91 protein-coding genes and 2 pseudogenes are annotated in these 102,755 nt (G+C 75.7%); 46 read left to right on the forward strand and 47 right to left on the reverse strand.

Annotation, left to right across the window (positions count from 1 at the left end; all coding sequences use genetic code 11):
- The 5 genes from KPL60_RS02880 to KPL60_RS02900 form a co-directional block, all read left to right on the forward strand.
- Positions 1–1,133 (forward strand): serine hydrolase (locus tag KPL60_RS02880; RefSeq protein WP_255655271.1); only part of this gene is annotated, 1,133 nt, incomplete at its 5' end.
- Positions 1,134–1,144: 11 nt separating this feature from the next.
- Positions 1,145–1,573: a VOC family protein gene (locus KPL60_RS02885; protein WP_226357612.1), complete on the forward strand. Its 429-nt coding sequence runs from the start codon at positions 1,145–1,147 to the stop codon at positions 1,571–1,573.
- An 86-nt stretch (positions 1,574–1,659) separates the two neighbouring features.
- Complete coding sequence (locus KPL60_RS02890; RefSeq protein WP_226364818.1) at positions 1,660–2,922, forward strand: FAD-dependent oxidoreductase; 1,263 nt, start codon at positions 1,660–1,662, stop codon at positions 2,920–2,922.
- A 20-nt stretch (positions 2,923–2,942) separates the two neighbouring features.
- Entirely contained in the window at positions 2,943–3,443 is a 501-nt protein-coding gene (locus tag KPL60_RS02895; protein WP_226357614.1) for an Lrp/AsnC family transcriptional regulator, read from the forward strand.
- 55 nt (positions 3,444–3,498) lie between these two features.
- Entirely contained in the window at positions 3,499–4,569 is a 1,071-nt protein-coding gene (locus tag KPL60_RS02900; protein ID WP_226364819.1) for a hypothetical protein, read from the forward strand.
- Between the two features lie 13 nt (positions 4,570–4,582).
- On the opposite strand, the pseudogene KPL60_RS35045 reads toward KPL60_RS02900, so the two are convergent.
- Positions 4,583–5,787: pseudogene (locus KPL60_RS35045) on the reverse strand (DUF3500 domain-containing protein).
- A 36-nt stretch (positions 5,788–5,823) separates the two neighbouring features.
- Here KPL60_RS35045 and KPL60_RS02910 point away from each other — a divergent pair.
- The gene (locus KPL60_RS02910) at positions 5,824–6,141 is read left to right on the forward strand and encodes a putative quinol monooxygenase (RefSeq protein ID WP_073574481.1); all 318 of its coding nucleotides are present in this window, start codon (positions 5,824–5,826) and stop codon (positions 6,139–6,141) included.
- 2 nt (positions 6,142–6,143) lie between these two features.
- Here the strand turns inward: KPL60_RS02910 and acs are convergent, their stop codons facing one another.
- Genes acs through KPL60_RS34450 form a run of 4 tightly spaced genes read right to left on the reverse strand, consistent with a single transcriptional unit; the run spans position 6,144 to position 11,029 of the window.
- Complete coding sequence (acs, locus tag KPL60_RS02915; RefSeq protein ID WP_226364820.1) at positions 6,144–8,042, reverse strand: acetate--CoA ligase; 1,899 nt, start codon at positions 8,040–8,042, stop codon at positions 6,144–6,146.
- A 52-nt stretch (positions 8,043–8,094) separates the two neighbouring features.
- The gene (locus tag KPL60_RS02920; RefSeq protein WP_226364821.1) at positions 8,095–9,183 is read right to left on the reverse strand and encodes a DUF3500 domain-containing protein; all 1,089 of its coding nucleotides are present in this window, start codon (positions 9,181–9,183) and stop codon (positions 8,095–8,097) included.
- Between the two features lie 26 nt (positions 9,184–9,209).
- Entirely contained in the window at positions 9,210–9,905 is a 696-nt protein-coding gene (locus KPL60_RS02925; protein ID WP_226364822.1) for a response regulator transcription factor, read from the reverse strand.
- Positions 9,902–11,029 carry a histidine kinase gene (locus KPL60_RS34450; protein ID WP_226364823.1) on the reverse strand — a complete coding sequence of 376 codons (1,128 nt, stop codon included), beginning with the start codon at positions 11,027–11,029 and terminating at the stop codon, positions 9,902–9,904. Before KPL60_RS34450 ends, KPL60_RS02925 begins: the two co-directional genes overlap by 4 nt.
- A gap of 203 nt (positions 11,030–11,232) precedes the next feature.
- Here KPL60_RS34450 and KPL60_RS02935 point away from each other — a divergent pair, with 203 nt between their 5' ends.
- Together KPL60_RS02935 and KPL60_RS02940 are read left to right on the forward strand one after the other, a co-directional pair.
- Positions 11,233–11,502, forward strand: a complete 270-nt coding sequence (locus KPL60_RS02935) for a hypothetical protein (RefSeq protein WP_226357621.1) — start codon at positions 11,233–11,235, stop codon at positions 11,500–11,502.
- A gap of 110 nt (positions 11,503–11,612) precedes the next feature.
- Positions 11,613–12,602 carry a DUF4331 domain-containing protein gene (locus KPL60_RS02940; protein WP_226364824.1) on the forward strand — a complete coding sequence of 330 codons (990 nt, stop codon included), beginning with the start codon at positions 11,613–11,615 and terminating at the stop codon, positions 12,600–12,602.
- Positions 12,603–12,837: 235 nt separating this feature from the next.
- On the opposite strand, the gene KPL60_RS02945 is transcribed toward KPL60_RS02940, so the two are convergent.
- The 4 genes from KPL60_RS02945 to KPL60_RS02960 all read right to left on the reverse strand — a co-directional run bounded on the left by KPL60_RS02945 (position 12,838) and on the right by KPL60_RS02960 (position 16,615).
- Positions 12,838–14,079 carry an FAD-dependent oxidoreductase gene (locus KPL60_RS02945; protein WP_226364825.1) on the reverse strand — a complete coding sequence of 414 codons (1,242 nt, stop codon included), beginning with the start codon at positions 14,077–14,079 and terminating at the stop codon, positions 12,838–12,840.
- Between the two features lie 86 nt (positions 14,080–14,165).
- Positions 14,166–14,594: a VOC family protein gene (locus KPL60_RS02950; RefSeq protein WP_226357612.1), complete on the reverse strand. Its 429-nt coding sequence runs from the start codon at positions 14,592–14,594 to the stop codon at positions 14,166–14,168.
- An 11-nt stretch (positions 14,595–14,605) separates the two neighbouring features.
- On the reverse strand, positions 14,606–15,733 hold the full coding sequence (locus tag KPL60_RS02955; RefSeq protein WP_226364826.1) for a serine hydrolase: 1,128 nt from the start codon (positions 15,731–15,733) through the stop codon (positions 14,606–14,608).
- A 57-nt stretch (positions 15,734–15,790) separates the two neighbouring features.
- A complete protein-coding gene (locus KPL60_RS02960; protein WP_226364827.1) occupies positions 15,791–16,615 on the reverse strand; it encodes an SAM-dependent methyltransferase in 825 nt (274 codons plus the stop codon).
- Positions 16,616–16,852: 237 nt separating this feature from the next.
- On the opposite strand from KPL60_RS02960, the gene KPL60_RS02965 reads away from it, so the two are divergent.
- The 3 genes from KPL60_RS02965 to KPL60_RS02975 all read left to right on the forward strand — a co-directional run bounded on the left by KPL60_RS02965 (position 16,853) and on the right by KPL60_RS02975 (position 19,330).
- A complete protein-coding gene (locus tag KPL60_RS02965; RefSeq protein WP_226364828.1) occupies positions 16,853–17,746 on the forward strand; it encodes a helix-turn-helix transcriptional regulator in 894 nt (297 codons plus the stop codon).
- Between the two features lie 216 nt (positions 17,747–17,962).
- Positions 17,963–18,193, forward strand: a complete 231-nt coding sequence (locus tag KPL60_RS02970) for a DUF397 domain-containing protein (RefSeq protein WP_226364829.1) — start codon at positions 17,963–17,965, stop codon at positions 18,191–18,193.
- A gap of 90 nt (positions 18,194–18,283) precedes the next feature.
- Positions 18,284–19,330 (forward strand): class I SAM-dependent methyltransferase, encoded by a 1,047-nt coding sequence (locus tag KPL60_RS02975; RefSeq protein ID WP_226364830.1) that lies wholly within the window; start codon positions 18,284–18,286, stop codon positions 19,328–19,330.
- Positions 19,331–19,346: 16 nt separating this feature from the next.
- On the opposite strand, the gene ppk2 is transcribed toward KPL60_RS02975, so the two are convergent.
- The 5 genes from ppk2 to KPL60_RS03000 all read right to left on the reverse strand — a co-directional run bounded on the left by ppk2 (position 19,347) and on the right by KPL60_RS03000 (position 23,995).
- Positions 19,347–20,315, reverse strand: coding sequence for a polyphosphate kinase 2 (gene ppk2, locus KPL60_RS02980; RefSeq protein ID WP_308016633.1), 969 nt, complete (start codon positions 20,313–20,315; stop codon positions 19,347–19,349).
- A gap of 61 nt (positions 20,316–20,376) precedes the next feature.
- The gene (locus tag KPL60_RS02985; RefSeq protein ID WP_226364831.1) at positions 20,377–21,210 is read right to left on the reverse strand and encodes a siderophore-interacting protein; all 834 of its coding nucleotides are present in this window, start codon (positions 21,208–21,210) and stop codon (positions 20,377–20,379) included.
- Positions 21,207–22,115 carry an iron-siderophore ABC transporter substrate-binding protein gene (locus KPL60_RS02990; protein ID WP_226357606.1) on the reverse strand — a complete coding sequence of 303 codons (909 nt, stop codon included), beginning with the start codon at positions 22,113–22,115 and terminating at the stop codon, positions 21,207–21,209. Before KPL60_RS02990 ends, KPL60_RS02985 begins: the two co-directional genes overlap by 4 nt.
- 99 nt (positions 22,116–22,214) lie before the next feature.
- Positions 22,215–22,979: an SDR family NAD(P)-dependent oxidoreductase gene (locus KPL60_RS02995; protein ID WP_226357605.1), complete on the reverse strand. Its 765-nt coding sequence runs from the start codon at positions 22,977–22,979 to the stop codon at positions 22,215–22,217.
- 14 nt (positions 22,980–22,993) lie between these two features.
- Entirely contained in the window at positions 22,994–23,995 is a 1,002-nt protein-coding gene (locus KPL60_RS03000; protein WP_062395873.1) for an acetamidase/formamidase family protein, read from the reverse strand.
- Between the two features lie 111 nt (positions 23,996–24,106).
- On the opposite strand from KPL60_RS03000, the gene KPL60_RS03005 reads away from it, so the two are divergent.
- A complete protein-coding gene (locus KPL60_RS03005) occupies positions 24,107–24,727 on the forward strand; it encodes an L-threonylcarbamoyladenylate synthase (protein WP_226357604.1) in 621 nt (206 codons plus the stop codon).
- 232 nt (positions 24,728–24,959) lie between these two features.
- Entirely contained in the window at positions 24,960–26,693 is a 1,734-nt protein-coding gene (locus KPL60_RS03010) for a hypothetical protein (protein WP_226364832.1), read from the forward strand.
- Here KPL60_RS03010 and KPL60_RS03015 read toward each other — a convergent pair whose 3' ends face one another.
- Complete coding sequence (locus KPL60_RS03015) at positions 26,694–27,656, reverse strand: pseudouridine synthase (RefSeq protein ID WP_226364833.1); 963 nt, start codon at positions 27,654–27,656, stop codon at positions 26,694–26,696. It lies immediately after the preceding gene.
- A 26-nt stretch (positions 27,657–27,682) separates the two neighbouring features.
- On the opposite strand from KPL60_RS03015, the gene KPL60_RS03020 reads away from it, so the two are divergent.
- From KPL60_RS03020 to KPL60_RS03035, 4 genes are read left to right on the forward strand one after another with little or no spacing between them, the layout of a single operon-like run.
- Positions 27,683–28,303, forward strand: a complete 621-nt coding sequence (locus KPL60_RS03020; protein WP_226357601.1) for a LysE family translocator — start codon at positions 27,683–27,685, stop codon at positions 28,301–28,303.
- Positions 28,304–28,363: 60 nt separating this feature from the next.
- Positions 28,364–29,860 (forward strand): GntP family permease, encoded by a 1,497-nt coding sequence (locus tag KPL60_RS03025; RefSeq protein ID WP_226364834.1) that lies wholly within the window; start codon positions 28,364–28,366, stop codon positions 29,858–29,860.
- An 8-nt stretch (positions 29,861–29,868) separates the two neighbouring features.
- Positions 29,869–31,086, forward strand: coding sequence for a CaiB/BaiF CoA-transferase family protein (locus KPL60_RS03030; protein ID WP_226364835.1), 1,218 nt, complete (start codon positions 29,869–29,871; stop codon positions 31,084–31,086).
- Positions 31,083–32,012, forward strand: a complete 930-nt coding sequence (locus KPL60_RS03035) for a hydroxymethylglutaryl-CoA lyase (RefSeq protein ID WP_226364836.1) — start codon at positions 31,083–31,085, stop codon at positions 32,010–32,012. Before KPL60_RS03030 ends, KPL60_RS03035 begins: the two co-directional genes overlap by 4 nt.
- Before the next feature lie 24 nt (positions 32,013–32,036).
- Here the strand turns inward: KPL60_RS03035 and KPL60_RS03040 are convergent, their stop codons facing one another.
- Together KPL60_RS03040 and KPL60_RS03045 are read right to left on the reverse strand one after the other, a co-directional pair.
- Positions 32,037–32,804, reverse strand: coding sequence for an IclR family transcriptional regulator (locus tag KPL60_RS03040; protein ID WP_226357597.1), 768 nt, complete (start codon positions 32,802–32,804; stop codon positions 32,037–32,039).
- Positions 32,801–34,207: a xylulokinase gene (locus KPL60_RS03045; protein ID WP_226364837.1), complete on the reverse strand. Its 1,407-nt coding sequence runs from the start codon at positions 34,205–34,207 to the stop codon at positions 32,801–32,803. Before KPL60_RS03045 ends, KPL60_RS03040 begins: the two co-directional genes overlap by 4 nt.
- Before the next feature lie 71 nt (positions 34,208–34,278).
- Here KPL60_RS03045 and KPL60_RS03050 point away from each other — a divergent pair, with 71 nt between their 5' ends.
- From KPL60_RS03050 to KPL60_RS03060, 3 genes are read left to right on the forward strand one after another with little or no spacing between them, the layout of a single operon-like run.
- Positions 34,279–34,476 carry a hypothetical protein gene (locus tag KPL60_RS03050; RefSeq protein ID WP_073574504.1) on the forward strand — a complete coding sequence of 66 codons (198 nt, stop codon included), beginning with the start codon at positions 34,279–34,281 and terminating at the stop codon, positions 34,474–34,476.
- A 1-nt stretch (position 34,477) separates the two neighbouring features.
- Complete coding sequence (locus tag KPL60_RS03055; protein WP_226357595.1) at positions 34,478–35,236, forward strand: SDR family NAD(P)-dependent oxidoreductase; 759 nt, start codon at positions 34,478–34,480, stop codon at positions 35,234–35,236.
- Positions 35,233–36,288 (forward strand): phosphotransferase family protein, encoded by a 1,056-nt coding sequence (locus tag KPL60_RS03060; RefSeq protein ID WP_226364838.1) that lies wholly within the window; start codon positions 35,233–35,235, stop codon positions 36,286–36,288. Before KPL60_RS03055 ends, KPL60_RS03060 begins: the two co-directional genes overlap by 4 nt.
- On the opposite strand, the gene KPL60_RS03065 is transcribed toward KPL60_RS03060, so the two are convergent.
- The gene (locus tag KPL60_RS03065) at positions 36,275–37,720 is read right to left on the reverse strand and encodes a cytochrome P450 (RefSeq protein ID WP_226357593.1); all 1,446 of its coding nucleotides are present in this window, start codon (positions 37,718–37,720) and stop codon (positions 36,275–36,277) included. The genes KPL60_RS03060 and KPL60_RS03065 overlap by 14 nt on opposite strands.
- A gap of 100 nt (positions 37,721–37,820) precedes the next feature.
- Here KPL60_RS03065 and KPL60_RS03070 point away from each other — a divergent pair, with 100 nt between their 5' ends.
- Entirely contained in the window at positions 37,821–38,396 is a 576-nt protein-coding gene (locus KPL60_RS03070; RefSeq protein ID WP_226357592.1) for a TetR family transcriptional regulator, read from the forward strand.
- Here the strand turns inward: KPL60_RS03070 and KPL60_RS03075 are convergent.
- A complete protein-coding gene (locus KPL60_RS03075) occupies positions 38,393–39,763 on the reverse strand; it encodes an MFS transporter (protein WP_226364839.1) in 1,371 nt (456 codons plus the stop codon). The genes KPL60_RS03070 and KPL60_RS03075 overlap by 4 nt on opposite strands.
- A 66-nt stretch (positions 39,764–39,829) precedes the next feature.
- Between KPL60_RS03075 and KPL60_RS03080 the strand changes: the two genes are divergently transcribed.
- A complete protein-coding gene (locus KPL60_RS03080) occupies positions 39,830–40,720 on the forward strand; it encodes a LysR family transcriptional regulator (protein WP_226364840.1) in 891 nt (296 codons plus the stop codon).
- A 14-nt stretch (positions 40,721–40,734) separates the two neighbouring features.
- Here KPL60_RS03080 and KPL60_RS03085 read toward each other — a convergent pair whose 3' ends face one another.
- The 3 genes from KPL60_RS03085 to KPL60_RS03095 are packed head-to-tail and all read right to left on the reverse strand — an operon-like array spanning position 40,735 to position 43,729.
- On the reverse strand, positions 40,735–41,382 hold the full coding sequence (locus KPL60_RS03085) for an LUD domain-containing protein (protein ID WP_226364841.1): 648 nt from the start codon (positions 41,380–41,382) through the stop codon (positions 40,735–40,737).
- Complete coding sequence (locus KPL60_RS03090; protein ID WP_226357588.1) at positions 41,379–42,905, reverse strand: lactate utilization protein B; 1,527 nt, start codon at positions 42,903–42,905, stop codon at positions 41,379–41,381. Before KPL60_RS03090 ends, KPL60_RS03085 begins: the two co-directional genes overlap by 4 nt.
- Entirely contained in the window at positions 42,902–43,729 is an 828-nt protein-coding gene (locus tag KPL60_RS03095; protein WP_226364842.1) for a (Fe-S)-binding protein, read from the reverse strand. The genes KPL60_RS03090 and KPL60_RS03095 overlap by 4 nt, the downstream gene beginning before the upstream one ends.
- An 86-nt stretch (positions 43,730–43,815) precedes the next feature.
- On the opposite strand from KPL60_RS03095, the gene KPL60_RS03100 reads away from it, so the two are divergent.
- The gene (locus KPL60_RS03100) at positions 43,816–44,511 is read left to right on the forward strand and encodes a FadR/GntR family transcriptional regulator (protein WP_226364843.1); all 696 of its coding nucleotides are present in this window, start codon (positions 43,816–43,818) and stop codon (positions 44,509–44,511) included.
- A 10-nt stretch (positions 44,512–44,521) separates the two neighbouring features.
- Positions 44,522–45,178, forward strand: a complete 657-nt coding sequence (locus KPL60_RS03105) for a maleylpyruvate isomerase family mycothiol-dependent enzyme (RefSeq protein WP_226364844.1) — start codon at positions 44,522–44,524, stop codon at positions 45,176–45,178.
- A gap of 171 nt (positions 45,179–45,349) precedes the next feature.
- Here the strand turns inward: KPL60_RS03105 and KPL60_RS03110 are convergent, their stop codons facing one another.
- The 7 genes from KPL60_RS03110 to KPL60_RS03140 all read right to left on the reverse strand — a co-directional run bounded on the left by KPL60_RS03110 (position 45,350) and on the right by KPL60_RS03140 (position 49,926).
- A complete protein-coding gene (locus KPL60_RS03110; RefSeq protein ID WP_226357584.1) occupies positions 45,350–45,859 on the reverse strand; it encodes a gamma carbonic anhydrase family protein in 510 nt (169 codons plus the stop codon).
- Positions 45,860–46,035: 176 nt separating this feature from the next.
- Positions 46,036–47,190, reverse strand: a complete 1,155-nt coding sequence (locus tag KPL60_RS03115; protein WP_374228582.1) for an IS701 family transposase — start codon at positions 47,188–47,190, stop codon at positions 46,036–46,038.
- A gap of 72 nt (positions 47,191–47,262) precedes the next feature.
- Positions 47,263–47,796 (reverse strand): O-acetyl-ADP-ribose deacetylase, encoded by a 534-nt coding sequence (locus tag KPL60_RS03120; protein WP_226364845.1) that lies wholly within the window; start codon positions 47,794–47,796, stop codon positions 47,263–47,265.
- Complete coding sequence (locus KPL60_RS03125) at positions 47,793–48,566, reverse strand: 5-formyltetrahydrofolate cyclo-ligase (RefSeq protein WP_226357582.1); 774 nt, start codon at positions 48,564–48,566, stop codon at positions 47,793–47,795. The genes KPL60_RS03120 and KPL60_RS03125 overlap by 4 nt, the downstream gene beginning before the upstream one ends.
- 12 nt (positions 48,567–48,578) lie before the next feature.
- Complete coding sequence (locus KPL60_RS03130) at positions 48,579–48,833, reverse strand: Rho termination factor N-terminal domain-containing protein (protein WP_226357581.1); 255 nt, start codon at positions 48,831–48,833, stop codon at positions 48,579–48,581.
- A 9-nt stretch (positions 48,834–48,842) separates the two neighbouring features.
- Positions 48,843–49,319 carry an NUDIX domain-containing protein gene (locus KPL60_RS03135; protein ID WP_374203913.1) on the reverse strand — a complete coding sequence of 159 codons (477 nt, stop codon included), beginning with the start codon at positions 49,317–49,319 and terminating at the stop codon, positions 48,843–48,845.
- A gap of 16 nt (positions 49,320–49,335) precedes the next feature.
- Entirely contained in the window at positions 49,336–49,926 is a 591-nt protein-coding gene (locus KPL60_RS03140) for a GNAT family N-acetyltransferase (protein WP_226364846.1), read from the reverse strand.
- Positions 49,927–50,092: 166 nt separating this feature from the next.
- Here KPL60_RS03140 and KPL60_RS03145 point away from each other — a divergent pair, with 166 nt between their 5' ends.
- A complete protein-coding gene (locus KPL60_RS03145; protein WP_226364847.1) occupies positions 50,093–50,938 on the forward strand; it encodes a DedA family protein in 846 nt (281 codons plus the stop codon).
- A 24-nt stretch (positions 50,939–50,962) separates the two neighbouring features.
- On the opposite strand, the gene recD is transcribed toward KPL60_RS03145, so the two are convergent.
- The 5 genes from recD to KPL60_RS03170 are packed head-to-tail and all read right to left on the reverse strand — an operon-like array spanning position 50,963 to position 62,077.
- Entirely contained in the window at positions 50,963–52,972 is a 2,010-nt protein-coding gene (gene recD / locus KPL60_RS03150) for an exodeoxyribonuclease V subunit alpha (protein ID WP_226364848.1), read from the reverse strand.
- Positions 52,969–56,454, reverse strand: coding sequence for a UvrD-helicase domain-containing protein (locus KPL60_RS03155; RefSeq protein WP_226364849.1), 3,486 nt, complete (start codon positions 56,452–56,454; stop codon positions 52,969–52,971). The genes recD and KPL60_RS03155 overlap by 4 nt, the downstream gene beginning before the upstream one ends.
- A complete protein-coding gene (gene recC, locus KPL60_RS03160; RefSeq protein ID WP_226364850.1) occupies positions 56,451–59,828 on the reverse strand; it encodes an exodeoxyribonuclease V subunit gamma in 3,378 nt (1,125 codons plus the stop codon). The genes KPL60_RS03155 and recC overlap by 4 nt, the downstream gene beginning before the upstream one ends.
- 46 nt (positions 59,829–59,874) lie before the next feature.
- Positions 59,875–61,296: an SDR family NAD(P)-dependent oxidoreductase gene (locus KPL60_RS03165; protein ID WP_226357574.1), complete on the reverse strand. Its 1,422-nt coding sequence runs from the start codon at positions 61,294–61,296 to the stop codon at positions 59,875–59,877.
- A gap of 43 nt (positions 61,297–61,339) precedes the next feature.
- Complete coding sequence (locus KPL60_RS03170; protein WP_226364851.1) at positions 61,340–62,077, reverse strand: helix-turn-helix domain-containing protein; 738 nt, start codon at positions 62,075–62,077, stop codon at positions 61,340–61,342.
- A gap of 63 nt (positions 62,078–62,140) precedes the next feature.
- Between KPL60_RS03170 and KPL60_RS03175 the strand changes: the two genes are divergently transcribed.
- Entirely contained in the window at positions 62,141–62,551 is a 411-nt protein-coding gene (locus KPL60_RS03175; protein WP_226364852.1) for a VOC family protein, read from the forward strand.
- Positions 62,552–62,560: 9 nt separating this feature from the next.
- Here the strand turns inward: KPL60_RS03175 and KPL60_RS03180 are convergent, their stop codons facing one another.
- The 3 genes from KPL60_RS03180 to KPL60_RS03190 form a co-directional block, all read right to left on the reverse strand.
- On the reverse strand, positions 62,561–63,220 hold the full coding sequence (locus KPL60_RS03180) for a heme oxygenase (biliverdin-producing) (RefSeq protein ID WP_226364853.1): 660 nt from the start codon (positions 63,218–63,220) through the stop codon (positions 62,561–62,563).
- Positions 63,221–63,320: 100 nt separating this feature from the next.
- The gene (locus KPL60_RS03185; protein ID WP_226357570.1) at positions 63,321–63,920 is read right to left on the reverse strand and encodes a TetR/AcrR family transcriptional regulator; all 600 of its coding nucleotides are present in this window, start codon (positions 63,918–63,920) and stop codon (positions 63,321–63,323) included.
- Between the two features lie 40 nt (positions 63,921–63,960).
- Entirely contained in the window at positions 63,961–64,446 is a 486-nt protein-coding gene (locus KPL60_RS03190; RefSeq protein WP_226364854.1) for a peroxiredoxin, read from the reverse strand.
- Positions 64,447–64,698: 252 nt separating this feature from the next.
- Here KPL60_RS03190 and KPL60_RS03195 point away from each other — a divergent pair, with 252 nt between their 5' ends.
- On the forward strand, positions 64,699–65,634 hold the full coding sequence (locus KPL60_RS03195; protein ID WP_226357569.1) for a type IV toxin-antitoxin system AbiEi family antitoxin domain-containing protein: 936 nt from the start codon (positions 64,699–64,701) through the stop codon (positions 65,632–65,634).
- A 100-nt stretch (positions 65,635–65,734) separates the two neighbouring features.
- Here the strand turns inward: KPL60_RS03195 and KPL60_RS03200 are convergent, their stop codons facing one another.
- Complete coding sequence (locus tag KPL60_RS03200; protein ID WP_226357568.1) at positions 65,735–67,636, reverse strand: primary-amine oxidase; 1,902 nt, start codon at positions 67,634–67,636, stop codon at positions 65,735–65,737.
- Entirely contained in the window at positions 67,633–69,159 is a 1,527-nt protein-coding gene (locus KPL60_RS03205) for an APC family permease (RefSeq protein ID WP_226357567.1), read from the reverse strand. The genes KPL60_RS03200 and KPL60_RS03205 overlap by 4 nt, the downstream gene beginning before the upstream one ends.
- A gap of 232 nt (positions 69,160–69,391) precedes the next feature.
- On the opposite strand from KPL60_RS03205, the gene KPL60_RS03210 reads away from it, so the two are divergent.
- The gene (locus tag KPL60_RS03210) at positions 69,392–70,795 is read left to right on the forward strand and encodes an APC family permease (protein ID WP_226364855.1); all 1,404 of its coding nucleotides are present in this window, start codon (positions 69,392–69,394) and stop codon (positions 70,793–70,795) included.
- The gene (locus tag KPL60_RS03215; protein WP_226357565.1) at positions 70,792–71,541 is read left to right on the forward strand and encodes an IclR family transcriptional regulator; all 750 of its coding nucleotides are present in this window, start codon (positions 70,792–70,794) and stop codon (positions 71,539–71,541) included. The genes KPL60_RS03210 and KPL60_RS03215 overlap by 4 nt, the downstream gene beginning before the upstream one ends.
- 27 nt (positions 71,542–71,568) lie before the next feature.
- On the opposite strand, the gene KPL60_RS03220 is transcribed toward KPL60_RS03215, so the two are convergent.
- On the reverse strand, positions 71,569–71,955 hold the full coding sequence (locus KPL60_RS03220) for a DUF6319 family protein (RefSeq protein WP_308016635.1): 387 nt from the start codon (positions 71,953–71,955) through the stop codon (positions 71,569–71,571).
- Between the two features lie 195 nt (positions 71,956–72,150).
- Here KPL60_RS03220 and KPL60_RS03225 point away from each other — a divergent pair, with 195 nt between their 5' ends.
- A complete protein-coding gene (locus KPL60_RS03225) occupies positions 72,151–72,531 on the forward strand; it encodes a VOC family protein (RefSeq protein WP_226357564.1) in 381 nt (126 codons plus the stop codon).
- Positions 72,532–72,534: 3 nt separating this feature from the next.
- Here KPL60_RS03225 and KPL60_RS03230 read toward each other — a convergent pair whose 3' ends face one another.
- Complete coding sequence (locus tag KPL60_RS03230) at positions 72,535–73,182, reverse strand: TMEM175 family protein (protein WP_226357563.1); 648 nt, start codon at positions 73,180–73,182, stop codon at positions 72,535–72,537.
- 70 nt (positions 73,183–73,252) lie between these two features.
- Between KPL60_RS03230 and KPL60_RS03235 the strand changes: the two genes are divergently transcribed.
- On the forward strand, positions 73,253–74,269 hold the full coding sequence (locus KPL60_RS03235; RefSeq protein WP_226357562.1) for an alcohol dehydrogenase catalytic domain-containing protein: 1,017 nt from the start codon (positions 73,253–73,255) through the stop codon (positions 74,267–74,269).
- Here the strand turns inward: KPL60_RS03235 and KPL60_RS03240 are convergent.
- Complete coding sequence (locus KPL60_RS03240) at positions 74,254–74,502, reverse strand: hypothetical protein (protein WP_226357561.1); 249 nt, start codon at positions 74,500–74,502, stop codon at positions 74,254–74,256. The two genes, KPL60_RS03235 and KPL60_RS03240, sit on opposite strands and share 16 nt — an antisense overlap.
- Before the next feature lie 156 nt (positions 74,503–74,658).
- Between KPL60_RS03240 and KPL60_RS03245 the strand changes: the two genes are divergently transcribed.
- Positions 74,659–75,966 carry an MFS transporter gene (locus tag KPL60_RS03245; RefSeq protein WP_226364856.1) on the forward strand — a complete coding sequence of 436 codons (1,308 nt, stop codon included), beginning with the start codon at positions 74,659–74,661 and terminating at the stop codon, positions 75,964–75,966.
- A gap of 78 nt (positions 75,967–76,044) precedes the next feature.
- Here the strand turns inward: KPL60_RS03245 and KPL60_RS03250 are convergent, their stop codons facing one another.
- Positions 76,045–77,019 (reverse strand): threo-3-hydroxy-L-aspartate ammonia-lyase, encoded by a 975-nt coding sequence (locus KPL60_RS03250; RefSeq protein WP_226364857.1) that lies wholly within the window; start codon positions 77,017–77,019, stop codon positions 76,045–76,047.
- Positions 77,020–77,154: 135 nt separating this feature from the next.
- On the opposite strand from KPL60_RS03250, the gene KPL60_RS03255 reads away from it, so the two are divergent.
- A complete protein-coding gene (locus tag KPL60_RS03255; protein WP_226364858.1) occupies positions 77,155–77,553 on the forward strand; it encodes an excalibur calcium-binding domain-containing protein in 399 nt (132 codons plus the stop codon).
- A 10-nt stretch (positions 77,554–77,563) separates the two neighbouring features.
- Complete coding sequence (locus KPL60_RS34455) at positions 77,564–78,388, forward strand: class F sortase (protein ID WP_226364859.1); 825 nt, start codon at positions 77,564–77,566, stop codon at positions 78,386–78,388.
- Positions 78,389–78,512: 124 nt separating this feature from the next.
- On the opposite strand, the gene KPL60_RS03265 is transcribed toward KPL60_RS34455, so the two are convergent.
- Together KPL60_RS03265 and KPL60_RS03270 are read right to left on the reverse strand one after the other, a co-directional pair.
- Entirely contained in the window at positions 78,513–81,173 is a 2,661-nt protein-coding gene (locus KPL60_RS03265; RefSeq protein ID WP_226364860.1) for an ATP-dependent RNA helicase, read from the reverse strand.
- Positions 81,174–81,189: 16 nt separating this feature from the next.
- Entirely contained in the window at positions 81,190–81,339 is a 150-nt protein-coding gene (locus KPL60_RS03270; RefSeq protein ID WP_208825523.1) for a hypothetical protein, read from the reverse strand.
- 150 nt (positions 81,340–81,489) lie between these two features.
- Between KPL60_RS03270 and KPL60_RS03275 the strand changes: the two genes are divergently transcribed.
- A complete protein-coding gene (locus KPL60_RS03275; protein WP_226364861.1) occupies positions 81,490–82,701 on the forward strand; it encodes an acyl-CoA dehydrogenase family protein in 1,212 nt (403 codons plus the stop codon).
- On the forward strand, positions 82,694–83,860 hold the full coding sequence (locus tag KPL60_RS34460; RefSeq protein ID WP_226364862.1) for an acyl-CoA dehydrogenase family protein: 1,167 nt from the start codon (positions 82,694–82,696) through the stop codon (positions 83,858–83,860). Before KPL60_RS03275 ends, KPL60_RS34460 begins: the two co-directional genes overlap by 8 nt.
- A 15-nt stretch (positions 83,861–83,875) precedes the next feature.
- Here KPL60_RS34460 and KPL60_RS03285 read toward each other — a convergent pair whose 3' ends face one another.
- Positions 83,876–85,357 carry an alkaline phosphatase D family protein gene (locus KPL60_RS03285; RefSeq protein WP_255655278.1) on the reverse strand — a complete coding sequence of 494 codons (1,482 nt, stop codon included), beginning with the start codon at positions 85,355–85,357 and terminating at the stop codon, positions 83,876–83,878.
- Positions 85,358–85,846: 489 nt separating this feature from the next.
- On the opposite strand from KPL60_RS03285, the gene KPL60_RS03290 reads away from it, so the two are divergent.
- From KPL60_RS03290 to KPL60_RS03325, 8 genes are read left to right on the forward strand one after another with little or no spacing between them, the layout of a single operon-like run.
- Positions 85,847–88,540 carry a Pls/PosA family non-ribosomal peptide synthetase gene (locus tag KPL60_RS03290; protein ID WP_226364864.1) on the forward strand — a complete coding sequence of 898 codons (2,694 nt, stop codon included), beginning with the start codon at positions 85,847–85,849 and terminating at the stop codon, positions 88,538–88,540.
- Complete coding sequence (locus KPL60_RS03295; RefSeq protein WP_226364865.1) at positions 88,537–91,077, forward strand: non-ribosomal peptide synthetase; 2,541 nt, start codon at positions 88,537–88,539, stop codon at positions 91,075–91,077. Before KPL60_RS03290 ends, KPL60_RS03295 begins: the two co-directional genes overlap by 4 nt.
- Positions 91,078–91,094: 17 nt before the next feature.
- Entirely contained in the window at positions 91,095–92,072 is a 978-nt protein-coding gene (locus KPL60_RS03300; protein WP_226364866.1) for a TauD/TfdA family dioxygenase, read from the forward strand.
- A complete protein-coding gene (sbnB, locus tag KPL60_RS03305; RefSeq protein ID WP_226357549.1) occupies positions 92,069–93,112 on the forward strand; it encodes a 2,3-diaminopropionate biosynthesis protein SbnB in 1,044 nt (347 codons plus the stop codon). Before KPL60_RS03300 ends, sbnB begins: the two co-directional genes overlap by 4 nt.
- 31 nt (positions 93,113–93,143) lie before the next feature.
- The gene (gene sbnA, locus KPL60_RS03310; protein WP_226357548.1) at positions 93,144–94,199 is read left to right on the forward strand and encodes a 2,3-diaminopropionate biosynthesis protein SbnA; all 1,056 of its coding nucleotides are present in this window, start codon (positions 93,144–93,146) and stop codon (positions 94,197–94,199) included.
- On the forward strand, positions 94,199–96,757 hold the full coding sequence (locus KPL60_RS03315; RefSeq protein WP_226364504.1) for a hypothetical protein: 2,559 nt from the start codon (positions 94,199–94,201) through the stop codon (positions 96,755–96,757). The genes sbnA and KPL60_RS03315 overlap by 1 nt, the downstream gene beginning before the upstream one ends.
- Positions 96,754–97,854, forward strand: a complete 1,101-nt coding sequence (locus KPL60_RS03320) for an FAD-dependent oxidoreductase (RefSeq protein WP_226364503.1) — start codon at positions 96,754–96,756, stop codon at positions 97,852–97,854. The genes KPL60_RS03315 and KPL60_RS03320 overlap by 4 nt, the downstream gene beginning before the upstream one ends.
- A 46-nt stretch (positions 97,855–97,900) precedes the next feature.
- Positions 97,901–99,682: an acyl-CoA dehydrogenase gene (locus KPL60_RS03325; RefSeq protein ID WP_226364502.1), complete on the forward strand. Its 1,782-nt coding sequence runs from the start codon at positions 97,901–97,903 to the stop codon at positions 99,680–99,682.
- A 12-nt stretch (positions 99,683–99,694) separates the two neighbouring features.
- Here the strand turns inward: KPL60_RS03325 and KPL60_RS03330 are convergent, their stop codons facing one another.
- Positions 99,695–100,723, reverse strand: coding sequence for an Lrp/AsnC family transcriptional regulator (locus KPL60_RS03330; protein ID WP_226364501.1), 1,029 nt, complete (start codon positions 100,721–100,723; stop codon positions 99,695–99,697).
- A gap of 119 nt (positions 100,724–100,842) precedes the next feature.
- Between KPL60_RS03330 and KPL60_RS35050 the strand changes: the two are divergent.
- Positions 100,843–102,064: pseudogene (locus tag KPL60_RS35050) on the forward strand (M20 family metallopeptidase).
- 53 nt (positions 102,065–102,117) lie between these two features.
- Positions 102,118–102,755 (forward strand): MFS transporter (locus tag KPL60_RS35055; RefSeq protein ID WP_374228590.1); only part of this gene is annotated, 638 nt, incomplete at its 3' end.

Here is a 102,755-nt window from a genome sequence, read left to right on the forward strand (position 1 = left end):
GCCCCCGTGCCCGTCACCCTGGACCGCACCGCCGCGCTCCTGCACGACGCCGTCGACGCCGGGCGCGTCCCGGGGCTGGTCGCCGCCGTCGACGACCCCCGGCACGGCACCGGGGGCACGTCCTCGGCGACGACGGCGCCGGACACCCGCTGCGCCGCGACACGGTCGTGCGGATCGCCTCGATCACCAAGCCGGTCGTCGCGGTCGCCGCGCTCGCGCTCGTCGAGGACGGGATGCTGGAGCTCGACGGGCCGGTCGCGGCCTGGCTCCCGGAGCTGGCCGCGCCGCGGGTGCTGCGCCACGAGGCCGCCGAGCTCGACGACACCGTCCCCGCGCACCGGCCGATCACCCTGTACGACCTGCTGACCTACCGGTGCGGGATCGGGATGCTCCCCCGCTCCGGCGCCGACCTGCCCGTGCAGCGCGCCACCGCCGGGCTCGGCAGCGACGGGCCGCCCGGGTCCTACCCGCTGCCCGACCCCGACACCTGGACCGCACGGCTCGCCGCGGTGCCGCTCGTCGCGCAGCCGGGATCGCGCTGGCTCTACCAGACCAGCGGCGACCTGCTCGGCGTCCTGCTCGCCCGCCGCTGCGGGACCGACCTGCAGACCGTGCTGGCCGAGCGGGTGTTCACCCCGCTCGGCATGCGCGACACCGGCTTCTCGGTGCCCGTCGCCGACCGGGACCGGTTCGTCCCGCTCCTGACCGCCGCACCCGGCGGGGGCTTCACCGTGACCGACCCGGTCGACGGCGCGTGGGCGGCCCCGCCGGTGTTCCCGTCCGGGGGCGGCGGCCTGGTCTCCACCCTGGACGACCTGCTCGCGTTCACCCGGGCCCTGCGCGGGGGGCGGCAGCCCGGTCCTGTCCCCGGCGCCGTCGCCGAGCTGACCACCGACCGGCTGAGCGCCGCGCAGCGGGCCGGTGCCGCCCCGTTCCTCGACGACGGCTGCGGCTGGGGCCTGGGCCTGGCCGTCGAGGACGGCGGCCGCTACGGCTGGGACGGCGGCCTGGGCACCGCCTGGCGGTCCGACCCGGCCACCGGGGTGATCTCGCTGCTCCTGACCCAGGTCATGTGGTCCGGGCCCGAGGGGCCCGCACTCGTGCACTCCTTCCGCGCCGCGGCGCACTCCTGAGAGGACCCACCATGGACTGGACGCTCGAGGTCGTCGTGCTGCCGGTGTCGGATCTCGACGCCGCGGTCGCCTTCTACCGCGACCGGGTCGGCTTCGACCTGGACCACGACACCCGCACCGAGCACATGCACGTCGCCCAGCTGACGCCGCGGGGCTCGGGCTGCTCGATCGTCGTCGGCTCGCTGCCGGCGCAGAACGAGATGGCGCCGGGCTCGATGCGCGGGCTGCAGCTCTGCGTCGCCGACGCCCGGGCCGCGCGCGACGAGCTGGTCGGGCGCGGGGTGGAGTGCAGCGAGGTGACGGTGCTCGACGAGCGCGACGGCGGCACCTTCTTCGGCTTCGCCGACCCCGACGGCAACACCTGGGCGGTGCAGGAGCTGCGGGTCCGCGGTGACCGGCCGCTGATCCCGGAGTCGGCGCGGGGCCGCTTCGGCGGCTGAGTACACCCGGTCACAGCGATTGCGTGACGGTCCCCGGGGGCGCATACTCGTCGTAATTCAACATCAGTTGAAATGAGGTGGGTGTGATGTCGGAGCGGACGACGTGCTGCGTGGTCGGGGGCGGCCCGGCCGGGATGATGCTGGGGCTGCTGCTGGCCCGGGCCGGGGTCGAGGTGACCGTGCTGGAGAAGCACGGCGACTTCCTGCGGGACTTCCGCGGGGACACCGTGCACCCCACCACCCTGGACCTGCTCGACGACCTGGGGCTGGGCGAGCGGTTCGCCGCGCTGCCGCAGAGCCGGGTCGACGAGGTCGTGATCCCCGACGAGCGGGGCGGCGCCCAGCGGGTCGGGAACCTGTCGCTGCTGCGCCGGGTCGGGGTCCGCCACCCCTACATCGCGCTCGTCCCGCAGTGGGACCTGCTGAACCTGCTCGCCGAGGTCGCCGCCGACGAGCCCGCCTTCCACCTGCGGCTCGACACCCGGGCCACGTCGCTGGTCCGGGAGAACGGGCGGGTCGTCGGCGTCCGGTACGCGACGACGACCGCGCCCGGCGCGGAGACCACCGGCGAGATCCGGGCCGACCTCACCGTCGCCTGCGACGGGAGGCACTCGGTCCTCCGGACCGGGTCCGGCCTGCCCGTGACCGAGTACGACGTCCCGTTCGACACCTGGTGGTTCCGGCTGCCGCGCCGCCCCGAGGAGCAGCGGGCCACCCTGCGCCCGCGGATCGGGAAGGGGCGCTTCGCGGTGGTCATCCCGCGCGAGGGCTACTACCAGATCGGCTACCTCGCCCCCAAGGGCGCCGACGCGCGGCTGCGCGCCGCGGGCGTCGAGTCGTTCCGGGCCGACACCGCCGAGCTGATGCCGGAGTACGCCGACCGGGTCGACGAGATCGCGTCGATGGACGAGGTGAAGCACCTCGACGTGAAGCTCAACCGGCTGCGCCGCTGGCACGTCGACGGCCTGCTCTGCATCGGCGACGCCGCGCACGCGATGTCCCCGATCGGCGGCGTCGGGATCAACCTCGCGATCCAGGACGCGGTCGCCGCCGCGACCCTGCTCGCCGCCCCGTTGCAGCGGGGCACCCTCACCGAGCGGGACCTCGGCCGGGTCCGCAACCGCAGACTGCTCCCGACGGTGCTGGTCCAGGGCCTGCAGCGGATCATGCACCGCAACATCGCCGGCCCGGCGCTGGCGGGACGGCTCGACGGCCCCCCGGCTCCGCTGCTGCGGCTGATGCGCGCGGTCCCGGCCGCCCAGATCGTGCCCGCCTACCTGGTGGGTGTGGGCTTCCGGCCGGAGCGGGCCCCGGACTTCGCCCGTCGCGAGCCCGTCCCGGCCGGCTGAGCCGCGGCTAGGCTCGCCGGGTGCTGTCCCTGGACGCCCTCGACGTCGACCTGCTCGCCGCGCTGCGCGACCGGCCGCGGGCCGGGGTGCTGGAGCTCTCGCGCACGCTGCGGGTCGCCCGCGGGACGGTGCAGGCGCGGCTGGACCGGCTGGAACGTGCCGGGGTCGTCACCGGGTACGGCCCGGACGTCGACCTCCCGGCGGCCGGGTACGGCGTGCAGGCGTTCGTGACGCTGGAGATCGCGCAGGGCGAGCTGGGCGACGTCGCCGCCGAGCTCGCCGCGCTGCCCGCGGTCACCGAGGCGTACGCGACGACCGGCTCGTCGGACGTGCTGTGCCGGCTCGCGGCGTCGTCGCACGAGGACCTGCAGGACACCCTGCTCGCGCTCGGCCGCTCACCGCTGGTGGCCCGCTCCACCAGCGTGGTGGTGCTGTCCACCCTGGTCGCGCCGCGCTGGCGGCCGCTGCTGGAGCGCGACCACCGCGAGGGCCCGAGCCGGGCGCCCGCCTACCGGGACTGACCGGCCCCGTAGTTCGACGGTGCCGGCGCCGCGGCGGCCGGGGCACGATCCCCCCGTGTCGAGGACGGTGCTCGTGGTCGTGGTGGTGGCGGCGTTGCTGGTCGGGGCGGCGGGCCTCGTGTGGTGGTACGGCCCGGCCCGCCACGACCGCGTGCGTGAGCTCGCCCGGCAGGCGGCCGAGCGCGAGGCACCGGGAGCGCTGCGCGTGCTGTCGGTGCGGGGGCTCGGCGCCGTCGGTGGGTACGAGGTCACGGCCGCGGTCGTCGGCGACCCCGACGCGGTCGCGTCCTTCGCGACCGGCCCGGGCGGCGCCTGTCCACCCGGGTCGCGGTGCGCGCTCGCCGTCGGGCCCGCGGTGGCGCGGGCCCGGGCCGAGGCGGCGGAGCTGCGCAGCCTCACCAGGGCGCTCGACGGGTGCGGCGCCGACGTGGCGGGGATCCGCGAGCTGCGCCGGATCGACCGCCCCGGCGGCCCGGGCCCGGGTATCGACGACGCCGCGGGACTGGTCGCCGAGCTGACCGTCGTCGCCGGGCCGTCCACGGCCACCGACGGTGGCGCGGCGCTGCTGGCCCTCCTGGACCGGTGCGCCCTCGACGCCGCCCGGGCGCGCGCCGACCTGGCGGGGATCGACCCGGACGGACCGGTCACGCTGTCGGTGCGGGTGCTCGACCCGGCCGACGCCGTCCGGCCCGGGCCGCCCGGGCCCGACCGGCCGCGGGCGCTGGTCCTGCGCGAGGCGGCCGAGGCCGCGGCCGCGCGGGTGCGGCACCGCACGACGGTGCGCGCGACCCGGCACGGCGTGCACGAGGGCGCGACGCTCGACTTCGGCCCGGCCGGGGCGACCGGCTACCGGGCGGCCGCCGAACGGGTGGCCGCCGCGTACCTCGCGGCGACGGGCGTCCCGTCCGCGAACACCCCGGCGCTGCACTCGTTCCGCCAGTACCTGCCGGGCTCGACCGACCGGGTCCGCGCCTACGTGTCGTTCCGCTCCCCCGGGCGCACCGCGCCGGGCGACGACCGGGTGGTCGCGGTCGACGTCGGCGCGGACGGCTCCGACCCGGTGGCGCTGCGGGTGCTCGACGCCCCGCAGCCGTGGCGGCTCCCGTTCGAGCCGGGCCTGCGGTGACGCGGCGGCCGGGTCAGCCGAGGTGGTGCGCCGCCCGGTGCGCGCCGAGCACGTCCAGGCCGAAGTCGGCCGACGGGTCGCGCCACACCGAGTGGGCGTGGTTGGCGTCGCGCTGGGTGTTGTCCCACTCGATGAGCAGGCGCGGGCCCTGCACCCGGTAGTAGTTCGGGGCGCCGTCCTCCAGCGGCCCCGCCCAGGCGAGGTGCACGGCGTCGAGCTCGGTGTCGTCGTCGTAGCGGGAGATCGGCTGCAGCGGCTCGGCGACCCGCTTCAGGTAGGTGCCCAGCAGCGCGCGCAGCATCTCGCGGCCCCCGGCGTCCAGATCCGCCGCCGGCACGCCGGCCGGGGTGCGCGACAGCGCGACGGTCTCCTTCTGCGCGTCGGTGAACGCGGCCCGCTCCTCGATGGCCTCGCTCATGTCGTCGAGCTTGCGCTGCTGCTCGGGGTCGCCGAAGGACTCGGTGCGCCAGATCCCGGCCAGCGGGATCCAGTTGTCGCCCTCCTGCGGCTCGGTGCGGTTGGCGGCGACGAGGTCCGGCGGGGCCTTGTCCAGCAGCACCGCACGCTCGCGCAGCTCGGCGGGCAGCGAGCGGACGAGGTCGCGGGCGAGGTCCTCGACCCGTCCGAGCGGGCGGAGCACGGCGTCGCCGAGCAGCTCGGAGGTCGCGGGGTCGGCGCCCAGGAAGCACGGGGTCGAGGCGACCACGACGCCGTCGACGACCAGCATGTTGATCGAGACGTGGTGCCCGCCGAAGCGCCAGCCCCAGGTGCCGGTGTCCCCGGCTCGCCGAAGACGCGCAGGTGGTACATCTGCGGGTCCCGGCCGCGGGTCCGGTCGAACAGCGTCACGAAGCCCTCGGTGTGGTCGAGGACGTTCTCCAGCCCCATCACGGTCGCGACGGTGACGTAGGCGGCCCGCGACAGCCCGGACGCGACCAGCTTCATGGCGGCGCGCTGCTGCGGCGGGAGCTGGTCGTGGAAGGTGAGCCCGCCGTGGTCGGTGGGGGTGTAGAACCAGCGGCGGCGCTCGGCGTCGGCGTCGCCGTCACCGGTCGGGGCGTGCCCGACGGCGACCTCCCGCTGCGCCGGGTCGAGGGTGTCCAGCCAGGCCAGCGCGGCCCCGGCCATCGCGTCCGCCGTCTCCCGGGTGTCCGCCGCACCGATCATTCTGCCGACGGTAGCGACTGCGGGCAGACTCCACCGGGCGAGATGCGCCATACTCGTTGTGCACAACCAATCGAGCCGGAGGCAACGATGCCCACTCCCACCGACGACAACCGCGACCTGCTCACCGTGATCGCCCGGATGCGCGCGAAGCCGGGCAAGGAGGAGGAGCTGAAGGCGGAGCTCGAGAAGCTGATCGAGCCGACGTCGAAGGAGGACGGCTACGTCAACTACGACCTCCACCAGGGCTGGGACGACCCCGCGGTGTTCTTCTTCTACGAGAACTGGGAGTCCGAGGCGAAGCTCGACGCGCACCTGCAGACCCCGCACCTGGTGCACTTCGTCGGGATCATGGGCGACCTGCTCGACGGCGAGCTCGTGATCCAGAAGCTGCGCCGCATCGCCTGAGCTCAGCTCCGCCGGTACCCGGCCGCCAGCTCCGCGAAGGCGGCCGGGTCCACCAGCGACGTCGTGTCGCCGGGCTCGCGCCCGGCGGTCACGTCGAGCAGCAGCCGTCGCATGATCTTGCCCGAGCGGGTCTTCGGCAGCTCCGCGACGAGCACGACCTCGCGGGGCCGGGCGACCGGCCCCATCTCGCGCGCCACGTGCGCCCGCAGCTGCGCGGCGAGGCCCTCGGTCGGGCCGTCGGTGACCGTCACGAACGCGACGACGGCCTGCCCGGTCGTCGCGTCCGGTGCCCCGACCACGCCCGCCTCGGCGACCCGCGGGTGCGACACCAGCGCCGACTCCAGCTCGATCGAGCCGAGCCGGTGCCCGGAGACGTTCATGACGTCGTCGATCCGGCCCTGCAGCGTCACGTACCCGCGCTCGTCGACGACGGCGCCGTCGCCCGCCTTGTACCAGCCCTGCTCGGCGTAGTCGGCGAAGTAGGACGCGCGGAACCGCTCCGGGTCGCCCCACACGGTCCGTGCCATCGACGGCCACGGCCGGTCGATCACCAGGATCCCGCCCTCGCCGGGGTCGCAGGTCCGCCCGTCGCGGTCGACCACCCGCACCGAGAGTCCCGGCAGCGGCCGGGTCGCCGAGCCCGGGACCAGCGACGTCACGCCGGGCAGCGGCGCGCAGATCGCCGCACCGGTCTCGGACTGCCACCAGGTGTCGACGATCGGGCACCGGCTCCCGCCGATCACCTCGTGGAACCAGCGCCAGGCCTCGGGGTTGATCGCCTCGCCGACGGTGCCGAGCAGCCGCAGCGACGACAGGTCGTGGCGGCCCGGGACGTCGCGGCCCCACTTCATGTAGGTACGGACCAGGGTGGGCGCGGTGTAGTACACGGTGACGCCGTACCGCTCGATGATCTCGAAGTGCCGGCCGCGCTCCGGGGTGTCCGGGGTGCCCTCGTAGATCACCTGTGTGACGCCGTTGGACAGCGGGCCGTAGACCTCGTAGGTGTGCGCGGTGACCCAGGCGAGGTCGGCGGTGCACCAGTAGACGTCGTCGGGCTTGTGGTCGAAGCAGGCCCACGCCGTCCAGGACGCCTGGGTGAGGTAGCCGCCCATGGTGTGCAGAAGACCCTTGGGCGTGCCGGTGGTGCCGGAGGTATAGACGAGCATGAGCGGGCTCTCGGCTCCGAAGGCCTCGGCCTCGTGGACCTCCGGCGCGGTGTCGACGACGTCGTGCCACCACACGTCGCGCCCGGGGGTCCAGCCGACCTCCGAGCCGGTCCGGCGGATCACCAGCACGTGCTCCAGCGACTCCACCCCGGCCGCGGCCTCGTCGGCGTTCGCCTTGACCGGGACGGCCTTCCCGCGCCGGTACTGGCCGTCGGTGGTGACGAGCAGCTTCGCCGCCCCGTCGGCGAGCCGGAACCGCAGTGCCGGGGCGGAGAATCCGCCGAAGACCAGCGAGTGGACCGCCCCGATCCGGGCGCAGGCGAGCATCACGACGACGGTCTCGACCAGCACCGGCAGGTACACGACGACGACGTCGCCGCGCCCCACCCCGAGCGCGGTGAGCGCGTGCGCGCAGCGGGCGACCTCGCGCTGCAGGTCGGCGTAGGTGACGGTGCGCCGGTCCCCCGGCTCGCCCTCCCAGTGCAGGGCGACCGTGTCCCCCGCACCGGCCTCGACGTGCCGGTCGACGCAGTTGCGCGCGACGTTCAGCGTGCCGTCGGCGAACCAGGTGACCTCGGGCCAGCGGCTGCCGTCGTAGCCCTGCTCGGGCGCGCGGTCCCACTCCAGGCGCCGGGCCTGCGCGCACCAGAACGCCTCCGGGTCGGCGGCGGCCTCGTCGTAGGCCGCCGCGGTGACGTTGGCGTGTGCGGCGAGCTCGGGCGGGGGCGGGTACATGCCCCGATCCTCGCCGCCGGATCCCGTGGGGCGCAGGCCGTCGTGAGGGGACTCACCGGTGGGCGAAGGCCCGGTGGTGGTCGTCGAGCAGGTCCACGCCGAAGTCGTTCTCCGGGTCGCGCCACACCGAGTGGGCGTGGTCCGCGCCGTCCTGGGTGTTGTCCCACTCCAGCAGCAGCCGCGGCCCCTGGAGCCGGTGGTAGTGCGGCTCCCCCGGCTCCAGCGAGCCCGCCCAGGCGATGTGCACCTCGTCGAGGGCGGCGTCGTCGTCGTAGCGGCCGGCGGGTGAGACCCCGGCCGGTGCCCGGTCCAGGTAGGCCGAGAGCAGGCGGCGCAGCAGGCCGCGGCCGCGGTCGTCGAGCGAGCTCGCCGGGACACCGCGCGCCGCGCCGGTGAGCGCGACGGCCTCGGTGCCGTCGACCGGGTCCACCGGCCCGGGCGGGCTCTCCCGCCGGATCGCCGAGGTCGGCAGCGGCCGGTCGCCCGGCGCGACCAGCGGCCGGTTCGCCGTCACCAGGTCCGGCGGGGCCCCGGCGGACAGGACCGCGGCCCCGGCGAGCTCGGACGGGAGCCCGCGGACGATCTCCCGGGCCAGGTCCTCGGTCGGACCGAGCGGGCGCGCGACACCCCCGCCGAGCAGCGGCGTCGTCGCGGGGTTCGCGCCGAGGAAGCACGGCGTGGCCGCGGCCACCCGCCCGTCGACGACGAGTGCGTTCACCGACACGTGGTGCCCCCCGAAGCGCCAGCCCCAGGTGCGCGCGCCCGGGTCACCGAAGATCCGCAGGTGGTAGAGCGCCGGGTCCCGGAACCGCTCCCGGTACGGCCGGGTGGGCCAGTCCTGCGCCCGGTCCAGGACGTTCTCCAGCCCCATGACCGTCGCCACGGTGGCGTAGCCGGCCTCGGACAGCCCTGAGGCGACGAGCCGCATCGCGCGCTGCTGCTGCACAGGGGTCTGCGCGTGCAGCGTCAGCCCCCCGTGGTCGGTGGGGGTGTAGAACCAGCGACGACGCTCGGCGTCGGACCCGGCGTCGCCGGACGGGCCGTCGCCGTGGGCGGTCGCGAGCCGGTCGTCGTCCAGGGTGTCCAGCCAGGCCGCGGCCGTGTCCGCCATCGCCGCGGCGACCGTCTCGCTCGTCGTCACACGGCCACGCTAGTCCGCCGGACGGGTCAGTCCGTCGCGTCGCGGACGAGCAGCGCGATCTGCACCCGGTTGTCCAGGCCCAGCTCGCGCAGCAGCCGGGACACGTAGGACTTCACCGTCGCCACCGACATGTGCAGCTCGGCGGCGATGTCGGCGTTGGAGCCGCCGCGGGCGACGGCCTCGGCGACGTCGCGCTCGCGGCCGGCGAGCCGGTCGAGCCGGGCCCGGGCGGCGCGCCTGCGGTCGACCGGCCCGGCGCCGTCGCCGCGGACGATGCCGATCAACCGCCGAGTGATCGCCGGGGACAGCACGGCGTCGCCGTCGGCGGCGGCGCGGACGGCCTCGACGATCCCCTCGGGCGCGGCGTCCTTGAGCAGGAACCCGCTCGCCCCGGCGCGCAGCGCCCGCACGACGTGCTCGTCGGCGTCGAACGTGGTCAGCACGACGACGGTCGGGGCGTCGGGCCGCGAGGTCACCTCCCGGGTCGCGGCGACGCCGTCGACGCGGCGCATCCGCAGGTCCATCAGCACCACGTGCGGCCGCCCCGCGGCGACGGCGGCGGGCACCTCGTCGCCGTCACCGGCGTCGCCGACCACCTGGATGCGCCGTACCGGTCCGGTGCCGTCGCCGGGCAGCGCGTGCCCGTCGAGCATCACCCGCAGCCCGGAGCGGACGAGCGGGTCGTCGTCGACGAGCAGCACCCGGATCGCGCTCGCGGTCATCCCGCCTCCTCCCGCCACGGCAGCACCGCGCGCAGCAGGTGGCCCGACGGCGTCGGGCCGTGGGTCAGCGTCCCGCCGGCGAGGGTCTCGACCCGCTCGCGCAGCCCGACCAGGCCGGTCCCGGCACCCTCGGGCGCCGGACCGGCCGCGGACGGCCCGGAGGTGACGGTGACGGTGAGGTCCCGGCCGGGCCGCCCGTCGAGGGCGACCTCGACCCGGGCCCCGGGTGCGTGCCGGGCGGCGTTGGTCAGTCCCTCGCGGACCACCCGGTGCACGACCCCGGCCAGCGGGCGCCCCGGCGGGGACACCGTCAGCAGCGCCGTCGACCGGAGGCGGACGTCCGCGCCGACCGCGCGGGCCTCGGCGACGAGCTCCTCGACAGCACCGAGGTCGTCGACCTCGTCGGGGACGTCGCCGGTGGGCTCGTGCAGCACCTGGACAATCGTGCGCAGGTCCTCCATCGCGCGGTGCGTGGTGTCGCGCAGCACCCGCGCGGTCTCGCGGACGGTGCGGGCGGGCAGGTCCCCGCGCAGCGCCAGCGCCCCGGCGTGCACCGACAGCAACGACAGCCGGTGCCCGAGCCGGTCGTGCATCTCCCCGGCGATCCGGCGCCGCTCGTCGGCGCGGGCCTGCTCCTCGCGCACCGCGCGCTCGGCCTCGGCGCGGGCGAGCCGCTCGCGCAGGTCGTCGACCATCGCGCGGCGGATCCCGGTCAGCAGGCCCGCGGTCACCGAGATGGCCTGGAACGCGACGGCGCCGCCGAGCAGCACGAGCACCGTCGGGCCGTCGGGGACGTTGCGGTACAGCGTGACCGCGGCGGCCCCCACCGCCAGGGCCAGCACCGGCAGCGTCTCCACCGCGCGGCGCCGGGTCGCGATCACGAACACCCCGACCAGCGGCAGGTAGGTGGCGACGGGCGAGACGAGCGGGCCGAGCACGGCCAGCACCGCGAACACCCGCGGCGCCCGGTAGCGCACCGCGATCGAGCCGATCATCAGCAGTCCGACGACGAGCAGCGTCCACTGCAGCACCCCGGCGGTGGCCTGCGTCTCGGCGACGGTGAGCCCGGCGGCGAGCACCGCGACCACCAGCACGGCGGAGATCACGGCGGGGCGGACCGGCACACGTCGACCATAGGGGGCGGACCGGCGCCGTCCAGCAGGTTTCCGCTCGAACGGGACGGCCACCGGTCCCCTCCCGTCTCCCGACCCCCCGGGATCGACGGTCAGCCTGCCGGGTGGCGTGACGGTGGCGCACCCGCCGAAGGTCGTGCGCACCACGACCGAAGTCGCCGGGCCGCGTCACCCGGAATGAGTACGATTCGGACATGCCGGAACCGCACAGCCACCGCGAGAGCGGGCAGCACGTCATCGAGCACGCGCTCGACCTCCTCGAGGCGGCCGACAAGGCGCAGGACTACCCCCAGGCGACCGACGGCCACACCGCCGCCACCGCCTACGCGGTGAGCGCGCTCTACCAGGAGATGCGCCACGGCGACGACCAGCTCGCGGTGCTGATCTCCGCGGTGCAGGAGCAGACCGCGGTGCTGCGCGAGATCCGGGACTCGTTGCGGGACGGGGCACGTACCGGAAATTGATGATGTCTCGGGCATCCACCGCGATCCCGGGATGACCGCTCCCCGTCCTCGGTTGTGCGCGATCGAAGCGGCCGGCCGGACCGTCCGCCGAGCGGCCCCGGAGCGTGCGCATGTCCCAGCCGGTCGACCCCCGTCTGCGGGTCGCGGACCTGTTCGTGTTCCGCGGCCGCCGGGGCACCGTCCTGGCCCTGACCACCGACCGTTCCGCGGTGGGCGGTCTCGCGTCCGGCGCGACCTACGACCTGCGCATCGACGGCGACGGCGACGCGGTCGAGGACCTGACCTACCGGGTCGTCGTCGACGGCGCCGACCCCGCCGACGGCACCCGCCCGGTCGTGCTGCGCAGGCTGAGCGGCGCCGACGCCGAGGACCCGGCGGCGTGCGGGACGGTCGTCGCCGCGGGCCGCACCGGGTCGACCGTGGCGGGCACCGACGGGCTGCGGCTGTGGACCGGCACCGCCGCCGACCCGGCGCCGGTCGACCCCGGGCTGCTCGCCGCGGTCACCACCGCCGTCGAGCACGGGACACCGGTCGACCTGTCCGGCCGGGTGCTGCCCGCGGCCCCGCCGACCGGGAACCGGGTCGCCGCGGTCGTGCTGGAGATCCCCGACGCCGTGCTCGCCCCGGTCGCGATGCGCGCCGCGGGCCGGATCGGGGTGTGGGCCACCGTCGCGCCCGCCGCCGGGCAGGGCGGCCCGCAGACCCACCGGCGCGGCCTGCCCCTGGTCGGGGAGGTCCTCGCCGGGCTCGACGCGCCGCTGCGCGAGCACCTGGGCCGGGGCCGCCCGGCCGCCGACCGCGCCGAGTTCGGCGGGATGTTCGCGAAGAAGGCCGAGCAGGTCGTCGCCGCCGGTGCCGCGGTGGGCGACCCGAGCGCCTACGCCCGCCGGGTCGCCGACCGGCTGCTGCCCGACGTGCTGCCCTACACGATCGGCACCACCGCCTCGTTCGGTTTCGCTGGGTGGAACGGCCGCGACCCCGCCGACGACGCCGCCGGGGTCGTCTGCAGCGTCGTCACCGGCGTGGCGGTGCCGTTCGGGGCGGGACGGGCCACGGCCCACCGCGCGACGACGACCTGGCCGTACCTGCCGCTGCTCTGACCGGCATGGCCCGATCCGTTCGCGAGGTGCCCGCGGGCCACTCCCGGCCGGCCGGGTGCGGCCGAGCATCGGGGCATGTCCTCTCCGACCTTCCCCTGTGCCGCCGTCGTCGTCGCGGTCGACCCGCAGCGTGCGCGAGAGCTCCAGCACCCCGGCCCGCGCCGGTCGCGCAGCGCGGCGAGCAGGTCGACGTCGAGGGCGTCCAGGGACAGCACCCGGCGAGCCTAGCCGCGGCTCAGCCGGCCGGGACGGGCTCGCGACGGGCGAAGTCCGGGGCCCGCTCCGGCCGGAAGCCCACACCCACCAGGTAGGCGGGCACGATCTGGGCGGCCGGGACCGCGCGCATCAGCCGCAGCAGCGGAGCCGGGGGGCCGTCGGCCGTCCCGCGGCGCCGGGCCGCATGTTGCGGTGCATGATCCGGCGGGCCCAGCCGCACCCGGGAGGTCTGCGGTTGCGGACCGGCCGAGGTCCCGCTCGGTGAGGGTGCCCCGCTGCAACGGGGCGGCGAGCGGGTCGCGGCGGCGACCGCGACCTGGATCGCGAGATCCCGGCCGCCGATCGGGGACATCGCGTGCGCGGCGTCGCCGATGCAGAGCAGGCCGTCGACGTGCCAGCGGCGCAGCCGGTTGAGCTTCACGTCGAGGTGCTTCACCTCGTCCATCGACGCGATCTCGTCGACCCGGTCGGCGTACTCCGGCATCAGCTCGGCGGTGTCGGCCCGGAACGACTCGACGCCCGCGGCGCGCAGCCGCGCGTCGGCGCCCTTGGGGGCGAGGTAGCCGATCTGGTAGTAGCCCTCGCGCGGGATGACCACCGCGAAGCGCCCCTTCCCGATCCGCGGGCGCAGGGTGGCCCGCTGCTCCTCGGGGCGGCGCGGCAGCCGGAACCACCAGGTGTCGAACGGGACGTCGTACTCGGTCACGGGCAGGCCGGACCCGGTCCGGAGGACCGAGTGCCTCCCGTCGCAGGCGACGGTGAGGTCGGCCCGGATCTCGCCGGTGGTCTCCGCGCCGGGCGCGGTCGTCGTCGCGTACCGGACGCCGACGACCCGCCCGTTCTCCCGGACCAGCGACGTGGCCCGGGTGTCGAGCCGCAGGTGGAAGGCGGGCTCGTCGGCGGCGACCTCGGCGAGCAGGTTCAGCAGGTCCCACTGCGGGACGAGCGCGATGTAGGGGTGGCGGACCCCGACCCGGCGCAGCAGCGACAGGTTCCCGACCCGCTGGGCGCCGCCCCGCTCGTCGGGGATCACGACCTCGTCGACCCGGCTCTGCGGCAGCGCGGCGAACCGCTCGCCCAGCCCCAGGTCGTCGAGCAGGTCCAGGGTGGTGGGGTGCACGGTGTCCCCGCGGAAGTCCCGCAGGAAGTCGCCGTGCTTCTCCAGCACGGTCACCTCGACCCCGGCCCGGGCCAGCAGCAGCCCCAGCATCATCCCGGCCGGGCCGCCCCCGACCACGCAGCACGTCGTCCGCTCCGACATCACACCCACCTCATTTCAACTGATGTTGAATTACGACGAGTATGCGCCCCCGGGGACCGTCACGCAATCGCTGTGACCGGGTGTACTCAGCCGCCGAAGCGGCCCCGCGCCGACTCCGGGATCAGCGGCCGGTCACCGCGGACCCGCAGCTCCTGCACCGCCCAGGTGTTGCCGTCGGGGTCGGCGAAGCCGAAGAAGGTGCCGCCGTCGCGCTCGTCGAGCACCGTCACCTCGCTGCACTCCACCCCGCGCCCGACCAGCTCGTCGCGCGCGGCCCGGGCGTCGGCGACGCAGAGCTGCAGCCCGCGCATCGAGCCCGGCGCCATCTCGTTCTGCGCCGGCAGCGAGCCGACGACGATCGAGCAGCCCGAGCCCCGCGGCGTCAGCTGGGCGACGTGCATGTGCTCGGTGCGGGTGTCGTGGTCCAGGTCGAAGCCGACCCGGTCGCGGTAGAAGGCGACCGCGGCGTCGAGATCCGACACCGGCAGCACGACGACCTCGAGCGTCCAGTCCATGGTGGGTCCTCTCAGGAGTGCGCCGCGGCGCGGAAGGAGTGCACGAGTGCGGGCCCCTCGGGCCCGGACCACATGACCTGGGTCAGGAGCAGCGAGATCACCCCGGTGGCCGGGTCGGACCGCCAGGCGGTGCCCAGGCCGCCGTCCCAGCCGTAGCGGCCGCCGTCCTCGACGGCCAGGCCCAGGCCCCAGCCGCAGCCGTCGTCGAGGAACGGGGCGGCACCGGCCCGCTGCGCGGCGCTCAGCCGGTCGGTGGTCAGCTCGGCGACGGCGCCGGGGGACAGGACCGGGCTGCCGCCCCCGCGCAGGGCCCGGGTGAACGCGAGCAGGTCGTCCAGGGTGGAGACCAGGCCGCCGCCCCCGGACGGGAACACCGGCGGGGCCGCCCACGCGCCGTCGACCGGGTCGGTCACGGTGAAGCCCCCGCCGGGTGCGGCGGTCAGGAGCGGGACGAACCGGTCCCGGTCGGCGACGGGCACCGAGAAGCCGGTGTCGCGCATGCCGAGCGGGGTGAACACCCGCTCGGCCAGCACGGTCTGCAGGTCGGTCCCGCAGCGGCGGGCGAGCAGGACGCCGAGCAGGTCGCCGCTGGTCTGGTAGAGCCAGCGCGATCCCGGCTGCGCGACGAGCGGCACCGCGGCGAGCCGTGCGGTCCAGGTGTCGGGGTCGGGCAGCGGGTAGGACCCGGGCGGCCCGTCGCTGCCGAGCCCGGCGGTGGCGCGCTGCACGGGCAGGTCGGCGCCGGAGCGGGGGAGCATCCCGATCCCGCACCGGTAGGTCAGCAGGTCGTACAGGGTGATCGGCCGGTGCGCGGGGACGGTGTCGTCGAGCTCGGCGGCCTCGTGGCGCAGCACCCGCGGCGCGGCCAGCTCCGGGAGCCAGGCCGCGACCGGCCCGTCGAGCTCCAGCATCCCGTCCTCGACGAGCGCGAGCGCGGCGACCGCGACGACCGGCTTGGTGATCGAGGCGATCCGCACGACCGTGTCGCGGCGCAGCGGGTGTCCGGCGCCGTCGTCGCCGAGGACGTGCACCCCGGTGCCGTGCCGGGGGTCGTCGACGGCGGCGACCAGCCCCGGGACGCGCCCGGCGTCGACGGCGTCGTGCAGGAGCGCGGCGGTGCGGTCCAGGGTGACGGGCACGGGGGCCTCCCGGGGTCGGTGGGTCTCACCCGTTCCGACCGCGGCGGCCCCGCGAACTCATCGCTTGATGCCGACCCCGCCGACGATGCAGCGCTGCACCGGGTCCTCGGTGCGCAGCTGCGGGCCGTCGGGCCACCACCGGTAGCAGGGGACGATGCCCGGGTCGACCAGCTCGAGGCCGGGGAACAGGCCGCTGATCTCGGCGTGCGTGCGGAACCGGCCGCTGCCCATCGGGCTGTGGACGAAGACCTGCTCCATCCGCCGGGCCAGCTCGCTGTCGGCGTTCTCCGGGTCGAAGAAGTGCGCGATCGCGACGACGCTGCCGGGGGCGAGCCGCTCGATGTAGCGCGCCATGATCGCCTGCGGGTCCACGGCGTCGTCGAAGTGGTGGATGGTGCCGATCTGGAACAGCGCGAGTGGCTGGTCGAGGTCGAGGAAGCCCTGGACCGTCGGGTCGGTCAGCACCGTCTCCGGCTCGCGGATGTCCGCGGCGGAGAAGCGGGTGAACTCGTTGTCCTCCAGCAGCGCCTGGCCGTGCGCGATGACGGTCGGGTCGTTGTCGACGTAGGCGACCCGGGCCTCGGGCTGCAGCCGCTGGACCACCTGGTGGGTGTTCTCCGCGGTCGGCAGGCCGGAGCCGCAGTCCAGGTACTGGGTGATGGAGGTCTGGGTGGCGACGAAGCGCGCCGCCCGGATCAGGAACGCCCGGTTGTCGATCGCGAGCATGTTGACCTCGGGGGCCACCTGCCGGACCCGTTCGATGGTCTCCCGGTCGACCTCGTAGTTGTCCTTCCCGCCGAGCGCGTAGTCGTAGACCCGGGCGATGCTGGCCTTGGTCGTGTCGATGTACGCGGGAGCGCGACCCTCGGTCGGCTGGGCCATCGGCGGAGTCCTCACTGCGTCGTCGGCGCCGTCGCGCCGGGTCGTCGGTCGGTGCCCGGACGGCGCCCGTCGTGGCGCCGATCACCGGTGCGGCCACCGTAGCGGACCGGCCCGACGGGCACGCACCGTCACCGTCCGGAAGTGGCCCGTGATCGAGACCGCTGACGACCTGCGGAACCGTTGTGTAGGCTGGGTCACCCGATCGGCAGTCCCCGCAACCCGCAGGAGCCCGTCCCGGTGGTCCCCAGCCCGAACAGCCCCACCCCGCCCGGTGCCGACCGCGGCCCGACCGCGCGGCGCATCGTCCTCGGCTCCCACCTGCGCCGGCTGCGGGAGCGCGCGGGCATCTCCCGGACCGACGCGGCGTACGCGATCCGCGGCTCGGACTCGAAGATGAGCAGGCTGGAGTCCGGCAAGGTCGGGTTCAAGCAGCGCGACGTGGCCGACCTGCTGACGATGTACGGCGTCGCCGAGGGCCCCGAGCGCGACCAGGTCCTGTCGATGGCCGAGGAGAGCAACTCCAGCGGCTGGTGGGCCCGGTACAACGACGTCGTCCCCGGCTGGTTCGAGGACTTCGTGGGCCTGGAGGCCTCGGCGTCGCGGATCTCGTCCTACGAGCTGCTGTTCGTCCCCGGCCTGCTGCAGACCGAGGAGTACGCCCGCGCGGTCGTCAGCGGTGGTCACACCGACCTGCCGCCCGCCGACCGGGCCGACGTCGAGAAGCGCCTGGAGGTGCGGCTGCGGCGCCAGCGCGTGCTGCACCGCAAGGACGCCCCGACCCTCTGGACCGTGCTCGACGAGGCCGTGCTGCACCGGCCGGTCGGCGGGGAGGCGGTCTTCCGCGCCCAGCTCGACCACCTGGTCGAGCTGTCGTCGCTGCCGAACGTCATCGTCCAGCTGCTGCCTTGGGACCTGTCCGGCTACGGCGCCGAGCACGCCTTCACCATGCTGCGCTTCGCCGAGCCCGAGCTGCCCGACCTGGTCTACCTCGAGGAGATGACCGGGTCCTCCTATCTGGACAAGCGGGCCGACGTCGAGCGCTACGGCCGGTCGATGGACCGGCTCACCGTCGACGCTCTCAGCCCGGAGCAGACCAAACAGGCCCTGAGCAAGCTGCGCGCCGAGCGCTGACCTGCGCCGACGTCGCTCCCGGGCGACGAACGGCACCGGTGTCCCCGGCAGTGGGGGACACCGTCCGATGCCGACCGCCCACGGCCGCTGCGGCGCACTCGGGCGCGGCCGGACGACCGCCGGGCGCGTCCGTCCTGTTTTGCACGACCGAACCGCGTGCCCCCTGCTAGCTTTTCCGCAACGGAGAATGCACGTGCAGATGAGGTGAGCATTCGCATGGAACAGATGCGCCTGAGCGGCCCCGCGGCGATCGATTCGCTGGCGTGGCGCAAGAGCGTGCGCAGCGGCTACCAGGGCAACTGCGTCGAGCTCGCCGTAGTGACCGGTGGGACCGTGGCCGTCCGCAACTCGCGGGACCCGCACGGCACCGTGCTCGCCTTCCCGGCGACCGAGATGGCCGCCTTCCTGACCTCGATCAGGAACGGCGAGCTGGACGACCTCGCCTGAGCCGTCCCCGCTGACCTCCCGCGGGCGGCCGGCCCGACCCCGGCCGCCCGCGGTGAGCCGAGAATGATCTTCTCGGTGTAGTAAGGAACGGTGAGCCGTTCCGAGCAGGCCCCGTCCTACCGCGGCGCGAGCGCCCACTACCTGTCCCCGTCCCGACGGGACCCCGTCAAGGTCGGTTCCGAGGAGCCGGTCACCCGGCGGGTCATCGCGGGTGCGCTGGCCGCGCTGCACCTGCGGCCCGGAGCCCCGGTCGCCGTGCTCGACGTCGGGTCCGGCACCGCCGACGGGTTCGCCCTCCTCACCCGCCCGGCACCGGACGCCGCGCCGATCGTCGCGGAGGACCGGCTGCGCTACGTCGGTCTCGACGTCGATCCGGAGATGGTCGCCACCGCGCGGGAGACCGTCGGTTCGCCGTCGGCGTCGTTCGTGCTCGGCGACGTGCGCGACGCGCTGCCCGACGGCGCGTTCGACCTCTACCTGTCCTGCGGGGTGCCGTACTCCCACCTCACCCGCGACGAGCTCGTCGCCGCACTGGGATCGGTGCTGACGGCCGTCGCGGCCCGGGGGCGGCGCGCCGCGGTCGTCGTCGACGTCCTCGGCCGGTACTCGGTGGAGTGGCAGCCCCGCTGGGGCACCGAGCGCTGGGACTACGCGATGAGCTTCTTCGCCGGCGGCGGCGGGGCGATCGCCGAGCCGATGACCTTCTACGGCCGCGCCGAGCTCGACGCGACCGTCGACGCCGCGCTGGCCGGCAGCGGCGCGCGGCTGGTGTCGCGCACCGCCGTCGACCGGTCGGTCCTGGTCGGACGGCACACCGCCACCGGCACCTTCCACCCGGCGGTGCCGCGCTTCCGGACCCTGGTGAACGACCTGGTCCGCGACCCGTCCCGGGTCGACCCCGACGACCTCCGGTTCACCCCCGCGACCGGAGGCGCCCCGGAGGAGGTGCTGTCCTGGCTGCGCGGGTTCGCCGACCGCTGGAACGGCGCCCTGGAGCCGTACCGGGGGGCGGGACCGCTCGCCGACGCCGACGCCGACCGGCTCGCCCGGACCCTGCTCGGACTCGAACGGGCCGCGGGGCCCGGCCTGGGCCTCGGCCACTCGCTGACCATGACGCTGGTGGCCGAGCCCGCCTGAGCACCGGCCCCGCGGGTCAGTGGTGCTTGTCGGTCAGGGGCGGGAAGCGGTTCGGGCCCTCGTCCTGCTCGAACATCTCCGCGGCGGGTCCGACGATCAGCCGGTCCGGCGGGGTAGCCACCCCGGTGTCCTTGCCGGGGTAGTCGAACAGGCCCAGGACGTGGCGCATCGCCTCGAGCCGTGCGCGCTTCTTGTCGTTGCTCTTGATCACCGTCCAGGGCGCGTCCTTGGTGTCGGTGTAGAAGAACATCGCCTCCTTGGCCTCGGTGTAGGCCTCCCACTTGTCCAGCGAGGCGAGGTCCATCGGGGACAGCTTCCACTGGCGCACCGGGTCGACCTGGCGGATCAGGAAGCGGGTGCGCTGCTCGTCGCGCGACACCGAGAACCACAGCTTCACCAGGTGGACCCCGGACCGGACGAGCATCCGCTCCAGCTCCGGGGTGGCCCGCAGGAACTCCATGTAGGAGCGGGGGTCGGTGAAGCCCATGACCCGCTCGACGCCGGCCCGGTTGTACCAGGACCGGTCGAACAGCACGATCTCCCCGGCCGAGGGCAGATGCTGCACGTAGCGCTGGAAGTACCACTGGCCGGCCTCGCGCTCGGTCGGCTTCTCCAGCGCCACCACCCGGCAGCCGCGGGGGTTGAGGTGCTCGGTGAACCGCTTGATCGTCCCGCCCTTGCCCGCGGCGTCGCGGCCCTCGAACAGCACGACGATCCGGTTGCCGGTGTCCTTGACCCAGTTCTGCAGCTTCAGCAGCTCGATCTGCAGCAGCCGCTTCTGGCGCTCGTACTCCAGGCGGGACAGACGGTCGTCGTAGGGGTAGCCCTGGCGCCAGGTGTCGACCGGGCTGCCCTCGGGGTCGACGAGGGTCGGGTCGTCGTCGTCGGAGTCGTCGACCCGGAAGTGCCCGGGGTCGGCCGCGGCGGGGTGCGGGATCAGGGTGTCGGGGGCGTCGGCCTGAGGCTCGACCGGGGTCTCGTCCACATGTGGCAACGCTGCGCGCCGGTCATGGCCGCAGGGCCACGCCCGGATGACGGCCGGGTGATCAGCGGGCAGCGGGACGGGGCCGGTCGTGCCAGTAGCCCTGCGCGTGGACCCGGTCCGGGGCGACGCCCGCCTCGTGCAGCAGCGTCCGCACCCGCGCCACCCGGGTGCTCTCGGTGGCGTTCCAGGCGTAGAAGTGCTCGCCGAGGCGGGCGGCCGCCCCACCGTGGGCGCCGGCCCAGTCGGCGACGGCGTCGAGCAGCGGGCGCCCGGGCCGCCGGCAGACCTCCACCGTCACGCCCGGATGGGCGTCGGTGAGCCCGACGGCGTCGGCCGGGTCGCCGACCTCGACCAGCACCCGGCCCCGGTGGTGCGGCGGGAGCGCGGCGAGGATGCCGCGCACGGCGGGCAGCGCGGTCTCGTCGCCGGTGATCAGCACCTCGGTGGCGGGGCCTGGGTCCCACTGCACGCCGTGGCCGGGGTTGCCGCGCCGCACGTCCGGCCCGGAGAGCAGGACGGCGTCGCCGGGGCGGGCGGCCGCGGCCCACACGCTCGCCGGACCCGGCCGGGAGTGGCGGAACACGTCGAGGTCGACCTCACCGCGCCCCGGCCGGACCGCGGCCGGGGTGTAGCTGCGCAGCACCGGCCGCGTGTCGGCGGGCAGCTCCCGCAGCCGGGCCCGCCACTCGCGTTCCAGCAGGCCCGAGGTGAGCGAGGCGGGGTAGCCGTCGTCCGGCGGGACCAGCAGCTTGACCCGCTGGTCCCGGCCGTGCGGGGCGAACCGCGCCAGCTGCGGACCGCCCAGGACGATCCGCCGGAACCCGGGGGAGGGCACGCCGACGGCGAGCACCCGGGCGGCGAACAGGACGTTCGGCGAGGCCGACAGGGGGCTCACCGGCCCAGCGTCCGCTCGATGTCGTCGAGCACCTTCTGCCCGCCGAGCGGCCCGACCCCGGTGATCCAGACCGACTGGTCGACCGGGTGCAGCCGCGGGAAGACCTGCGCGCGCACCGCCTGGACGGCCGGCGGCACCGCCGACGGCGACGCCGGGTCGGTCGCGGTCAGGAACACCTCGTCGGCGCGGGCCTGCTGGACCAGCTCGGGGGACAGGTCCACCGAGATCGAGTTCTCCCAGTCCCGGGGCGGGATGGTGAACCCGGCGCACTCCAGGGTGCTGCCCGCGAACGACGTCGGCCCGTACAGGGTGAGCAGACCGTCGCGGGGGCGGATCATCTGCGCGGTCCGCCCGGCCGTGTCGTGGGTACGCGCCACCTCGGCGCAGCGGTCCCGGTAGCGCGTGAGCAGCTGCTCGGTGTCGGCCTCGCGGCCGAGCGCCCGGCCGACGAAGCGGACGTTGTCCTGCCACGGGTCGGCCTGCGAGGCCATGAACGCCGTCGGCGCGATCGCGGTCAGCCGGTCGTACAGCGCGGCGTGCCGGGACTCGGTGCCCAGGATCAGGTCGGGCCGCTGGGCCGCGATCCGCTCCAGGTCGGGCTCGGCGACGGTCCCGACGACCGTCACCTGCGCACCGGCGTCGCCGAGGTAGGCGGGCACCCCGGTGCCCTCGGACAGGACCCCGGCCCCGACCGGCGGGGCGTCGAGGGCGACGGTGGTGTCGAGCTGCACCGGCTCCAGCACGACGACCCGCTGCGGCGCGGCCGGGACGGTGACCTCGCCGCGTGCGGTGGCGACCGTGCGGGTCTCCCCGGAGTCGGTGGGGCCCGCACCGGGCGCGGAGCACGCGGCGAGGAACAGGGTGAGCAGGGCGGCGAGGGCCACCGCGGCCCGGGGCGGCGTCACGGACGATCTCCTTCGGTCAGGTGAGGTGACCCTAACCCGGGACCGGTTCGGGATGGACTGTCCGGTTCCCGGAGATCGTCCGGCCGCCGCCGGGACCGCTCAGAGCTGCACCCCGCGGGTCAGCGCCCCGTCGACGACCAGGTTGGTGCCGCTGATCCGGCTCGCCCGCGGGCTGACCAGCGAGACCACCGCGTAGGCGGTCTCCTCCGGGGTGCCCATCCGGCCGGTCGGGTTGAGCCCCATGGCGTGCGCGTACAGCGCGGGGTCGTGCTGCTCGACGTTCGCCCACACCCCGCCGGGGAAGTAGACGTTGCCGGGGGAGACGGCGTTGGCCCGGATGCCCTTCGGCGCGAGGTCGAACGCCAGGCCGGAGACGTAGTGCACCAGCGCGGCCTTCATGACGCCGTAGGAGCCGTCGGCGAAGTCGATCTCGCGGCCGGACACGCTGGACACCGCGGTGACCGAGGCGGCGTCGCTGCGCTCCAGGTGCGGCAGGGCGGCCTCCACCAGGCGCACCGTGTGCAGCAGGTCGACCTCGAAGCTCGAGCGCCAGTTCTGCTCGCCCGGGCCGATCGCGAGCGCCGAGACGTTCGCGACGACCGCGTCGACGGCGCCGAAGCGCTCGGCGGAGGCGGCGACCCAGCCGGCCAGCGCGTCGCCGTCGGCGACGTCGACCGCGGTCCCGGCGACCTCGCCGGCGCCCGCGGCGCGCAGCTCCTGCTCGGCCGCGGCGACCCCGTCGGCGTCGCGGGCGCAGAACGCGACCCGCGCGCCCTCCGCCGCCAGCCCGGCGACGACCGCACGCCCGATCCCGCGCGACCCTCCGGTCACGAGCACGACACGACCGTTCAGCAGCATGTCCATGGAAAGGGCCTCTCTTACAGGGAGCGGGCCTGCTCGCGCAGGTGACGGTGGACGCCGCCGTAGGCCGCGGCGGCCGGGAGCAGCGCCTTCGCGATCTTGGTGACGGCGCTGTAGTTGGTGTCGACGACGTTGGCCAGCGGCGACTCCGCGGCCTGGGTGAGCAGCTGATAGGCGTCCAGCCGGTCCAGCCCGTACAGCTCGCCCAGCCAGGCGATCATCCCGACCTGGCTTGCCCGCCACGCGTCCTCCAGCGGACGGGAGGACCCGACGACGACGTAGTGGGTGTCGGTCTCGATCCGCGGCCACGCCGGGACCGGGGCGTTCTTGATCAGCTCGACGATCAGCACGACGTCCATCGCGCCCTCGACGGCCGTGCCGCAGCTCTCGCCCTCGCCCTGGCGGTAGTGGCCGTCGCCGACCGAGAACAGCGCGCCGGGCACGTTGACCTGCAGGTAGCAGGTGGCCCCGGCGCGCATCTCCGGGGTGTCCATGTTCCCGCCGAACACGTCGGGCACCAGCGAGCTGCGCACCTCCCGCCCGGGCGGGGCGACGCCGACGGTGCCGAGCATCGGGTTGCACGGCAGCTCCAGGCGCAGGTCCGCGCTCGTCGCCTCGAACAGCACCGTCCCCGCGGCCCGGTCGAGCTGGTAGATCCAGGTCCGCTCGGGCAGCGGCTCGTGCAGCAGCGCGGTGCGGTCGGTCGTCGACAGCGCCCCGAACAGCGGGATCAGGGTGGAGGCACCCCAGTCCCGGGCCGGTGTCAGCTCCACGAGGTGGATGGCCAGGGTGTCGCCCGGCTCGGCGCCCTCCACGTGGAACGGCCCGGTCTGCGGGTTCACCTCGCTCATGTCGAGCACCGCGCTCGGCCGGTCCGAGGTGGACGTGAGCCGCCCGGAGAACGCGTCCTCGGTCCACAGCCGCAGGCAGGTCCCGGGCGCGACCCGGCGCACCGGGGGCACGCCACCGAAGGTCCAGGCGAACTCGTGCCGTTCCGGCCGGTATTCCACGACGTGCATGGATCGCATCCTGGCCCCCTCCGCGCGTCGCGGGCAACGGTTTCCCGCCGCACCGCGACCGCCCGGTCGTCGATCCCCCCGGGTGGGCCGCCGAGCCGGTACGTTCGCGCGATGGCCCGGTACTTCGACGTGCACCCGCAGAACCCGCAGCCGCGCAGCATCGGACAGGTCGTGGACCTCGTGCGGTCCGGCGGCCTGATCGCCTACCCGACCGACTCGTGCTTCGCACTGGGCTGCTCGCTGGGCAACCGCGACGGCCTGGAGCGGATCCGGCAGATCCGCAAGCTCGACGACCGGCACCACTTCACCCTCGTGTGCGCGGAGTTCGCGCAGCTCGGGCAGTTCGTGCAGATCTCCAACGCCGTGTTCCGCGCGGTGAAGGCGTCCACCCCGGGCAGCTACACCTTCATCCTCCCGGCCACCAAGGAGGTGCCCAAGCAGCTGCTGCACCCGAAGAAGAAGACCGTCGGCGTGCGCATCCCCGACCACGCCACCACCCAGGCGCTGCTGGCCGAGCTGGGGGAGCCGCTGCTGTCCTCGACGCTGCTGCTGCCCGGCCACGACGAGCCGATGACGCAGGGCTGGGAGATCAAGGAGGAGCTGGAGAACCAGGTCGACGCGGTCATCGACTCCGGGGACTGCGGCACCGAGCCGACCACCGTCGTCGACCTGTCCGGCGACGAGCCGGAGATCGTGCGGCACGGTGCGGGGGACCCGTCGCGGTTCGAGTGAGGACCCCTCCGGCGCGGCCGTCCGGCCGCCCGTCGTGTCCGTCCGGGCACCCCTGGTGACCCGCCGGCGGGGGCGCGCCGCCCGCCCGTCCACGATCCACCGCCCACCGCATCAGAGCGAGCGCTGGGCGGACCGACGAGTAGGCTTCGCAACCGTCCCGCCCGCTACCCGAGCGGGTACTGACGTGGCGTCCGACCCCGGGCGCCGTCCGAACGGTTCGGAGGACGATCGCGTGGCGCGAGACGACCCGCCGCCCAACCCGTCCGGCCCGGCGGGTGCCTCGGCCGGGGACGCGGTGCTCGCCGCGATCGCGCACCGGCTGCGGGCCCGTTCGGAGCGCCAGCAACTGCTGACCGAACGCCTGCGTGCCGGTGAGCTGCGCCCGGGTGCGCTGGCCGACCTCGCCGAGCTGGCCGCGGCCGCCCGCCGCGGGGCCCGCGACGGCGACCACATCCTCGTCCTCGCCGGCGCCCCCCGCGGGCCCCGGCTCGCCGCCCCGCCGACCCCGCTCGGGCAGGCGCTCAACACCGTCGTCTCCGCGAGCGAGGCGGCCTCGCGCACGATCGTCCCGCCGACCCCGAGCGTCTCGGTCGACGCGACCGCCGAGCCCGTCCTGGGCCAGATCCTGGCCGAGCTGCTCGCCCACGCCGCGAGCGCCACCCCGGCCGGGGAGCGCATCGAGTTGCTGACCCGCTGGGGTCCCGACGGCGGGATCGTCGTCGAGCTCCAGGGGACCCAGCCGCCGCGGCACCGCACCCCGGTCGAGGAGCTGGACCGGGCGCTGGGCTCGGCGACCCCCGGCGGCCCGGTCGCCCCGCAGGAGATCGGCCTGCACGTGGCCGCGCGGCTGGCCCGCGCCATCGGTGCCCGGCTCGGCGTCCGCGCTCCCGCCGGGAACTCCGCGATCGCCCCGATCGCCGTGCTCCACCTGCCGTCCTCGGTCCTCGGCGGTGGCCGCTCGGAGTCTGCGGCGCCCGCCGCGGAGCCGCAGCCGGCCGAGTCCGTCGAGCAGGCCGGGACCGGGGCGACGGCGTCGCTGCGCCGCCCGGCACCGGACGCCGCCCCCGCCCCCGCACCGGCCGCGGCGGCGGACGTGCCGTGGCCGCCCCGGGAGACCCCGGTGGCGGAGCCCGAGCGCAGCTGGCCGCCGGTCGCTCCCGAACGGGACGAGCTCGCGGCACCCGCCGGGCTGCCCCGCCGTGCCCCCCGCCCGGCCGGCGGGATCGCGGCCGCGGCCCCCTTCGCCGGCTCCGGTGCCCCGGCCGCCCGTCCGCACGCCCCCGGCCCGGCCGGCCCCGGCCCGGGCCCGCGCCCGCCGTACGGGCCGCCGTCGCCGGCCACGGGCCCGGCGCGCAACGGCGCCCCGCCACCGCCGCCCGCGCCGGAGGACCCCCCGGCCACCGAGGCACTGCCCGTCACCGGCGCGGCGGGGACGACCCCGCCGGTGGAGCTGTTCGGACCGTTCGACTCGGAGGTGCCGGTGCCCGTGGACGACGCGGACGACACGCCGATCTTCGCGGCGGTCGCCTCGGCCTGGTTCCGTGAGCCGGGATCGACCGAGACGACGGCGCTCCCGGTCACGCCGAACGACAACTGGCGCACCGCGGGCGACGCCGAGTTCGACGCCGCCCGGATCCGGGCCGACCGGGTCGTCGACCTGCCGACCACCGCGCAGGGCCTGCCGCAGCGCCTTCCCGGGCAGGCGATGGTGCCGCCGTCGTGGCGGGACACCCCGAACGGCGTCGCGCCGACCGGGTCGCGGGAGCGCCAGCCCGACCGGGTGCGCAACCGGCTGGCCAGCTACCAGCGGGGTCTGCGCGAGGGCCGCCACCGCGCCGCGGAGGACCACGGCCCGCACGGACCGGCCGGTGGTGCGCGCAACGGCGCCGTCAACGGTGCGCCGGTGCCCGGCGGGCACCGCAACGGCCACCACCTCGACGACGGCGACGACCGCAGCGTCGGCTGATCACCGTTCGTGCGGCGTCCCGGCGGCCCAGCCGTCCGGGTCGTCCCACGCCTGCAGGGTGCGGCCGCTGACGAAGCGCCGCCGCGCCCCGGTCACCGGGTCGTCGAACTCCAGGGCGCGCGAGAGCAGCTGCAGCGGGCGGGTGAAGTCCTCCGGTGCCCGCCGGTGCAGCTCGGGGTAGACGTCGTCGCCGAGGATCGGCACGCCCAGCCCGTTCAGGTGCACCCGCAGCTGGTGGGTCCGCCCGGTGCGCGGGGTCAGCCGGTAGCGGGCCAGATCGCCCCGCACCCCGGCGAGCTCGACGCGGGTCTCGGCGTTCGGCTCGCCGTCCTCGGTGACGGCGGCGAACACCCCGGGGCGCTTCACGATCCGCGACACCTCGGTGCGCGGCAGCTCCAGGTCCGGGTCGAACCGGGCGAGCGCCTCGTAGGTCTTCACGACCCGGCCGCGGGCGAACAACGTCTGGTAGGCGCCGCGCAGCTCGGGCCGCACCACCAGCAGCAGGACCCCCGCGGTGGCGCGGTCGAGCCGGTGCGCCGGGCTGAGCGCGGGCAGCCCCAGCTCGTGGCGCAGCCGCACCAGCACGGTCTGGCGGACGTGGCTGCCCCGCGGGATCGTCGCGAGCAGGTGTGGCTTGTCGACGACGACCACGTCGTCGTCGGCGTGCAGCACCGGCAGCCCGAACGGCACCGGTACCTCGTCGGGCTCGTCGCGGTAGAGCCACAGCGTCGTCGACGGCGTGTACGGCGTGGCCGGGGTGACCGGGCCGGCCGCGGTCACGATCTCCCCGGCGGCCAGCCGCGCGTCGATCCGCTCCGCGACGTGCGGGAACCGGTCGACGAGGTGGTCGCGCATCGTCGCCCACCCGCCGGTCGCCGGGGTGCGGACGCGGGCCGGCGCGAGGCCGTCGACCGTCGGGAGCGGGGACGCCTCCCGGGACGTGCGGCGCCGGCGGGATCTCACGGGGCAGCAGCCTACGATGGCCCCTCGTGAGCTGGACGTCCTACGGTGCCTATCTGTTGATCGTCGTCGGGCTGGTGCTGATGCCCGGCCCGGACACCTTCGTGATGCTGCGCGCCTCGCTGGTCGGCGGGCGCGCGGGCGGGCTGTCGACGCTGGCCGGGGTGTTCACCGGCAACGCCCTGCAGGGCAGCGCCGCGGCGTTCGGGCTCGGTGTGCTCGTCGCGAGCTCGCACACCGCGTTCACCGTGATCCGCTGGGCCGGGGTGGTCTACCTCTGCGTGCTCGGGGTGCAGGCGCTGCGGGCCGCGCGCCGCGGGGACTACCCCGTGGTCCCCGACGGCGGTCCGCGGGTGCCGGTGCGGCGGTCGTTCCTGGTCGGCTTCGGCTCGAACATCACCAACCCGAAGGTGCTGGTCATGTACCTGTCGGTGCTGCCGCAGTTCCTCGTGCCCGGGGTGACGACCACCGCCGACGCGCTGCTGCTGGCGCTGTCGGTGGCGGTGCTCGGCGGCGTCTACGGGGTGGGCCTGGTCCTCGCCGTGCACCGGGCGCGGGCCTTCTTCACCCGGCGCCGCGTGCGTCGCGCCGGTGACGTCGTCGCCGGGGTCGCGCTGATCGGGTTCGGCGGGGCGCTGGCCGCGACCTGACCTGCGGGGTTGCCCGCATGGTGGGTCTGTGTTCATGATGTGGGTACGACACTGTCGTCGATGCCCAGGGGGGCCATCGTGTCGGACACCGTCATCGTGGTGAACACGGCCGTCGCCGTGCTCGCCGTCGTCGTGCTGATCGTGAGGTTCCGGCTCAACCCGGTGATCTCCCTCGTGATCGGCGCCGTCTACCTGGGCCTGACCGCCGGCCTGGGGGTGACGGGGACGGTCGACGCGGTCACCGGCGGGTTCGGCGACATCCTGGCCGACGTCGGGCTGCTCATCGCCTTCGGCGTCCTGACCGGCGCGATGCTGCACCACGCGGGCGCCATCGAACGGCTGGTCTCCGCGCTGCTGACGGCCTGCGGCCCGCGCGGCATGCCCTACGCCACCGCCGTCACCGTCTCCACCGCACTCCAGTCGATCTTCGTCGACGTGCTGCTGGTCATCTCCGCGCCGCTGGCCCGCCGGATCGCCCCGCGCATCGGGGACAAGGGGCTGCCGCGGATGGCGACCGCGCTCGCGATCGGCCTGGAGTGCGGGATCGTGTTCATGGTCCCCGGTGTCGGCGCGGTCGCGCTCGCCGGTGTGCTCGGGGTGCCGCTGGGCCAGATGCTGATCCTGGGCCTGGTCGTCGTGGTGCCGACCGTGCTGATCGCGACCGGGATCATGTCCGTGCTGCTGCGCCGCGGCTGGTGGGACCCGCACCGCGACGAGCAGGAGCCGGTCGCCGCGGGCGTGCCCGCCGGTGCGGAGGCCCACGCGCCGGACAGCGCCGCACCCGACGCCGCACCCGACGCCGCACCCGACGCCGGGAGCGCCGGCGGACGGCCCACCGGTGCCGGTTCCCCGGACGGCGGGGGCGCGGTCCCGGCCGCCGTCGGCACCGCGGTGTCCGGCACCGCGCGTCGCGAGCTGCCGCTGGCCCTGCTGTTCGGGCCGCTGCTGGTGGGCCTGCTGCTCATCGCCGCGGGCGCCGTCCTCGACGCCGCCGGGATCACCCACCCCGTCATCGCGTTCCTGGGCGAGCCGGTGATCGCGCTGCTGCTCGCGCTGATCGGGACCACCGCCGTCGTCGGCGTCGCCCACGGGCGCGGCATGGTCGAGTCCGCGGTCTCCGACGGGTTCCGCGAGAGCGGGCAGATCCTCATCCTCACCGGCGTCGGTGGCTCGCTCGCCACCACGATCTCCGACGCCGGGCTGGGCGAGATCCTCGGCCGCTTCTTCTCCGCCGGCACCGCCGCCCCGCTGCTGATGGTGTGGCTGATCGCCGCCGTGCTGCACGTCGCGATCGGGTCGGTGACGATCTCGGCGATCACCGCGGCCGGCGTGCTCGCCCCGGTCGCCCCGGTGATCGGCCTGGCCCCGGTGCTGATCGCGCTGGCCGCCGGTGCCGGGGCGCTGTTCGCCATCCACGTCACCTCGAACACGTTCTGGCTGCTGCAGTCGCTGCTCGGACAGTCCGTGCGCGGGACGCTCAAGACCTGCTCGGTCGGGGTCTCCATCGCCTCCGTCGTCGCGATCCTGGTGATCCTGCCGCTGTCGCTCGTCGTCTAGGGAGAGTCGTGTCGCAACTTCCACTGTCCGGGGTCCGGGTGCTCGAGCTCGGCAACTACATCGCCGCCCCCACCGCGGGACGCCTGCTCGCCGACTTCGGCGCCGAGGTGATCAAGGTCGAGCGTCCCGGCACGGGCGACGAGATCCGCAACTGGCGGCTCTACGCCGGGGACACCTCGATGCTGTACCGGACGCTGAACCGCAACAAGCGCTCCATCACCCTCGACATGCGTTCGGCCGCGGGGAAGCAGGCCGTGCTGGACCTGGCCGCCCGCTCCGACGTGGTGCTGGAGAACTTCCGGCCCGGCACGCTGGAGAAGTGGGGGCTGGGCCCGGCCGAGCTCGACGCCGTCAACCCCGACGTCGTGCTCGTGCGGATCTCGGCGTTCGGGCAGACCGGGCCGCTGTCGTCGCGGCCGGGGTTCGCCGCCGTCGCCGAGGCGATGGGCGGGCTGCGCGCGCTGGTCGGGGAGGCCGACCGGCCGCCGTCGCGGACCGGGGTGTCGATCGGGGACTCGATCGCCGGGCTCTACGGCGCGTTCTCCGCGATGATGGGCCTCTACCAGCGCGAGAGCCGCACCGACCGGCCCGCGCTGGATCGGCGCTGCATGGACGTCGCGCTCAACGAGGCCGTGTTCTCGATGATGGAGTCGCTCGTCCCCGACCACCTCGCCTACGGCGTCGAGCGGCGCCGCGTCGGCGGGCGGATGGAGGGCATCGCCCCGTCCAACGCCTACGTCTGCGCGGACGGGGGCAGCGTCGTCATCGCCGGCAACGGCGACTCCATCTACGGCCGGTTCATGACCGTCATCGGCCGCGCGGACCTGGGCGGCGACCCGGACCTGGCCTCCAACGCGGGCCGCTGGGCGCGCCGCGACGAGCTCGACAGCGCCATCGAGACCTGGACCCGCTCGCTGCCCCGCGACGAGGTCCTCGCGAAGCTGGAGGAGGCGGGCGTCCCGGCCGGGCCGATCCACTCCGCCGCCGACATCGTCGCCGACGAGCAGTTCCGCGCCCGCGACATGGTCCAGTACTTCGACGTCGACACCGGCGGCGACGAGCCCGCCCGGGTCGGGTTCCCCGGCATCGTGCCGGTGCTCGACGGCCGCTCGGTCCCGGTCCGCTCGGTCGGGCCGGACCTGGGCGTCGACACCGCCGACGTACTCGGCGGGCTGCTCGGGTACACCCCGGACACGATCCGGGCCGCATCGGGGGAGGACGCATGAGCACCGACGGGGTCGTCCTGCGGGACGTCACGCTGCGCGACGGGCTCCAGCTCACCGGCAAGCCGCTGCCCACCGACCGCAAGGTCGGGCTGGTCCGCGCGCTGCTCGGTGCGGGCGTGCCGGAGCTGGAGATCGGGTCGCTGGCCCGCGGCGACCTGGTGCCGCCGCTGGCCGACACCCTCGACGTCGTCGCCGCGCTGACGCCGGAGGAGCTGGAGCGCTGCTGGGTGTGGGTGGCGACGCCGCGGCACGTGCAGAAGGCGGTGGCCGCCGGGGCCCGCAACGTGCAGTACTGCTTCTCGGTGTCCGACGCGCACAACAACGCCAACATCGGCCGTGACACCGCGGTCTCCCTCGACGCGATGCCGCAGGCCGTCGAGTACGCGCGCGCCGCGGGCGGACGCATCCAGCTGTGCCTCGCGACGGCGTTCACCTGCCCGTTCGACGGCCCCGTCGACCCGGACCGGGTGGTCGAGATCGTCGCCGACCCGCGCACCGCGGGCTCCCGCGACGTCGTCGTCTGCGACACCCTCGGGCAGGCGAACCCGGCCGAGGTCGCCTCGCTGGTCGGGCGCGTCGCCGCGGTCGCCGACGGCCGTCGCGTCGCCTTCCACGGCCACGACACCTGGGGCCAGGGCGTCGCGAACGCGCTCGCCGCGGTGCAGAACGGTGCGACCGTCCTCGACGGCGCGCTGGGCGGACTGGGCGGGTGCCCGTTCGCGCCCGGCGCCAGCGGCAACACCGCCAGCGAGGACCTGCTGTTCGCACTGCGCCCGGACTGGCTGACCCCCGCGGTGCTGGCCGAGCTCGTGACCTGGTCGGAGGACCTGCTCGCCGAGCTGGGGGAGCCGATGCGCTCGGCGACCGCGCGCGGCGTCCGCTCGAACGCCGAGGCCTTCCCGTGGACGGCGGGGCCGCGCGGCTGAACCGCCCGGCCCGCGCCCGCCGGGTCAGCCCGGCGGGCGCCCGCCGAGGGTGCGGGTCAGCCGCTCCGCGGCCCCGACCAGCAGGTCCACGCACTTCTCGCACTCCGAGCGGCCGAACCGGATGGTCGGCCCGCTGACGGTGAGCGCCGCGGTCACCTCCCCGGCATGGTCGAACACCGGCACGGACAGCCCGGAGCCGCCGTCGTCGCGCTCGGCGACGGTGATCGCGAACCCGTCGCGACGGGTGTCGGCCACCAGCTCCCGCAGCCGCTCCGGGCTGGTCACGGTCCGGTCGGTCAGCGGCTCCAGGGGGCCGGACAGCACGTGCTCGGCCCGCTCGGGTGCCCAGGCCAGCAGCACCCGGCCGGCCGAGCCGGTGTGCAGCGGCACGATCCGCCCGACGTGCATCTCCCGGCGCAGTGCGTGCCGCGTCTCGGCGACGGCGACGCACACCCGGTGCCTGCCCTCGGCCCGGAACAGCGACGCGGTCTCCCCGGTGGTGTCGCGCAGCTCGCGCAGCAGCGGCCCGGCCAGCTCCAGCAGGTCCACTCCGCGGGCCGCGGCCCCGGCCCAGTAGGCCATCCGGATCCCGATCCGGACCCGGTCCCCGACCCGGTCCAGCAGCCCCTCGGCGACCATGTTGGACACCAGCCGCTGCACCGTCGAGGTCGGGATGCCGGTCGCCTGCTGGATCTCGCCCAGCCCGAGGACCGGGCGCTGCAGGGTGAACGCGTCCAGGATGTCGGTGATCTTGCCGAGGACCAGGAGCCGCTTCGGGCCCTCGGTGGTCATCCCGCGACCCGGTCCAGGAAGGCCCCCGCCGCCTCGCGGTAGCGCTCCCACGCCGCCGGGGCCGGGTCGGCCTCGTAGCGGGCCGGTTCGGCACCGGCGCTCCACGACGGCGGCGTCGCGCCGCCGTGCAGCGCCCACGCGGCCTGGCGGGCGGCGCCGTCGGCCACGTACTCGCCGGGCTCGGGCACCCGCACCGGCACCTCGAACACCTGGGCGGCGATCCGGCAGACCGCCTCGGAGCGGGCCGCCCCGCCGACCAGGGTCACCCCGGACACGGTGACGCCCTGCTCGCGCAGCGCCTCCAGCCCGACCCGCTGCGCGGACAGCATGCCCTCGACCGCGGCCCGGGCCAGGTTCTCCCGGGTCCCCGACGCCAGCGTCCACCCGTGCAGCGCGCCGGTCGCGTCGGGCAGGTTCGGGGTCCGCTCGCCCTCCAGGTAGGGCACCACGACCAGGCCGCCCGCGCCCGGCTCGGCGGCCAGCGCGAGGCGGCCCAGCTCGTCGTGGTCCACGCCGAGGAGCCGCCGGGTCGCGTCCAGCACCCGGGAGGCGTTGAGCGTGCACACCAGCGGGAGGTAGGCGCCGGTGGCGTCGGAGAACCCGGCGACGATCCCGGACGGGTCCTGGGCGCGGCGCTCCGAGCGGGCGAACACCGTGCCGGAGGTGCCCAGCGAGACGACGACGTCGTCGCCGGCGTCGACACCCAGCCCGGCGGCCGCGTTGTCGCCCGCCCCGGCGCCGACCCGGATTCCGCCCGGCCCGTCGACGGACTCCGCCGGGCCGAGCAGCCGCGGCAGCACCGGCGTCGACCCGAAGAAGCGTTCCAGCAGCTCGGGGCGGTAGTCGACGCCGTCGAACCAGCCGGTGCCCGAGGCGTCGGACCGGTCGGTGACCAGCTCGTCGAGACCCGGGCCGCCGGGATCCCCGCCACCGCGGAGCTTCCAGGTCAGCCAGTCGTGCGGCAGGCACACCGCCGAGGTGCGGGCGGCGTGGTCGGGCTCGTGCCCGGCGAGCCAGCGCAGCTTGGCCAGGGTGATCGAGGCGACCGGGACGACCCCGGTCGTCTCCGCCCACTGCTGCGCGCCGAACTCGTCGACGAGCTCACGGGCGGCGGCGGCCGAGCGGGTGTCGTTCCACAGCAGCGCGTCGCGGACGACCTCGCCGCGGTCGTCGAGGCAGACCATGCCGTGCTGCTGACCCGCGACCGACAGCGCCGCGACGCCGTCGAGGCCGCCCGCGTCGTCGATCGCGGCCTGCAGCGCCTCCCACCAGATCCGGGGCGCGATCTCCGTGCCGTCCGGGTGCGCGGCGCGCCCGGAACGGACGAGCTCGCCGGTGTCGGCGTCGCGGACGACGACCTTGCAGGACTGGGTGGAGGAGTCCACCCCGAGCACCAGTGCCATGCCCCCAGCCTGCCATCGCCGGACCGGCGCGGCGGGAGACAGGCGGGGTGGATCGGTGCCAGGGTGGTCCCATGAGCGACGAGCAATGGTTCTACTGCCTCAAGCACGGCACCGTGGAGACCGCCGACGGCTGCCGGTCGGCCGACCGGCTCGGCCCGTACCCGGACAAGGCCACCGCGGCCCGCGCGCTGGAGATCGCCAAGGAGCGCACCGAGTCCGAGGACCGCAAGGACCGCGAGTGGAACGCCGGGGGCTCCGGGGCGTCCTGAGATGAGCGCGTCGAGCGACGGGGGCCGGGTCGTCGTCGTCACCGGCGGGAGCCGGGGGATCGGGCGGGCGGCGTGCGCGGCGTACGCGGCCCGCGGCGACACGGTCGTCGTCGCCAGCCGCAGGGCCGAGGCGTGCACGGCGCTGGCCGCCCAGCTGACCGCGGAGCACGGCACGCCCGCGCTGGGCGTCGGCTGCCACGTGGGCCGCTGGGCGGACTGCGACGCGCTGGTGGACCGGGTGCTCGCCGAGTACGGCCGGATCGACGTGCTGGTCAACAACGCCGGCATGTCCCCGCTCTACGGGTCGCTCACCGAGGTCACCGAGGAGCTGTTCGACAAGGTCCTCGCGGTGAACCTGCGCGGCGCCTACCGGCTCGGGGCCCGCTGCGGGGAGCTCATGGCCGCGGCGGGCGGCGGCGCGATCGTGAACGTCTCCTCGGTCGCGGCGGTCATGCCCGGCCCCGGCGAGCTGCCCTACGCGCTGGCCAAGGCCGGGCTCAACGCCCTGACCGTCGGGCTCGCCCGCGCCTACGCGCCGTCGGTGCGGGTCAACACGGTGATGCCCGGTCCGGTCCGGACCGACATCGCCGAGCACTGGACCGAGGAGTTCCGCTCGCAGATCGCCGGCACCGTCCCCGCCGGACGGGTGGGGGAGGTCGCCGAGGTCGTCGGCGCGATCCTCTACCTGACCGGCCCGGACGCCGGCTACACCACCGGCGCGACGATCAAGGTCGACGGCGGGATGGCGTGGTCGACGTGAGGTCCCCGGCCGACGTCGTCGACCGGGCCGCGCTCGGGGCCTGGCTGCGCGAGCAGGGCCTCGGCGACTGGTCCGGCGAGCTGGAACCGGTCGGCGGCGGCACCCAGAACGTGGTGCTGCGCACCGTCGTCGACGGCAGGCCGCTGGTCCTGCGCTCCCCGCCGGTGCACCCGCGGCCGGGGTCGGCCCGCACCCTCGCCCGCGAGATCACCGTGCTCGGCGCGCTGCGCGGCACCGACGTGCCGCACCCGGAGCTCGTCGCCGCCTGCACCGACGCCGAGGTGCTCGGCAGGCCGTTCTACCTGATGTCCGACGTGGACGGCGTCAACCCCGGCGAGCGGGTCTCGCCCGAGCAGGCCGCGACCCCGGCGCTGCGGCACGGAGCGGTGCTCGACGTGGCCCGGGCCGCGGCCCGGCTGGGACGTCTCGACCCGGCCGCCGTCGGGCTCGACGGGCTGCGCCGCCCCGGCCCGTTCCTGGAACGGCAGGTGCCGCGCTGGACCGAGCAGCTCGCGTCCTACTCCGAGGTGCCCGGCTACGACCCGGGCGACCTGCCCGACGTGGCCGTCGCCGCGGACTGGCTGACCCGGCACCGGCCGCCCGAGCCGGAACCGGGCGTCGCGCACGGGGACCTGCACCTGAACAACGTGCTGCTGGACCGGACCCGGCCGCGGGTGGCCGCGCTCGTCGACTGGGAGATGTGCACCGTCGGCGATCCGCTGCTCGACCTCGGCTGGCTGCTGGTCACCTGGCCGGTCGACCCCGTCGGGTTCGGCGCCGGGACCGAGCTCGCCGGGCACGGCGGGCTCCCCACCCGGGCCGAGCTCGTCGCCGCCTACGCCGACGCCGGCGGCCGCGACACCACCGGCATCACCTGGTACGCGGGGCTGGCCGCGTTCAAGCTGGGCGTGGTGCTGGAGGGCACCTGGGCGCGGGTCGCCGCGGGCGAGGCGGACCGCGCGGTGGGGGAGCGGCTGCACGGCGCGGCCGTCGCGCTGCTGGAGCTGGCCGTGCGGATCGCCTGCGACGAGTGGGCCGTCAGCGCGGGGTGAGCCGCACCGGGATGCCGCCCACCGGCACCGGCAGCGAGGTGTTGTCCCAGCGCAGCCGGTAGGAGGGCTCGACGCTCCACCGGTAGCGGCGCAGCATCTCGTGCAGGATCGCGGTGACCTCGAGGGTCCCGAAGTGCAGCCCGATGCACTTGTGCACGCCGCCGCCGAACGGGATCCACGCGTCGCGGTCGGAGCGGTCCTCGCGCCGGTCCGGGCCGAACCGCTCGGGGTCGAAGCGCTCCGGGTCGGTCCAGCAGGACCGGTCGTAGTGGTTCACCGCCTGTGCGACGACGACCCGCGTCGCCGCCGGCACGTGGTGCCCGGCGACCGTGGTGTCCTTCACCGCCGTCCGCATGACCAGCGGTACCGGCGCGTCGAGCCGCAGGGCCTCCCGGATCACCAGGTCCAGCGAGGTCAGCTCGCGCAGCTCGGCCACGGTCGGGGCGCGGTCCCCGATCCGCTCGGCGAGCGCGTCGGACTCGGCGCGGCAGCGCTCCTGCCAGACGGGGTTGCGCGCGAGGTGGTGCGCCGCCGACGCCGTCGTGGTGGTCGAGGTGTCGTGCGCGGCCATCATCAGGAAGATCATGTGGTTGACGACGTCGTCGTCGGAGAACGTCTCGCCGTCGTCGGTGCGGGCGTGGCACAGCGCGGAGAACAGGTCGGTGCCCCCGCCCGCGCGCTTGGCCGCCAGGTTCTCCCGGAACCAGTTCTCCAGCACCACCCGTCCGCGCAGCCCGCGCCGCCACCGGGTGCCGGGCAGGTCCTTGCGGACGAAGGAGTTCGCGGCCCGGACGCAGTCGACGAACGCCCGGTTCACCGCCTCGGCCTCCGGCCCGGAGCGGGCGTCCATGAACACCGCCTGCGCCACGTCCAGGGTGAGCCGCTTGAGCGCCGGGTAGAGCCGCAGCCGCTCCGGCCAGGTCGGCAGCACCTCGCGCACGACCGGGGTGGTCGCGGCGACGTAGCTGGAGATGCGGTCCGCGGTGAACGCCTCCTGCATGATGCGCCGGTGTGCGCGGTGCTCGTCGAAGTCGAGCAGCATCAGGCCGCGGTGGAAGAACGCGTCGACCGTCGCACGCCACCCCTCCTGGGAGAACGCCTTGTCCCGGTTGGTGAGCACCTCCCGGGTGGCGGCCGGGCCGGTCACGACGATCGCCCGGCCTGCCGGGGACCGCATCCACCACACCGGGCCGAGCGCCTCGGTGCGGGCGCGGGTGAAGCGGTGCCCGAACCGGACGTAGGCCAGCGCGTGGCCGAGCAGCGGCATGCCGTCGTCGCCGGGGACCTCGGCCAGGCCGTGCGGTGCCGGGCCGAACGGTGCGGGGCGGCGGCCCTGGGCGCCGGTGGCCAGCAGCGCGTCGTCGAGCCGGTCGGGCGCGGGCAGGGTCAGGACGGACGACCAGCGCTCACGCGCCTGCTGCACCAGCTTCACGGGCCTGCTCCTCGGGCGTCGACGTCGGTGTCCCCGCCGAAGTTAGACACATTCGGCAGAACTGTCCAGGCGATGGACGGGCCGTGTCATGATGTCGGCCATGAGCGAGCGGCGGACGATGGCGCGGCGGGCCCGCGACGAGCTGCGCGGTGAGGTCCTCGACGTCGCCGAACGCCTCGCGGTCGCGGGCGAACGACCGTCGATGCCCGAGCTCGCCCGCCGGGTCGGGGTCAGCAGGCAGACCCTCTACAGCGAGTTCGGCGACCGGGACGGCCTCGCCGCGGCCCTGGTGCTGCGCGCCACCGACCGGTTCCTCGACCGGATCGAGGCCGCCCTCGACGGCGAGCCCGACCTGTACGCGGCCTGGGTCGCCGCGGCCGACGCCGCCCTCACCGAGGCGGGGGAGAACCCGCTGATCAAGGCCCTGCTCAGCGGCGACGCGGCGGTCCCGTCCGCGTTCGGCACCGACTCCGGCCCGATCATCGCGGCCGCGGCCGAGCGGTCCGCGGGCTACCTGCGCCGGGTCCGGCCCGAGGCCCGCGAGCAGGACGTCCGGCTCGCCGCCCAGACCGCCGCCCGGCTCACCGTCAGCCACATGGTGCTCCCCACGGGCCCGGCCGCGCGCTCGGCCGAGGACATCGCGACGGTGGTGGTGCGGACGCTCGGCGACGCCTAGCTCCGGACGGCGTCGCCCGCCCCGCGGGGCAGCCGCAGCACGTCCAGTGCCACCACCAGCGCCAGTACCGCGAACACCGCGAAGGTCACCCGGAACGCGGCCGGCGCGTCACTGGTGAGCGCGGCGGCCCCGGCCAGCACCGCGGAGGCCAGCGCGACCCCGAGCCCCATCGACGTCTGCTGCACCACCGCGGCCAGGGTGTTCGCGTGCCGCAGCTCGGGACCGGTCACGTCGGTGAAGGGCAGGATCGAGTACATCGTCAGGCCCACCGACCGGGCCGCCCCGCTCAGCGCGCACACCACGACGACGGCCACGATCCCGGCGTCCGGCGACCAGGTGGCGGCGACCGCCAGGGTCGCGGCGACCGCGACCGCCGCGGTGGCGGCCATCGTCCGCAGCCCGAACCGGCGGATCAGCGCCGTCGTCGCCGGCTTGGCCGCGATGTTGCCCGCGAACACCGCGACCACGACCGCACCCGCCGTCGTCGCGCTCCAGCCGAACACCTGCTGGAACAGCAGCGGCAGCAGGAACGGCACCGCCGTCACGACCGCCCAGAACAGCGCGCCGCCGACCGAGGACGCCCGGAACGTCCGGACCCGCAGCACCCGCACGTCCACGAGCGGGTGCGCGGTCCGCAGCAGGTGCCGTCCGGCGACGGCCAGCACCACCGCGCCCGCCGCCACCGCGACGCCCGCCGCGACCGGCAGGCCGTGGTCGACCAGCGCCGAGGACGACACCAGCCCGCCCAGCCCGGCCGCGCACAGCACCAGTCCCGGCACGTCCAGCGGCCCCGCCCCGCGACCGGGGGTGTCCGGCACCCAGCGCAGCGCCAGCACCAGGCCGAGGACCCCGATCGGCACGTTGATCAGGAACATCCAGTGCCAGCTCGCGTACGTGGTGAGCAGCGCCCCCAGCAGCGGTGCCACCACCGGCGCCGCCAGCCCCGGCCAGACGATCCACGCCATCAGCCGCGGCACGTCGCGCTTGGCGACGCCGTCGAGCAGCATCAGTCGCCCGACCGGCACCATCATCGCCGCGCCGACCCCCTGCACCACCCGCCACCCGACGAGCTCGGCGAGCGTCCCGCTGCTCGCGCACCCCACCGACGCCAGCGTGAACACCGCGATCGCGGCCGTGAGCACCCACCGCGGTCCGAACCGGCCGGTCAGCCAGCCACCGGGCGGCAGGGCGACGGCGAGCGCCACCAGGTAGGCCGCGACCACCAGCCCCACCGACGACGGCGTGGTGCCGAGCGCGCGGGCCAGCGGCTCGGCCGAGGTCGTCACGATCGTGACGTCGAGGTTCTCCATCACGAAGCAGCCCGCGACGAGGGCCGCGAGCCGCCGGGGGATCGGGGATGTCTGCACGACGCAAGCGTGCATGGTGCAATGGTTGAGCACCAGTTCCGATTGCTCAGCCTAGGATTGCGTCCCGTGCAACTCCCGGACCTGAACCTGCTGCCCGCGCTGGACGCCCTGCTCCGCACCGGCAGCGTCACCGGCGCGGCCGCGGAGCTGGACGTCTCGCCGTCGGCGATGAGCCGCACCCTGGGCCGGCTGCGCCGGGTGCTGGGCGACCCGCTGCTGGTCCCGGCGGGGCGGGGCCTCGTCCCGACCGCGCTCGGGCGCGAGCTCGCCCCGCGCGCCGAACAGGCCCTGCTCGGCGCGGCCGACGTGCTCACCCGCCCCGCGCCGCCGGAGCTCGCCGCGCTGGAGCGGGTGTTCGTCGTGCGCGGCAGCGACGAGAGCGGCGTCGTCCTCGCCCCCGCGCTCGCCGCCGCGGCGGCCCGGGAGGCACCGCGGGTCCGCTTCCGGTTCGTCCCGGAGGGCGACGAGGACCCGGCGGACCTGCGCGACCACGTCGACCTCGACGTCGGCACACTGCCGCCCGCCCTCCCGTCCGACGTGCGGGTCCGGCGGGTCGCCGACCACGGTCACTCCGCACTCGTGCGGCCGGCCGCGCCGGTCGGGGAGCGCCTGACGCTCGCGGAGTTCGTTGCGCTGCCGCACGTCGCGGTCTCCCGGCGGGGTCGGGCGCACAGCATCGTCGACGAGCGACTCGCCGATCTCGGTCTGCGCCGTGACGTGTTGGCCACCGTGCCCGCCATCGGCACCGCCATGCTCCTCGCGACCAGCGCCGACGTCCTGGCGCTCGTGCCGTCCGACGCGGCCGCGGTCGTCGCCGGGCCCGCCGGGCTGCGCGTCCACCCGATCCCGCTCGACCTGCCACGGGTCGCGCTCGGGATGCTGTGGCACCGCCGCTGGGACACCGACCCCGCGCACCGCTGGCTGCGCGACCGGGTCGCCGCCCGGATGGCCGGCTGAACCCGGCCCCGGGCTCAGCCGACGATCACCACGTGCAGTGTCCGCGGCCCGTGCACACCCTCCACCCGGTCCAGCTCGATGTCGCTGGTCGCGCTCGGCCCGCTGATCCAGGTGTGCGGCCGCGCCGGGTCCAGCGCCGCCACCGCCTCCGGCACCCCGGCCACGACCTGGTCGGCGCGGATCACACAGACATGCAGGTCGGGGACCAGCGTCGCGGCGCGCCGGCCCTGGCCCGGACCGTGGTCGAGGATGATCGTGCCGGTCTCGGCGATGCCGATCGCGGCCGTCGACAGCACGCCGTCGCAGCGGTCCAGCTCCGACACCGCGACGTCCGGCCCGTCCGGGACGACCTCGACGTCGCCGGGCACCAGGCCGGCCGGGAAGCCCGGCGGCACCAGGATCCGCAGCGGGCCGGAGCCCGCGAGCGGGGACCGGCCGGCCAGGGCGCCGGCGACCCGCGCTGCCGCGGTGCCCGGGTCCGCCCGCTCGACGACGGCGCGGTAGTCCGCGACCCGCTCGTCGAACAGGTCCACGACCTGCGCGTGCGGCAGCGACCGGTCGGGGACCGGCCGGACCACCTCGACGTCGAGCACCGGCTCGACATCGGGCACGTCGGCCAGTGCCCGCCGGGCCTTCGCCAGGATCGCCTCGCGTGCGCTCATGCCCCGTCCCCGTTCTTCCGCCCGCCGTCGGTGTCGTCGCTCCGGCTCCGCCCGCCGTCGGTCCTGGTCCACCACTCCCGGAAGGACTCGGCGGCCGGTACCGGCACGTCGCGCGAGTCCGACCAGGCGCTCGCCGGGCCGGGCACCGCGCCGAGGATGCTGCGCCCGCCGGGCGCGGTGCGGCCCAGCCGTCCGGCCAGCTTCCCGCCGATCCCGGCGACACGTTCCGCGGCGCCGGTGCGCGCGGCCGACGACAGCGTCCACGACGCCGCCCTCATCGCGACGTCCTGCACCGACGGCACCCGGCTCGCCCGCTTGTGGGCGTCGACGACCTCGGCGCGCAGGTGCACCAGCACCTCGGGGATGTCGATGCGGACCGGGCAGACCTCGAAACACGCCCCGCACAGGCTGGAGGCGTACGGCAGCGAGTCGGTCTGCGGGTCGGTGCCCACCCCCCGCAGCTGCGGGGTGAGGATCGCGCCGATCGGGCCCGGGTAGACCGAGCCGTAGGCGTGCCCGCCGGTGCGCTCGTAGACCGGGCACACGTTCAGGCAGGCCGAGCAGCGGATGCAGCGCAGCGCCTGCCGCCCGGTCGGGTCGGCCAGGACGTCGGTGCGGCCGTTGTCCAGCAGCACCACGTGCACCTCCTGCGGCCCGTCGCCGGGGGTGACCCCGGTCCAGGTGGAGGTGTAGGGGTTCATCCGCTCCCCGGTCGAGGACCGGGGGAGCAGCTGCAGCATCACGTCCAGGTCCTGGAAGGTCGGCAGGACCTTCTCGATCCCGACCACCGACACCAGCACCTCGGGCAGGGTCAGGCACATCCGCCCGTTGCCCTCGGACTCGACGACGGTGAGCGTCCCGGTCTCGGCGACGGCGAAGTTCGCCCCCGACACCGCCACCTTCGCCCGCAGGAACTTCTCCCGCAGGTGCTCCCGGGCCGCGGCGGCCAGGCGCTTGGGCTCGTCGGTCAGGTCCGCCGGGGCGGCGCGCCCGGCGCGGCCCATCTCGCGCAGGAAGATCTCCCGGATCTCCGCGCGGTTGCGGTGGATCGCCGGGACCAGGATGTGGCTGGGCAGGTCGTCGCCGAGCTGCACGATCAGCTCGGCGAGGTCGGTCTCCCAGGCGTGGATGCCCGCGGCCTCCAGCGCCGAGTTCAGGTCGATCTCCTGGGTGGCCATCGACTTGACCTTGACGACCTCGTCGGTGCCGTGCCGCCGCGCGATGTCGACGACGACCGCGTTCGCCTCGGCCGCGTCGCGTGCCCAGTGCACGGTGGCCCCGGCCGCCGTCAGCGACCGTTCCAGCTGCTCCAGGTAGTCGGGCAGGTGCCGCAGCACCCGGTTCTTGATGGCCTCACCGGCCAGGCGCAGCTGCTCCCAGTCGTCGACCTCGCCGACGACGTTCCCGCGCTTGGTGCGGATGGTGGACGTGGCGTGGGCCAGGTTGCGGCGCAGCTGGGAGTCCTCCAGCGCGGCGCGCGCCGCCGCCGGGAACGCCGGTGTGCCGAGGAACGTGCCGCTCATCGGGCCGCCTCCGTCGTCGCGTCCGGGACCGCGCTGCCGACGCTCGTCGGGTCCGCGGCCCGCTCGGTGCGCCGCTCGACCACGGGCTCGGTCTGCGCCAGCACCTCGGCCAGGTGCATGACCCGCATCCCCGACCGCTGCCGCGACAGCAGCCCGCCCACGTGCATCAGGCAGGAGTTGTCCCCGGCGACGAGCACCTCCGCGCCGGTCGAGCGGACGTGGCGGGCCTTGTCGTTGCCCATCGCGATCGAGGTCTCGGAGTTCTTCACCGCGAACGTCCCGCCGAAGCCGCAGCACTCTCCCGAGCCCGGCAGGTCGAGCAGGGTGAGCCCGCGGACCGCGCGTAGCAGCCGGGTCGGCCGGTCGCCGACCCCCAGCATCCGCAGCGAGTGGCAGGTCGGGTGGTAGGTGACGCGGTGCGGGAAGTACGCCCCGACGTCGACGACGCCGAGCACGTCGACCAGGTACTCGCTCAGCTCGTACACCGGCGGTGCCGACTCGACGCCGCGGACCAGGCCCGGGTCGCCGGAGCGGCGCGCGACCAGGCCGTGCTGGTGGCGCACCGAGCCCGCGCACGACCCGGACGGGGCGAGGATCGCGTCGTACCCGGCGAAGGCGTCGAGGTGGTTGCGGACGAGCGGGACGGCCTCGTCGAGGTAGCCGGTGTTGACCATCGGCTGCCCGCAGCAGGTCTGCGCGGCGGGGAACTCGACGTCGACGCCGAGGCGGCGCAGCAGGGACACGACGGCCTTGCCGGTGTCCGGGAACAGGGCGTCGTTGAGACACGTGACCATGAGGCCGACGCGGGGCCGGGAGATCGGCATGGCGCCTCCGGTGAAGTGGTGGGACGGAGGGTGTGGTCCGACCAAGGTATCGGTATGGTCGGACCACACACAAGCAGGAGGACGACGTGCGTGTTCCCGCCGCCCACGAGATGGTGCTCGCCCACGTCGAGGAGCGCCTGACGAGTGGCGAGTGGCGCCCGGGGGACCGGCTGCCCCCGGAGCGCGAGCTCGCCGCGACGCTGGGTGCGTCCCGCCAGGCGGTCCGCGAGGCGCTGCGGGTGCTGCAGGCCCAGGGCGTGATCCGCTCGCAGGTGGGCACCGGCGCGGACTCCGGGACGGTCGTCGTGCCGGCCCCCGCGCGGGCACTCGGCCGGGTGCTGGCCCTGCACCTGGCGGTCGACTCGTTCCCGGTGGACGACGTCACCGAGGCCCGGGTCATGTTCGAGCGGTTCTCCGCCGGGCTGGCCGCGCGCCGGCGCTCGGCGTCGGACCTGCTGGAGTGGACGGCCGCGCTGGACGTCATGGACGACGACCTCGACCCGGCCGCCTTCAGCGACGCCGACATCGCCTTCCACGTCGCGATCGCCGCGGCGGCCGGGAACCGCCTGGTGGGGGAGCTGACCCGGGCGATCCGGGAGTCGGTGCGCGGGATGCTGCTCGACGCGATGCAGGCCCAGGGGGACTGGCCCGCGCTGCGCGAGCGGCTGCGGGCCGAGCACCGGGAGATCCACACGGCCATCGCCGACGGCGATGGGGCGCTGGCCGCGGACCGGATCGAGGCGCACATCCGCGCCTTCCACGGCCGGGTCGGACCTGCCTAGGCTCACCGCCGTGACCACCTCCGACCTGCCCGACGCCGCCGTCGTCGCGGTGTCCGCCCGGTACCGGGGCGGATTCGCCGACCTCGTCTCCTCACTCGACGCCGCGCAGCTCGCGGCGCCGAGCCTGTGCGCCGGGTGGGACGTGCGGACCGTCGCCGGGCACCTGGTGTCCGCGCTGACCACGACGGTGCCGTCGTTCCTGGTCCAGGTGCTGCGGGCGCGCGGGAACGTGGACCGGGCGGTCGACCGGGCCGCGCGGCGGGACGCGACCCGCCCGGTCGAGGAGCTGGTCGCGGTCCTGCGCGACCGGGCCGACAGCTCCTTCGCCCCGCCCGGCATCGGGGCGCGGGGCCCGATGACCGACGCGATCGTGCACACCGCCGACGTCACCGTCCCGCTCGGGCTGCCGTTCGACCCCGACCCCGCCGACGTGCGCATCGCGCTCGACTTCGTGGTCGGGACGGTCCCGCTCGCGTTCACCACGCGGCGCCGGGTGGCGGGCCTGCGGTTCGTCGCCGACGACGCCGGGTTCGCGCGGGGCGAGGGCGCGGAGGTCCGGGGACACGGTGTCGACGTGCTGCTGGCCGCCTGCGGGCGCCCGGCGGTGCTGGACCGGCTCACCGGGGACGGCGTCGCGACGCTCGCCGCCCGGCTGACCGGGCGCTGACGCCGCAGTCCTCCCGGCCCTGCCGCACCCGTCGCCCCGGTCCACGCGCCGGTGCCGCGTCCCGTTCATGCGCGCCGAACCGGAGAACGCGCGCGCGATCGGGCGCGCGTTCTCCGACCCGGCGCGCGGACCGGTGTGCGGGGGTGGTGCGTGGTCCGGTGTGCCGGTGGGTCAGGCGTTCGCGTCGCGGTGCAGGCCCAGCAGGTGGACGTAGGCGGCGGCCGACAGCGGGATCGAGTTCCGTTCGGCCTCGCCGAGCTCGCGACGCACCTTCCCCGGGACCCCGGCGACCAGCGACCCGGGCGGCACCACCGTGCCCTGGGTGAGCACCGCACCCGCGGCGATCAGCGACCCGGCGCCGACGTGCACCCCGTTCATGAGCACCGCGCCCATGCCGATCAGCACGTCGTCCTCGACGGTGCAGCCGTGCACGACCGCGCGGTGGCCGATGGTGACGCCGTCGCCGACGGTCGCCGGGAAGCCGGGGTCGGCGTGCAGGACGGAGCCGTCCTGCACGTTGGTGCGGGCGCCGAGGGTGATCGGGGCGAAGTCGGCCCGGATCACGCACGTGTACCAGATCCCGGTCTCCGCACCGACGCTCACCTCGCCGGCGAGCACGGCGCCGGGCGCCACCCAGGCCTGCTCGTGGACCTGCGGGGTGTGGCCGTTCACGGTGATCATGGGGTCAGCCTAGTACTACAGTCGCGTTTATGGGTTGTGGCTGCGGTGTTGGTAGTGGTGCTGTTGGGCGGTGTGTTGGTGTCTTCGTCGCCAGCGTGAGCGGCGCAGCACGTGGCCGGGGTCGGCGATCGTGTCCAGTGCGAGGGTGGCGATGAGGTGGCGGATCTCGGGCAGGCTCAGCGCGATGAGCTCGCCGCTGTCGGCGTGGAGAGCCCCCTTTTTGACCGTGTCACGGTGAGGAAGGCGTGCGCGAGCATGGAGAGAGTGATGTGCCGGTACCAGCCGGTGTATTGCCGGACTTGGTAATGATCGAGGCCGGTCTGGCCTTTCGCGGTCTGGAAGGTCTCCTCGATCGCCCACCGCGCGCCGGCGACCCGGGCCAGCTCGCTGAGCGCGACTCGCTTGGGCGTGTGGCAGAGGTAGTACGCCAGCTCTGAGGGGGCAGTCAGGCTGCGGCGGGCCAGCAGCCAGTACTCGGCGTCGGGATCGCGTTCCCCGTTGATCCGCGCCCGCGCCCACGCGTAGCGACGGTCGCCCTTCGATCCGGCGCCGGCTGACCTGCTGCGCCACGCGGTGGCCGGCAGTCCTGCGATGAGCGCGTCGGCCCGGTACTCGCTCCCGATGATCGACGAGGTGGTCTTGGCGATCACGCGCTGGTTGGAGGGGATCGCGAGCACGTAGCTCATCTGACGGTCTTCGAGGCTCTTGCGGAGCCGGTAGTGCTGTCCGTAGACGGCATCGCCGGTCACCCACGACGCCGGAACCCCGCCGTCGATCGCGCGGGCGATCATCTCGACCGCCAGCTCGGGCTTGGTGCGGAACTCACGATCAGCAGGGATCCCCGCACGGTCACATCGGGGGCGATCCTCGGTCCACGCCTTCGGCAGATACAGCTCCCCGTCCAGGAACGTCCGCCCATGCGGCGTCGCATAGGTCAGGAACACACCGACCTGCGCGTTCTCAATCCGACCCGCCGTGCCGGTGTATTGCCGCGCGACACCCGCCGACCGGTCTCCCTTCTTCAGGAACCCGGTCTCGTCGACGACGAGGATCCCAGCCCGGTCGCCCAGGTGCGCAACGACATACGTGCGCAGATCGTCCCGCACTGCATCGGGATCCCAGTCCGTCGTCGACAGCAGCCGCTGCATCGGATCCGGCACCGGCTGACCGGCCTGCTCGGAGATCGTCCACGAGTTCTTCCGCTCCCGCTCCGAGAGCAGCCCCCGCACATACGCGACCGCGTTCGCCCGCGGCTCCGAACGCGCGAACCGCGACCCAATCAACCGCGCGATCTCGTCCAGACCCGCCGCCCACTCCCGCACATCCGCCACACCAATATCGTCACCCACCGCCAAGGGTTAACACAGTCACGAACACCAGAACCGGAAACACACCGATCACCCTCAACATAAACGCGACTGTAGTACTAGGGCGGTCTCGAACGCGGCGAGGACGTCGTCGCTGAACAGGACGAACCGGACCTCGGTCACCGCGGTGCCCGCCTCGGCGACCTCCCGGACGGTGGCGACGGCGATCCGGGCGGCGTCGTCGAGCGGCCACCCGTAGATCCCGGCCGAGACGGCGGGGAACGCGACGGTCCGGGCGCCGAGCTCGTCGGCGACCCGCAGCGACTCGCGGTAGGCGCTCGCCAGCAGCGCCGACCGGTCCTCGCGCCGTGCGTACACCGGTCCGACGGTGTGGATCACCCAGCGGGCGGGCAGGTCCCCGGCGGTCGTCGCGACGGCCTGTCCGGTGGGGAGCCCGTCGGGCAGATCACCGGCGCGCAGCCGCTCGCACTCGGCGAGGATCGCGGGCCCGCCACGCCGGTGGATGGCGCCGTCGACCCCGCCCCCGCCGCGCAGGCCGGAGTTGGCGGCGTTGACGACGGCGTCGACCCGGGCCTCGGTGATGTCCCCGCGCTCGCAGACGATCCTCATGCGCGTGCCTCCTCGCGCAGCCGTCCCAGCAGCGGGATGGCCGCGATCTTGTCCTCGGTGAGGGACTCCCACACGATGCCGCCCTCGGGGCGGTTCCGGCGGTGCTCCCGGCAGTCGACGACGCGGTCCGGGGTGACGATCAGGTCGACCGGCGCGTCGTGGTCCGCCCACGGGATGACGCCGGCGTCGCGCAGCTGCAGCTCGTGCACGGTGGTGACGACGAGGGTGTCGTCGGAGATCAGTCCCGCCGCGCGGGCCAGCGCGAACTCCAGGTCGGCGAACCCGCCGCCCTTGCCCAGCCGCGCGCCGTCCGCGCCGACGGCCACACAGCCGGTGACGACGAGGTCCACCGGCTCCAGCTCGTCGACGGCGACCCGGCGGGCCGACCGCGTGGCGTTCTTGATCGACACGGCGCGGTGGGGCGGGTCGGCGAGGTGGTCGGGGTCCAGCAGGAAGAACGGGTCGTCCTCGGCCAGCCTCGGGACGGCCATGTACACGGTCTTGCCGTCCTCCAGCGCGTACCGGCGCACCGGGAGCTGGGCGGAGTCCGGGTTGGACTTCACGGTGCGGGCGGCGCGCCACACGTCCAGCTCGCGCAACCGCCGGGCCGCGGCCTCGGCGCCGACGAAGTTCGAGATCCGGTTCCGCGCCCCCGGGAACCGGGAGGCCTTCTGCTCGGTCAGCGCGGTCCAGACCTCCTCGCGCAGCTCCGCCTTGCGGGCGAGGGTCCCGGGGTCGCCCCCGGCGTCGTGGTCGTGACGGCGGCTCATGCCCCGATGATGTCAGTGCTCGCGCAGGGCCCGGATCAGCTCGTCCTTGGTCATGTCCGAGCGGCCGGGGATGCCGACCTTCTGCGCCTGGGCGTAGAGCTGGTCCTTGGTCTGGTCCTCGTAGTCGCCGTGCTCGCCGCCGCGCCTGCCGACGGTGTCGCGACCTTCGGCGGCCGCGGCGTTCGCGATCCGCGCGGACTTCTCCTTGGAGTTGCCCTCCTCGCGGAGACGCTCGTACATCTCGTCGTCCTTGATGCTGCTCGCCATGGCGGTCGACTACCCGCCGAGCAGCGCGGCCAACCTGTCCAGCAACGGCACCTGACCCTTCACGATCTTCTCCCGGGCGGTGGCGAGGTCGAACCACGCGGCGCGGTCCAGCTCGGGGAAGCGGAGGGTGCGCCCGGAGCGGGGCGGCCACTCCATCTCGACCCAGCTGCCGTCGTCGGGACGGTCGGCGACGGCGTCGGCGCCGGTGAAGCCGGACCCGTCCAGCGCGAAGGCGGTGACGGTCTTGTGGGACTGGCGGACCGTGCCGAGCCCGACCGGCTCGCCGTCGGGCGGCGGGGCGCCGATCTCCTCGGTGAACTCGCGGCGGGCGGCGTCGAGCGGGCTCTCGTCGGGGCCGTGCTCGCCCTTGGGCAGCGACCAGGCGTGCTCGTCCTTGCGGGCCCAGAACGGTCCACCCATGTGGCCGAGCAGCACCTCCGGGCCGCCCGGCCCGGCCCGGTGCAGCAGGAGTCCGGCGCTGGTCACGGGAGGCACGCGGGGATCATCCCAGACGGGCGGGCCGGTCGAGCCGGTGCACGTGGGCCAGCGGGGGATCGGCCGGGTTGTCCGGGGGCAGCTCCCCGGTCGCGACCCGGCGGAACCCGGCCTTCTCCAGCGCCCGGCACGACGCCCGGTTGCCCGCCGCGACCGGGACGACCACCGCCGTCGCCTCCGGGTAGCGCTCCCAGCCCTCGGCGACGGCGGCGGCGATGATCCGCGGGCCCAGCCCGCGCCCGGTCAGCTCCACCGGCCCGATGAGGTAGTCGACGGTCAGCGCACCGTCCGGGAGCGTCAGGATCGGCGCGATCGCGGCGACCTCCTCGGGGTAGTCGTGCCAGCGGGCGCGCTGGACCAGCCCGACCGGGACACCACCGAGCTCGGCGACGAGGTCCTCGCCCGGTTCCTCCCCGCGCAGCCCCGCCCCGAAGTCGCGTTCGAGCGCCTCGTCGGTGGTCTCGTGGAACCACCACCGGTGCACGTGCGGCGCGGCCAGCCAGCGCCGCAGCAGGGGCAGGTCGGCCCGCACCAACGGGCGCAGGGTGACGGGGGCGTCGAGGGACGGCCCGTCGGCCGGTGTGACGGGCGGCGGCACGGGGCGGGAGCGTAGCGGCGCCGCGGGCCGCCGCCGAGGGGTTTCCTCCTCCGCCCGGACGAGGACGGGGACGGTGGGCATCTCGTCCTCGCTGCGGATCCGGGCCGGACCCCGGCCCGCCTAGGGTCGTGTTCCGATGGAACGCCATCGGACGAGGGGGACGACGATGACGAGCGACCACACCCGGCCGGCCGCACGGACGGGAGACGGCGGGTCCGCCGCGGACCGCGGGGACGGCGCGGACGCCGTCGCGACCGTGGCACGGGACGCGCCCGCGACCGCCCCCGCACGGACCCGGTGGTGGCGGCGCGACTACAGCCCGGAGGAGATCGAGGCGGGCAAGCAGGCGTGGCGCGACGCGATGCCGTGGGACCACCCGATGTCGCGCGGCGACAAGGTGCTCGTCTTCTCCACGCTCGGCCTGCTCGTGTTCATGCTCGCGACGATGCCGCTGCGGCCGTTCCTGCTGGCGTCGCACCCGGTGTGGCTCGCCGCGGTCACGGGCAGCCTCTCCGCGGTCGGCGCGGGCGCGGCGTTCGCCCGGATCGGCGAGGCGGACCTGTGGGTCGTCATCGCCGCCGGGGTGTTCGGGATGATCAAGTTCGACTGGCTGTTCTGGCTGGCCGGGCGCCGGTGGGGCGAGAAGATCGTCGCGCTGTGGGCGCCCGGTGACCTCGCGAAGCGGTTCGTCGGCCGGATCCGCAGCTGGCCGCGCTGGGCGATGCCGATCGCCGTCGTCGCGGCCGCGCTGCCCGGCATCCCGGCCGCCGCGGTGTTCGCGGTCGCCGGACTGGGGAGGATGCGGCTCGCGACGTTCCTGCTCTTCGACGCGATCGGCGCCGCGCTGATCACCGGGCTCGTCGCCGGGCTCGGGTTCGGCCTCGGGCAGGACGCCGTCGACGTGGTGCTCGCCGTCGACAAGTACGCGTTGTGGATCAGCCTGGCGCTGGTCGTGTTCGTGTCGTTCCAGGCGAGCCGCAGGCAGAAGCAGCAGGCCCCGCCCGCCGCGTGACGGTGCCCGCGCCGGCTCGGGACCTCAGGTCCCGAGCCGCTGCTGCAGGCCGCTCGCGCGCCCGGCCGGGCGGCCGATCGCGGCGCGTACCGCCTCCTCGGTGCCGATGATCCGCACGGACTCCTTGGCCCGGGTGACGGCGGTGTAGAGCAGCTCGCGGGTCATCAGCGGCGAGTCCGCGGGCGGCAGCACCACGGTGATCCGCCGGAACTGGCTGCCCTGGCTGCGGTGCACCGTCATCGCGTGGACGGTGCCGACGCCGCCGAGGCGTGCCGGCTCGAACGCGACCGAGGAGTTGTCCCGGGCGAACACCGCGCGGCGTCCGGACGCGGTCCGGACCACGACGCCGGTGTCGCCGTTGAACAGGCCCAGGTCGTAGTCGTTCGTGGTGACCAGCAGCGGACGGCCCGGGTACCAGGGGGCCTCGGCGGCGAAGCCGGGACGCTCGGTCTCCACCCAGCGCTCGATCTCCGCGGTCCAGCGGGTCACCCCGTGCGGGCCGCGGCGGTGCGCGCAGAGGACGCGGTGGTCGTCGAGCACCCGCAGCGCCTGCTCGGAGTCCCCGGCCTCGGCCGCCCCGATCACGTTCACCGCGGCCCGGGTCACGTCCTGGCGGAACGTGTCCAGCCGGCGTGCCTCGATCTCGGCCGCGTCGCCGTCGACGAAGGACAGGTCGGCCGTGCCGCGACGCAGCAGCGCGACGGCGGCGTCCGGGTCGTTGCCCTGCACGGCGGCGGCGAAGTCCGCGATCGTGCCGCCGAAGCGCCAGTTGCGCTCCAGCCGCACCACCCCGTTGGGGATCACGACGGGCGGGCCCGGCTCGGCGGGCGCGGGGGTGCCCGCGGCGCCGGAGGCCGGGACGGGCCGGTCCACGCGGAACGCCCCGCAGGCGCTCAGCGCGTCCTGCAGCGCGGGCTCGGCCCGGCCGCCCGCGGCGGCGAGGTCGCCGAGGACCGCACCGGCCTCCACCGACGCGAGCTGGTCCGGGTCCCCGACCAGCACCAGCCGGGCGTCCGGGCGGACGGCCTCCAGCAGCCCCGCCATCATCGTCAGCGACACCATCGACGTCTCGTCGACGACCACGACGTCGTGCGGCAGCCGGTTGCCCCGGTGGTGGCGGAACCGGCCTGAGGTGCCCCGCGAGCCCAGCAGCCGGTGCAGCGTCGACGCCGTCGCCCCCGCGACGGCGGCCCGGTCGGTCTCCGGCAGCCGCCCGTGGGCCTCGGCGACGGACTGGGTCAGCCGGGCAGCCGCCTTCCCGGTCGGCGCGGCGAGCGCCACCCGCAGACCCGGCGCGCCGGGCGGGGCGGCCGCGCGGTGCAGGTCGTGCAGGACGGCGAGCAGGGCCGCGACCGTCGTCGTCTTGCCCGTGCCGGGACCGCCGGCGATCACGGCGACCGGCCGCAGCGCGGCGACCGCGGCGGCGAGGCGCTGCCGTTCGGCGCCGGGGTCGCCGAGCAGCCGGTCCAGCGCCGCGCACAGCCGGTCGGGGTCGACGGCCGCGACCGGCCTGGCGCGCGCGGTGAACTCGCGGCGGACCAGCTCCTCCTCCTGCCAGTAGCGCTCCAGGTAGAGCAGGTCCCCGAGCAGGCGCAGCGGGCGCCCGGCGGGACCGTCCTCGCCGACGGCGACCAGCGGGCTGTCCGCGCAGGCCGCGCGCCACGTCGCGGGCTCCGGCCAGGGCAGCCCGGACACGTCGACGGCGACCTCGCCCTCGCCCGCGGTCGTGGCCGCGGCCTTCACCAGGTCGACGCACACCGACCCGTTGCGGATCGCGCGCACGGCCAGCGCGGCGGCGAGCACCACCGGTTCGGGCTCGGCGGCGGCCGGGTCGGCGGCGGTGGTCGGGTCGCCGCGTCCGCCGAGGGCGGCGAGCCGCCGGGCGACGTGCACGTCGCCCGGCGCGAGGATCTCGGCCTCGTTGAACGCGGCAAGCACCCCGGTCGCGGTGCGGGCGGCCCGTGGACCGAACGGGTCCCGCTCGGGGGCCGGGGGTGCCGTCGGCGCCGGGGTGGGGGGTGCGGTCGTCGTCACGGGGTGCCTCCGTCCAGCAGGTCCGACAGCTCCTCGACCAGGGCGGCGGGTGGCCGCCAGGCGAAGACACCGCACGGCGCGGCCAGCGGCCCGGACCCGGTGACCGGGGTGTCCGGCCCGCACATGCCGCGCAGGAACAGGTAGCCGACCCCGCCGAGGTGGGTGTCCGGGTCGTAGCCGGGCAGCCGCCAGCGCAGGTAGCGGTGCAGCGCGACGGCGTAGAGCAGCGCCTGCAGCGGGTAGTGCGCGTCGGCCATCGCCGTGGCCAGCCGGTCGGCGGTGTAGTGCGCCGCGGTCAGCGGGTCGCGCCCGGACGGGCCGACCGGGCCCAGCCAGTTCGTCTTGTAGTCCACGACGAGGAATCGCTCCCCGGCCCCGTCACGGACCCGGAGCACCGAGTCGATGCTGCCCGTCAGGTAGCCGCGCAGCGGCTGTCCGGCGAGGTCGGGGGAGTCGAGGAGGTCGGCGTAGCCGTGCAGCGGGTCGCCGGGCCCGAGGTGCCTGCGGACGGCGGCGGCCAGCCCGGACAGGGTGAGCCGCCCCGTCGGGGTGTCCCCGCCGCACAGCGGCAGCTCGAAGTCCAGCTCGGACAGCCGGTCCTCCGGGGCGACGTCGGCCAGCGCCAGCCCGGACGCGATCGGCCCGAGCGGGGTCCGCAGCACCGGGACGAGCGCGTCGGCGAGCTCGTCGGGATCGAGGTCGGCCGGCTGGTGGCGCAGCTCCTCGGTGACGTGCGCGACGACCTCGGCCCGCAGCGCGGCGTCACCCTCGGCCGCGGTGGTCGTGTCGAGGTGTTCCAGCACGGCGTGCACCAGGGTGCCGAACCCGGTGCCCGAGGGCAGGTCGGCCATGGGGGAGGGGAACGCCGCCGGGTCGGCTGTGCCCGCCGTGGCGTCCCCGGTGGGGCCCGCACCGGGCAGCGGGGCGGGGTCGGGCTCGTCGACGATGCCCTCGTCCTCGGGCTCGGTCAGCACCCCGGGCGCGGTCGCGGCCGGTTCCGGCTCGGCGTCGACGGCCGGGTGCGGGTGGTGCGCGGCGTGCGCGGCCGCGGTCAGCGCGGTGTAGGACGTGCGCCGCCACGCGGTGTCCAGCGTGCGGGTGAACGTCGCGACGGCCAGCCCGGCGTCGGGCGGGACCGGGGTGCGGTCGGCGGGGTCGCGGTCGTGCAGGGTCTCCACCGACGCGCCGGCCGGGGCGAGCCGCTCCCGCAGGAACGCCAGCGCGTTCGCGTCGCCGGGGACCTTCGCGGTCGGTTCCGGCTCCGCGCCGGGCCCGGCGTGCCCGAACAGCACCCGGTGCAGCGACGCCGCCGCGGTCGTCGTCCCCGGGACCCACCAGGCGACGACCTGGCTGCAGGCTCGGGTGAGCGCCACGTACAGCAGCCGCAGGTCCTCGCCCGCCTCCTCGGCCTGGTGCAGCGCGGTGCGCCGGGTGCGGTCCGGCCCGGTGGACCCGCCGACGTCGAGCAGCCGGCGCTGGCCACCGGCACCGGCCGGGGTGTCGTGGTAGAGCAGCGTCTCGGGCCGGTCGTCGACCCAGCGGTCCCACGCGAACGGCAGGTACACCACCGGGAACTCGAGCCCCTTGGACCGGTGCACCGTCACGATCTGGACGGCGTCGGCGTCGGACTCCAGCCGCCGGCTCCGCTCGGCGGAGGTGTCGCGGGCGGCCTCGCCGATCCGGTGCCGCAGCCACTCGGTGAGCGCCGTCGGTCCCAGGTGGCGTTCCAGCGCCGCGGAGTGCAGCACCTGGCCGACGTGGCGCACATCGGTGAGGTCGCGCTCGCCGTCGGGGCTGCGCAGCAGGCGCTCGGCGGGGGCGTAGCGGGCGAACACGGCCTCCTGCAGGGCGGCGACCCCGCGCTCGGCGAGGACCTGGTGCCAGGCCCGCAGGTCCGCGCCGAGCTGGTCGACCAGGCCCTCGGCGTCGGGCCCGCACAGGTCGGCGACGGTGTGGCCGACGAACCGGGTCAGCGCGGCGGCGCGCAGCCGCATCGAGCGCTGCGGCTGCTCGACGGCCTCCAGCAGCGTCAGCCACTCCGCGGCGACCGGCGTGGTGAACACGCTGGTGGAGCCGGTGAGCACGGCGGGCACCCCGGCCTCGGCACAGGCGTCGCGCACCAGCAGGCCCTGGGCGTTGGTCCGCACCAGCACCGCGACCTGCCCGGGGCGCAGCCGGTCCCCCGCGAAGCGGGCGGTGCCGTCGAGCAGCTGCGACAGGTCGACGGCGACGTCGCGCGCCACCACCGCGCGGGCGCCCTTGGCCCGGGCCAGCCCGCGCCCGGTCAGGTCGAGCCGGTCCCGGTCGACCAGCCGCAGCCGCAGCGGGGCGTCGTGGCGGGCGGTCAGCCGCCGGCCGGTGTGGTGGGCCCGGACCGGGTGCACGACGATCCCGGAGTCTCCGAGGGCGGCCTCGCCGAACACCCCGTCCAGCGCGGTGAGCAGGGCCGCGTCGCTGCGGCGGTTGGTCGAGAGGGTGCGCCGGGTCGCCGCCGCGTCGGCGGCCCGCAGGTAGCTGTGCACGTCGGCGCCGCGGAAGGCGTAGATCGCCTGCTTCGGGTCGCCGATGAGCACCAACGTGGTGTCGGGTGCGGAGTGGAACGCCAGGGACAGGATCTCCCACTGCAGCGGGTCGGTGTCCTGGAACTCGTCGACGAGCACCACCGAGAACCGCGACCGCAGCCGCTCCCGGGCGGCGGGGCCGCGGACCGGGTCGCGCAGCGCCGCGGCGAGGCGGGTGAGCATGTCGTCGTAGCTGTAGATGCGCGAGCGCCGCTTGCGGGCGTCGACCTCGCGGCGCACCGCGGAGGCGAAGCCGTACCGGGTGGCGGCCGGGGTGGCCGGGTCGGCGTCGCGGGGCTCCAGCTCGGCCTGCGGGTCGCCGACGGCGCGGCGGGCCAGCGCCAGGGCCGCGGCCCGGTCGAAGGCCGGGCGGCCCGCGTTCGGGGCGGCGTACTTGCGCACGTAGAAGTCGTCGACGACCTCGGTGACGACGTCGTCGACGTGGTCGACGAACTCGGCGTCCGGGTCGTTGTCCCCGGCCACGCCCAGCCCGGCCAGCATCTGCATGCAGAACTGGTGGGTGGTGGCGATCGTCGCCGCGTCGAACGACGCCGACGCCGTCGCCAGCCGGGCCCGGCGCCGCTCCAGCTCGGCCGGGTCGGTGGCGGCCAGGTGCGCGACCACGGGGTCGGCCTCCGGCGTCGGCGGGGCGGCGCCGGACTGCACGGCGGCGAGCGCCCGCTCGGTGCCCACCAGCCGCTCCCGGACCCGCTCGCGCAGCTCCTGGGTGGCGTCGCGGCCAAAGGTGACCAGCATCAGCCGGTCCAGGTCCGCGACGCCCTCGGCGACGTAGCGGGTCGCCAGCGCGGCGATCGTGTAGGTCTTGCCCGTCCCCGCGCTCGCCTCCAGCACGACGGTGCCGGTCGGCAGCGGCCCGTCGACCTCGAAGGTCGGTGCCGACAACACGCTGGTGGTGCTCACGGCGCGTCCTGCCTCTCGTGGTCGAGCAGCGGTGCCCACAGCCGGACGGCGAGCTCCCCGAAGCGGGTGGGCTCCCCGCCGGAGCCGGGCTCGGGACGGACGACCAGCGGGCCGCCCGCGGCGCCCCGGACGAAGACGTGCGGGGCCTCGGCGTGCTCGAAGCGCGACCACTCGCTCTCCGCGGCGGCGAACGCGTTGGCCGGGACCACCCCGCGGGCGCGGTTGCGGGCGTAGACGGCGGCGGCGTCGGTGGGCAGCGGCAGCGGCGCCCGCAGGCCCTCGCGGCGCAGCGCGACCAGGTCGGCCAGGGTGCGGCGGGCGAGGCCCGGGTCGACCGGGCCGAGCACCGAGCGGGCCGCGCCGCCGGGGCCGCGCCCGACGGTCACCGCCGTCCAGGACCGGCCGGGGTGCGCGGCGGTGAGCGCGAGCAGCTGCACCCACGCCCGCAGCCGGTGCTTTGCCTTGAGCCGCGAGTACTCGACGCGCACCACGACGTCGCCGTGCAGGCCCGGCACCGTCCCGGCGACGGCGCGGCCGTCCTCCGGTGTGCCGGTGAGCTGCGCGACGAGGTCCTGCGATCCCGCCTCGCCGGTCGCGACCGCCGCGGCGACGGCGACCAGGGGCTCGACCTGCCCGCCGACCTCGGTGAGCACCCGGTGTCCGATCCCGCCGGGCGGGAGGTCACCGCGCAGCGTCTCGGCCCGGGCGACGGCCTGCGGTGCCGCCCCGGCGAGCCGGTCGGTCAGCAGCCGGTCCCCGATCTTCCAGGTGGCCAGGCCGTCGAGCTCGACTGGCAGCGCGTCGTCGGGCTCGACGTTCTCCTCCGGTGGCAGCACCCGCACCCGCTGGCGCAGGAACGCCCGCACCGGGTGCTCGACGAACGCGACCAGCTCGTCGAGCTCGACCACCCCGTCCGGCGGGTCCTCCGGCGGAGGCAGCGGGTCCGCGCCGAACAGCGGGGTCACGGTGCGCGGCCCGGCCGCGGCCTCGGCACCGCGCAGCGCGGCCCGGTCGAAGCTGAACGGCCCGGCGGCCAGCAGCGCGCCGGAGGTGAAGTTGCGCCGGTCGAACGGCTGCAGCGGGTGCCGGGCCCGCAGCGCCTGCGACGCGGTCGCCTCGGTCCCGGTCCGCACGCAGGCGTCGATCGCGTCGCACAGCTCCCCGACCGGCACCGACGGCGGCCGGTCGGCGCCGGTGCGCTCGTCGGCCCCGGAGGACACCACCACCAGGTGCCGGGTGGCCGAGCAGATCGCGTCGAGCAGCAGCTGGCGGTCCTCCCCACGCGGGTCCCGCTCGCCGACGACCGGGTCGCGGGCCAGCACGTCGTCGCCGTCGGGGGCGCCGGCGCGGGGGAACACCCCGTCGTCGCAGCCCAGCAGGCACACGACCTTGTGCGGGACGGCCCGCATCGGCACCAGCGTCGCGACGGTCAGCGTGCCGGTCCGGAAGTTGGCCCGGCTGGGCCGCCCGCGCAGCCGCTCGGCGAGCAGGCCGCGCACGTCGGGCAGGTCGAGGTCGACCGTGGCGGCCTGCGGCCCCGCGGACGCGACGACGTCGGCCAGCTCCGCCCGGGCCTGCCCGGCCTGCCAGGCGTCGGTCGGGGTGGTGTCGGTCAGCGCGGACAGCCCCTCGACCAGCGCGTCCACCCAGACCGACAGCGGCTGCGGGCCGCGCAGCGCACCGAGCACCGTCGCGAGCCGGTCGACGAACTCGGCGAGCCGCCCGACGAGGTCCACGTCGGAGGAGTCGACCTCGTCCAGCGGCAGCGCGGTGCCCAGCCAGGCCGGGGCGCCCGGCGTCTCGGCCATCGCGACGCCGACGAGCATCCGGTCCAGTCCGGCCCGCCAGGTGTTCTGCTCGACCCCGTCGAGCCGGTAGGGCCGCCGGTGCGCGGCGTCGAGCCCCCACCGGACCCCGGCCGCGGTGACCAGCTCGGACAGCCGCTCCAGCGCGTCGTCGTCGAAGCGGAAACGGCGCCGCACCGGGGCGGAGGCGACCAGGTCGAGCACCTGGGAGGCGCTGACCCGGGACCCGGCCAGCTCCAGCAGCGACGACACCGTGCCCAGCAGCGGGTTCGCCTGGCGCAGGGCGCGGTCGGCCAGGCGCACCCGCAGCCGGTGCCCGGGGTGGAGCTCCTCCCGCGACGGGCCCGCACCGTCGGGGGAGTCCGCGTCCGGGGCGAGGCCGAACGAGGCGGTGATCAGCGGCGCGAACACCTCGATGTCCGGGCACATGACGATGATGTCGCGCGGCTCCAGGTCCGGGTCGGCGGCGAGCAGGCCGAGCAGCACCTCGCGCAGCACCTCCACCTGCCGGTCCGGGCCGTGGCAGGAGTGCAGCGCGACGCTGCGGTCGTCCGCGTCGAGCAGGGGACGGTCCTCCGGGGCGGGCGGCACGGCGTCGTCGCGCAGGGCGGTCTGCAGGCGGTGCAGCAGGGTCGGCGCGCCGGTCCCGGCGGGGGCCGGGTGGTGGGTGTCGGTCACGCCGGGCCCGGCCGCGGGGAGCCGCAGGGCCAGCTCCCGGGTGTCCCGGCCGAGCGAGCGCAGCAGCGGATGACGCACGGCCTCGGCGCTGGTGTCGGCGGCACGCGAGGGCACCCCCGGTGTCCGCGCGGCGCGCACCGCGTCCCACATCGCCGGCGACGGGTGCGGCAGCCACAGGTGGACCTCCCGGTGCGTCGCGAGGGACTCCAGGACGGTCAGGTGCTCGGCGGCCAGCCGGGTCGGGCCGAACAGCGACAGCCGCGGCCCGACCTCGGGGCCCGGGTCGGCGCCCCCGCGCAGGCGGGCCACCGCGTCGTCGAGGCGCTCGGCGGGACCGGGCACCCCGAGTGCGGCGTGCAGGCGGCGCCACAGCTCCGGCTGCCACCCCAGGTCGGTGGGCACCGCGTCCTCCCCGGCGCGCCAGCGGCGCAGCAGCTCGGGGCGGTGCGTGGCGTAGGAGCCGAACAGCCCGGCCAGCGTGCGGGCGAGCGCGTAGCGGCGGCCGTGCCCGCCCCGCTCCAGGTGCGCGGCGAGAGCGGTGAACCGGTCGTCCCCGGGAGCCGCGACGGCCTCGTCGATCAGCTCCAGCAGCGGCCACACCGACCGGCCGGGCGACCACGGGTCGGTCGCCGGGTCGGTGCCGGTGACGTGCGCGACGACCCCGCCGAGCAGCGCGGCCGGCGCCGGGAACCGGACGTTCGCACAGACCCCGCCGCTGCCCGTCCCCGCACCGAGCCGGTGCGCGAGCCGCTGGGCCAGCCAGCGCTCCACCCCGCGCTCGGGGACCGCGACGGTCTCGGCCGCGAACGGGTCGCCCGAGCCGGCCGCCAGGACGTCGGCGAGCGCCTCGACGAGGGTGTCGGCGCGTTCGGCCCGATGGATCTCCAGCACGGACCGCACGGTAGCGGCGACCCCCGACAGTGACGGGTGGACCCCTCTACCAGGAGGACACGCGGTAGTTCTTCAGGAACACTCCGTGCAGGTCCTCGCCCGCCTCCCCGGCGACGATCGGGTGGTAGACCCGGGCGGCGCCGTCGGCGAGGTCGAGCGGGGCGTGGAACCCCTCCTCGGCCAGGCGCAGCTTCATCGGGTGCGGGCGCTCGTCGGTGATCCAGCCGGTGTCCACCGCGGTCATCAGGATCCGGTCGGTCGCGAACATCTCGCCCGCGCTGGTGCGGGTCAGCATGTTCAGCGCGGCCTTGGCCATGTTCGTGTGCGGGTGTCCGGGCCCCTTGTAGCCGCGCCCGAACACGCCCTCCATCGCCGAGACGTTCACGACGTACTTGTTGCGGGCGCTCGACGCCGCCATCGCCGGGCGCAGCCGCGAGACCAGCACGAACGGCGCCGTCTGGTTGCACAGCTGGACCTCGAGCAGCTCGAGCGGGTCCACGTGCTGGACGTGGTCGACCCAGCTGTTGACCGCCGCGGTGTCGGGCAGCAGCCCGCCCGCGTCGACCGCGGTGCCGGCGGCCATCCGCTCCGGCGACGCCGAGCGGGCCGTCGTCGCCAGCGCGGCCAGGTCGCGCCCGCCCGGGACCGCGCCGGCCAGCAGGAGCGGGTGCTCGCGCGAGGCGCTGGTGAACGACACGATCTCCGGCAGCTCGCCCGCGGGCAGCTCCTCGTGCTCGGCGGCCTCCAGCGCGGAGTACGAGCCGGGGGAGCGGCGCACCGTCTGCGCGGCGTTGTTGACCAGGATGTCCAGCGGTCCCGCGGCGGCGACCTCGTCGGCGACGGCGACGACCTGGCCCGGGTCACGCAGGTCCACCCCGATCACCCGCAGCCGGTGCAGCCACTCGGCCGAGTCGGGCAGCGCGGCGAAGCGGCGGGCGGCGTCGCGCGGGAAACGGGTGGTGATGGTGAGGTGCGCGCCGTCGCGCAGCAGCCGCAGCGCGATGTACATCCCGATCTTGGCGCGGCCGCCGGTGAGCAGCGCGCGGCGCCCGGACAGGTCGGTGCGGGCGTCGCGGTGGGCGCGGTGCGCGGCGGCGCAGTCCTGGCACAGCTGGTGGTAGAAGGCGTCGACGACGGTGTAGCGCGTCTTGCAGACGTAGCAGCCGCGGGCGCGGTGCAGCGTCCCCGCGGTCGCTCCGGGGGTGTTCGACACCAGCGGGATGCCGGCGGTCTCGTCGTCGATGCGCCCGGCCGCGCCGGTCGCGGTGGCGGCGGTGACGGCCTCGTCGGAGGACCTCTCGGCCTGCCGCTTCTCGGCGCGGCGCCGCAGCCGCACCGACTTCCAGATCCCCGCGGTCGCCCGCCGGACGACCACGGCGTCGGGGTGTTCGGGTGGCAGCTCGTCGACCTGCGCCAGTACCTTCAGCGCGGTCGCGAGCTCGTCCGGGTCGATGCCGGGGCTGGACACCGGGACACTCCTGGGATCGGTGGTCGGGGGACGGGCGTCGAGTCTAGGGAGCCCGTACGAGTGCTCCGGGGCTCGACCCCAGCTCGGCCTTGACCATCGCACCGAACGCGCTGGGTGTGGCGTACCCCGCGGCGTGCGCCACACCGGCGAGCGGACGGCCGTCGGCGAGCTCGGCCAGGGCCGCGACCAGCCGGGCCCGGCGCCGCCAGGCCGCCACGCCGAGCCCGGTGCCCTCACGGAACCGGCGCTCCACGGTCCGCCGGCCGGCTCCGCAGCCCCGGCACAGCGCGTCGACCCCGGCCGGGTCGCCCGGCGCGGCGAGGATGCGCTCCGCGGCCCGGCGCGCGGCCGGGTCGGTGGGCAGTGTCAGCAGCAGCGGGGTCATCGTCGTGGCCGCGGCGAGCTCGCGCTCGGTCAGGTCCAGCAGGGCCGCGGCGGCCCGGTCGTCGTCCGGGTACAGCGGCGCGCGGGCGACCGCGGCCAGCAGCAGCTCGCGCAGCAGGGGGACCACCCGGACCACCCGCGCCGGACCGGGCCGGGCCCCGCGCAGGTACAGGGTGCGCAGCCGGACCGTCGCGACCGCCCGGACCCGGTGCGGCACCCCGGCCGGGACCTCGACGGCGGCACCCGGTGGCACGAACCAGGAGCCGTCGGGCAGCTCGAGGGTCATCGCACCGGTGGTGGTGAGCAGCACCTGGTGCCAGCCCGGCGGCTGCGGGGGCACGATCGTGCCGGCCGGGTGGGTCACCGCGTAGCTGCGGACGGGCGGATCCTGTCGCACACGCGACAGGATCGGTCGTGACGGCGACGGAGCGCCAGTGCCCGCCGGGCCAGACTCCGATCCATGACGACGCCGACGACACCGACGACCCCGCCCATCGGCACGGTCGCCCACATCGCGATCAACTCCGACGACACCGACGCGAGCCGCGCCTTCTACGGGGCCGTGCTCGGCTGGCGGTTCGAGCCGTGGGGCCCGCCGGAGTTCTTCCGGGTGCACACCGACCGCGGGCGGGACCCGGGTCCGCTCGCGGCCCTGCAGCACCGGCGGGTGTTCGACGGCGGCGTGGCCGCCCCCGTGGAGATCACCGTCGCCGTCGACGACGTGGCGGCCCGCCTGGCCGCGGCCGTCTCGGCAGGGGGCCGGGTGCTCATGGAGCCGACGACGATCGCCGGTGTCGGTGAGCTGGCGTTCGTCGCGGACCCGTCCGGGGTCCCGGTCGGGCTGATGCGCTACGACCCCGCCGCCGGGTGACGGCCCGGCTCAGGACGCCAGCGGCTGCGCGAGCCCGACCTCCTCGGCCATCTCGGTGAGGACGGCGATGTTCAGCTCGAAGGCGTGCACCGCCTCGGCGAGCAGCCGGTCCCGCTGCGCCGGGGTCCAGGCCGCGTCGTCGAGCAGCGCGCGGTAGCGGGTCCGGAACGCCGACGGGCTGCCGAGGGACTTGAAGTCGTAGAACAGCCGTCCGGGGCCGTCGATGCCGTAGGTGCGCTGCAGGATCTTCCCGACGATCTGGCCGCCGGCCAGGTCACCCAGGTAGCGGGTGTAGTGGTGGGCCACGAACAGTGCGGGGTCGGTCGCGGCCTCGCGCAGCCGCGCCACGTAGGCCGCGGTGGAGGGCAGGACCCGCGGGACCCCGCCGCCGAGGGCGTCGAGGTCGGCGTGCAGGGCGGGCACCCGGCGCAGCTCGTCGATCACGAACGGGGCCGCGACCGGGTCGGCGGCCAGGGCGTCCCCGGCCTCCTCCAGCGCGGTGTAGATCGCGATGTACTGCTCGGCGAGCAGGGTGTAGGCGTCCAGCGGCAGGGCGCCGTCGAGCAGCGCGCCCATGTACGACGAGTGATGTGCCCGCTCGTGCACCGCCCAGGTGGCCTGGCGGAGATCGGCGGACAGCGTGCCCGTGATGGGGGTCGTGGCGTCCATCGGCCCTCCCGTGACGTGACGTCTGGTGCAACGGCACGGCGCCGGATCTGACACCGTGTCAGATCACGATGGTAGGGCCCCGACGCGGGTAAGGCTAGCCTCAGTCGCGCGCAACCGTCGAGACCGCTCGCAGCACGGCCGCGACCGCCGTCCCGATCGAGGCGTCGAGCTCCGCCGGGTCGACGTCGACGATCCGCCTGCTCGACAGCGCCCCCGCCACGACGGCGGCGAGCACCCGGGGGTCGTCGTCGACCATGCAGCCCTGCGCCGCGCCCTCGCGCAGCACCGCCACCAACCGGTCCCCGATGGGGTCGGCGTGCGCGGCGATCCGGCGGTAGGCGGCCGGGTCGAGGGCGCCGGCCAGCGCCTGGCCGGGCGGGAGGTGGAACTCGGCGAGGCGGCGCAGCTGCAGCCGGGCGAAGGCGGCGAGCCGTTCGCGGGGGTCCGCTGCCTCGGCGAGCGCGGCGTCGAGCTCGGCGACGTAGCGCTCCGCCTCGTGCTCGACGAACGCGACGAGCAGGGCCTGGCGGTCGGGGAAGTGGTTGTAGAGCGCCGAGCGCCCCACTCCGGCGGCCGCGGCGACCCCGGACAGGGTCACCGTGTCGAAGCCGCGTTCGTAGAGCTGCACGCGCAGGGCGTCGAACACCCGCTCGCGCACCTGCTCGCGGTGCGTCGCCAGCGAGCCCAGGACCTTCGGCACGCGGGCCAGTGTAGGCCCGCGTGCCGGTCGGCCCGGAACCTCAGAGCTGCGCTAGCACCGACTCGACGCCGGAGATCTCGACGGTCGGCGGGACCGGCTCGACGCCGATCCAGCGCACGACGCCGTCGGTGATGATCGCGGCGTAGCGCTGCGAGCGGGTGCCGAGGCCGAACTTCGACCCGTCCATGTCCAGACCGGCGGCCTTGGCGAAGTCGCCGTTGCCGTCGGCGAGCATGAGCACCGCGTCGCCGGCGGCGCGGGACTCGGCCCAGGCCTCCAGGACGAACGCGTCGTTGACCGAGGTGCAGGCCACGGTGTCGACGCCCTTGGCCTTGAGCTCGTCGCGGCGCAGGACGTAGCCGGGCAGGTGGGTGTCGGAGCAGGCCGGGGTGAACGCGCCGGGCACACCGAACAGCACGACCGTGCCGGTGCCGAGCACCGAGGCGCTCTGCACGGGCTTCGGGCCCTCGGCGGACGGGGTCATCAGGGTGACGTCGGGGATCTGGTCACCGGCGGCGAGAGCCACGGGTTCCTCCTGGTGCTGCGGGGTGGAGCGGTCGGGACCGACCCTAGTCCGCCACCGCCCCGCCCGGCCCCGCGCCGTCGTCACACCCCGCCCTGGCATCCGGCACCGCCGCACAGGTTCGGGCGCCGCCGCACAGGTTCGGACCCGTGCGGCGCGTACGGAACCCGTGCGGCGCCGGGGCGGCGGTCGCGATCGTGAACGGGATGGGCCGGATCGGGCGTGGTGGGGGCGGGGAACGGGTTCGGTGGGGGCATGGACGGACCCCTCCCGGCACACGGTGTCCGGTTCCGTGCGGACCTGCGGGCGGCCGGCGTCGACGACGGCGAGATCGGCCGGGCGCTGCGTCGCGGAGAGCTCGTACCGATCCGCCGGGGCGTCTACCTCGACCACGGCGACCCGGCACTCGTCGACGCCCGCGTCCGGCACCGGGCCGCGGCCGGTGCGGCGCTCGAACGCCTCGGCCCCGGCGCCTACGCCAGCCACGTGTCCGCGCTCGTCCTGCTCGGCATCGCCTTCTGGGACCTGCCTCTGGACCGCGTCCACGTCACGCGTGACCGCTCCCACGGTGGTCGTCGCACCCGGGACCTGCACGTCCACCCGTCCTCGCTGCCGCTGGAGCACCGTGGGCGAGCCGGCGGGCTCCCCGTGACCGGCCCGGCCAGGACCGTCGTCGACATCGCGCGGAGCTGCGGCGTCGAGCGCGGGCTGGTCGTCGCCGACCGCGCACTGGCGCAGCGGTCCGGGAACCGACCGCCGCCGACGACGCCGGAGGCGCTCGCCCGGGTGGCGTCCGGTGTGGCGGGCCGGACCGGCATGCCGCTGGTCCGGCGCGTCCTGGCGTTCGCCGACGGCCGCTCGGAGAGCGTCGGGGAGACGCGCAGCAGGCTCGCGATCGCCGTCGCCGGGCTCCCCGCACCGGTCCTCCAGTGGCCCGTGGAGGTGGACGGCCGGCGGCACCGGACCGACTTCGCGTGGCCGGAGCACCGGGTGGTCGGGGAGTTCGACGGCCGGATCAAGTACGGCCGATCGGCGGGCCCGGGCCAGGACCCGGCGCAGGTGCTGTGGGAGGAGAAGCTGCGCGAGGACCGCATCCGGGCCGCCGGGTTCGTCGTCGTCCGCTGGACCTGGTCCGACCTGACCCCCTTCACCGCGACCGCCTCCCGCCTGCGCGCGGCACTCGGTCGCTGACGACACCGGCGCCGCACACGTCGTGGACGCGCCGCACAGGACAGAACCTGTGCGGCGGCGACACGACCTGTGCGGCGCCGGCTCGGAGTGGGGCGGACGGTCAGTGGCAGCTCTTCGGCGCCGGCGGGACGTCGAGGGTGGGGTTGCGGTCGAAGAACCCGGCGGGCTTCAGGACGAAGCCGGTGTAGTCGACCGGCATGACCGGCCAGTCCTCCGGCCGCGGGAAGTGGGTCAGCCCGAACGTGTGCCACAGCACGACGTCCTGGCCGTCGAGGTCGCGGTCCGCGGCCACCCAGGACGGCAGCCCGTCCCCACCCGGGTTCTGGTTGACGAAGTCACCGGCCGGGTAGCGCTGCGCCGGGTCGTAGCGGGTCACCCACAGCGCCTTCGAGGCGAACGTCGCCCGCGCGTGGATCGACGACGCCGGGTCCGCCAGCAGGGTGGGCTGCCCGTGCGGGTGCAGGACGTAGCCGACCGGCCGTCCCAGCGCGTTGGTCTTCTCGGTGTTCACCACGTGCCAGACCCGCCCGGAACCCGGGTCGGCGTCCCGCTGGGCCTGCGACTCCGAGGTCAGCCGGGTCGCCGAGCGGGCGAACGCGTTGCCGTAGGCGTTGCCCTCGCCCATCGGCACGCGGACCGCCTCGACCTCCTCGACGGCGTTGGCCGTGCCGTCGACGGTCATGTCCAGCCGCGCGGAGAACAGGTGCTGGTGGAACGGCGCACCCAGGCCGGGCGCGACCTCGGTGGCGTGCTCGCCGGGCGTGCCGGAGGTGAACACGATGCCGGTCGCCTTGCACTCCAGCTCGATGGTGCCGTCGAGGTAGAGGTACCAGTAGAAGCCGTAGTCGTAGTTGCCGATCGGGGTGAAGAACGAGATCACCAGGCGACGCTGGCGGCGCACCTCACGGGCGCCGGTGAAGATGTCGGTGTGCTTCCAGAGGACGCCGTGGTCCTCCTCGTGCATGCAGATGGCGTTGCTGATCGTGCGCGGGTTGCCCAGGTCGTCGGCGACGACCGCGTCGAGGTAGTGGATGTCGCCGAGGCAGTCGCAGCCCAGCTGCAGGGAGTCGGCGTAGCGGGCGAACATGTACTCGCCGCAGTCGAAGTAGTTCTGCCAGAACCGCACCGGCGCCGGGTCGGCGTAGGGCACGACCATCTCCGCGACCGAGGCGCGGTAGCAGATCGGGCGGTCGTCGAAGGCGATCTGGTGCAGGGTCAGGCCCTCGCGCTCGTTGAACCCGACGCGCAGGTCCCACTTGCCCCAGCGGACCCGGCCGTCCTCGACGGTGAACGAGCGTCCCTCGGGCTGGGTGATCTCGATCGGCTTGAGCGAGGTCATGTGCTCGCCCTGCACGGCCGGGTCGTCGAAGTTGCCGCTGGTCGCGGGCACCGGCACGACACCGGTGTCGATCACCCGGTCTACCGTGCGGGCGGTGAGGTCGACGTAGGCGACGAGCCCGTCGACGGGGTGCGCCCAGGCGTGGTCGGCCTCGTGGTCCTGGCGGAACCCGAAGGCGCGGGCGAGCCGGCGGCCCTTCTCCCCGGGGATGTCGTAGACGCCGGCCGAGAGCGGCACGGCGCGCACCGAGGCGGGTTCCAGCCCGCGCTTCTCCAGCGCGGCGAGCCAGTCCGGTGAGGCGTTCAGGACGTCCTCGATGAACTCGAACTCCGAGTCGATGATCGGCGGCTGCCCCTCCCGCTCGGGCTCCAGCTCGCGGCAGGAGACCAGCTCACGACGGGCGACCGAGACGACCGTGTCGTGGGAGCGGCCGGTGCCCAGGTCCAGCAGCACCGCGCGGAAGCAGCGGTCGGTGTCGGCGCCGTCGGAGTGGGCGAGGACCTCGGACTTCGGCGGCTCCTCGGGGGCGAAGAACGCGAAGCGGACGTTCTCCTCGAGCAGCCCGGCCGCGGCGAGGACCTCGCGGACGACGGTGACCTCGGCCTCCGTGGTCGGGGCCAGCGGGTGGCTCGCGGTGGTGCGCGGCTCCTGGACGGCGGTCATCGGGTCTCCTCCTGGAGGTCGGTTCCGGCGGTGTCGTGCCCGGTGTCGTTCCCGGTGACGCTTCCGGGCGCGTCGAGCGAGGGCAAGGTTTCGGGGCGGGCACCCGTGAATCGGGTCAGGACCGTTCCGAGTACGAACGCGGCGACCAGGACCCCGCCGATGGCGGTGGCCAGCGCGGGGGAGCCGCCGATGAGCGTCGGGAAGTTCGCGACGGTCAGCCACAGGCAGACCAGCAGACCGGCCAGCCCGAGCGCCGGGGCCAGGACGGTGTGCCAGAACCGGGTGTCGACGCGCGAGCGGCGGAAGTACACGAGCACCGCGGCGCAGGTCAGCGCCATCAGCGCGAGCACCCCGAGGGTCGCGGTCCCGGCCATCCAGGCGAACACCTGCGTCACCGGGTCCATCCCGGTCACCGCGAACACCGCGATCAGCGCCAGCGCGGTGCCCGACTGGGCCGCCGACGCGGCGTGCGGCGACGCGTGCCGGGCGTGGCTGCGGCCCAGCGCGGCGGGCATCGAACCGGCGTTGCCGAGGGCGAACAGGTAGCGCGAGAGCACGTTGTGGAACGACAGCAGCGCCGCGAACAGGCTCGTGACCAGCAGGACCTGGGCCAGGTCACCGCCGACGGGGCCGAGCACCGCGGTGATCGTCGTGACGATCATGTTCCCGGGGTCCTCGGTCGCGCGGGCCACGGCGCCGTCGTCGCCCCAGGCGGAGACGACCGCCCACGACGACAGCGTGTAGAACGCGCCGATCAGCACGAGGGCCAGGTAGGTCGCGCGGGGGATGGTGCGCTCGGGGTCGCGGGCCTCGTCGCGGAACACCGCGGTGGCCTCGAACCCGATGAACGACGCGATCGCGAACATGATCGCGATGCCGAGCGAGCCGGACAGGAACTGCGACGGCACGAACAGCGCCGTCGAGCGGCCGGAGCCGAGCCCGCCGGTCGCGGCGACGACGGCGTCGAACACCAGCACGATCGCGACCTCGGCGACCAGCAGCGTGCCCAGGACCTTGCCGGACAGCTCGATGTGGCGGTAGCCGAGCACCCCGGCGACGACGAGCGCCACGGCCGCGTAGAGGTACCAGGGCAGGGCGGGCCCGCCGTAGTGCTGCACCAGCGCGTCGACGGTCGCGCCCAGGTAGCCGTACACCGCGGCCTGCACCGCGGTGTAGGTGACCAGCGCGAGGAAGGCCGACCCCAGGCCCGGCGCGGCACCGAGCCCGCGGGCGACGTAGGCGTAGAACGCGCCGGCGCCCGGCACGTGCCGCGACATCGCGCAGAAGCCCACCGCGAACAGCAGCAGCACCACCGCGCACAGCACGAACGTCATCGGGAACGCGGCACCGTTGCCCGCGGCCAGCCCCAGCGGCACCGTCCCGGCGACGACGGTCAGCGGCGCGGCCGCGGCGACCACCATGAACACGATCGACCCGGCGCCCAGCGTCCCGCGCAGACGGTGCCGGTCCGCGGGCTCCGGGGACGGCGACGGTGGTGACGGGCGGGGCGCGGGTGCGCTCACGGTTCCTCCTGGCGGTCGAGGCGGACGTCGGGTGCCGGGACGGTGGCCGGTGTCGCGGACCGTGCACAACGCCGGATCCCGTGTGGTGCGAATCACCGGCCGTGGTGTTCCCGCACTGCGGGAACGGCGCCGGAGTTTTTCTCGTTCGACCCGTCGTCGCTGGTCATGGCGTCGACATGGGGAGCTAGTGTCCGCGGGCGAGGATCACCGGTGAGGGCGGGGAGGGGGCGTCGTGACGTCGTTGCGTGACCGGTCACCGGTGCACGGTCTGGCCCGGCGACGGCTGGGCCCGGCCGACGTCGCGGCCCAGTCGATCGCCGGATCGGCACCCTCGGCGGCGATGGCGGCCACCCCGGTGATCGTCGCGGGCATGGCCGGGGCGGGGACGGTGTGGTCGTTCGTCGTCGCCGGCGTGCTCGCGCTGCTCGTCGCCGCCTCGGTCTCCCGGTTCACCCGCCGGATGGCGGCACCCGGCGGGATCTACACGCTGACCGCGCAGGGCCTCGGCGCCGGACCGGCGTTCGCGGCCGGGATCGCGACGCTGGCCGGGTACCTGCTGCTGTGCGGCGCGGCGATCGCGGGTGCCGTGGCCTACCTCGGGTCGCTGTGCGGGCCGTGGGCGACCGGGCCGCTCGCGTCGGCACTGCTTGCCGTCGCGGTCGGCGCGGTGGTGACCGCGCTGGTCGTGCGCGGGGTACGCCCCGCGGCACGGGTGGTGCTGCTGGTGGAGGCGGTGGCGGTCGCGGTGCTGGTCGGGGTGTTCGTGGTGCTGCTCGTCGGCGGCCCGCTGCCCGGCTCCGGCGCGCCCGCCCCGCCCGCCGGCCCGGGGGCGGTCGCCGCGGGCGTGGTGCCCGCGCTCGCGGCGTTCATCGGGTTCGAGGTGGCGACCTCGCTCGGGGCCGAGGCCCGGCGCCCGTTCCGGTCGGTGCCGCGCGCGGTCACAGCGACCGCGGCGGTGACCGCGGTGCTCTACGTCTTCGCGGCCGCGGTGCAGGTCGCCGGGTTCGCCGCCGTGCCGGGCGGGCTCGCCGGGCAGACCCAGCCGGTGCAGGTCCTCGCCGTCGCGCGCGGCTGGTCCTGGATCCCCCCGCTGCTCGACGCCGCCCTCGTCCTGTCCTTCCTCGCCTGCGCGGTCGCGACGGTCACCGCGCTGTCGCGGGTGCTGTTCGCCCTGGCCCGCGACGGCGTCGTGCCCCGCCCGCTGGGGCGCACCCACCGCCGGTTCCGCACCCCGCACGTCGCCGTCGGGCTCGGGGCACCCGCGGCGACGCTCGCGGTCGCCGTCCCGGTCGGGCTGGGCGTCCCGGTCGGGACGGTGCTCGCCGCGCTGCTCGGCGTCGCGACGGTCGGGTTCCTCGTCGGCTACGCGCTGGTCTGCCTGGCCGCGCCGGTGTTCCTGCGCCGCATCGGCGAGCTCACCCCGGCCGCGGTCGCGACGGCGGTGGTGGCCGTCCCGTCGCTGGTCGCGGCCCTGGTCGCGTTCGTCGTCGCCGCCCCGGCCACCGGGATCGCGCTCGCCGTCGCGCTCGCGGCCGGTGCGGTGTGGGCCGTGGTGCTGCGCCGCCGCGGGCGGCTGCACGACCTGGGCGTCTACGACGAGACCGTCGCCTCCGACGTCTGGGGGCGGGCCCGGTGACGGTCGACCCGGCGCCGATCAGCGGACGCCAGCCACGGGCCGTGCGGACCGCGCTCGCGGTGCTCGAGGAGGTCGTCGCGGCCGGGCCCGGGGTCACCGCCAAGGAGATCTCGACGGCGCTGCGGCTGCCCCCGGCGACCACCTACCGGGTGCTGAACCTGCTCGTCGGCGAGGAGTACCTGGTCCGGCTGCCCGACCTGCGCGGCTTCGCGCTCGGGCGCCGCGCCGCGCGGCTGTCCCCGGTCGCGGTCCCGCGGCTGCCGACCGCCGCGCGCACCGTCGTCGACCACCTGCGCGGCCGGGTCCGCTGGGGCGTGCACCTGGCGATCTTCGACGGCGCCCGGCTGCAGGTCCTCGACCCGGACCCGGACCACCCGCCCAGCGACGCCGACCTGCTCGCCCGGCTGCCCCAGGCCTCCGCGCTGGGCAGGCTGCTGCTCGCCGAGCAGCCCGACTGGCGGGCCCTGGTCCGCGACCTGCGCCCGGTCACCGACCGCACCGTCACCGACCCGGACGCGCTCGACGCCGTCCTCGACGCCGTCCGCCGCGACGGCCTGGCCGCCCAGACCGGTCAGCTGCGCCCGGACCGCGGGTGCCTGGCCGTACCGGTCCGTTCGCCCGCGGACGGGGCGCTCGTCGCCGGGCTCGCGCTGTCCGGCCCGGCGACCCGGGTCGCCGACCCGGACCCCGAGCTGGTCACCCTCCTGCGCGAGCACGCCACGACGCTGGGGCCGCTGCTCGGCTGAGCCACCGCGCCGGTCACCCCGGCGGGGTCACTGCTCCAGCTCGGCCAGGTCCTTGCGGGCCTGCTCCAGCTCGGCCTCCAGCTCCGCGACCCGCGCGGCCTTCGCCGACCGGGCGCCCTCGATGAGCTCGTCGACCGGACCGGACAGGTCGGCGTGCAGCGCCGCGGCCGCCGCGGACACCGCCGACGCCGTCACCGGCAGGCCGCGGGCCACCCAGGTGGTGCCCTGCTTCAGCTCTGCCTGCCAGTCGCCGTCGGCGGAACCGCTGACGGTCAGGGTCATGGTCACGACCCGGGTGGTGCGGGCCGTCGAGCCCGGTGGCCTGCCCCGCTTCCGCTTCGGCGGCTCGGGCGCCGCGGTGCTCGCGGTGTCCGCGGGCGGGGTCTCCCCGCCGGTCGTCAGCTCGTCGTCCACGTGCGTCCTCGTCCCTCTCCACTCGGCTGCACGGCCAGGTACAAGGGTGATTCACGAACGCCCGTTCGCCGGTAGCGACCCGCCCGATTGGTCCGTGTGGGTGTCGACGTCCGACGCCCGGTCACGGTCCGGGGCGGTGGCGGTCACCCACAGGAGGATCTGCGTGCGGGCGGCCCGGCTGCCAGCATCGCGGGCATGCGCATCGACCACCTCGACCACCTCGTGCTGACCGTCGCCGACATCGACGCCACCGTCGCCTTCTACACGCGGGTGCTCGGGATGGAGGCCGTCGAGTTCGGCGGCGGGCGCCGCGCACTCGCCTTCGGCCCCAACAAGATCAACCTGCACGAGGCGGGGCGGGAGTTCGAGCCGAAGGCCGTCCGGCCCACCCCGGGCAGCGCAGACCTGTGCCTGATCACCCTCGACCCGATCGAGCAGGTCCGGCGCGAGCTGGCCGAGGCCGGCGTCGCCGTCGAGGTGGGGCCGGTCGAGCGGACCGGGGCCCGGGGCCCGCTGCTCAGCGTCTACCTGCGGGACCCGGACGGGAACCTGGTCGAGATCAGCAACGAGGTCTGAGCCTCACGCGGTGTCCGGCGTCCCCGCCCCCGCGCGGGCCCGCGCCGCGCGGTGCTCGGGGAACAGCCGCTCCGCGACCGCCGAGACCGGGACGGTCAGCAGCCAGGACAGCATCGCCCAGGTCGGGCTCAGCGGTGCGATCACCAGCGACGGGAGGAACGACACCACCGGCGCCAGCCCGTTGACCAGCGTGTGGCGGGCCTCGTCCGGGGTCACGTCGGCGCGGGTCAGGCGGCCGCGGTAGGAGCCGTAGGCCCACATGGCGGCGGAGAACGAGCCGATGACGACCAGGTTGGCCGCATAGAGCACGACGGCCGCGGTGCTGTCGCCGTGCCCGCCGAGCAGCGACGTCGGGAACGGCAGGAACGCGATGCCGAACAGGTAGCCGAGGTTGAGCGTCATCATCCGGGCGTCGGCGCGGTCGAAGCGGGCGAACAGCTGGTGGTGGACCGTCCAGTACCGCCCGATCACCGCGAAGCTCAATGCGAAGGTGAGCATCCGCGGCAGCAGCTCCACCAGCTGCGGGGCGACCGGGCCCGGGCCGATCTCGGCGTCGGTCAGCGGCAGCACCAGCAGCGTGATCGCGATGGCGAACACCCCGTCGCTGAAGAACGTGATCCGTTCCAGCCCGACCTCGACCCGACGCCGCATCCCTGTCCTTTCCCCGTGCAACGGCGCTCATCGTGCCCTACCGGCCGCCGCGGACCTAGGCTGGTCCGTCGTGACGACCCCGCTCGTGCGCACCGTCCGCTTCCACGCCACGGGCGGCCCGGAGGTGCTGCGGATCGAGCGGCTGCCGCTGCGCGACCCGGGCCCGGGGGAGGTGCGGATCCGGGTGCACGCGGTCGGGCTCAACCGCTCCGAGGTCAACTTCCGCCGCGGCACCTACCTCGACGCCCCGGTGCTCCCCGCGGGCCTGGGCAGCGAGTGCTCGGGCACCGTGCTCGGGACCGGTCCGGGGGTGACGGGCTGGGCGCCCGGCGACGAGGTGTGCGTGATCCCGGCGTCGTCGCAGAACGAGCACCCGGTCTACGCCGACGAGGCCGTCGTGCCGGTCCGGTCGCTGCTGGCCCGTCCGCCCGGTCTCGACGACGACGGCGCCGCCGCGCTGTGGATGCCGCTGCTGACCGTGTGGGGCATGACCCGCCACGCCGTCCGGCTGCGGGAGGGGGACCGGCTCGTGGTCACGGCTGCGGCGAACAGCATCGGGGCCGCGGCGCTGCAGGTGGCGCGGCACCTCGGGGTGCACGCCGTCGCCGTGGTGCCCGACGACCGGCACGCCGGGGTCCTGCGCTCCGCCGGGGCCGCGGAGGTGCTGACCGGCACGCCCGACGCCGAGGCGCTGCGGTCCGCGCTCGGCGGCGGTGCCGACCTGGTCCTCGACGCCGAGGGCGGGCCCGGCGTCGCCCGGCTGGTGCGGGCCTGCGCACCGGGCGGCGCGGTGATCGTCCACGGCGGGCTGTCCGGGGAGCCGACACCGCTGCCCGCAGCCGGGTACGCGCCGGTGTGGCTGCGCCGCTTCCACGTCCGCGAGGTCACCGGCGACGCGGCGGTGCTGGCCCGCGCCGAGGCGTTCGCCCGCGCCGGGCTCGCCGCAGGCACGCTCACCCCGCTGGTGGAGCGGGTCTTCGACCTGGACGACGGCGTCGCGGCCGTCGCCGCTGCGCACGCGCACCTGGAGTCACCGGACCGGGCCCCGGGCAAGCCGGTGCTGCGGACCGGTCAGCGGAACAGGTAGGCGCCCAGCAGGGCGTTCCCGACGCCGGCGACCAGGCCGAGGGCGCCGAGCGCGATCGCGACGACGGCGGTGCGCCCCGCGCCGCGGCGGCGGGCCGTGACGCCCATCCACATCGCGAACGCGCCACCGGCCCAGCCGAGCACGGCCAGGAGCAGGGCGCCGATCGCGGCGAGTGCGCCCAGGAACGCGGCCTGCCGGGCGAGGCGGTCGGCCTCGGCGGCGGTGTGCGGCACGGGGCCTCCTCGACGTCGGGGTCCCGACCGTAGCGGGGCATGGGCACGATCACGGTCGTTCGCATTGCTCATGACATGGGTTGCGTGATGCAATGTTCAACAGGTCCGATACGTCCATGATCTCTCCAGGGTCCGTTCCCGGGGAAAGGCGATGACATGTCCCGAACATCCGGTGCAGCGCACGCCCCCAGCCCGTTCCGTCAGCCCAAGGCCGTCTGGGCGGTGGCCTTCGCCTGCGTCATCTCGTTCATGGGCATCGGGCTGGTCGACCCGATCCTGCCGTCGCTGTCCGGGCAGCTGCACGCCACGCACGCCGAGGTCGAGCTGCTGTTCACCAGCTACCTCGTCGTGACCGCGATCGCGATGCTGGTGACCGGCTGGGTGTCGTCCCGGATCGGCGCGAAGAAGACCCTCATCACCGGCCTGGCGCTGATCGTGGTGTTCGCCGCGCTGGCCGGGGCGTCGTCGGGGATCTGGGGCATCGTCGGCTTCCGCGCCGGCTGGGGCCTGGGCAACGCGCTGTTCATCGCGACCTCGCTCGCGGTGATCGTCGGCTCGGCGTCGGGCGGGTTCGCCGGCGCGATCGTGCTCTACGAGACCGCGCTCGGCGTCGGCATCGCCACCGGTCCGCTGCTCGGCGGGCTGCTCGGCAACGTCTCCTGGCGGGGCCCGTTCTTCGGTGTCTCGGTGCTGATGCTGATCGCGCTCGTCGCGACCGTCGTGCTGCTGGAGCCGACGCCGGTCCCGACCCACAAGGCGACGCTCTCCGAACCGCTGACCGCCCTGCGCCACCGCGCGCTCGCGACGACCAGCGGGGTCGGGCTGCTCTACAACTGGGGCTTCTTCACCCTGCTCGGCTACGCACCGTTCCTGATGGGCGGGCTCGACCCGATCTCGCTCGGTGCGGTGTTCTTCGGCTGGGGCCTGCTCGTCGCGGCCTTCGCGGTGTTCGGCGCGCCCTGGCTCAAGGACCGCTTCGGCACCGCGCGCACCCTCTACGGCGCGCTCGTCGGCATCGCGGTCCTGCTCGCGGCCATCGGGCTGTTCGACGACGTGCCCGCCGTGGTGATCGTCGCGGTGGTCCTGTCCGGCATCGTGGTCGGTGTCAACAACACCCTGGTGACGACGGCGGTCATGTCGATCTCGCCGGTGCCCCGCCCGACCGCGTCGGCCACCTACGGGTTCGTCCGGTTCATCGGTGGCGGCCTCGCCCCGTTCGCCGCGGGCCTGATGGCGGCGGCCGTCGGCGCCTCGGTGCCGTTCCTGATCGCCGCGGTCGTCGTGCTGGTGGGGGTGGCGCTGCTGTCGACGATCCGCCGCGACCTGGACGCCGCCGACGCCGAGGCCGAGCAGCCCGGCCCGTCGCACGAGCGCGCCGACGCCGAGGAGGCCGTCCGGGAGGTGCCCGGGCTGCCGACCGAGGCCGTGATCGCCGAGGACGCGCTGCAGCACGACCGGCGCTGAGTCCCCTCCGCCCTGAGCGGCCCCCGTCCGGACCGTCCGGACGGGGGCCGCTCCGTGTCGTGCCGCCCGGCGGCGCGGTCAGCCGGTGACGAGGGCGGCGAAGCGGTCCAGGTCGACGTTGCCGCCGGAGATCGTGACTCCGATCCGCGCCCCCGCCCACCGCTGCGGGTCCGCGGCGACGGCGGCCCGCACACCTGCGAACGCCAGCGCCCCGGTCGGCTCGACGAGCACCTTGTAGCGCGCCGCGAACAGCGCCATCGACTCGACCAGGGCGGTGTCGGGCACGGTCACGATGTCGGTGACGAGCTGCGCGATCACCGGGAACGTGTGGTCGCCGAGGTGGGTGGTGGCGGCGCCGTCGGCGAGCGTGCGGGGCTGCGGGATGCGCACGACGTGCCCGGCGCGCAGGGACTGCACGCCGTCGTCGCCGGCCTCGGGCTCGACGCCGTACACCCGGGCGTCGGGGGACAGGGCCTGCGCCGCGAGCAGCGACCCGGAGAGCAGCCCGCCCCCACCGAGGCAGACGAACAGCGCGTCGAGCGGGCCGTGGTCCTCCAGCAGCTCCAGCACCGCGGTGCCCTGCCCGGCGATGACGTGCGGGTGGTCGTAGGGCGGGACGAGGGTGAGCCCGCGCTCCTCCGACAGCGCGGTCGCGATGGCCGCGCGGTCCTCGGCGTAGCGGTCGTAGCCGACGACCTCGGCGCCGTAGCCGCGGGTGGCGGCGAGTTTCGAGGCCGGGGCGTCGTGCGGCATCACGATCGTCGCGGGGACCTCCAGCAGCTGCGCGGCCAGCGCGACGGCCTGGGCGTGGTTGCCCGAGGAGTACGCGACGACCCCCGCCCGCCGCTGTGCGTGGGACAGCCGGGACAGCGTGTGGAACGCCCCGCGGAACTTGAAGCTCCCGGTGCGCTGGAGGTTCTCCGCCTTCACGAACACCTGCGCGCCGAGCTCGGCGTCGGTGAGCCGGGAGGTGAGGACGGGGGTGCGGTGGGCGTGACCGCGCAGGATCGCTGCGGCGGCACGGACGTCGTCGGGGGTGGGGAGAGCGTTCACCGGACCACCTTCCGCCGCCCGGCGGAGCCGGTTCAAGTCCGTTCGGATTCATTCACGATCGGGTGTAACGACCGACACGTCCGGATCGCTGCTACCTGCGTGGCTCCCCCCACGTTCCCCGGAAGGACACCCCCGATGCGCCTCCGCTCCCTGTCCGCCGCCGTGCTCCTCGCGACCGCGGCCGCCCTCCCGCTCGCCGGTACGGCCTTCGCCCAGGACCGCGACTGCAAGGACTTCGCCAGCCAGGCCGACGCACAGGCGGCCCTGACCCCGGGTGACCCCTACGGCCTCGACCGCGACAACGACGGTCAGGCCTGCGAGGACCACGACTACGGCACCGCCACCTCCACCTCCGACGACGTCGCGGCCGACAGCGTCGCCGCCGCCGGTTCCCAGGTCACCGCGACGCCGGTCGGTGGCGTCGAGGCCGGTGGCGGCCCGGCCGACGTGCTGCCGCTGGCGCTCGGTGCCGTCGTCGCCGGTGGCATCGGCGCGGTCGCGGTGCGGCGCGTCGCCGCCGGTCGCCGCGGCTGACCCCGGCACCGTGCCCGGCCCCGTCCTCCCGGCGCCCGGACCCGCCGCACCGTCCGGTGCGCGGGCCGGGCGCGGCCCCGTGGCCGGGGACCGGGCCGAGCGCGGCTCTGTGGCCGGGGACCGGGCCGGGCGCGGCCCTGTGGCCGGGGACCGGGCCGGGACGGTGCGGCGCGGGAGCCCGGACCGCGGGCGACGGGCGCGGCGACGGGCCGGTGCGCTGCGCCGGGTGACGCGGGTGCTGGCGCCGGTCGGTGTCCTCACCGCCGCGCTGCTGCTCGCCGACCCCGCGGGCGCACCCGAGCCCGGGGCGACGGCCGTCGCCTCCGTCCCGGTGCCCGCTCCGGCGCCCGCGCCGGGCGCGTTGCTGCCGCCGGGGCCCGCGCCGCTGGTGCGGTCGGAGCCGGTCCGGCTGCGGGTCGACCGGCTCGGGCTCGACACCGTGCCCCGACCGATGGGGCTGACCGCGGACCGGTCGATGGAGGTCCCCGCGGATGCGGGCACGGTCGGCTGGTACACCGGCGCACCGACCCCCGGCGAGGTCGGGCCCGCCGTGCTCACCGCGCACGTCGACTGGAAGGGGCTGCCGGGCGCCTTCGCCGACCTGGACACCCTGGAGCCCGGCGACGAGATCCGCGTCGACCGCGCCGACGGGACGTCGGTGGTGTTCGCCGTGCGACGGGTCGGGCGCTTCCCCAAGGCGGAGTTCCCGACCGCCGAGGTCTACGGCGACCTCGACCACGCGGGCCTGCGGCTGATCACCTGCGGCGGGGTGTTCGACCGGTCGGCCCGCAGCTACGTCGACAACGTCGTCGTGTTCGCCGACCAGGTCCGCTGAGCAGTCCGCGCGCCCCGCGCTCGTCGAGATGCAGCTCAGCGGGCCGTGGAGATCCACAATTCCCGCTGAGCTGCATCTCGGCGACCGGGCCGGCTGGACCGGGTCGCCGGGCGGGGCGCGGGGCTCATCTCCGGCGCCCGGTGCCCCGTCCCGGTGTCGCGGTCCGCGGGTCCTCGGGCCAGGCGTGCTTCGGGTAGCGCCCGCGAAGCTCGGCCCGGACCTGCGGGTAGGCGTTGTCCCAGAACGAGTCCAGGTCCGCGGTGACCGCCGTCGGACGCCCGGCGGGGGAGAGCAGGTGCAGCACCACCGGCACCCGCCCGTCGGCGACGGCCGGGGAGCCGGTCCACCCGAACACCTCCTGGACCTTCACCGGCAGGGCCGGGGCCGCGCCGGAGTAGTCCAGCGCGATCCGGGACCCGGTGGGGACGGTGAGCCGCTCCGGGGCCAGCTCGTCGATCCGCCCGGCGAGCCCGCCCACGTACGCGGCGACGTGGCGGCGCAACGCCGGGCCGGCGTCGACCCGGGCCAGGTCGGAGCGTCGCCGGGCGGTGGCGAGCGGACCGGCCAGCCACCCGGCGGGATCGGCGGCGGAGTCGAGCAGCGCCTCCTCGGACACGTCGGGCCACGGCGCGCCCAGCACCCGGTGCAGGAAGCCCAGCCGCTCGCGCAGTGACACCGCCCCCGCCGTCCAGCGCAGCAGCCCGGTGCCCTCGGCACGCAGCCCGGCGACGAGCGCGTCGCGGACGGCACCGGGGTCGGGGGAGCGGTCGGGCTTCTCCGACAGCACGATCGCGCCGAGCCGGTCGACGGTGCGGGCGCGGACGTCGCCGTCGCTCCAGACGGCCTCCGAGCCGGTGACCCGCAGCGGCGCGGCGGCCCGCAGCGCGGTCGCGGCGTCGGTGGTCGCGGCGAGGCGGACCCGGCCGTGGGTCTGCCCGGGGCGCCGGTCGGCGACGGCGACGGCCAGCCACTCGGCGTCGCGCAGCGGGCCGGGCGGGACCTCGACGGCGGTGCCACCGGTCATGAGGAACACCCCGGCCGCGGCGTCGCGGCGCCGGGCGAGCCGCTCGGGGTAGGCGAGCCCGGTGACCAGCGCGACGAGCTCGGTGCCCGGAGTCCCCTCGGCGCGACCGGCCCGTTCGCGCGCACGGCCCGGGGCCCCGGCGGCCGGGCCGGAGCGGACCCCGGCTCCCGGCGAGGTGCCCGGCGACACCGCGCCGGTCGGCGAGGCGGCGGCCGCGGGGGACGAGGCGGAGGACGAGGCGGGGGACGAGGCGGGGGACGAGGCGCGGGCGCGGCGCAGCGCACCGGTCAGGCGGTCCCGGTCCCCGCGCCACCGCCCGGCGCCGGGGGCGTCGCCGGAGCGCAGCCGGGCCAGCGCGGCGGTCAGGTCGTCGGCGGGACCGGCGAGGGTGTCGTCGTCGAGGACGGCGACGATCCCGGCGACCTCCCGCGGGTCCCCACCGGCGGCGACGCCGTCGAGCAGGGCCCTGGCGAGGCGCGGGTGCAGGCCCAGCGCGGAGATCCGCCGTCCCCGGTCGGTGACCGCGCCTCGCGGGTCGATCGCGCCGAGTGCGGTCAGCACCGTCCGTCCGGCGGCCAGCGGACCGGGCGGCGGGGCGTCCCACCAGCGCAGACCGCTGCCGTCGGGGGTGCCCCAGACGGCGAGGTCCAGCGCGAGCGCGGTGAGGTCGGCGGTGCGGATCTCGGGGTCCGGGGCGTCGGCGAGACCCTCGCCCTCGGGCCAGCAGCGGTAGGCGAAGCCGGGTGCCTCCCGGCCGGCGCGGCCCGCGCGCTGGGTCGCGACCGCGCGCGAGACCCGCCGCGTCACGAGGCCGGACAGCCCGCGCCGGTGGTCGGTGTGCGGGACCCGGACCAGCCCGGAGTCGACGACGGCCCGCACACCGGGCACGGTCAGGCTGGACTCGGCGACGGCGGTGGCGAGCACGATCCGGCGCCGCGGCCCGTCGCGCAGCGCCGCGTCCTGCTCGGCGGCGGGCAGCCTGCCGTGCAGCGCGAGGACGTCGGCGTCGGGTCCCAGCTCGCGCAGCGCCGACGCGGTCCGCCCGATCTCCGCGACGCCCGGCAGGAACGCCAGCACGCTGCCGTGCTCGAGCGCCCGCACGCACGTCCGGGCGACGGTGTTCTCGATCCGCTCGGTCCCGCCGCGACCGGCCCGGGCGGGCGGGACGTGGGTGACGGCGACGTCGTAGCTGCGGGCGGCGACCTCCAGCACCGGCGCGGGCCGGTCGTCGTCGCCCAGCAGTACGGCGGGGCGGGCCGCGTCGAGGGTCGCGGAGGTGGCGAGCAGCCGCAGGTCGGGCCGCAGCCCGTCGCGGGCGTCGAGCAGCAGGGTGAGCAGCAGGTCGGCGTCGAGGTGACGCTCGTGCACCTCGTCGAGGACGACGGTGGACACCCCGGTCAGCTCCGGGTCCCCGGCCAGGCGGCGCAGCAGCAGCCCGGAGGTGACGACCTCGACCCGGGTGCCGGGCCCGGTGCGGGCGTCGCCGCGGACGCGGTAGCCGACCGGCCCACCGACCTCGGTCCCCAGCAGCGACGACATCCGGGCCGCGGCGGCGCGGGCGGCGACCCGGCGCGGCTCGGCGACCAGCACCGTGCCCTCGGGTGCCGGGCCGGAGCCGTCGAGCCCGGCCAGGGCGAGCGGGACGAGGGTGGTCTTGCCGGTGCCGGGCGGGGCGACGAGCACGGCGCCGCCGCGGTCGTCCAGCGCCGCCCGCAGCTCGTCGAGGACGGCGCGGACCGGCAGGTCGGGGAGTGGGGGCATCACTCCCGAGTATGGGTCAGGCCAGCCCGCTGTAGGACAGCACCATGATCACGACGACGGCGGCGGCCAGTCCGGCGGTGATCAGCAGCAGCACCCAGCCCGGCAGCGCGGTCTCGTCGAGGACGGGGGCCGCGGGGCGGTGGGTGGCGGCGGTGGTGGCGGGCATCGTTGCTCCTGCGGGTTCGGACTGCGTCAGACGGACGAACCTGATGTCGCGTACGGACCAGGAACCGTTAACCGTGGTCCCCGAAACTGATGACGGCTAGGTTCGGAGCGACGTCGACGACGACCGTCAGGCCCACCTTCCGGAGGTGCGATGAGCTCGCCCACCACGACCCGACCGGCATCCGACGCGGCCCGCGTGGCACAGGCCGCCCGGGAGGTGGTCGAGGCCCACGACCCGCGGTCGGTGCCGCGCGAGGAGCTGTTCGGCGCCCTCTACGACGCCGGTCTCGCCTGGGTGCACCACCCCGAGGGGCTCGGCGGGCTCGGCCTGTCCCGCGGGCTCCAGTCGGTGGTCGACCAGATCGTCACCGACGCCGGCGGCGAGCGGATGTTCGCGGTCAACCCGATCGGCTACGGCATGGGCGCGCCGACCGTCGTCGAGTACGGCCCGGACCGTGAGCAGGTCGCGGCCTGGCTCCGGCCGATGGCCACCGGCGAGGAGATCTGGTGCCAGCTGTTCAGCGAGCCCGGCGCCGGCTCGGACGTCGCGGGCCTGTCCACCTCCGCGGTCCGCGACGGCGACGAGTGGGTCGTCGACGGGCAGAAGGTCTGGACGACCCTGGCCCACGTCGCGCGGTGGGGGATGCTCGTCGCCCGCACCGACCCCGACCAGCCCAAGCACCGCGGCCTGACCTACTTCGTGATCGACATGACCCAGCCGGGCGTCGACGTGCGCCCGCTGCGGCAGATGACCGGGCAGGCCGAGTTCAACGAGGTCCACCTGCACGACGCCCGGGTCCTCGACGCGCACCGGCTCGGCGAGGTCGGCGCCGGCTGGAAGGTCGCGATCACCACCCTGATGAACGAGCGCACCGCCATCGGCGGGGTCACCGGGCGGCGCGGCAGCGGCGTCATCGGCGAGGCGCTGGGCCTGTGGCGGGCCCACCCCGACCGGCACACCCCGGTGCTGCGCGACCGGCTCGCGGCACTGTGGACCCGCGCCGAGACCCACCGCCTCACCCTCGCCCGCGCGCGGCGCACCGCGAGCGCCGGACAGCCCGGCCCGGAGGGCTCGGTGTCCAAGCTGGTCGGCGCCGAGCTGAACCAGGACGTCTACGAGTTCTGCATGGACCTGCTCGGCCCGGACGCGCTGCTCTACGACGACTGGACGATGGACCGCGGGCGGGTCCACACCGACCCGAACTCCACGGTGCAGCAGCGCTTCCTGCGCTCGCGCGCGAACACCATCGAGGGCGGCACCTCGGAGGTCATGCGCAACATCCTCGGCGAACGCGTCCTCGGCCTGCCCGGCGAGCCCCGGTCGGACTCCGACCGCCCCTGGAAGGAGGTCCCCCGTGGGTGAGCAGGAGCTCCGGGAGTTCGACGTCACCGACGAGCAGCGTGAGCTGCGCGCGGCGCTGCACCGCTTCGCCGAGCGCCAGCACGACGAGGCCACCCTGCGCCGGCTCGTCGACACCACCGACGGATTCGACCGGGCACTGTGGGCCCGGCTCGGCACCGAGCTCGGCGCGCTGTCCCTCGCGGTGCCCGAGGACCTCGGCGGCGCCGGCGGGACCTGCGTGGACCAGGCCGTCGCGGCGGAGGAGCTGGGTGCGGCGCTGGTGACCGGGCCGCTGCTCGGCACCGTCGCGCTCGCGGTCCCGGCGCTGGTCGCGGCCCCGGCGGGCGACGCGCGCGACGCGCTGCTCGCCGCGCTGGCCGACGGCTCGCGCACCGCGGCCCTGGTCGCCCGGCTCACCGCGCCCTACGACGGCGCCTCCGCGGCCGGTGTCACCGCCGACGGCGACCGGCTCACCGGCACGGTCTCCCACGTCCCGGACGCGGGCGCCGCGGACGTGCTGGTCGTCGCGGCCGCGGGGCCCGACGGCCCGGTGCTGGCCGTGGTCGACCCCGGCGCCGACGGGGTCCGGGTGGAACGGTGCGGCTCGTTCGACGTGACCCGCCCGGTCGCCCGGGTCGTCCTCGACGGGGCGACCGGCACCGTGCTCGCCACCGGCGCGGACGCCGACGGGGCGCTGCGGCACGCTTTCCGCACCGCCGGGGCGCTGCTCGCCGCCGAACAGGCCGGCATCGCCCGGCGGCTGCTCGACCTGACCGTCGCCTACGCGAAGGAGCGGCTGCAGTTCGGCAGGCCCATCGGGTCGTTCCAGGCGGTCAAGCACCGGTGCGCGGACATGCTCGTCGCCGTCGAACAGGCCCGGACCGCGGCGCTGCACGCGGCCTGGGCGGTCGACGACCCGCGCGTCGACGACGCCGACCTCGCCGTGTCGATCGCGCAGGCCACCTGCTCGGAGACGGCGTACCGGGTCGCCGCCGACGCGGTGCAGCTGCACGGCGGGATCGGGTTCACCTGGGAGCACGTCGCGCACCTGTACTACAAGCGCGCCGTCGCCGACGCGGCGCTGCTCGGGTCCGCCGAGGCCCACCGCGAGCGCATCGCCGCGCTGGTGCTGGACACCCTCGGCGACGACGTCCGCGAGCCCCGGGTGGCGACCGGCTGAGCGCCGGGGGCCGGGTCAGACCTTGTTCAGGCCCGGCTCCCGGTCCGGTACCACGAACGACGCCGCCGTGCGCACCGTGGCACCGGGCTCGCTGACCCGGGACACGGTGCGGAAGTCCGCGCGCATCTGCGCGGGGGTGAACGTCGCCAGCACGTAGCCGCGCCGATCGAGCGACCACACCGAGCTGCCGCTGCCACCGGACTTCGCGTCGCCGTCGCCGTCGCCGCCGGAGGTGACCGAGGTGGTGACGAGCTCGGTGCCGGCGATCCGGTCGTCGGCGCCGGGGATCTCGTTGGCGTGGTGGACGTGCTCGTCGCCGGTGAGGACGACGGCGTTGCGCACACCCGCCTCGGTCCAGCCGCGGACCACCCGCTCCCGGGACCCGGTGAACTCCCCCCAGGTGCCGGACTTGCCGCCGCGGCGCGGGGCGAAGAACACCTGCTGGGCCAGCACGTCCCAGCCCGCGGCGGAGTCGGCCAGCCCGCGCAGCAGCCAGCGTTCCTGGTCGGCGCCGAGCATCGAGCCGCGCATCCGGTACTGGCGGGTGTCCAGGACGTGGAAGGTGGCGAGCGAGCCCCACGAGAGCCGCCGGTAGAGCTGGATGTCCGGGCCGTCGGGCACCGAGGCCCGGCGCAGCGGCATGTGCTCGTAGTACGCCTGGGCCGCGGCCCGGCGCCGGTCGGGCGTCGCGCCGTCCCAGTCGTTGACGACCTCGTGGTCGTCCCACACCACCACCCACGGGGCGACGGCGTGGGCGGCGCGCAGGTCGTCGTCGGAGCGCTGGTGGGCGTGCGTACGGCGGTACCCGGCGAGGGTCTTCGGCTCCGGCGGTCCCGGGTCGCGGACCTCGCCCCGGTCGGTCTCGTAGAAGTAGTCGCCCAGGTGCAGGACGAGGTCGGGTGCATCGGCGGCCAGCCCGCGGTAGGCGGTGAAGTGGCCCGCCCCGAACTTCGCGCACGACGCCGTCGCGATGGTCAGTGAGGCGGCGGCCGCCCCCGCCGCGGGAGCGGTCCGGGTGCGCGCGACGGGGGAGAGGTGGCCACCGGTACGGAACCGGTAGAAGTACTCGCGGCCCGGGGCGAGTCCCGCGGGCTCGGCGTGCACGCTGTGCGCGAGCTCGCGGGTGGCGGTCTCGGTGCCGCGCGACACGACGCGGGCGAAGCGCTCGTCCTCGGCGACCTCCCACTCGACCTCGACGGCCCGGTCGGGCATGCCGCCGCGGCCGTCCTCGGCGTCGGGCTCGGGGGCGAGCCGGGTCCACAGGACCATCCCGTCGGGCGACGGGTCGCCCGAGGCGACGCCGAGGGTGAACGGGTCGGGCGTCGTCGCCTGGCGCAGGGCACCGGCGAACCAGCGGGGCACGGCGGCGGGCTCACCGCCGGGCGTGGCCGGCACCAGCCCGGCGACCGCGGCCCCGAGGGTGCCGAGCAGCACGCTGCGGCGTGGCAGTGCGGTCACACGTCCTCCTGTGCGTGGTGGTCGGGGAGAACCGTCCATGCTCCGCCCCGGCGACCCCGGCGGCGGTGCGCACGCGCCGGGGCCGGTGTCGCCGGACGAGTGAATCACCGCGCGTGCCCGGCCACGGGCGATCGGCCGGAACCGGCCGGGTGCACCCCCGGTCCTCCGCGGCACGCCCGCACCGACGACTGATATGTAGTGAGCTGCATCACATCCAGGCTCACGTCGAACCTCCGCTCGTCGAGTCACGAAAACAGTTCATCGGGATCGCGTCGCATCGCGGCCCGCGACCGCGACGCCCTCGACGTCGCGGTCGGAATCGTGCCGCTGTGCCCCGGAAACGGTGTGAGCCCGGGGTCGGTCGATCATAAAAAATGACTATGTAACGCGTTGGAAATGGTCGACGATTCTGCCCGTACACGCTCGTACTGCCGGGGGATGGCGGTGGTGTCGAAAGACGGGGTGATGACCGCCGGGCCTGTGCGCGAACAGGAATCGCGCACGGTGTCCGAGTCGGAACACGCTGTCGTGATCGCGTTCACAGCGATCATCACGGAGCTGCTCGACGCACCCGTGCGGCCGGACGACCACTTCTTCGTCGACGCGGGTGCCGACTCGATGGTCCTCGCCCGGTTCTGTGCGCGGGTCCGGCAGCGGCCGGACCTGCCGCACGTCGCGATGACCGACGTCTACGCCCACCCCACCGTGGCCGGGCTGGCCGCGGCACTCGCCCCGTCGGTCGCGCACCCCGCTCGCACCGTCGACGACGTGCGCGACGGCTACCGGGCGATCCTCGCCGAGCTGGTCGGCACCGAGGTCGGGGCCGACGCCGACGTGTTCACCGACCTCGGTGCCGACTCCATGACGATGACCCGCTTCTGTGCCCGGGTGCGCCGCCGCGACGACCTTCCCGACGTCGCGATGACCGACGTCTACGCCCACCCCACCGCCGCCGGCCTGGCCGTCGCACTCGCCGGCGACGCCGGTCCCGTGCCGGACGAGGCGCCGCCCGCGCAGCCGGTCCCGACCGGCACCACCCGTGCCTACGTGCTGTGCGGCGCGGCGCAGCTGCTCACCTTCGTCGCGTTCACCCTCGCCTACGGCACCCTGCTCGGCGCGGTGTACCAGTGGATCGCCCTCGGCACCGGGTTGGTGGACTTCTACCTGCGCTCGCTGGCCGCGGTGGCGGTCGCCTTCACGGTGTTCGCGGTGCTCCCGATCGCCGCGAAGTGGCTGCTCGTCGGCCGCTGGACCGAACGCGAGATCCCGCTGTGGAGCGCGTCGTACTACCGGTTCTGGCTGGCCAGGACCCTGGTCCGCACCAACCCGCTGCTGCTGGTCGCCGCGGGCTCGCCGCTGCTGCCGCTCTACCTGCGCCTGCTCGGCGCCCGGATCGGGCCCGGCGTGGTCATGCTGGCGCGCACCATCCCGGCCTGCCCGGACCTGCTCACGATCGGCGCGAACACCGTGCTGCGCAAGGACTCGATCCTGTCCTGCTACCGCGCCGAGCCGGGCATCATCCGGACCGGCCGGGTCACGATCGGTGCCCGCGTCGTCGTCGGCGAGGCGTCGGTGATCGACATCGGGACCGAGATCGGCGACGGCGGACGGCTCGCCCACGCCTCCTCGCTGCACACCGGCCAGGTCGTCCCGGCCGGACAGACCTGGTGGGGGACACCCGCCCGCCCGGGTGGCGGCGACCCCGGTGCCGCGGTGTCCGCCCCGGTCGGGCCGGGCCGGCGCGCCGGCTACGCGGTGGGCCAGCTCGGCTGGCTGCTGCTGGTCTGGCTGCCGCTGGGCACCGGCGTGCTCGACGCGGTGCTGGAGCGGATCCCGACCGTGGCCACGGTGCTGTCCGCCGGGACCGCGGACGTCCTGTCCGGGCGGATGTGGGTCGAGGCGCTCGCGACCACCACGGTCCTGATGTTCGGCGGCATGGTCATCGGGCTGATCGGCGCCACCGTCGTCGCCCGGGTGCTCTCGGCCGGCCTCACCGAGGGGCGTGTGTATCCGCTCTACGGTCTGCGATACACGTTGCAGCGCACCGTGTTACGGATCACCAACATCAGGTTCTTCACGTATCTGCTCGGCGACAGCTCCTACATCGTCGATTATCTCCGGATCATCGGACACGATCTCCGGCGCACCCCGCAGACGGGAACGAATTTCGGTACCGCGGTGAAGCAGGAGACGCCGTACGCCAGCTCGATCGGAACCGGGACGATGGTCGCCGACGGTTTGTCCATCGTCAATGTCGACTATTCGGACACCGCATTCGTCGTGAACCGGACCCGGATCGGGTCGAACTCGTTCCTGGGCAACAGGATCGTCTACACCGCGGGTTCCCGGGTCGGCGACGACTGCCTGATCGCCACCAAGACGCTCGTCCCCACCGACGGCCCGGTGCGCACCGGCGTCGGGCTGCTCGGGTCGCCGCCGTTCGAGATCCCCCGCACCGTCGCCCGGGACTCGACCTTCGGGCACCTGCACACCGGGCTCGACCTGCACGACCGGTTGCGCGCCAAGAACCGCTACAACCGCCGGTCGATCGCGCTGGCCCTGGCGGTCCGCTGGGGCGCCCTGTTCGGGATCACCCTGCTCTCGCTCGTCGTCGCGACGCTGATCGTGCCGCTCGGCCCGATCGCGGTCGGGGTGCAGCTGCTCGTGTCGCTGCTGTTCACGATGGCGTACTCGATCGCCGTCGAGCGGCTCGCCGTCGCCGGGCGGCGCCGGCTGCGGCCCCGCTTCTGCTCGGTGTACGACCCGTACTTCGGGTGGCACGAGCGCTACTGGAAGCTCGTGGTGCAGGGCTGGGACCGGATGCTCGCCGGGACCCCGTTCAAGAACCTCGTCACCCGCGCGCTCGGCGTGCAGATCGGCCGCCGCGTCTTCGACGACGGCTGCGGCATGACCGACCGCACGCTCGTGCGCATCGGCGACGACGCCGTCCTCAACGCCGGCGCGGTCCTGCAGTGCCACTCGCAGGAGGACGGCACCTTCAAGTCCGACCACATCACCGTCGGCACCGGCGCCTGTCTCGACGTCGGCGCCTTCGTCCACTACGGCGCCGTCGTCGGCGACGCCGCCCGCATCGGCTGCGACGCCTTCCTCATGAAGGGCGAGGACGTCCCCGCCGGTGCCGTCTGGGAGGGCAATCCGGCCGCCGCCCCGCGCTCCCGCCCCGCCCCGACCCCGCTGCTGAACGGAGAGACCGCACGATGACCGGCACGCTCGCCGACCCCGCCACCACGACCGCCCGCGAGTACTGGACCCGGGTCCTGCTCACCGGCGGTGCCACCCCGGCCCCGTCCTGGACGGCGACGTCCCGGCCCGGGACCGCCGTGCACACCGAGCCGATCCCGCGGGACGCGGTCGCCGCCGTCGCCGCGGTGACCGGCGTGGAGGCCGGCGCGGTGCTGCTCGCCGCGCACGCCGCCGTCCTCGCGGCCCTGTCCGGCGACACCGAGGTGACCGCCGGGGTCCCGGCCCGCACCGGCGCGACGCCGCTGCCGGTGTGCCTGGACACGGCCCGCAGCTGGTCCGCGCTGGTCACCGCGGCCGCCGACACCCTGGCCGGGCTGCGCGCCCACCCCGAGCCCGACCTGGGACGCCTCGCCGCCGAGCTCGGGACCGCGGTGCCGTCGTTCGGCACGGTGCTCGACCCGGGCGCGGACCTGCGCGGCGCCGAGATCGCCCCCGGCGCGCTGGACCGGACCGGTGAGCGCGGTGCCGACCCGGACACCACCACCGGCGACGGGCCCGGTGCCGCCGGGCTGCACGTCGCGGTGTCCGGGGGGACCCTGCGCCTGACCCACCGTCTCGACCTCCTCGACGAGGGCGCGGCCGCCCGGATCGCCGGCTACCACGCCGCGGCCCTGGCGCTCGCCGCCGCCGACCCCGACGCGCCCGTGCGCCCGTCGGCGCTGGTCGGGCGGGCCGAGCGCGACGCCCAGCTCGGCGACCTCGCCGGCCGGCCCCGGGACCTGCCCGACCGCCGCCCGCACGAGCTGCTCGCCGACCGCGCCGCCGCGGCCCCCGACGAGGTCGTCGCCGAGCACGCGGGCGTCACCCTCACCCGCGCCGAGCTGGAGGACCGCGCCGCCCGCGTCGCCTCGACCCTGCTCGACGCCGGGCTGGCGCCCGAGGACGTCGTCGCCGTGGTGTGCGACCGCGACCTCGACTGGATGGTCGCGGTGCTCGCCGTCCTGCGCGCCGGTGGCGCCTACCTGCCGGTCGAGCCGCACTTCCCGTCCGAGCGGATCGCCCGCACGCTCACCCGCGCCGGGTGCCGGATCGCGCTGACCACCGACGCCACCCGCGCCCACCTCGACGAGGCCGGCGTCGCGACGACGGTGCTGACCGTGCCCGACGCGGTCGCCGCCGCCGACGGCCCCGCACCCACCGCCGACGTCCCGGCCGACGGGCTCGCCTACCTGTACTTCACCTCCGGCTCCACCGGCGAGCCCAAGGGCGCGATGTGCGAGCACGCCGGGATGCTCAACCACCTGCTCGCCAAGATCGAGGACCTGGAGCTGGAGCCGGGCTGCGTGGTCGCCCAGACCGCGCCGCAGTGCTTCGACATCTCGCTGTGGCAGCTCGTCGCGGGTCCGCTCGCCGGCGGGCGGACCCTGCTCGTCGAGCAGGACGTGATCCTCGACGTCCGCCGCTTCGTCGACACCCTGGTGCGGTCCCGGGTCACCGTCGCCCAGCTCGTGCCCAGCTACCTCGAGGTCGTGCTGACCTACCTGGAGGAGCACCCCACGGCGCTGCCCGACCTGCGGATGGTCTCGGCCACCGGGGAGGCGCTCAAGACCGAGCTGGTGCAGCGCTGGTTCCGGGTGCTGCCCGGCGTCCCGCTGGTCAACGCCTACGGCCTCACCGAGACCTCCGACGACACGAACCACGCCGTGCTGCGCGAGGCCCCCGCGGACGGCCGGGTCCCGCTCGGCGCCCCGGTGCCCGGGGTGAAGGTCTACGTCGTCGACGCCGACCTGGCGCCGGTCCCGCTCGGCGCGCCCGGGGAGATCGTGTTCTCCGGGGTGTGCGTCGGCCGCGGCTACGTCAACGACCCCGACCGCACCGCCGCCGCGTTCGGCTCGGACCCGCACCGGCCCGGTGAGCGGCTCTACCGCAGCGGCGACCACGGCCGCTGGCGCCCGGACGGGCAGCTCGAGTTCCTCGGCCGCCGCGACAACCAGGTCAAGATCCGCGGGTTCCGGATCGAGATCGGCGAGATCGAGAACGCGCTGCTGGCGGTGCCCGGCGTCCGCGACGCGTGCGTCGTCGTCGCGACGACCGCGGGCGGGCCGCAGCTGGTCGCCTACCACGCCGGCGACGGCCCGGACGCGCCCGAGGTGCGGGCCCGGCTGGCGCGCAGCCTGCCCGCCTACATGGTCCCGCCGACGGTCCACCGGCTCGACCCGCTGCCGGTCACCGCCAACGGCAAGATCGACCGCAAGACCCTCACCGCGCACGCGACCGCGGCCGCGGCGCAGGCCGCCGTCGCTCCGGCGGTGGGTGGCCCGACCGGCGGCGAGCTCACCGCGGCCCAGCGCCGCGTCGTCGACGCCGTCACCCGCGTGCTCGACCTGCCCGCCGGATCGGTGGGCCCCGACGACGACTTCGCCGACCTGGGGGGCAGCTCGCTGTCCGCGGTGAAGCTCGTGATCGCACTCGGCCGGGCCGTCACGGTCCGCCAGGTGCTCGACCATCCCGTCCTCACCGACCTCGCCGGGTTGCTCCCGGCCGACCAGCTCTGACCACCACAGGGGGAGACATGACCGGATCACTGCTGGGGGTGCGCCCGCACCCCGGACGACCGCCCGTCCTCGACGCCGGCCCGGGCGGCGACGCCGCCGGCTGGACCGAGCGCCACGGCGACGCGCTGCGCGACCTGCTCGACGACCACGGTGTCGTGCTGGTGCGCGGGCTCGGCCTGCGCACCGTCGCCGACGTCGCCGGTGTGGCCGCCCGGCTGGGGACCGGCAGCTACGTCGAGCGCGAGGCGATCGCCGCCCGGACCCTGCTGTCCGACGGCGTCTACTCGGCCACCCCGTGGCCCGCGCGCCAGCCGATGTGCGCCCACCACGAGCTGTCCTACGTCCTGGACACGCCCGCCACGCTGCTGTTCGCCTGCCTGCGTGCACCCGAGACCGGCGGCGCGACACCGCTGGTCGACACCACCCGGGTCGCGGCGGACCTGCCGCCCGCACTCGTCGACCGCGTCGAGCGCGAGGGCTGGATCCTCACCCGCTCCTACGGCGACGACATCGGCGCCTCCTGGGAGCAGGCGTTCGGCACCGCCGACCGCGACGCCGTCGAGCGCTACTGCCGGGCCAACGCCATCGCCACCGAGTGGACGCCCGACGGCGGGCTCCGCACCCGCCAGCGCCGGCACGGCGTGCTGATGCACCCGGTCACCGGGCAGCGGGTCTGGTTCAACCAGATCGCGTTCCTGTCGGAGTTCGCGATGGACCCCGAGGTCCGCGAGTTCCTGCTGGAGATGCACGGCCCGGACGGGCTGCCGTTCAGCACCCGCTTCGGCGACGGTTCCCCGGTGCCCGAGGCGGTCGTCGACGAGATCAACGCCGCGCACGACCGGCACGCCGTCCGCGAGCCCTGGCAGGACGGCGACCTGCTGGTCGTGGACAACCTGCGGTTCGCCCACGGCCGCGACCCCTACACCGGTGACCGGCACGTCGTCGTCGCCATGACCGACGGCGTCGCCGTCCCCGCCTTCGAGGGAGCCCGATGAACGCCCCGGCCGAGTCCGTCCCCGCCTTCTCCGTGATCTCCGGCGCCCAGGTGGCGCGGGCGCTCGGCGGGCGGGAGAAGGAGCTCGTCGAGCTCGTCGAGGACACCTACCGGGTGCACGGTGCCGGCGCGACGGTGAACCCGCCGTCGTACTTCCTGCGGTTCCCGGACCGGCCGTCGTCGCGGATCATCGCGCTGCCCGCGTCGCTGGGCGGCACCGGTGACGACACCGGCGTCGACGGCATCAAGTGGATCTCCAGCTTCCCGGAGAACGTCGCCCGCGGCGTCCCCCGGGCCTCGGCGGTGCTGATCCTCAACGACCCCCGCACCGGCTACCCGTACGCCTGCCTGGAGAGCTCGATCATCTCCGCGACGCGCACCGCGGCGTCCGCGGCCTCGGCGGCCGACCGGCTGTCACGCGACGGGGCCCGCCCGCGTCGCGTCGGGTTCGTCGGGACCGGCCTGATCGCCCGCTACATCCACCAGTTCCTGGTCGGCACCGGCTGGACCTTCGACGAGGTCGGCGTTTTCGACCTCTCCGCGGACTCCGCCGGGGGGTTCCGGGGCCACGTCGAGCGCACCGCGCCGGGCGAGGTCCGGATCCACGACTCCGCCGAGTCGCTGGTCCGCGGCAGCGACCTGGTGATCTTCGCGACCGTCGCGGGGACCCCGCATGTGCACGACCCCGCCTGGTTCGACCACCACCCGCTGGTGCTCAACGTGTCGCTGCGCGACCTGTCCGCGGACATCGTGCTCAGCGCCTTCAACGTCCTCGACGACGTCGAGCACTGCCTCAAGGCCGACACCTCCCCGCACCTGGCCGAACAGGCCACCGGGAACCGCGACTTCGTCGACGGGACCCTCGACCAGGTGCTCGACGGCACGCTGGCCGTCCCCACCGACCGCACGGTCGTGTTCTCCCCGTTCGGCCTCGGGGTCCTCGACCTCGCCGTCGGACGGTTCGTCCACGCCGAGGTCGCCCGCGCCGGCGAGCTGCACACCGTCGACGACTTCTTCCACGAGCTGAGCCGGCACGGCTGAGCCGCCACCACTGGTACACGAGGGGTCGACGATGACCGTCATCTCCGCACCCGAAGACTTCAACACCGACGACCTGTACGTCGACCTGACCGGGGTCCTCGGGCTGTCGCTCTACCTCAAGTGCGAGGGCTTCAACTTCGCAGGATCGGTCAAGCTCAAGGCCGCACTCGGCATGGTCACCGACGCCGAGCGGCGCGGCCTGCTGCGTCGCGGATCGGTGCTCGTGGAGTCCTCCTCGGGCAACCTCGGCGTCGCGCTCGCCATGATCGCGGCGAGCCGGGGCTACCGGTTCGTCTGCGTCACCGACCCGCGCTGCAACCCGGCGACGCACCGGCTGATGGAGGCGCTCGGCGCGGAGGTCCGCGTCGTCGACACCCCGGACGCGGCCGGTGGCTTCCTCGCCACCCGGATCGCACTGGTCCGCTCGCTGGTCGCCGGCGACGACCGCTACGTCTGGCTCAACCAGTACGCCAACCCGGAGAACCAGGGCTCGCACCTGGTCACCACGGGGCCGGAGATCGAGGCGGCGTTCCCGCAGCTCGACGTGGTCTTCGTCGGCGCGGGCACGACCGGCACGCTGATGGGCTGCGCCCGCTACTTCCGGTCCCGGCCGCGGCCGGTCCGGGTGGTCGCGGTCGACGCGGCCGGGTCGGTCACCTTCGGCGACCGGCCGACGCCCCGGATGATCCCGGGGCTGGGCACCAGCGTCCGCCCGGAGGCGCTCGACGAGTCCTACATCGACGACGTCGTGCACGTCGCCGAGCCCGACACGCTCGAGGCGTGCCACGCCCTGGCCCGCCGCGGGTTCCTGTTCGGCGGGTCGACGGGCACCGTCGTCGCGGGGGCCGCGGACTGGCTGCGCCGCCACGGTGACGCGACGACCACGGCCGTCGCGCTCGCCCCGGACCTGGGGGAGCGCTACCTCGACACGGTCTACCGGCCGTCGTGGCTGGCCGAGCACTTCGGCCCCGAGGTGGCGGCCGGGATGCCGCAGCCGCGCGACGCCACGATCACCGAGGTCACGCCCGCCGGTGTGGTCACCGAGATCCTGCCCGGCGGCCCGGCCCTGGTCGCGGGGTCCCGCTGATGGCCCGCACCAGGACCCCGCGGGCCCCGCTGGTCCCGCCGCGGCGCGAGGCACCGGCGGAGACGGCGGCCGGGGCGTCGCCGTCCCGGCCGACGCCCTACCGCCGCGAGAACGCGTCGCAGGAGCCCGCCGGCGGTGCCCCGGGTGCCGTCGACGACGCCTCCGCGACGACGGCGCTGCCCGCGTTCACCCCGTCGTCGGCCGGTGGGGGGCCGGTCCCGGCGCGCAACGCCGGGACGGCGGCCCCGCCGCAGCAGGGCGGGGCGTCGGCCCTGCCGTCCTCCGGTGCGGCCCCGGCGCGGGGCGACGAGCGAGTCCCGGTGCGCGACGCCGACCCGGCGTCGCCCGGCACCGGTGCCGCCGAGCCGTCCCGCTCCGCCGAGCCGTCGCGTTCCGCTGAGCCGTCGCGTTCCGCTGAGCCGTCGCGTTCCGGCACGCCGGAGCGGGCCCGGTCGCGGCGGCGGGGGCTGCTGCCGCCGCCGGGTGCGGTGACCCGCGCCGAGCCCGCCGCGTCGCCGGCGGGTGCCGGTACCCCGGACGGTTCCGGCGCTCCCGGTGCTTCCGGTACGTCCGGTGTCTCCGCTGCTTCCGGCGCTTCCGGGGTGGAGGACACCGTGCAGACGCGCCCGCGCACCGGGGCCGACCCGCGCAACGGCACCGACCCGCGCAACGGGACCGACGCGCAGCACGGGACCGAGTCGCGCACCTCGGCCGGGGCACGCACCGGGGCCGAGACACGCAACGGCACCGACGCACGCAACGGCACCGAGCCGCGCGCCGGGGCCCACCGCACCGCGACCCCGACGTCGCTGCCGACCTCACCCCGCACCGACACCCCGGCCACGTCCACGGCTCCGCCTCCGGCTCCGGTGAACGGCGCGAAGGGCGTGAACGGCGTGAACGGCGTGAACGGCGTGAACGGTGCGCACGGCGCGGCGTCGGCCACGACGCCCGTCGACCCGTCGGCGGTCACGGGGACGGCGCCGGTCACCGGCCCGTCGGCCCTGCCCACCCGGTCCACAGCGTCGGGCGCGCCGGCACCGACGGCACCGTCCCGCCCGTCCCCGGCCACCTCGGCGATCCCGCGGGTGCCGCCGACGGCGTCCGTGCCCACCCGGGCACCGGCCCCGCAGCGGTCCCCGGTCGCACCCCTGCGCCCGGCCCCGACGGGATCCGCACCCGCGCTGCCGGCCGGGTTCGACGGTCCGGCCCCGCCGACGGCCCCGCCCGTGGCGCCCCGGCCGGACCGGACCGCGGCACCGGCCCCGTCGACCACCCCCGCGGCCGCACCGATCCCGGCCGCGACACCGGCACCCGTCCCGTCCGGGGCGGACCGCAACGGCCCCCTGACGGAGATCGGCGCGACCCTGCGCCGTCGCCGCGTCCCCGTCACCGGCGCCGTGCTGCTCGCGGCCGCGGGCGCCGCGGGCCTGGCCGTGCTCTTCCCACCGCCCACCGTCGCGACGACGTCGGTGCAGGTCGGCTCGGTCGGCACCGCCGACCCCGGGCCCGCCACCACCCGCGCGCTCGCCGCGGCCGGCAGCGCCGCCTTCACCGACCGCGTCGCCCAGCTGACCGGCTCCACCGTCACCGACGTCGCCGGGCGCCTCGTGCTCACCGCACCCGAACCGGGTGTGGTCGCCGTCCGCGCCACCGGCACCGACGACGCGACCGCCACCGCGCTGGCCGGTGACGCGGTCACCGCGCTGCGCGAGCGCATCGGCGCCCTCGACGCCGCCGTCACCACCGGCGGCACCCAGCCGCTGCGCGCCGAGATCGACCGGCGCGCCGCCGACGCCCAGGCCACCGGCAACTCGGGCACCACCGGGACCGACCCGGTCGCCGAGCAGCTCGGCCGGACGCTGGCCGACCGGACCGGGCAGGTCACCGTCGTCGTCGACGGGCCCGCCCCGGTCGTCGCACCGGAGGTCCCGACCGCGTGGTGGGTCGGCGGAGCGGCCGGGATCGGCGCCGGTGCGGCGCTGCTGCTGGCCGGTCTCGGGGTGCCCGCGGTCCGCCGCGGCCGCGGGCTGCTGCCCGAGGCCCACCCCGAGGACCGGCTCCGGGCCCGGCTCGACGTGCCGGTGCTCGCCCCGGGCACCGCCCCGGACGCGGTGCCGCGCCTGGCCGGTGCCTACCGCGACCTGCTGCGCGACGTCGAGTGCCTCACCGTCGTCCAGCTGACCCGCGAGCCCGCCTGCGACGTCGCGTCCGAGCTGGTCAAGGCGGCCGCACTGGTGGGGGACCGGCGTGACTACCGCGACCTCACCCCCGGCGCCCCGGCGACGACCGTCGCCCCCGGGACGCCGGTGGTGCGGGCCCTGCGCGTCCCGCGGCTCGCCCACGAGGACCTGCGCACCGTGCGCGACGGCGGGCCGAGCGTGCTCGTCGTCGAGACCGCCGCGACGACCACCGAGGACGTCGTGACGGCCGTCGCCGCGCTGCGGGCGGTCGGCGCGCCGCCGCTGCTCTGCCTGGTCTGGCCGGGACGCCTGCCCCGGGACCCGGCCCGCGTGCCGCTGCCCGCGGACGCCCGGATCCGGTCGCAGAACCCGTGAGACGGGCCGGGTCGGTCGAGTGCGCCGTCGTCGGGCTGGGTGTGCTCGGCGCGGCGTCGCTGCTCGCGCTGGCCCGCGCCGGGGTGTCCTGCGTCGGGCTGGAGTCCGGGCGCGTCGGCCACCCCGACGGCGGCTCCGGCGGCGAGACGCGGATCTTCCGCACCGCCGTCGCGACCGGGCCGGACCACGTCCGCCTGCTCGACCGCAGCCGTGAGCTCTGGACCGGGCTGCCCGGCGCGCCGTTCACCGCCTGCGGCGCGCTCACCCTCGGCGCGCGCGACGACCCGCGGGTCCGGGCGGTCGCGCTGCCGGGCCGGACCACCGTGCTCGACGCGGCCGCGGCGGCCGTGCGCTGGCCCGCGCACCTGCTCGGCGCGGACGAGGTGGCCGTGCTCGACCCGGGCGGCGGGCTGCTCGACGCCGGCACCGCCACCCGCGGGCTCGTCGCGGAGGCCCGCCGGGCCGGGGCGGCCGTCCGGGAGGGCGTCACCGTCGTCGGCATCGGCAGGCGGCGCGGGCGCGTCGTGCTCCACACCGTCGACGGCGAGACCGTCGCCGACAGCGTCGTGATCGCCACCGGCCACGGCGCCGGTCTCGTCCCGGGCGCCACCGGGATCGAGCAGCGCCGCGTCGTGCTGAGCTGGTTCGGGGTGCGCGACCCCGCCCGGTTCGCGCCCGCGGTCTTCCCTCCCGGGATCCACACCGCGGCACCGGTGCACTCGTTCTTCCCCGCCGTCGACGGCGCCACCGTCAAGATCAACCACCAGCAGCCGCAGCCCCGCGTCCACTCGCCGGCCGACCACCATCCGCTGGTCGAGGCCGGCTACACCCGGGACTGGGCCGGTGCGGTCGCCGCCCGCCTCGCCGGGATGTCCGACCGGCCCGCCCGGCTGGAGTCCTACGTCGAGGGCTACACCCCGACCCGCCGCGGCATCGTCGCGCTCGCCCCGGGGGAGCCGCGCACCGTCGTCCTCGGCGGGTTCTCCGGCCAGGGCTTCAAGTACGCCCCGGCCGTCGGCGAGCTCGTCGCCGACCTGGTGCGGACCGGCCGGTCCGGGTCGCCGGCGTTCGCCCCGGCGCTCGCGGTCGGGGGCTGAGCGGCCCGCTTCCCCGGACCCGCCCCGGGGTGCGATCGTGGGTGCCGTGCGAGCGCAGCTGATCTCCCGTGCCGACCTCGACTTCCTGCTCCACGACTGGCTGCGGGTGGTCGAGCTCTGCGACCGCGAGCGCTACGCCGAGCACGACCGCGACACCATCGACGCCGTCGTCGACCTCGCCGCGCAGGTCGCGACCGAGCACTTCGCGCCGCACCGCAAGATCTCCGACACCCGCGAGCCCGAGTTCGACGGCGAGCGCGTCACCCTCCCCGACGAGGTCCGCGCCGCGCTGAAGGTGCTGGGCGACACAGGGATCGTCGGCGCCGGGCTCGACGCGCGGGTGGGCGGCATGGCGCTGCCGGCCGTCGTCGTCCAGGCCTGCTTCGTCTGGCTGCACGCCGGCAACGTCGCCACCGCCGCCTACCCGATGCTCACCGTCGCCGCGGCCAACCTGCTGCTCACCCACGGCAGCTCAGAACAGGTGCAGACCTGGGTGCGCCCGATGGTGGAGGGCCGCTACTTCGGCACGATGTGCCTGTCCGAGCCGCAGGCCGGGTCGTCGCTGGCGGACGTCACCACCCGGGCCGAGCCCCGCGACGACGGCACGCACCGGATCACCGGCACCAAGATGTGGATCTCCGGCGGCGAGCACGAGCTGGGGGAGAACATCGTCCACCTGGTGCTGGCGAAGATCCCCGGCGGACCGGCCGGGGTGAAGGGCATCTCGCTGTTCGTGGTGCCCCGGGTGCTGGAGAACGGCGAACGCAACGACGTCGCCCTCGCCGGGCTGAACCACAAGATGGGCTACCGCGGCACCGTCAACACCGTGCTGAACTTCGGCGAGGGCCGCGCCACGCCGGGTGGCGAGGCGGGCGCCGTCGGCTACCTGGTGGGGGAGCCGCACACCGGCCTCGCCCAGATGTTCCACATGATGAACGAGGCCCGGGTCGGGGTCGGGGCGGGAGCCACCGCACTCGGCTACGCCGGCTACCTGCTGGCCCTCGAGCACGCCCGCACCCGCACCCAGGGCCGCCCGGCCGGCGCGAAGGACCCGGCGAGCCCGCAGGTCCCGCTCGTCGCCCACACCGACGTGCGCCGGATGCTGCTCGCGAGCAAGTCCTACGTGGAGGGTGCGCTCGCGCTGAACCTGTACTGCGGGCGGCTCCTCGACGAGGAGCGCACCGCAGGCACCGAGCAGGAGCGACGCCGGGCGCACCTGCTGCTGGACGTGCTGACCCCGGTCGTGAAGAGCTGGCCGTCGCAGTGGTGCCTGCACGCCAACGACCTCGCGATCCAGATCCACGGCGGCTACGGCTACACCCGCGACCACGACGTCGAGCAGCTCTACCGGGACAACCGGCTCAACCCGATCCACGAGGGCACCCACGGCATCCAGGGCCTGGACCTGCTGGGGCGCAAGGTCGTGATGCAGGGGGGTGCCGGGCTGACGCTGCTGCGGGAGACGATCGGGGAGACCGTGGCGCGGGGCCGTGCGGCGGGCGGGGAGCTCGCCGCGCACGCCGACGCCGTCGCCGCGGCCGCGGACCGGGTCGTCGAGGTCACCGGGACCGTGCACGGCCAGGACGACCCGGCGCTCGCCGTCGCGCACTCCTCGGTCTACCTGGAGGCGGTCGGGCACGTCGTGCTCGCCTGGATCTGGCTGGAGCAGGCGCTCGCCGCCGAGGGCCGCGACGGCGACCTGTACGACGGCAAGCGCGCCGCCGCGCGCTACTTCGTGCGCCACGAGCTGCCCCGCACCGGACCGCAGCTGGACCTGCTCGCGTCGCTGGACCGGACCACCCTCGACGTCCGCGACGCCTGGCTCTGACCCGGCGCCGCCTCAGCCGGGGAACACCGGGACGCACGTCCCGGTGGCCCGGCCGTCGGGGTGCAGCAGCCACCCCATCCGCTTGCGGGTCCGCAGGATCACCGAGGTGTCCACGATCTGCGCCTGCGGCAGCGACCGCTCCAGCGCCGACTGCATTCCCACCAGCTCGCCCAGCGAGTGCGTCCAGGCGGTGAGCAGCAGGTTCTCCGGCCCGGTGAGCGACAGGCACAGCCGCACCCGCGGGTCGGTCCGGACCCGGCGCACCGCGGCCTCGACCGCGGCGGTCGGCAGCCGGATCCACCACGTCACGCAGATGGGCCACCGGGTCAGCAGCTGTGCGACCTCGCAGCGGAACACCAGCGCCCGCGAGCGCACCAGCGCCGACAGCTGCCGGCGCACCGTCGACGCCGGCCGCCCGACCCGGGCCGCGAGCTCCGCGGCGCTCTCCCGCCCGTCGGCGCACAGCTCCCGCACCAGCGGCGCGTACACCGGACCCCGCAGGTCGACGCCGCCCGCCTGCGGTGTGGTGTCCGCCCGGCGCAGCGCGCGCACGGCCGCGACCTGCCGGGCGTCGAGCGCGTCGAGCCGCCACCGGCTGCCCTCCCGGTGCACCCGCGACGCCAGGTGCGTGCGCACCGACGCGACCCCGGCGACCCGCCCGATCCGGTCCAGCACCAGCCCGGACAGCTCCGTGAACGACGCCGCGTTCACCGTCAGCAGCAGGTCCCGGCCGCGGGCGGCGTACTCGATGGTCATCACCGACGGCTCGGAGTCCAGCGCCGCGGCGACCCCCGCGAGCCGCCCCGGGGCGCAGTCCACCTCGACCAGCGCCACCTGCATGGCGTCCTCGCCGACCACCGGGTAGCAGCTGATCCACGCGTGCCCGGACCCCTGCAGGCGGGCCCAGCGCCGGGCGAGTGTCACCGGCGCGGCGTCGAGCACCGGGCCGAGCCCGGCCCAGCTCGCGCGCGGGTGCAGCTGCAGCGCGTGGACGAGCGCGAAGTCGTCCTCGGACAGCGGATGGCGGTCGGTTCCGTCCACGGGGCCCCCGATCCGGATCGGATCGGTCGATGTTACGTGCCGTAACGCGCGGGCTCCGAGACTCGGGCAGGACCTCCGGCGGGCAGCGTGGCCCTCCGGTACGACCCGAGGGGACGCTTGTGGATCTTCGTGACGACGCCCGGTCGCTGCAGCCGGACCTGGCGCACCTGCGCCGGGAGCTGCACCGCGACCCCGAGGTCGGCCTGACCCTGCCCCGGACCCGCGACCGCGTCCTCGACGCACTGGCGGGACTCCCGCTGGAGATCACCGGGGGGACCACGACGACGTCGGTCACCGCGGTCCTGCGCGGCACCGCCCCGGGCGGCGGCGCGGACGCCCCGGTGGTCCTGCTGCGCGGCGACATGGACGGCCTCCCGGTCACGGAGAACTCCGGCGAGGACTTCGCGGCGCGGACCGGCACCATGCACGCCTGCGGCCACGACCTGCACACCGCGGCGCTGGCCGGGGCCGCGCGGCTGCTCAGCGCCCACCGCGACCACCTCGCCGGCGACGTCGTGTTCATGTTCCAGCCTGGCGAGGAGGGCTTCGACGGCGCCGGCCACATGCTCGCCGAGGGTGTCCTGACCGCGGCCGGGCGGCGCGCCGACCACGCCTACGGCCTGCACGTGTTCGCCAACCGGATGCCCGCCGGGCTGGTCACGACCCGACCCGGGGTGTTCCTGTCCGCCTCGCACGCGCTCGACGTCGTCGTGCACGGGGCGGGTGGCCACGGCTCCAACCCGCACACCGCCCGGGACCCGATCGCCGCGGCCGCGGAGATGATCACCGCACTGCAGACGATGGTGACCCGCCGCTTCGACATGTTCGACCCGGTCGTGCTGACCGTCGGCGTCGTCGCCGCCGGCACCCGGCGCAATGTCATCCCCGACACGGCCCGCTTCGAGGCCACCGTGCGCAGCTTCTCCGACGTCCACGCCGCGACGCTGCCGGTGCTGGTCCGCGAGGTCTGCGACGGTGTCGCCGCCGCCCACGGCGTCCGCGCCGAGGTCGTCTGGACCGACGAGTACCCGCGCACCGTCAACGACGCCGACGAGGCCGCGTTCGCCGCCGGGGTGTGCGCCGAGCTGCTCGGCGAGGACCGGTTCCGGCTCGCCCCGAACCCGGTCAGCGGCTCCGAGGACTTCTCCCGGGTGCTCGCCGCCGTCCCCGGTGCGTTCCTCGGGATGGGCGCCTGCCTGCCCGGCCGGCGCCGACCCCGACACCGCGCCGATGAACCACTCGCCGCTCGCCCGCTTCGACGACGGCGTCCTCGCCGACGCGACCGCGCTGTACGCCGCGCTCGCCACCACCCGCCTCGCCCCGGCCGCGGTGGCGGCATGACCGAGCGCACCGAGCGGCGTCGCACGATCCTCGGGATCGGCGCCGGCAACGCCATGGAGTGGTTCGACTGGAACGTCTACGCGACGTTCTCGGCGTTCTTCGCCCCGCAGTTCTTCGCCGGCGACGACACCGGCACCGCCCTGCTCAAGACGCTCGCGGTGTTCGCCGTCGGGTTCGTCGCCCGCCCGTTCGGCGGCTTCCTGTTCGGCTGGATCGCCGATCGCCGCGGCCGGAAGCTGTCGATGGCGCTGTGCGTGGCGACCGCCGCGGTGGGCAGCCTGGTGATCGGGCTCGTCCCGACCCACGCCGTCATCGGCATCGCCGCACCGGTCGTGCTGGTCCTGGCCCGGCTGGCGCAGGGCCTCGCGCACGGGGGCGAGCTGCCCGCCGCACAGACCTACCTCGCCGAGATGGCCCCGCCCGCCCGGCGCGGGCTGTGGTCGAGCCTCATCTACTTCTCCGGCACCGCGGGCATCCTGGTCGGGACGGTGCTCGGAGCCGTCCTGTCGAGCGTGCTCACCCGCGAGGAGATGGCCGCCTACGGCTGGCGGGTGCCGTTCGTCCTGGGCGGGCTGTTCGGGCTGTACGCGCTGGTCATGCGGCTGCGGATGCGTGAGTCCGACACCTACTCCCGAGAGGAGGAGGCCCGCACCGCGACGCCCGGCCGCCCGTCGCTGTGGCGCCAGGTCCT

The organism is Pseudonocardia sp. ICBG162, assembly GCF_020496225.1.
GTDB lineage: Bacteria > Actinomycetota > Actinomycetes > Mycobacteriales > Pseudonocardiaceae > Pseudonocardia > Pseudonocardia alni.

Bases quoted from the DNA above. Each gene is read 5' to 3' on its own strand.
- KPL60_RS03245 (WP_226364856.1), top strand. From the start codon at position 74,659: ATGTCCCGAACATCCGGTGCAGCGCACGCCCCCAGCCCGTTCCGTCAG.
- sbnB (WP_226357549.1), top strand. From the start codon at position 92,069: ATGAACGCCCCGGCCGAGTCCGTCCCCGCCTTCTCCGTGATCTCCGGC.
- KPL60_RS03025 (WP_226364834.1), top strand. From the start codon at position 28,364: ATGCCCAGGGGGGCCATCGTGTCGGACACCGTCATCGTGGTGAACACG.
- KPL60_RS03180 (WP_226364853.1), bottom strand. From the start codon at position 63,220: ATGGACGCCACGACCCCCATCACGGGCACGCTGTCCGCCGATCTCCGC.
- KPL60_RS03295 (WP_226364865.1), top strand. From the start codon at position 88,537: ATGACCGGCACGCTCGCCGACCCCGCCACCACGACCGCCCGCGAGTAC.
- KPL60_RS03270 (WP_208825523.1), bottom strand. From the start codon at position 81,339: ATGCCCGCCACCACCGCCGCCACCCACCGCCCCGCGGCCCCCGTCCTC.
- KPL60_RS03040 (WP_226357597.1), bottom strand. From the start codon at position 32,804: ATGACCACCGAGGGCCCGAAGCGGCTCCTGGTCCTCGGCAAGATCACC.
- KPL60_RS03300 (WP_226364866.1), top strand. From the start codon at position 91,095: ATGACCGGATCACTGCTGGGGGTGCGCCCGCACCCCGGACGACCGCCC.
- sbnA (WP_226357548.1), top strand. From the start codon at position 93,144: ATGACCGTCATCTCCGCACCCGAAGACTTCAACACCGACGACCTGTAC.
- KPL60_RS03315 (WP_226364504.1), top strand. From the start codon at position 94,199: ATGGCCCGCACCAGGACCCCGCGGGCCCCGCTGGTCCCGCCGCGGCGC.
- KPL60_RS02995 (WP_226357605.1), bottom strand. From the start codon at position 22,979: ATGGACATGCTGCTGAACGGTCGTGTCGTGCTCGTGACCGGAGGGTCG.
- KPL60_RS02940 (WP_226364824.1), top strand. From the start codon at position 11,613: ATGTCCCAGCCGGTCGACCCCCGTCTGCGGGTCGCGGACCTGTTCGTG.
- KPL60_RS03285 (WP_255655278.1), bottom strand. From the start codon at position 85,357: ATGGACGGTTCTCCCCGACCACCACGCACAGGAGGACGTGTGACCGCA.
- KPL60_RS03000 (WP_062395873.1), bottom strand. From the start codon at position 23,995: ATGCACGTCGTGGAATACCGGCCGGAACGGCACGAGTTCGCCTGGACC.
- KPL60_RS03045 (WP_226364837.1), bottom strand. From the start codon at position 34,207: ATGGCACTGGTGCTCGGGGTGGACTCCTCCACCCAGTCCTGCAAGGTC.
- KPL60_RS03195 (WP_226357569.1), top strand. From the start codon at position 64,699: ATGGACGGACCCCTCCCGGCACACGGTGTCCGGTTCCGTGCGGACCTG.
- KPL60_RS03095 (WP_226364842.1), bottom strand. From the start codon at position 43,729: ATGCCGATCTCCCGGCCCCGCGTCGGCCTCATGGTCACGTGTCTCAAC.
- KPL60_RS03145 (WP_226364847.1), top strand. From the start codon at position 50,093: ATGACGAGCGACCACACCCGGCCGGCCGCACGGACGGGAGACGGCGGG.
- KPL60_RS03085 (WP_226364841.1), bottom strand. From the start codon at position 41,382: ATGAGCGCACGCGAGGCGATCCTGGCGAAGGCCCGGCGGGCACTGGCC.
- KPL60_RS03110 (WP_226357584.1), bottom strand. From the start codon at position 45,859: ATGATCACCGTGAACGGCCACACCCCGCAGGTCCACGAGCAGGCCTGG.
- KPL60_RS03130 (WP_226357581.1), bottom strand. From the start codon at position 48,833: ATGGCGAGCAGCATCAAGGACGACGAGATGTACGAGCGTCTCCGCGAG.
- KPL60_RS02945 (WP_226364825.1), bottom strand. From the start codon at position 14,079: ATGTCGGAGCGGACGACGTGCTGCGTGGTCGGGGGCGGCCCGGCCGGG.
- KPL60_RS02925 (WP_226364822.1), bottom strand. From the start codon at position 9,905: ATGACCGCGAGCGCGATCCGGGTGCTGCTCGTCGACGACGACCCGCTC.
- KPL60_RS02960 (WP_226364827.1), bottom strand. From the start codon at position 16,615: ATGGCCCAGCCGACCGAGGGTCGCGCTCCCGCGTACATCGACACGACC.
- KPL60_RS03035 (WP_226364836.1), top strand. From the start codon at position 31,083: ATGAGCACCGACGGGGTCGTCCTGCGGGACGTCACGCTGCGCGACGGG.
- KPL60_RS03090 (WP_226357588.1), bottom strand. From the start codon at position 42,905: ATGAGCGGCACGTTCCTCGGCACACCGGCGTTCCCGGCGGCGGCGCGC.
- KPL60_RS03255 (WP_226364858.1), top strand. From the start codon at position 77,155: ATGCGCCTCCGCTCCCTGTCCGCCGCCGTGCTCCTCGCGACCGCGGCC.
- KPL60_RS02970 (WP_226364829.1), top strand. From the start codon at position 17,963: ATGGAACAGATGCGCCTGAGCGGCCCCGCGGCGATCGATTCGCTGGCG.
- KPL60_RS03265 (WP_226364860.1), bottom strand. From the start codon at position 81,173: ATGCCCCCACTCCCCGACCTGCCGGTCCGCGCCGTCCTCGACGAGCTG.
- KPL60_RS03275 (WP_226364861.1), top strand. From the start codon at position 81,490: ATGAGCTCGCCCACCACGACCCGACCGGCATCCGACGCGGCCCGCGTG.
- KPL60_RS03200 (WP_226357568.1), bottom strand. From the start codon at position 67,636: ATGACCGCCGTCCAGGAGCCGCGCACCACCGCGAGCCACCCGCTGGCC.
- KPL60_RS03175 (WP_226364852.1), top strand. From the start codon at position 62,141: ATGACGACGCCGACGACACCGACGACCCCGCCCATCGGCACGGTCGCC.
- KPL60_RS02910 (WP_073574481.1), top strand. From the start codon at position 5,824: ATGCCCACTCCCACCGACGACAACCGCGACCTGCTCACCGTGATCGCC.
- KPL60_RS03125 (WP_226357582.1), bottom strand. From the start codon at position 48,566: ATGAGCCGCCGTCACGACCACGACGCCGGGGGCGACCCCGGGACCCTC.
- KPL60_RS03005 (WP_226357604.1), top strand. From the start codon at position 24,107: ATGGCCCGGTACTTCGACGTGCACCCGCAGAACCCGCAGCCGCGCAGC.
- KPL60_RS02890 (WP_226364818.1), top strand. From the start codon at position 1,660: ATGTCGGAGCGGACGACGTGCTGCGTGGTCGGGGGCGGCCCGGCCGGG.
- KPL60_RS03050 (WP_073574504.1), top strand. From the start codon at position 34,279: ATGAGCGACGAGCAATGGTTCTACTGCCTCAAGCACGGCACCGTGGAG.
- KPL60_RS02935 (WP_226357621.1), top strand. From the start codon at position 11,233: ATGCCGGAACCGCACAGCCACCGCGAGAGCGGGCAGCACGTCATCGAG.
- KPL60_RS02950 (WP_226357612.1), bottom strand. From the start codon at position 14,594: ATGGACTGGACGCTCGAGGTCGTCGTGCTGCCGGTGTCGGATCTCGAC.
- KPL60_RS03055 (WP_226357595.1), top strand. From the start codon at position 34,478: ATGAGCGCGTCGAGCGACGGGGGCCGGGTCGTCGTCGTCACCGGCGGG.
- KPL60_RS03225 (WP_226357564.1), top strand. From the start codon at position 72,151: ATGCGCATCGACCACCTCGACCACCTCGTGCTGACCGTCGCCGACATC.
- acs (WP_226364820.1), bottom strand. From the start codon at position 8,042: ATGTACCCGCCCCCGCCCGAGCTCGCCGCACACGCCAACGTCACCGCG.
- KPL60_RS02885 (WP_226357612.1), top strand. From the start codon at position 1,145: ATGGACTGGACGCTCGAGGTCGTCGTGCTGCCGGTGTCGGATCTCGAC.
- KPL60_RS03070 (WP_226357592.1), top strand. From the start codon at position 37,821: ATGAGCGAGCGGCGGACGATGGCGCGGCGGGCCCGCGACGAGCTGCGC.
- KPL60_RS03230 (WP_226357563.1), bottom strand. From the start codon at position 73,182: ATGCGGCGTCGGGTCGAGGTCGGGCTGGAACGGATCACGTTCTTCAGC.
- KPL60_RS03120 (WP_226364845.1), bottom strand. From the start codon at position 47,796: ATGAGGATCGTCTGCGAGCGCGGGGACATCACCGAGGCCCGGGTCGAC.